Origin of the sequence: Pseudomonas sp. DD1 (assembly GCF_044510355.1) — a bacterium.
Taxonomy (GTDB): domain Bacteria; phylum Pseudomonadota; class Gammaproteobacteria; order Pseudomonadales; family Pseudomonadaceae; genus Aquipseudomonas; species Aquipseudomonas shahriarae.
Genome location: NZ_MSAJ01000006.1, coordinates 56,919 through 158,536, shown reverse-complemented (window position 1 = coordinate 158,536; position 101,618 = coordinate 56,919). Strand labels below are relative to the sequence as shown.

General features: G+C 60.3%; 97 protein-coding genes (1 of these 97 only partly in view). 38 read left to right on the top strand and 59 right to left on the bottom strand.

The window, feature by feature from the left end; all coding sequences use genetic code 11:
* Positions 1 to 79: 79 nt before the first annotated feature.
* The 4 genes from PSFL_RS05630 to PSFL_RS05615 all read left to right on the top strand — a co-directional run bounded on the left by PSFL_RS05630 (position 80) and on the right by PSFL_RS05615 (position 6,006).
* Entirely contained in the window at positions 80 to 1,330 is a 1,251-nt protein-coding gene (locus PSFL_RS05630; protein WP_170059951.1) for an OprD family porin, read from the top strand.
* 331 nt (positions 1,331 to 1,661) lie between these two features.
* Positions 1,662 to 2,561, top strand: a complete 900-nt coding sequence (locus PSFL_RS05625) for a polysaccharide deacetylase family protein (protein WP_057958745.1) — start codon at positions 1,662 to 1,664, stop codon at positions 2,559 to 2,561.
* A 291-nt stretch (positions 2,562 to 2,852) separates the two neighbouring features.
* A complete protein-coding gene (locus PSFL_RS05620) occupies positions 2,853 to 4,286 on the top strand; it encodes a M91 family zinc metallopeptidase (protein ID WP_397469791.1) in 1,434 nt (477 codons plus the stop codon).
* 37 nt (positions 4,287 to 4,323) lie between these two features.
* The gene (locus tag PSFL_RS05615) at positions 4,324 to 6,006 is read left to right on the top strand and encodes a M91 family zinc metallopeptidase (protein WP_169960705.1); all 1,683 of its coding nucleotides are present in this window, start codon (positions 4,324 to 4,326) and stop codon (positions 6,004 to 6,006) included.
* A gap of 27 nt (positions 6,007 to 6,033) precedes the next feature.
* Here PSFL_RS05615 and pcaC read toward each other — a convergent pair whose 3' ends face one another.
* The 11 genes from pcaC to pcaR all read right to left on the bottom strand — a co-directional run bounded on the left by pcaC (position 6,034) and on the right by pcaR (position 16,922).
* Positions 6,034 to 6,426 carry a 4-carboxymuconolactone decarboxylase gene (pcaC, locus tag PSFL_RS05610; protein WP_057958742.1) on the bottom strand — a complete coding sequence of 131 codons (393 nt, stop codon included), beginning with the start codon at positions 6,424 to 6,426 and terminating at the stop codon, positions 6,034 to 6,036.
* A gap of 61 nt (positions 6,427 to 6,487) precedes the next feature.
* On the bottom strand, positions 6,488 to 7,279 hold the full coding sequence (gene pcaD, locus PSFL_RS05605) for a 3-oxoadipate enol-lactonase (protein ID WP_057958741.1): 792 nt from the start codon (positions 7,277 to 7,279) through the stop codon (positions 6,488 to 6,490).
* A gap of 10 nt (positions 7,280 to 7,289) precedes the next feature.
* On the bottom strand, positions 7,290 to 8,654 hold the full coding sequence (locus tag PSFL_RS05600; RefSeq protein WP_057439807.1) for a 3-carboxy-cis,cis-muconate cycloisomerase: 1,365 nt from the start codon (positions 8,652 to 8,654) through the stop codon (positions 7,290 to 7,292).
* Between the two features lie 10 nt (positions 8,655 to 8,664).
* Positions 8,665 to 9,960 (bottom strand): MFS family transporter, encoded by a 1,296-nt coding sequence (locus tag PSFL_RS05595; RefSeq protein ID WP_169960706.1) that lies wholly within the window; start codon positions 9,958 to 9,960, stop codon positions 8,665 to 8,667.
* 159 nt (positions 9,961 to 10,119) lie between these two features.
* Positions 10,120 to 10,686, bottom strand: a complete 567-nt coding sequence (gene pcaG, locus PSFL_RS05590) for a protocatechuate 3,4-dioxygenase subunit alpha (RefSeq protein ID WP_057439808.1) — start codon at positions 10,684 to 10,686, stop codon at positions 10,120 to 10,122.
* Position 10,687: 1 nt separating this feature from the next.
* The gene (pcaH, locus tag PSFL_RS05585; protein ID WP_169960707.1) at positions 10,688 to 11,392 is read right to left on the bottom strand and encodes a protocatechuate 3,4-dioxygenase subunit beta; all 705 of its coding nucleotides are present in this window, start codon (positions 11,390 to 11,392) and stop codon (positions 10,688 to 10,690) included.
* Positions 11,393 to 11,419: 27 nt separating this feature from the next.
* Positions 11,420 to 12,625, bottom strand: a complete 1,206-nt coding sequence (gene pcaF / locus PSFL_RS05580) for a 3-oxoadipyl-CoA thiolase (protein ID WP_169960733.1) — start codon at positions 12,623 to 12,625, stop codon at positions 11,420 to 11,422.
* The gene (locus PSFL_RS05575; RefSeq protein WP_057439814.1) at positions 12,622 to 13,401 is read right to left on the bottom strand and encodes a CoA-transferase subunit beta; all 780 of its coding nucleotides are present in this window, start codon (positions 13,399 to 13,401) and stop codon (positions 12,622 to 12,624) included. Before PSFL_RS05575 ends, pcaF begins: the two co-directional genes overlap by 4 nt.
* Positions 13,401 to 14,258: a CoA transferase subunit A gene (locus PSFL_RS05570; RefSeq protein ID WP_057439815.1), complete on the bottom strand. Its 858-nt coding sequence runs from the start codon at positions 14,256 to 14,258 to the stop codon at positions 13,401 to 13,403. The genes PSFL_RS05575 and PSFL_RS05570 overlap by 1 nt, the downstream gene beginning before the upstream one ends.
* Before the next feature lie 297 nt (positions 14,259 to 14,555).
* Positions 14,556 to 15,902 carry an MFS transporter gene (locus tag PSFL_RS05565; protein WP_057958737.1) on the bottom strand — a complete coding sequence of 449 codons (1,347 nt, stop codon included), beginning with the start codon at positions 15,900 to 15,902 and terminating at the stop codon, positions 14,556 to 14,558.
* A gap of 177 nt (positions 15,903 to 16,079) precedes the next feature.
* On the bottom strand, positions 16,080 to 16,922 hold the full coding sequence (gene pcaR, locus PSFL_RS05560) for a pca regulon transcriptional regulator PcaR (RefSeq protein WP_057439816.1): 843 nt from the start codon (positions 16,920 to 16,922) through the stop codon (positions 16,080 to 16,082).
* 619 nt (positions 16,923 to 17,541) lie between these two features.
* Here pcaR and PSFL_RS05555 point away from each other — a divergent pair.
* Both PSFL_RS05555 and PSFL_RS05550 read left to right on the top strand, forming a co-directional pair.
* On the top strand, positions 17,542 to 17,742 hold the full coding sequence (locus PSFL_RS05555) for a hypothetical protein (protein WP_029297082.1): 201 nt from the start codon (positions 17,542 to 17,544) through the stop codon (positions 17,740 to 17,742).
* Between the two features lie 330 nt (positions 17,743 to 18,072).
* Positions 18,073 to 19,548 carry an inorganic phosphate transporter gene (locus tag PSFL_RS05550; protein WP_170045313.1) on the top strand — a complete coding sequence of 492 codons (1,476 nt, stop codon included), beginning with the start codon at positions 18,073 to 18,075 and terminating at the stop codon, positions 19,546 to 19,548.
* Positions 19,549 to 19,693: 145 nt separating this feature from the next.
* Here the strand turns inward: PSFL_RS05550 and ccoM are convergent, their stop codons facing one another.
* From ccoM to PSFL_RS05535, 3 genes are all read right to left on the bottom strand, one after another.
* The gene (ccoM, locus tag PSFL_RS05545) at positions 19,694 to 19,810 is read right to left on the bottom strand and encodes a cytochrome c oxidase subunit CcoM (protein WP_029297086.1); all 117 of its coding nucleotides are present in this window, start codon (positions 19,808 to 19,810) and stop codon (positions 19,694 to 19,696) included.
* 143 nt (positions 19,811 to 19,953) lie between these two features.
* Positions 19,954 to 20,145, bottom strand: a complete 192-nt coding sequence (locus PSFL_RS05540) for a hypothetical protein (protein ID WP_128593654.1) — start codon at positions 20,143 to 20,145, stop codon at positions 19,954 to 19,956.
* 25 nt (positions 20,146 to 20,170) lie between these two features.
* Positions 20,171 to 20,512: a hypothetical protein gene (locus tag PSFL_RS05535; RefSeq protein ID WP_057439820.1), complete on the bottom strand. Its 342-nt coding sequence runs from the start codon at positions 20,510 to 20,512 to the stop codon at positions 20,171 to 20,173.
* A 218-nt stretch (positions 20,513 to 20,730) separates the two neighbouring features.
* On the opposite strand from PSFL_RS05535, the gene rapA reads away from it, so the two are divergent.
* Entirely contained in the window at positions 20,731 to 23,577 is a 2,847-nt protein-coding gene (gene rapA, locus PSFL_RS05530) for an RNA polymerase-associated protein RapA (protein ID WP_057439822.1), read from the top strand.
* A gap of 670 nt (positions 23,578 to 24,247) precedes the next feature.
* Here the strand turns inward: rapA and PSFL_RS05525 are convergent.
* The gene (locus tag PSFL_RS05525) at positions 24,248 to 25,591 is read right to left on the bottom strand and encodes an MFS transporter (protein WP_397469790.1); all 1,344 of its coding nucleotides are present in this window, start codon (positions 25,589 to 25,591) and stop codon (positions 24,248 to 24,250) included.
* 245 nt (positions 25,592 to 25,836) lie between these two features.
* Between PSFL_RS05525 and PSFL_RS05520 the strand changes: the two genes are divergently transcribed.
* The 3 genes from PSFL_RS05520 to PSFL_RS05510 all read left to right on the top strand — a co-directional run bounded on the left by PSFL_RS05520 (position 25,837) and on the right by PSFL_RS05510 (position 30,962).
* A complete protein-coding gene (locus PSFL_RS05520) occupies positions 25,837 to 26,205 on the top strand; it encodes a YkgJ family cysteine cluster protein (RefSeq protein WP_057439824.1) in 369 nt (122 codons plus the stop codon).
* A 143-nt stretch (positions 26,206 to 26,348) separates the two neighbouring features.
* Positions 26,349 to 28,592 (top strand): bifunctional diguanylate cyclase/phosphodiesterase, encoded by a 2,244-nt coding sequence (locus PSFL_RS05515; RefSeq protein WP_115127553.1) that lies wholly within the window; start codon positions 26,349 to 26,351, stop codon positions 28,590 to 28,592.
* 189 nt (positions 28,593 to 28,781) lie between these two features.
* Positions 28,782 to 30,962 (top strand): hypothetical protein, encoded by a 2,181-nt coding sequence (locus PSFL_RS05510; protein WP_057958732.1) that lies wholly within the window; start codon positions 28,782 to 28,784, stop codon positions 30,960 to 30,962.
* A gap of 305 nt (positions 30,963 to 31,267) precedes the next feature.
* Here PSFL_RS05510 and PSFL_RS05505 read toward each other — a convergent pair whose 3' ends face one another.
* Positions 31,268 to 31,573 (bottom strand): DUF2288 domain-containing protein, encoded by a 306-nt coding sequence (locus PSFL_RS05505; protein WP_057958731.1) that lies wholly within the window; start codon positions 31,571 to 31,573, stop codon positions 31,268 to 31,270.
* Between the two features lie 340 nt (positions 31,574 to 31,913).
* Between PSFL_RS05505 and PSFL_RS05500 the strand changes: the two genes are divergently transcribed.
* From PSFL_RS05500 to PSFL_RS05460, 9 genes are all read left to right on the top strand, one after another.
* Complete coding sequence (locus PSFL_RS05500; protein ID WP_057958730.1) at positions 31,914 to 33,041, top strand: branched-chain amino acid ABC transporter substrate-binding protein; 1,128 nt, start codon at positions 31,914 to 31,916, stop codon at positions 33,039 to 33,041.
* A 228-nt stretch (positions 33,042 to 33,269) separates the two neighbouring features.
* Positions 33,270 to 34,193, top strand: coding sequence for a high-affinity branched-chain amino acid ABC transporter permease LivH (gene livH / locus PSFL_RS05495; protein ID WP_057439832.1), 924 nt, complete (start codon positions 33,270 to 33,272; stop codon positions 34,191 to 34,193).
* Entirely contained in the window at positions 34,190 to 35,443 is a 1,254-nt protein-coding gene (locus tag PSFL_RS05490; protein ID WP_397469789.1) for a high-affinity branched-chain amino acid ABC transporter permease LivM, read from the top strand. Before livH ends, PSFL_RS05490 begins: the two co-directional genes overlap by 4 nt.
* Positions 35,440 to 36,207, top strand: a complete 768-nt coding sequence (livG, locus tag PSFL_RS05485; RefSeq protein WP_038446527.1) for a high-affinity branched-chain amino acid ABC transporter ATP-binding protein LivG — start codon at positions 35,440 to 35,442, stop codon at positions 36,205 to 36,207. The genes PSFL_RS05490 and livG overlap by 4 nt, the downstream gene beginning before the upstream one ends.
* The gene (locus tag PSFL_RS05480; protein ID WP_057439834.1) at positions 36,208 to 36,909 is read left to right on the top strand and encodes an ABC transporter ATP-binding protein; all 702 of its coding nucleotides are present in this window, start codon (positions 36,208 to 36,210) and stop codon (positions 36,907 to 36,909) included.
* A gap of 235 nt (positions 36,910 to 37,144) precedes the next feature.
* Positions 37,145 to 37,447 carry a DUF2282 domain-containing protein gene (locus PSFL_RS05475; protein ID WP_057439836.1) on the top strand — a complete coding sequence of 101 codons (303 nt, stop codon included), beginning with the start codon at positions 37,145 to 37,147 and terminating at the stop codon, positions 37,445 to 37,447.
* A 24-nt stretch (positions 37,448 to 37,471) separates the two neighbouring features.
* Entirely contained in the window at positions 37,472 to 38,353 is an 882-nt protein-coding gene (locus PSFL_RS05470; protein ID WP_397469788.1) for a DUF692 domain-containing protein, read from the top strand.
* The gene (locus PSFL_RS05465) at positions 38,350 to 39,114 is read left to right on the top strand and encodes a DUF2063 domain-containing protein (RefSeq protein ID WP_397469787.1); all 765 of its coding nucleotides are present in this window, start codon (positions 38,350 to 38,352) and stop codon (positions 39,112 to 39,114) included. Before PSFL_RS05470 ends, PSFL_RS05465 begins: the two co-directional genes overlap by 4 nt.
* Positions 39,111 to 39,596 (top strand): DoxX family protein, encoded by a 486-nt coding sequence (locus PSFL_RS05460; RefSeq protein ID WP_057439839.1) that lies wholly within the window; start codon positions 39,111 to 39,113, stop codon positions 39,594 to 39,596. The genes PSFL_RS05465 and PSFL_RS05460 overlap by 4 nt, the downstream gene beginning before the upstream one ends.
* On the opposite strand, the gene PSFL_RS05455 is transcribed toward PSFL_RS05460, so the two are convergent.
* On the bottom strand, positions 39,593 to 40,501 hold the full coding sequence (locus PSFL_RS05455) for a LysR family transcriptional regulator (protein ID WP_057439842.1): 909 nt from the start codon (positions 40,499 to 40,501) through the stop codon (positions 39,593 to 39,595). The two genes, PSFL_RS05460 and PSFL_RS05455, sit on opposite strands and share 4 nt — an antisense overlap.
* A gap of 104 nt (positions 40,502 to 40,605) precedes the next feature.
* Between PSFL_RS05455 and PSFL_RS05450 the strand changes: the two genes are divergently transcribed.
* The gene (locus PSFL_RS05450) at positions 40,606 to 41,205 is read left to right on the top strand and encodes a short chain dehydrogenase (protein ID WP_057444376.1); all 600 of its coding nucleotides are present in this window, start codon (positions 40,606 to 40,608) and stop codon (positions 41,203 to 41,205) included.
* Here PSFL_RS05450 and PSFL_RS05445 read toward each other — a convergent pair whose 3' ends face one another.
* Positions 41,206 to 41,562 carry a hypothetical protein gene (locus tag PSFL_RS05445; protein ID WP_057439844.1) on the bottom strand — a complete coding sequence of 119 codons (357 nt, stop codon included), beginning with the start codon at positions 41,560 to 41,562 and terminating at the stop codon, positions 41,206 to 41,208. It abuts the gene before it with no gap.
* A gap of 170 nt (positions 41,563 to 41,732) precedes the next feature.
* Here PSFL_RS05445 and PSFL_RS05440 point away from each other — a divergent pair, with 170 nt between their 5' ends.
* Together PSFL_RS05440 and PSFL_RS05435 are read left to right on the top strand one after the other, a co-directional pair.
* Positions 41,733 to 42,404 carry a COG3650 family protein gene (locus PSFL_RS05440; protein ID WP_115127548.1) on the top strand — a complete coding sequence of 224 codons (672 nt, stop codon included), beginning with the start codon at positions 41,733 to 41,735 and terminating at the stop codon, positions 42,402 to 42,404.
* Between the two features lie 106 nt (positions 42,405 to 42,510).
* Entirely contained in the window at positions 42,511 to 44,124 is a 1,614-nt protein-coding gene (locus PSFL_RS05435) for an NAD(P)/FAD-dependent oxidoreductase (protein ID WP_057958721.1), read from the top strand.
* A gap of 67 nt (positions 44,125 to 44,191) precedes the next feature.
* On the opposite strand, the gene PSFL_RS05430 is transcribed toward PSFL_RS05435, so the two are convergent.
* Positions 44,192 to 45,286 (bottom strand): PLP-dependent cysteine synthase family protein, encoded by a 1,095-nt coding sequence (locus PSFL_RS05430; RefSeq protein WP_057439850.1) that lies wholly within the window; start codon positions 45,284 to 45,286, stop codon positions 44,192 to 44,194.
* A gap of 216 nt (positions 45,287 to 45,502) precedes the next feature.
* Here PSFL_RS05430 and nhaA point away from each other — a divergent pair, with 216 nt between their 5' ends.
* Entirely contained in the window at positions 45,503 to 46,690 is a 1,188-nt protein-coding gene (gene nhaA, locus PSFL_RS05425) for a Na+/H+ antiporter NhaA (protein WP_057439852.1), read from the top strand.
* A 525-nt stretch (positions 46,691 to 47,215) separates the two neighbouring features.
* Here nhaA and PSFL_RS05420 read toward each other — a convergent pair.
* Positions 47,216 to 47,680 carry a glycine zipper 2TM domain-containing protein gene (locus tag PSFL_RS05420; RefSeq protein ID WP_029297142.1) on the bottom strand — a complete coding sequence of 155 codons (465 nt, stop codon included), beginning with the start codon at positions 47,678 to 47,680 and terminating at the stop codon, positions 47,216 to 47,218.
* Between the two features lie 157 nt (positions 47,681 to 47,837).
* Between PSFL_RS05420 and PSFL_RS05415 the strand changes: the two genes are divergently transcribed.
* Positions 47,838 to 48,083 (top strand): hypothetical protein, encoded by a 246-nt coding sequence (locus tag PSFL_RS05415; protein WP_057439854.1) that lies wholly within the window; start codon positions 47,838 to 47,840, stop codon positions 48,081 to 48,083.
* Between the two features lie 69 nt (positions 48,084 to 48,152).
* Here the strand turns inward: PSFL_RS05415 and pdxH are convergent, their stop codons facing one another.
* The 5 genes from pdxH to dinG all read right to left on the bottom strand — a co-directional run bounded on the left by pdxH (position 48,153) and on the right by dinG (position 55,674).
* Positions 48,153 to 48,800, bottom strand: coding sequence for a pyridoxamine 5'-phosphate oxidase (gene pdxH / locus PSFL_RS05410; protein WP_057958718.1), 648 nt, complete (start codon positions 48,798 to 48,800; stop codon positions 48,153 to 48,155).
* A gap of 27 nt (positions 48,801 to 48,827) precedes the next feature.
* Positions 48,828 to 49,838, bottom strand: coding sequence for an OmpA family protein (locus tag PSFL_RS05405; RefSeq protein WP_128593659.1), 1,011 nt, complete (start codon positions 49,836 to 49,838; stop codon positions 48,828 to 48,830).
* A 139-nt stretch (positions 49,839 to 49,977) separates the two neighbouring features.
* Complete coding sequence (locus PSFL_RS05400) at positions 49,978 to 51,123, bottom strand: serine hydrolase domain-containing protein (protein ID WP_120734402.1); 1,146 nt, start codon at positions 51,121 to 51,123, stop codon at positions 49,978 to 49,980.
* Positions 51,124 to 51,176: 53 nt separating this feature from the next.
* A complete protein-coding gene (locus PSFL_RS05395) occupies positions 51,177 to 53,441 on the bottom strand; it encodes a beta-galactosidase (RefSeq protein WP_397469786.1) in 2,265 nt (754 codons plus the stop codon).
* Positions 53,442 to 53,529: 88 nt separating this feature from the next.
* Entirely contained in the window at positions 53,530 to 55,674 is a 2,145-nt protein-coding gene (gene dinG / locus PSFL_RS05390; RefSeq protein WP_032858113.1) for an ATP-dependent DNA helicase DinG, read from the bottom strand.
* Positions 55,675 to 55,773: 99 nt separating this feature from the next.
* On the opposite strand from dinG, the gene PSFL_RS05385 reads away from it, so the two are divergent.
* Positions 55,774 to 56,238: a CopD family protein gene (locus tag PSFL_RS05385; protein ID WP_057439857.1), complete on the top strand. Its 465-nt coding sequence runs from the start codon at positions 55,774 to 55,776 to the stop codon at positions 56,236 to 56,238.
* A gap of 108 nt (positions 56,239 to 56,346) precedes the next feature.
* On the opposite strand, the gene PSFL_RS05380 is transcribed toward PSFL_RS05385, so the two are convergent.
* From PSFL_RS05380 to PSFL_RS05370, 3 genes are all read right to left on the bottom strand, one after another.
* Positions 56,347 to 57,105, bottom strand: coding sequence for a collagen-like protein (locus tag PSFL_RS05380; RefSeq protein WP_169960711.1), 759 nt, complete (start codon positions 57,103 to 57,105; stop codon positions 56,347 to 56,349).
* A complete protein-coding gene (locus tag PSFL_RS05375; protein ID WP_057439859.1) occupies positions 57,098 to 57,388 on the bottom strand; it encodes a DUF1145 domain-containing protein in 291 nt (96 codons plus the stop codon). Before PSFL_RS05375 ends, PSFL_RS05380 begins: the two co-directional genes overlap by 8 nt.
* A gap of 180 nt (positions 57,389 to 57,568) precedes the next feature.
* Positions 57,569 to 58,264, bottom strand: a complete 696-nt coding sequence (locus PSFL_RS05370) for an OmpA family protein (protein ID WP_120731974.1) — start codon at positions 58,262 to 58,264, stop codon at positions 57,569 to 57,571.
* Positions 58,265 to 58,455: 191 nt separating this feature from the next.
* Between PSFL_RS05370 and PSFL_RS05365 the strand changes: the two genes are divergently transcribed.
* The 11 genes from PSFL_RS05365 to PSFL_RS05315 all read left to right on the top strand — a co-directional run bounded on the left by PSFL_RS05365 (position 58,456) and on the right by PSFL_RS05315 (position 68,072).
* Positions 58,456 to 58,953 (top strand): DUF6231 family protein, encoded by a 498-nt coding sequence (locus PSFL_RS05365; protein WP_057439863.1) that lies wholly within the window; start codon positions 58,456 to 58,458, stop codon positions 58,951 to 58,953.
* Positions 58,954 to 58,955: 2 nt separating this feature from the next.
* On the top strand, positions 58,956 to 59,426 hold the full coding sequence (locus PSFL_RS05360; RefSeq protein WP_057439866.1) for a YchJ family protein: 471 nt from the start codon (positions 58,956 to 58,958) through the stop codon (positions 59,424 to 59,426).
* Between the two features lie 87 nt (positions 59,427 to 59,513).
* A complete protein-coding gene (locus PSFL_RS05355; protein ID WP_057439868.1) occupies positions 59,514 to 60,005 on the top strand; it encodes an LEA type 2 family protein in 492 nt (163 codons plus the stop codon).
* Positions 60,002 to 60,202 carry an SEC-C metal-binding domain-containing protein gene (locus PSFL_RS05350; protein ID WP_003189235.1) on the top strand — a complete coding sequence of 67 codons (201 nt, stop codon included), beginning with the start codon at positions 60,002 to 60,004 and terminating at the stop codon, positions 60,200 to 60,202. Before PSFL_RS05355 ends, PSFL_RS05350 begins: the two co-directional genes overlap by 4 nt.
* Before the next feature lie 155 nt (positions 60,203 to 60,357).
* Positions 60,358 to 61,002 carry a glutathione S-transferase N-terminal domain-containing protein gene (locus PSFL_RS05345; RefSeq protein ID WP_115127542.1) on the top strand — a complete coding sequence of 215 codons (645 nt, stop codon included), beginning with the start codon at positions 60,358 to 60,360 and terminating at the stop codon, positions 61,000 to 61,002.
* Positions 61,003 to 61,229: 227 nt separating this feature from the next.
* Entirely contained in the window at positions 61,230 to 63,671 is a 2,442-nt protein-coding gene (locus tag PSFL_RS05340) for a penicillin acylase family protein (protein ID WP_397469785.1), read from the top strand.
* 216 nt (positions 63,672 to 63,887) lie between these two features.
* Positions 63,888 to 64,670, top strand: coding sequence for a transporter substrate-binding domain-containing protein (locus PSFL_RS05335; protein WP_057439875.1), 783 nt, complete (start codon positions 63,888 to 63,890; stop codon positions 64,668 to 64,670).
* A gap of 60 nt (positions 64,671 to 64,730) precedes the next feature.
* Positions 64,731 to 65,459 (top strand): ABC transporter permease, encoded by a 729-nt coding sequence (locus PSFL_RS05330; RefSeq protein WP_057439877.1) that lies wholly within the window; start codon positions 64,731 to 64,733, stop codon positions 65,457 to 65,459.
* On the top strand, positions 65,456 to 66,166 hold the full coding sequence (locus PSFL_RS05325) for an ABC transporter permease (RefSeq protein WP_057958712.1): 711 nt from the start codon (positions 65,456 to 65,458) through the stop codon (positions 66,164 to 66,166). Before PSFL_RS05330 ends, PSFL_RS05325 begins: the two co-directional genes overlap by 4 nt.
* Positions 66,167 to 66,175: 9 nt before the next feature.
* Positions 66,176 to 67,294, top strand: coding sequence for a succinylglutamate desuccinylase/aspartoacylase family protein (locus PSFL_RS05320; RefSeq protein ID WP_115127540.1), 1,119 nt, complete (start codon positions 66,176 to 66,178; stop codon positions 67,292 to 67,294).
* Positions 67,295 to 67,307: 13 nt separating this feature from the next.
* Positions 67,308 to 68,072: an ABC transporter ATP-binding protein gene (locus PSFL_RS05315; RefSeq protein ID WP_115127539.1), complete on the top strand. Its 765-nt coding sequence runs from the start codon at positions 67,308 to 67,310 to the stop codon at positions 68,070 to 68,072.
* A gap of 186 nt (positions 68,073 to 68,258) precedes the next feature.
* Here the strand turns inward: PSFL_RS05315 and PSFL_RS05310 are convergent, their stop codons facing one another.
* On the bottom strand, positions 68,259 to 68,456 hold the full coding sequence (locus PSFL_RS05310; RefSeq protein WP_029297182.1) for a hypothetical protein: 198 nt from the start codon (positions 68,454 to 68,456) through the stop codon (positions 68,259 to 68,261).
* Positions 68,457 to 68,563: 107 nt separating this feature from the next.
* Positions 68,564 to 69,130: a dCTP deaminase gene (dcd, locus tag PSFL_RS05305; protein WP_093412595.1), complete on the bottom strand. Its 567-nt coding sequence runs from the start codon at positions 69,128 to 69,130 to the stop codon at positions 68,564 to 68,566.
* A 392-nt stretch (positions 69,131 to 69,522) separates the two neighbouring features.
* On the opposite strand from dcd, the gene PSFL_RS05300 reads away from it, so the two are divergent.
* A complete protein-coding gene (locus tag PSFL_RS05300; protein WP_002554837.1) occupies positions 69,523 to 69,732 on the top strand; it encodes a cold-shock protein in 210 nt (69 codons plus the stop codon).
* 176 nt (positions 69,733 to 69,908) lie between these two features.
* Here the strand turns inward: PSFL_RS05300 and rpoS are convergent, their stop codons facing one another.
* The 8 genes from rpoS to PSFL_RS05260 form a co-directional block, all read right to left on the bottom strand.
* On the bottom strand, positions 69,909 to 70,913 hold the full coding sequence (rpoS, locus tag PSFL_RS05295) for an RNA polymerase sigma factor RpoS (protein WP_057958709.1): 1,005 nt from the start codon (positions 70,911 to 70,913) through the stop codon (positions 69,909 to 69,911).
* A gap of 105 nt (positions 70,914 to 71,018) precedes the next feature.
* Complete coding sequence (locus tag PSFL_RS05290; protein WP_115127538.1) at positions 71,019 to 71,852, bottom strand: peptidoglycan DD-metalloendopeptidase family protein; 834 nt, start codon at positions 71,850 to 71,852, stop codon at positions 71,019 to 71,021.
* A gap of 211 nt (positions 71,853 to 72,063) precedes the next feature.
* On the bottom strand, positions 72,064 to 72,699 hold the full coding sequence (locus tag PSFL_RS05285; protein ID WP_169865481.1) for a protein-L-isoaspartate(D-aspartate) O-methyltransferase: 636 nt from the start codon (positions 72,697 to 72,699) through the stop codon (positions 72,064 to 72,066).
* Between the two features lie 41 nt (positions 72,700 to 72,740).
* Entirely contained in the window at positions 72,741 to 73,490 is a 750-nt protein-coding gene (gene surE, locus PSFL_RS05280; RefSeq protein ID WP_169960716.1) for a 5'/3'-nucleotidase SurE, read from the bottom strand.
* Positions 73,478 to 74,536: a tRNA pseudouridine(13) synthase TruD gene (truD, locus tag PSFL_RS05275; RefSeq protein ID WP_397469784.1), complete on the bottom strand. Its 1,059-nt coding sequence runs from the start codon at positions 74,534 to 74,536 to the stop codon at positions 73,478 to 73,480. Before truD ends, surE begins: the two co-directional genes overlap by 13 nt.
* Positions 74,533 to 75,006 carry a 2-C-methyl-D-erythritol 2,4-cyclodiphosphate synthase gene (gene ispF / locus PSFL_RS05270; protein WP_029297241.1) on the bottom strand — a complete coding sequence of 158 codons (474 nt, stop codon included), beginning with the start codon at positions 75,004 to 75,006 and terminating at the stop codon, positions 74,533 to 74,535. Before ispF ends, truD begins: the two co-directional genes overlap by 4 nt.
* Positions 75,007 to 75,060: 54 nt before the next feature.
* Complete coding sequence (fghA, locus tag PSFL_RS05265; RefSeq protein WP_397469783.1) at positions 75,061 to 75,906, bottom strand: S-formylglutathione hydrolase; 846 nt, start codon at positions 75,904 to 75,906, stop codon at positions 75,061 to 75,063.
* Positions 75,907 to 75,914: 8 nt separating this feature from the next.
* Complete coding sequence (locus PSFL_RS05260; RefSeq protein WP_057439887.1) at positions 75,915 to 77,027, bottom strand: S-(hydroxymethyl)glutathione dehydrogenase/class III alcohol dehydrogenase; 1,113 nt, start codon at positions 77,025 to 77,027, stop codon at positions 75,915 to 75,917.
* Positions 77,028 to 77,136: 109 nt separating this feature from the next.
* Here PSFL_RS05260 and PSFL_RS05255 point away from each other — a divergent pair, with 109 nt between their 5' ends.
* Complete coding sequence (locus PSFL_RS05255; protein ID WP_038446476.1) at positions 77,137 to 78,033, top strand: LysR substrate-binding domain-containing protein; 897 nt, start codon at positions 77,137 to 77,139, stop codon at positions 78,031 to 78,033.
* A gap of 127 nt (positions 78,034 to 78,160) precedes the next feature.
* On the opposite strand, the gene ispD is transcribed toward PSFL_RS05255, so the two are convergent.
* The 21 genes from ispD to pyrH all read right to left on the bottom strand — a co-directional run.
* Positions 78,161 to 78,868, bottom strand: a complete 708-nt coding sequence (ispD, locus tag PSFL_RS05250) for a 2-C-methyl-D-erythritol 4-phosphate cytidylyltransferase (protein WP_198818012.1) — start codon at positions 78,866 to 78,868, stop codon at positions 78,161 to 78,163.
* Positions 78,865 to 79,143, bottom strand: coding sequence for a cell division protein FtsB (gene ftsB / locus PSFL_RS05245; RefSeq protein WP_029297251.1), 279 nt, complete (start codon positions 79,141 to 79,143; stop codon positions 78,865 to 78,867). Before ftsB ends, ispD begins: the two co-directional genes overlap by 4 nt.
* Positions 79,144 to 79,314: 171 nt before the next feature.
* Positions 79,315 to 80,604, bottom strand: a complete 1,290-nt coding sequence (gene eno, locus PSFL_RS05240; RefSeq protein WP_029297253.1) for a phosphopyruvate hydratase — start codon at positions 80,602 to 80,604, stop codon at positions 79,315 to 79,317.
* Positions 80,605 to 80,760: 156 nt separating this feature from the next.
* A complete protein-coding gene (kdsA, locus tag PSFL_RS05235) occupies positions 80,761 to 81,606 on the bottom strand; it encodes a 3-deoxy-8-phosphooctulonate synthase (RefSeq protein ID WP_057439889.1) in 846 nt (281 codons plus the stop codon).
* Between the two features lie 5 nt (positions 81,607 to 81,611).
* Positions 81,612 to 83,243 carry a CTP synthase gene (locus PSFL_RS05230; RefSeq protein ID WP_057439891.1) on the bottom strand — a complete coding sequence of 544 codons (1,632 nt, stop codon included), beginning with the start codon at positions 83,241 to 83,243 and terminating at the stop codon, positions 81,612 to 81,614.
* Between the two features lie 273 nt (positions 83,244 to 83,516).
* Positions 83,517 to 84,836, bottom strand: coding sequence for a tRNA lysidine(34) synthetase TilS (tilS, locus tag PSFL_RS05225; RefSeq protein ID WP_170059943.1), 1,320 nt, complete (start codon positions 84,834 to 84,836; stop codon positions 83,517 to 83,519).
* 159 nt (positions 84,837 to 84,995) lie between these two features.
* Entirely contained in the window at positions 84,996 to 85,943 is a 948-nt protein-coding gene (locus tag PSFL_RS05220; RefSeq protein ID WP_029297260.1) for an acetyl-CoA carboxylase carboxyltransferase subunit alpha, read from the bottom strand.
* A 139-nt stretch (positions 85,944 to 86,082) separates the two neighbouring features.
* The gene (gene dnaE / locus PSFL_RS05215; protein ID WP_115127532.1) at positions 86,083 to 89,604 is read right to left on the bottom strand and encodes a DNA polymerase III subunit alpha; all 3,522 of its coding nucleotides are present in this window, start codon (positions 89,602 to 89,604) and stop codon (positions 86,083 to 86,085) included.
* Positions 89,605 to 89,681: 77 nt separating this feature from the next.
* Entirely contained in the window at positions 89,682 to 90,314 is a 633-nt protein-coding gene (rnhB, locus tag PSFL_RS05210; RefSeq protein ID WP_057439893.1) for a ribonuclease HII, read from the bottom strand.
* A complete protein-coding gene (gene lpxB / locus PSFL_RS05205) occupies positions 90,311 to 91,450 on the bottom strand; it encodes a lipid-A-disaccharide synthase (RefSeq protein WP_057439895.1) in 1,140 nt (379 codons plus the stop codon). The genes rnhB and lpxB overlap by 4 nt, the downstream gene beginning before the upstream one ends.
* 2 nt (positions 91,451 to 91,452) lie before the next feature.
* A complete protein-coding gene (lpxA, locus tag PSFL_RS05200) occupies positions 91,453 to 92,229 on the bottom strand; it encodes an acyl-ACP--UDP-N-acetylglucosamine O-acyltransferase (protein ID WP_032858160.1) in 777 nt (258 codons plus the stop codon).
* Positions 92,226 to 92,666, bottom strand: coding sequence for a 3-hydroxyacyl-ACP dehydratase FabZ (fabZ, locus tag PSFL_RS05195; protein WP_029297270.1), 441 nt, complete (start codon positions 92,664 to 92,666; stop codon positions 92,226 to 92,228). Before fabZ ends, lpxA begins: the two co-directional genes overlap by 4 nt.
* A 110-nt stretch (positions 92,667 to 92,776) precedes the next feature.
* Positions 92,777 to 93,832 carry a UDP-3-O-(3-hydroxymyristoyl)glucosamine N-acyltransferase gene (gene lpxD / locus PSFL_RS05190; protein ID WP_115127530.1) on the bottom strand — a complete coding sequence of 352 codons (1,056 nt, stop codon included), beginning with the start codon at positions 93,830 to 93,832 and terminating at the stop codon, positions 92,777 to 92,779.
* Positions 93,833 to 93,835: 3 nt separating this feature from the next.
* On the bottom strand, positions 93,836 to 94,339 hold the full coding sequence (locus PSFL_RS05185) for an OmpH family outer membrane protein (protein ID WP_003219314.1): 504 nt from the start codon (positions 94,337 to 94,339) through the stop codon (positions 93,836 to 93,838).
* 45 nt (positions 94,340 to 94,384) lie between these two features.
* Positions 94,385 to 96,772, bottom strand: coding sequence for an outer membrane protein assembly factor BamA (bamA, locus tag PSFL_RS05180; RefSeq protein WP_057958697.1), 2,388 nt, complete (start codon positions 96,770 to 96,772; stop codon positions 94,385 to 94,387).
* A gap of 74 nt (positions 96,773 to 96,846) precedes the next feature.
* A complete protein-coding gene (rseP, locus tag PSFL_RS05175) occupies positions 96,847 to 98,199 on the bottom strand; it encodes a sigma E protease regulator RseP (RefSeq protein ID WP_170059940.1) in 1,353 nt (450 codons plus the stop codon).
* Positions 98,200 to 98,234: 35 nt separating this feature from the next.
* Positions 98,235 to 99,425, bottom strand: coding sequence for a 1-deoxy-D-xylulose-5-phosphate reductoisomerase (gene ispC, locus PSFL_RS05170; RefSeq protein ID WP_057958695.1), 1,191 nt, complete (start codon positions 99,423 to 99,425; stop codon positions 98,235 to 98,237).
* Positions 99,422 to 100,228 carry a phosphatidate cytidylyltransferase gene (locus PSFL_RS05165; RefSeq protein WP_057439903.1) on the bottom strand — a complete coding sequence of 269 codons (807 nt, stop codon included), beginning with the start codon at positions 100,226 to 100,228 and terminating at the stop codon, positions 99,422 to 99,424. The genes ispC and PSFL_RS05165 overlap by 4 nt, the downstream gene beginning before the upstream one ends.
* Entirely contained in the window at positions 100,228 to 100,983 is a 756-nt protein-coding gene (gene uppS, locus PSFL_RS05160) for a polyprenyl diphosphate synthase (protein WP_315492582.1), read from the bottom strand. The genes PSFL_RS05165 and uppS overlap by 1 nt, the downstream gene beginning before the upstream one ends.
* A gap of 17 nt (positions 100,984 to 101,000) precedes the next feature.
* Entirely contained in the window at positions 101,001 to 101,558 is a 558-nt protein-coding gene (frr, locus tag PSFL_RS05155; protein WP_057439907.1) for a ribosome recycling factor, read from the bottom strand.
* Positions 101,555 to 101,618: the 3' portion of a UMP kinase gene (gene pyrH, locus PSFL_RS05150; RefSeq protein WP_003172271.1), read on the bottom strand. 680 nt of this gene lie beyond the right edge of the window; the window shows 64 of its 744 coding nt (coding positions 681-744); its start codon lies beyond the right edge, outside the window; it ends in the stop codon at positions 101,555 to 101,557. Before pyrH ends, frr begins: the two co-directional genes overlap by 4 nt.

The following is a 101,618-nucleotide window of genomic DNA, read 5'->3' as shown; positions in this document are numbered from 1 at the left end:
CCCCCAATTGAACCGCCCCGGCAACGCCCCGCACCATGGCCCGCACCTGAAAACCACCAATAACAACAGGTCCCACGCCATGAGCACCTTGCACCCTCGCCGGCTATTGCTGGCTACCGCTGTCGCCAGCCTTGCCCTCCCAGTCGTCGCCGAGGAACACGGCTTTCTGGAAGATGCCAGCGCCAACCTCAACCTGCGCAATTTCTTCTTCAACCGCAATTTCACCAACCCGACCAAGGCCCAGGGCGGCGCGCAGGAGTGGACGCAGAGTTTCATCCTCGACGCCAAGTCCGGTTTCACCCAGGGCACCGTGGGGTTCGGGGTGGATGTGCTGGGCATGTACGCGCAAAAGCTCGATGGCGGCGGCGGCTCCGGTGGCACCCAATTGCTGCCCCTGGATCACGATGGCAAACCGGCCGACAACTTCGGCCGCCTGGGGGTGGCGTTCAAGGCACGGATTTCCCAGACCGAATTGAAAGTCGGCGAGTGGATGCCGGTGCTGCCGATCCTGCGTGCGGACGATGGCCGCTCCCTGCCGCAAACCCTGCGCGGCGGGCAGATCACGTCCAAAGAGATCGCCGGCCTGACCCTGTATGGCGGCCAGTTCCGCGCCAACAGCCCGCGAGACGACAGCAGCATGACGGACATGTCGATGTTCGGTAAAACTGCGTTCACCTCCGATCGCTTCAACTTCCAGGGCGCCGAATATGCGTTCAACGACAAGCGCACCCAGGTCGGCGTGTGGAATGCCCAGCTCAAGGACATCTACCGCCAGCAATACCTCAACCTGACCCACAGCCAGCCCGTGGGCGACTGGACCCTGGGCGCCAACCTCGGCTTCTTCTATGGCCAGGACGACGGCAGCGCCCGTGCCGGCAACCTGGACAACCAGACCTGGTCCGGCCTGTTCTCGGCCAGGTACGGCGGCCATACCTTCTATGTCGGCCTGCAAAAACTCAATGGCAATAGCGCGTGGATGCGGGTCAATGGCACCAGCGGCGGCACCCTGGCCAACGACAGCTTCAATGCCAGCTATGACAACGCCGAAGAACGCTCCTGGCAGCTGCGCCACGACTACAACTTCGCCGCACTCGGCGTGCCGGGCCTGACCCTGATGAACCGCTACATCAGCGGCAGCAACGTGCACACCGCCACCGTCAGCGATGGCAAGGAATGGGGACGGGAAAGCGAAGTGGGCTACACCGTGCAAAGCGGCAGCCTGAAAAGCCTGACCCTGCGCTGGCGCAATTCCAGCATCCGTCGCGACTTCAGCAACAATGAGTTTGATGAGAATCGGTTGATTGTCAGTTATCCCCTTAGCCTGCTGTAGGCTGCCTCGCACTGACTAGGGGTACCAGCACTGGATATCTGCGGTGGCCCCCCCTGGAGCAGGCCGGCGACAAACCTGCGCGAGATACGCCCAACGGCAAACTTCAGGCCGTCGGCCTGCCGACCGCTGCCGCCCCCCCTTCAGTGTCAGCGCTGAAGGGGCCACTTGCCGCGAGTAGCGCCCCGGCCCACCAGCGTTTAGCCTCAATGAAGAGATGGCCGGCCGTTGTAGTTCGTCAGCCAGATGATCACCCCGGTTATTCTTGCTGTATGGTGCCCGCCTGTTGCGGCCTCTCCTTAGGCGCAATCTGTGTCAGAGCCCGGCCCATACCATGAAATCCTTCGCCATCACCGCCGCCGTGTTCGCTTTGGCACTGAGCCTCAGCGCCTGCATCGGCGCGCCCGTGGCATTGACACCCCAGACCGAACAGCGCCTGCACGCCCAGGCCCCCATCCGTTTCCTGCTGACGTTCGATGACGGCCCCAGCGCCTCGGGCTACGCCAACCCTAGCCGTTTGGTCATCGAGAGCCTGGCCAACAACCCGGTGCAACCGGGGATCAAGGCGATCTTCTTTTTGCAGACCGAGGCCTGGCGCTCTGGCGGCAGCCCGCGCGGGCGCAAGACCATGGAGCGCGAGCACGCCGCCGGCCATATCCTGGCGTTTCACACCGCCACGCGCTGGCATAGCAATCATCGGCTGTTGAACGACGAAGAGCTGACGCAGACCTTGAGCCTGGGCGCCGCGACTATCGCCTCGATCACCGGCGCTGCGCCGAACCTGATACGCCCGCCCTTCTGGAACTACGACAAACGCACCTTCGCCGCCTACCAGCGCCACGGCATGCAGATTCTGCTGACCGACCTGAGCGCCAATGACGGCAAGATCTGGGGCTTCAATGCCAGCCCACGGCGTCGGGCCAACCTGCTGCGGCAGCTGTCGCTGGTGCGCGAACGCATTGCCCTGGGCGAACTGCCGACTGTAGAAGGGGTGATCCCAGTGGTGGTGACCTTTCACGACATCAATCGCTACACCGCCCGGCATCTGCAGGAGTACCTGCAGATCCTGATGGACAGCGCCCAGGCCAATGGCCTGAAGACCGCCGCCGAACCGTTCTACACCGACCGCTCGGCACTGGAGCGCGGGGCCCTGGCGCGCACGGTGAAGGATGCCAGCCAAGCCGTGCACTTACCGGGGATGTGGGACTGGGTGTGGGACGCCGCCCCCCAATGATCCAACCCGACCACAGAGCCGTGTTTCGTTAACCGACACCCCAGACGATTTAGCGACGTGTGCAGCGGGCGCGAGCAAATTTCATTACGCCAGGACACAAAGCATCGGCCAGTATGGCGGAACCCTTTTATTCCAATCATCAACCTACAGAGAGCCCCCTATCTCGAATAGAAAGGTTCTCTGATGAACACTATCGCGCCACTGAACCACAGTCTGCCCCTCCCTTCCCTTGAGCCTTCCACACACTCGGCACCCGCCCCCGCCAAGAGGGAGCGCCGTCAAGCGCCCTCCTTGGCGCAGAACACTGGAGAAAGCCCTGCTCCGCCTGCGAGACGCGTTCGTCCATCGCAAGAACAGGAAGCGATACTGGTCGATGACGGTAATCTGATTGCCCGGCATTCAATCCGCACCCGGCAATATGACCTGGATAAACCCACCCTGCTGGACGATAAGCTGACGCTTGAAACAGGTAATACCTCAGACACTATTCATGTCAGTAACCGTACCGACGGACGACTCAATGTAGAGGTCAATGGCAAGTCATACATCTTTGACGCAAGAGACGCGAAAGATGAAGTCCCCACAAAACTCGTGATTAAAAGTAACGGTGGTGACGACAAGATAAAGGTCGATGCCGATGTCATGCTTTACGTAACGATTGAAGCGGGGGATGGCAATGATCACGTAAGGGCGGGAGGTGGTCCAAGCCGCCTGCTGGGAGGCAATGGCAACGACTTTCTCCAGTTGGGCAGCGGTGCAGGCTATGCCGAAGGCAATGAGGGTAGCGACATGATGATAGGCGGCTCCGGTAACGCCATCCTGTACGCCAATAACGGCAACGACTGGATGTATGCGGGGCCTGGGGCAGCCAGCAAAAAAAGCCACATGGACGGCGGCAGCGGCTCAGACACAATGTATGCCGGCAACGGCCACACGATTATGAATGGCGGCCGGGGTGACGATGTGATGCTGGGTCGCGATCGAACCACCTTTTACAGCGGCAAAGGTAACGACACGATCCGTTCCAACAATCGGGACGACCTTATCTACGCAAAACCCAGCGACAGGTTCCTGAACTCTACGCACGCGAAGTTGATGGCGGTCACACCCAGTGAAGCCGGTAAAAGAGGGTTTAACGTCCAAGGCACAGCAGAGTTCAAACAACGCGTCGAAGATGACCTGGAGCTTTTACGCTGCTCGCCGGCAGGCCAGAAAATGCTTGCCGAGATGGACGCCGCCGCTGACAGAAATGGAGTACCGGTAACCATTCAGGATGGCGGAAAAAGAGACAGGACAGATTACGCGTTCAACCAGCAAGAGCCGGATCAGTTGGATCCTGAGGCCCCCGTAAAAGGTTATGTTCACAACGGGGTACAGGGCGCGCCAATCACCGATGGCGTCGTGCGCTACTCCCCTTCCAGTACGTTTGACGCCCCTGTATCAGGCGGTTTTCCGATAACAAATCTCTACCATGAAATGGTGCATGCCTATAACGGCGCCACGGGTTCCTTCCTCCCCGGAACGACCGAGGAGCCGGTCGCGGGTGAACCTCCTGAAGACACACCCAATATTGAACGACAGGCTGTCGGTCTGCCGACGGGTGCCGAGCCGTTCGACTTTGACCATGATCCACTCACCCCGCCGACCGCCACCAATCCCGCCCCCTTCACGGAAAACTCTTTACGCAAAGAAATGGGACTTAATCTGCGCGATCGCTATACCTGACGCTCCTTGTTTTAAGGTAGGCCAATGATACATAACCGTGCGCGACCGCGAAGTTCTACGCGTTCATGTGTGGTCCGAAAAAAACGGTATTGAAGTTAGGCGGAATCCTGTTCAGGCGGCCAACCACTCATCTCCAAACCCCCTATCGCGAGACGATGCAATGTCCATCTCAGCCCCTGCACATTATCCAAACGTATTCTCCTCATCCGCACTCAGTCCAACACCGGCTGCTAACGCCCTGCAAAACCCCATTTCCATTGAAGTTCCCCTGCTACAAAACTCAAATGCGACTTTCACACCGAAATCAAAACTAACACCAGACCAACACTACGTAGAAAAATATCCAACCTATACAAACTCTGCTCCTTTATATAAGGACGACCTTATCAAAATAACCCATAAAACCACTTGGGAGACGGTCAGCGACAATGAACGCACAAACAGAAGCAACGTCATCAAAATCGAAACAGGTGAAAAGCCCGACGTTATAAAAGTCAATCAATCTTCGAACAATGAAGTCCAGCTGCAAGTCAACGACAGGCATTACACATTAAAAATCAACAATCACGAAAGTTACCCTGAAGAACTGCACATCAAGTCAAAAGGCGGCGATGATCACATTCGGGTTAATCCGCGCGTGACGATCCCCATTACGATCGAGGGCGGTAAAGGTCGAGACCGGATTGAAGCCCTTGGCAGTGGTGATACCCGTGTCTACGGAGGAGCGGGGAACGACAACATCACGCTGGGTAGCGGCAACGGCTACGCCGAAGGGAATGACGGTAATGACACAATGAAGGGCGGATCAGGAATAGCCGTCATGTATGGGAATAACGGCAACGACACTATGTCCTCCGGGACTGGCAGCGAAGGCACATTCAGCTATATGGATGGCGGCAACGGCAACGACACGATGGTCAGCGAAAGCCCGATGAATGTCATGCATGGCGGCCCCGGTGATGATTTGATGACAGGAAAAGCACAGACCGTGTTCTATACAGGGCGTGGTCGGGATCGTGTCAACTCATACAATGCAAACGATACTATCTATGCCAAGAAATATGACCTCGTCACCAGTATCCCCGGCACCCGATATAAAAAAGTCAACATCAGCAATGCGGGTCATAAAGCGTTCAAGATCGAGGGCTCAAGCAAATTCAAACAACAAACCCAGGATGATCTTGAATTCTTCAGAAACTCACCAACGGCACAAAAAATGCTGAGTGAACTGGACCGGGCCGCCGAGCGCAACGGTTCCCCCGTAACAATCCGAGAGACTACCGTTCGCCCCAACTATACATTCACCAACAACTTCACCAGAGAACACGACAAACAATTAAAAGAATATGACGAGCTCGCAGAGTCGCCCCAATTGGGATTCATACACGGCAACACCAAAGGCTCAGTCGCCACGGGGGCAAAGATACACAACAATCCCGGCCTCATCTTCCGCGAGCCTCCGGTCATCAGCCTCTACCATGAAATGGCCCACGCCTATAACGGCGCCAATGGCACCTTTTTACCCGGCAAAACCGCAGATGAACCGAATCCGGAGCGCCAAGCCGTCGGGGTAGAGACCAATGCCCCCGCCTTTGATTTTGACAACGACCCGTCGACCCCCCCGACGACTACCAACCCCAACCCCTTTAATGAAAACGCACTGCGTGAAGAAACGGGTACTGCGCGGCGGGATGCTTACTTTCCGCCTGACGAGGGGTGAGCGGCTCCAGGCGGGGGTAAATCGTCGTCAATCCCGCGACTCAACCCCCAACTCATCCCACACCGACTCGGCCAGGTGAAACGTCGCATTGGCCGCCGGGATCCCGCAGTAGATCGCGCTCTGCATCAGTACTTCCTTGATCTCGGCGCGGGTCACGCCATTGCTGGCGGCGGCGCGCAGGTGCAGTTTGAGCTCTTCGTTGCGGTTCATCCCGATCAGCATGGCAATGGTGATCAGGCTGCGGGTGTGCCGGGGCAAGCCCGGGCGGGTCCAGATATCACCCCAGGCATGGCGGGTGATCATTTCCTGGAATTCGCTGTTGAACTCGGTCAAGGCATTGAGGCTGCGATCGACATGGGCATCGCCCAGCACTTCACGCCGCACCTTGAGCCCATCGGCGTAACGTTGTTTCTCGTCCACAAAACCTCCTAAAACCAACCATTAATGACTGTGCCACAACAAGCGCTACTCGCCTGGACCATCAGCCCGCCAACAAGAACGCCAGTACCCGCTCGCTGAACGCAGCCCCGGCCTGTACGTTGGACAAGTGCGCCGCATAAAACTCGGCATACTCGGCGCCCGCGACACGCTCTTGAATAAAGTGCCCGCCGGCCGGCGGTGTGACGGCATCCTCAGTACCGGCAATCACCAGCGTCGGCACCTTGATAGACGCCAGTTGCTCACGCAGATCCGCATCGCGCACCGCGCCACAGTTGGCGGCATAGCCTTGGGGCGATGTGGCCGCGAGCATGTCGGTAATGCGCTTGGCCTGAGCGGGATGAGCCTGGGCAAAATCGGCAGTAAACCAACGCGCAACCGACGCATCACGCAAGCCGACCATTGCCGCCTGGCCCTCGCGCAGGACCATTTCGATCCGCGGGTTCCAGATGTCCGCAGTGCCGATCTTGGCTGCCGTGTTGCACAGCACCAGCTTGAGCAAGCGCTCACCGGCGTTGATGCCCAGCCACTGGCCAATCAACCCGCCCATGGACAAACCGCAGAAATGCGCACGCTGGATATCCAGCGCATCCAGCAACGCCAGCACGTCACGCCCCAGTTGCTCAATGCTGTAGGGGCCCTCGGTGACCAGGGATTTGCCGTGGCCACGGGTGTCCAGGCGCAGCACCCGAAAATGCTCGGTGAAGGCCGGCATCTGGGTATCCCACATATGCAGGTCGGTGCCCAGTGAATTGGACAGCACCAGTACCGGCGCGCCTTCAGGACCTTCCAGTTGGTAATTCAGTTCGCCATCGGCGAGTCGTACAAATCCCACAGCAGCCTCCTCAGGCAGAAAAAGCAAAGTGCTCAGCCACGGCGCGGCTGACCCAGGTCTGTGCCTGGCCCAGGTAATGCGCCGGGTCCAGCAGGCGATCCAATTCCACCGCCGACAGCTCGGCGGTGACTTGCGGCTCATCGGCCAATACCGCGCGCAAATGGCGCTGCTCGGCGACCGCGCGTTTGCAACACTGTTCCAGCAGGTGATGGGCGGTTTCACGGCCCAGGCGCTGGGCCAATGTGCTACTGACGGCCTCGGCCAGCACCAGGCCCTGGGTCAGGTCGAGATTGTGGCCCATGCGTTGTGCATCGACTTCCAGGCCTTCACTCACCAGTAATGCCTGATGCAAGGCACCGGACACCAGGCGGCAGATTTCGGGCAGAGTTTCCCATTCGGCATGCCACAGGCCCAGGCTGCGCTCGTGCTCCTGGGGCATGGCGCTGAACATCGTCGCCACCAAGCCCGGCACCCGCGTAGCAGCGCTGATCAACACCGCCGCGCCAACCGGGTTGCGCTTGTGCGGCATGGTCGAGGAGCCGCCCTTGCCTGGGGCTGACGGCTCGAACACTTCCGCCGCTTCGGTCTGCATCAGCAGGCTGATATCCCGCCCGAGCTTGCCCAGGCTGCCGGCGATCAGGCCCAGCACGCTGGCGAACTCCACCAGACGGTCACGCTGGGTGTGCCAGGGTTGTTCGGGCAGCGTCAGTTGCAACTCCGCTGCCAGGGCTTGCGCCACCGGCATGGCGTGTTCACCCAGTGCCGCCAAGGTGCCGGACGCGCCGCCGAACTGCAGGACCAGCAGGCGCGGCTGCAGCTCCACCAACCGTTGGCGATTGCGCGTCACCGCCCCCAGCCAACCGGCGATTTTCATCCCCAGGGTGACCGGCGTTGCGTGCTGCAACCAGGTACGCCCGGCCAATGGCACGTCGGCATAGCGCTGCGCCTGGGCCGCGAGAACCGCGCCCAGCCGGGCCAGGTCCGTGTCGATCAGTTCCAGCGCCCGTCGCAGTTGCAACACCAGGCCGGTGTCCATCACATCCTGGCTGGTGGCGCCCAGATGCACATAGCGCTCGGCGCCGGCGTCCTCGCTGGCAATCAGTTTGCCCAGGGCCTTGACCAGCGGGATCGCCGAATTGCCCGCCGTGGCAATCGCCGCGCCGAGGGCATCCACGTCGTACAACGAGGCCAGGCATGCCTGGGCAATCGGCGCGACGGCGGCCTGGGGAATCAACCCGACCCGCGCCTGCGCCCGGGCCAGTGCGGCTTCGACATCCAGCATGCCCTGCAAGCGTCCCTGGTCACAGAACACCTCGGCCATGCTGTCGGCGGTGAAGTAAGCGTCGAACAGTTGGTTGCTCGTGCGCAGTGTCATAAGTCATCCCTTACAGATCGTGGTGCAAGTACTCAGCCTGTTTCGGCAGGCGCAGGCTGAACAGGAACGCAATCGCCATCATGCCGGTCACGTACCAGTAGAAGGTGTTTTCCAGGCCAATGGATTTCAGGCCCAGGGCCACGTATTCCGCCGAACCACCGAAGATCGCGTTGGCCACCGCATAGGCCAGGCCCACACCGAGAGCGCGCACTTGTGGCGGGAACATTTCGGCTTTTACCAGGCCACTGATGGAGGTGTAGAAACTCACAATTGCCAGCGCCAGGGTAATCAATACAAAGGCCAGGAACGGGCTGGTCACGGTTTTCAGGGTCAGCAGGATCGGGACTGTGCACAAGGTCCCGAGCGTGCCAAACCAGAGCATCGAGTTACGGCGGCCGATCTTGTCCGAGAGCATGCCGAACAGCGGCTGCATGCACATATAGAGGAACAGCGCGCCGGTCATGATGTAGCTGGCGGTCTTGGCGTGCATGCCGGCGGTGTTCACCAGGTACTTCTGCATGTACGTGGTAAAGGTGTAGAAGATCAGCGAGCCGCCGGCGGTGTAGCCGAGCACGGTGATAAACGCGGCCTTGTGATCGCGGAACAACGCGGCAATGCTGCCGGCGTCCTTGTTTTCCCGCATTTCCTTGCTGGTGGTTTCTTTCAGGGAGCGGCGCAGCAACAGCGAAATCACCGCCGCCACGGCCCCGATCACAAACGGAATGCGCCAGCCCCAGGCCCGCAGCTCGTCCTCGGTGAGCAGTTGTTGCAGGATCACCACCACCGACACCGCCAGCAGTTGCCCGCCAATCAGGGTCACGTACTGGAACGAGGCGAAGAAGCCGCGCTGGCCTTTGAGCGCGACTTCACTCATGTAGGTCGCCGTGGTGCCGTACTCGCCCCCCACCGACAGGCCCTGGAACAGCCGCGCCATCAGCAGCAGGGCCGGAGCCCAGGCGCCGATGTCTTTGTAGGTCGGTAGAAAGGCGATGACCAGGGAACCGGCGCACATCATCAGCACCGAAATCATCATCGAATTCTTGCGCCCGTGCTTGTCGGCGACCCGGCCAAACAGCCAGCCACCGATGGGGCGCATCAAGAAGCCTGCGGCGAACACGCCAGCGGTGTTGAGCAGCTGCACCGTGGGGTCGTCGGAGGGGAAAAACGCCGGAGCGAAATAGATCGCGCAGAAGGCATAGACGTAGAAGTCGAACCATTCGACCAGGTTGCCGGAAGAGGCCCCGACAATCGCAAAAATCCGTTTGCTGCGTTCTTCTCCGGTGTAGTGACTGGTACTCGTTGTCATGTTGTTTTCACTCGTAGGGAACGGGTTAGAGTCTAGACACACTTTGCAACAACCTCGTTCCGCAAGCAGACCTTTGAATGGCAGCCAAGCCCGCTCCCACAGGTGATCGCATTCCACTGTGAGAGCGGGCTTGCCCGCGACAGCGCCCTGGCAGGCAACTCAATAATCGAAAAACACCGTCTCTTCATCGGTGCCCTGAAGCACCACATTCCACTGATACACCCCCGACGCATCCGCCTTGGCAACCAACGTGCCGCGCCGCTCTGCCGGCACACACGCCAGCAACGGATCATCGCCATTGGCCGCTTCGCCGTCGAAATAAATCCGCGTCAGCAAGTGCTTCACCAAACCACGGGCAAACACCAACACCACCAAATGCGGCGCCTGGGTCGTACCCTTCAGGCCCGGCACACTACCGGGCTTGATGGTGCTGAAACGGAAACGCCCTTGCGCATCCACCGGCACCCGGCCAAAGCCTGCGAAATTGGGGTCCAGGGCTTTGTCCTGGTCGTCCTCGGGGTGGTCATATTTACCGGCGGCGTTGGCCTGCCAGACTTCCAGCATGGCATCGTTGACCACCTCGCCATTGCCATCCACCACCTGCCCGGTGATGGCCACACGCTCGCCGAGGGTGCCCGCATTCGCCAGGTCTTCGCAGTTCAACCAGGTCAGGCCGATGTGGTAGTACGGCCCGACGGTGTGGGACGTGGTTGCGTTGAGGGTCATGTCATTTCTCCATCGGCGTGGCGTCGCGGCCGCGCAGGACGATGTCCCAGCGATAGCCGAGGGCATAGTGCGGCACGGTCTTTTCCAGGTCGAAACGGGCGATCAGGCGTTCCTTGGCCGAGGTGTCCGGCACGCAGTTGTAGATCGGGTCATAGGCCAGCAGCGGGTCGCCGGGGAAGTACATCTGGGTCACCAGGCGCGTCAGCACACTGGGGCCGAACAGCGAGAAGTGGATATGCGCCGGGCGCCAGGCGTTGTGGTGATTGCCCCACGGATAGGCGCCGGGCTTGATGGTCTGGAACTGGTACCAGCCATCGGCATCGGTGACGGTGCGACCGGTGCCGGTGAAGTTCGGGTCCAGGGGCGCGTCGTGCTGGTCGCGCTTGTGGTTGTAGCGACCGGCGGCGTTGGCCTGCCAGATCTCCACCAGGATGCCCGGCACAGGCAGGCCGTTTTCATCCAGGACCCGGCCGTGAATGATGATGCGCTCGCCTTGGGGCTCGCCCTCGTGCTGGGCGGTCAGGTCGTTGTCGTGCTCGGCAATGCGGTCGGCGCCGATGGTCGGGCCGGTGATTTCCGACAGCGAATGGGGCAAAAACACCAGCGGCTTGGACGGCGAACGCAGGTTCGTCGACTGGTACGCCGGGTGCAGGTAATCAGGCTGAGTACCCGCTTGCGGGCGCCGGTATCCGGGCTTGTCACTCATGGAGCATTCCTCTTTTTCTTGTAGGTCTCAAACGCGTTCGATGGCCAACGCCAAGCCTTGGCCAACGCCGACACACAGGGTCGCCAGGCCTTTGCTGCCGCCGGTTTTTTCCAGTTGATGCAGGGCCGTCAAGACCAGGCGCGCACCGCTCATGCCCAGGGGATGACCCAAGGCAATCGCGCCGCCGTTGGGATTGACCTGGGGTGCGTCGTCCGCCAGGCCCAACTCACGCAGCACCGCCAAACCCTGGCTGGCGAAGGCTTCGTTGAGTTCGATCACATCAAAGTCGCTGACCGCCAGGCCCAGGCGCTCTACCAACTTGCGCACCGCTGGCACCGGGCCGATGCCCATCACCCGGGGTTCGACCCCGGCACTGGCCATGCCCAACACCCGGGCGCGGGCGGTCAGGCCGTGCTTTTTCACCGCGTCCGCGCTGGCCAGAATCAACGCGGCGGCGCCGTCGTTGACCCCGGAAGCGTTGCCGGCGGTGACGGTCTTGTCCGGGCCGTTGACCGGCTTGAGCTTGGTCAGGGCTTCGAGGGTGGTATCGGCACGCGGGTGTTCGTCGTGCTCCACCAGGGTCTCGCCTTTTTTATGGGCGACCCGTACCGGGACGATTTCTTCAGCGAAAAACCCCGCGGCCTGGGCCACGGCTGTGCGTTGCTGGCTACGCAAGGCGAAGGCGTCCTGGTCGGCGCGCGAGACGTTGTAGTCATCTGCCACGTTATCAGCGGTCTGCGGCATGGCATCCACGCCGTACTGGGCCTTCATCAACGGGTTGATAAAGCGCCAGCCGATGGTGGTGTCTTCCAGCTTCATGTTGCGCGAGAACGCGGCGTCTGCCTTGCCCATCACGAACGGTGCACGGGACATCGACTCGACACCACCGGCAATCGCCAGCTCCATTTCGCCACTGGCAATGGCGCGGAACGCGGTGCCGATGGCGTCCATGCCCGAGGCGCACAAGCGGTTGACCGTCACCCCGGGAATGCTCGGCGGCAGGCCGGCCAGCAGCGCGGCCATGCGCGCCACGTTACGGTTGTCTTCGCCGGACTGGTTGGCGCAGCCGAGGAACACTTCGTCGACCGCGCTCCAGTCTACCGACGGGTTGCGCGCCATCAGGGCCTTGATCGGCAGGGCCGCCAGGTCATCGGCGCGCACCGTGGACAGGCCACCGCCGAAACGGCCGATGGGGGTGCGGATCGCATCACAGATAAACACGTCGCGCATCAGGCTTCTCCTGGGGTTTGGCCATGGGCCGCGGCGGTACGGGCTTCAAGATCGCGCAAGGCGTTCAGTTCGACTGGCGTGGGTTCGGCGCTGGTGCTGACCTGCTCGGCAAAGCGGATCGCCCAGCCGGTGGCGGCAATCACTTGCTCGCGGGTCACGCCGGGATGCAAGGCGGTGACCACAAATTCGTGGGTGCCCTCCTCCGGCTCCATGATGCACAGGTCGGTAATAATCCCGACCGGGCCTGCGCCTGGCAGGCCGAGGCGCTTGCGCGAGTCGCCGCCTTCGCCATGGCCGACCGAGGTGATGAAATCCAGCTTGTCGACAAACGAACGGGACGACTGTTTGAGGATGATCAACACGCTCTTGGCGGAGCCGGCAATCTCCGGCGCACCACCGGCACCCGGCAGGCGCACCTTGGGTTGGTGGTAATCACCGACCACCGTGGTGTTGATATTGCCGAAGCGGTCGACCTGGGCTGCGCCGAGAAAACCGACGTCAATGCGCCCGCCTTGCAGCCAGTAGCGAAAAATCTCACCCGTGGGCACAACACTGTCGGCGGTTTCCGCCAACTCGCCGTCGCCAATGGACAGCGGCAGCACCGAGGGCTTGGCGCCAATCGGGCCGGACTCGTAGATCAACACCACGTCCGGCGACGACGTCAGGCGGGCCAGGTTGGCGGCCTTGGACGGCAGACCGATGCCGACGAAGCACACGGCACCGTTCTTCAGGCGGCGCGCGGCGGCGACGGTCATCATTTCATTGGTCGAGTAAGTCATTACTTGGCCTCCTGCGCGGCAGCCAGTTTGGCCTGGAATTGACTGAAGTCAGCGGTGCCATGGATGTATTCATTGATCCATGCGGTAAACGTCCCACGGTCCCGAGCGATCGGATCCCAGGCTTGATAGAAGCGATTGTCACGCTCGGTGTAACCGTGGGCGTAGGAAGGGTGCGCGCCCCCTGGTACATGGCACACGGCGGTCAGGGCCCAGGTCGGCAGCACGCAGGCGTTCATGGGGGCGTTGAGGTCGTCGACGATTTCTTCGACGGTGACGATGCAACGCTTGGCCGCCAATGCCGCCTCTTTCTGCACCCCGAGAATCCCCCACAACAGCACGTTGCCCTTGCGGTCGGCCTTTTGCGCATGGATCACGGTGATGTCCGGGCGCACCGACGGCACCGCCGCCAGCACTTCGCCGGTGAAGGGGCAGGTCACGGTCTTGATCAGCGGGTTGACCTTGGGCAGGTCAGAACCGGCATACGCCCGCAGCACCGCGAACGGCAGGCCGGAGGCGCCGGCCACGTAGGCGTTGGCCAGGTCCGCATGGCTGTGTTCTTCGATCTCCAATGGTTGCGGCCATTGCTTTTCCACCGCATCCCGCAGGCGATGCAGGGAACCTACGCCCGGGTTGCCGCCCCAGGAAAAAATCAACTTGCGCGCACAGCCGGCCCCGATCAGTTGGTCGTAGATCAGGTCGGGCGTCATGCGCACCAGCGTCAGGTCTTTCTTGCCCTGACGGATGATTTCATGACCTGCCGCTGTAGGGATCAGGTGGGTAAAGCCTTCGAGCGCGACGGTATCGCCGTCATTGACGAACTGCTTTACCGCATCAGCCAGCGAAAGGATTTCAGCCATGGGGTTGGGCTCCCGGTGTAGGTCGAAAAAGGCGCTGGAGGCAGCGCCGAAGTGCTTGAAGAGTAAGCCGGGGTCAGGGGTCAAACAATCCGATAATCGACTAACTGTTCGATAATCGAACAGATTGTTGCCTGGCTAACAGTCGTCCAAACACCTCTGCTTTCCATGCGAACAGCGTCCCTGTGGGAGCGGGCTTGCTCGCGAAGGCGGTGTGTCAGTCAACACACTTTTGTCCTGAGCCACCGCCTTCGCGAGCAAGCCCGCTCCCACATTTTTCAACCGTGCCTGCATTAAGTCTCAGGTGGCGTCGGCGTGGCTGACGAATCCCTTGATCAGCACCGCAGTGGTGGCCAATGCAGCCGGAATCACCAGTGCCGTCAGCACTTGCTCGAAGTTCCAACCCAGCCCCAACAGCGTGGCTCCCATCCACGCACCGAGGATCGCGCCAAAACGGCCAATCCCCAGCATCCAGGACACCCCGGTCGCCCGGCCCTGGGTCGGGTAAAACCGCGCCGCCAACGAAGGCATGGCCGATTGCGCACCGTTGACGCACATCCCGGCGATCAACACCAGGGTGGCCAGGAGGGTGATATTGCCCAGGCTCTGGCCCACGGCGTAGGCAAAGACCCCAGCCAGCAGGTAGAAAGTGCCGATGACCTTGTGCGGATTGAACCGGTCCATGGCCCAGCCCACGCCCACGGCGCTGAGTACTCCACCAAACTGGAACAACGCGCCGATAAAAGCCGCCTGCTCCATGCTGGCGCCGCTGTCACGCATCAGGGTCGGCAACCAACTGGTCAGCAGGTACACAATCACCAGACCCATGAAGTAGGTGAGCCACAGCAACAGGGTGCCGGCGCTGTAGGTGCCAGAGAAGATCACCGCGAACACATTGCGCGCCTTGACGGTTTTCTGTTCCGGGACGCTGAAGCTGGAAGCCTGGGCGACGGTGGCCGGGTCGATGGGTGACAAGGCCTTGCGCACCTTGTCTGTGCCGCGATTGCGCACCACCAGGTAGCGTGCCGACTCCGGCAGCCATAGCACCAGTACGCCCACCAGGATCAAGGGCAGGATGCCGCCGATCAGCAGCAGGCTGTGCCAGCCGAACATCGGGATCAGCTTGGCCGAGATAAATCCGCCACCGGCCATGCCCAGGTTGAAGCCGCAGAACATGCTGGTCACCAGCAACGACTTGTGGCGCTCCGGGGTGTATTCGGACAGCAACGTCGTGGCGTTCGGCATGCCAGCGCCCAGGCCCAGGCCGGTCAGGAAGCGCAATACCAGCAACTGATCAACGTTGCTGCTATAGGCCGAGGCCAGGCTGAACGCACCGAACACCAGCACGGCGCCGACCAACACCACCTTGCGTCCGAAACGGTCGGCCAACGGGCCTGAACCCAGGGCGCCAAACACCATGCCGATCAACGCGGCACTCATTACCGGGCCGAGGCTGGCACGGTCGATCCCCCAATCCTGGGACAGTGCCGGCGCAATAAAGCCCATGGCCGCAGTATCCAGGCCGTCGAGAAAGACAATCAGGAAGCACAGGATCACCACCCGCCATTGATAGCGGGACAGCGGTTGCGCATTGATAAAGGACTGCACGTCCAGACATGTACCAACAGAAGGCGAAGGCTGATTCATTATTTTTACTTCCACACCGATGGCGGGCGGACGACGGCGAGTCGTCATTATTATTGGGGCGAAACCGAAACCGCGGCGGTAGAGGCTGTCGCGGTCAATCACGCTGCCGCGACATTAATGAGCCAGGGGAAACACCGTCAATTCGTCAAACCGGGATCTGTGCGGTCACCGAACAGCTTAAGCAAACAACTGGGCACTCAGCTCCTGGCTGGCGCAGAGCATGCTCGGCAGGAAACGTTGTTCCAGCTCACTGCGGCTGACCCGCCCGGCATGGGTGCTGACATTCAGCGCAGCCAATACCTGGCCGGACGCGTCATACACCGGCACGGCGATGGAACGCAGACCCTGCTCCAGTTCCTGGTCGACAATGCACCAGCCCTGTTGCCGCACTTGTTGCAGGCATTCAAGCAAGGCTTGCGGCGTGGTCAGGGTGCGGCTGGTCTTGGTTTGCAGGTCGGCATGATCCAGGTAGTCCTGCAGCGACGCGTCATCCAGGGCCGCCAGGAGGATTCGGCCCATGGAGGTGCAATAAGCTGGCAGCCGGCCACCGACCGAAAGATCCACCGAAATCAGGCGTTGGGTGGTGGCGGATCGGGCGATATAGAGGATGTCGTCGCCCTCCAGGGTCGCCATGTTGCAGGCTTCATGAAGCTGCTCACTCATGCGGTCCAGGTAAGGCTGGGCAGAAACCGCCAGGGGCGTGGACGACAGATAGGCATGGCCCAGGGTCAGGACCTTGGGCAGCAGGGAGTACGTGCGCCCGTCGGTGGTGGCGTAGCCGAGTTTGATCAAGGTATGCAGGCAACGCCTGACGGCAGCGCGGGGGATTTCCGTGCGATGGCTGATCTGGGCGATGGTCAGGTGCCGCTTGCGCTCCTGGAACGCCTGCACCACGGCCAGCCCACGGGCCAGGGAGGTCATGAAATCCGGGTCGCCGGTAAACGCCTGGATGCGCTTGGCCGGTGACGCAACGATCGGCGGCGCCACTGAGGCAAAGGAGTTGCGCAATTGATCGTTCATTTCAGGTCCTTTCTCTTATTTTCAAGCGCCATTACAAGCCGGCAGGCAACGGATGTACAAGGCAAGGGCGCCAACATTGGGCGATTATCGGACGGTCATTCGATAATCGCAATTTGCGCCGCTGGGCGCTGCCAGGTCCCCGCACTGAATTTGTTGCGCTCACTTAACTGACGTCGTCCGGCCTGGCAATGTTGACTTAATTAACGACCGTGCAACTGTCACACACAGAGTATTAGGCAAGTACGGCGTCAAGTTCCCGACATGAGGTGAATAGCAATACAGCTACGCCAAGTTGACGTTTTTTAACTTGTTGACGATAGTCTTATGCAAATGCGCCGCTATAATGCACCCTGTGACAAGGTCGAGTTAGCCTCAAGGGCATGCCTGCCCCCACCAAGCCTCAGCTTTTCCTTGTCCTGGCCTGGGTTGCAGATACCGGGTATTCAGTTCCACAGCCTGCCCATATTTGTGATGTAAAAAGAAAACTGTTGCTACGACAGCTGTTCTTCCCCGGTGCCGTGGCCGCGTGCAATAACTGAAGTGGTTGATCGTGTAATACGCCCATCACTTGCGTCATCGCGCATCACCGGAATCAAACTCAACTCAATTAGGTAACAAAGTGACGAAAGACGAACTGCGCGCGGAACTTGAGCGCCAGGAACAACGTTACAAGGATGTTTACGGCGGGGAAGTCACCACCTACGCCGCCCAACCTGAGCCGGAGCGCAAACCATGGCGCAAACGAGCCAGTCTGCTCGACCAGGCGTTTGCCCAGGAAATCCAAAAGATCGAAAAGGACCTCAAGGCCGAAGAGCCATAAGCCTCTCGGATTGAGCCTTCCTGGCAAGTCATTGCCCTGCCAGCACCCCCTGGCAGGGGCGCACGGGGTTTGCCCAGCAATCGTCAGTTTCGCCGCTCTGACGAAATTTCATACACCTGTTTCAGACCCTTCATCTTAATTGTCGCACCCTGCCACGGCCCCTCTATTCTTTATAAATCAATGAGTTGCCAAACCACCGAAATATCTGGTAGTCGCACCCCTCCTCCAAATTAATTCGTTGAAGAATGTTACCGGCGAGCAGCTAGTGCATAGATTACTGAGGTTTTCTGGCATAATCGCGCCCCCTTACGACCGGGTCATAAAACCTTCATGATCGATTTATTCAGCGGACTGGATGCTTGGGTTCTTGTGAGCCTGTTGCTCGCCCTCGCCTTTGTCCTCGCCTTCGAGTTCATCAATGGCTTTCATGACACCGCTAACGCGGTGGCCACAGTCATCTATACCAAAGCGATGCCGCCGCACCTGGCCGTATTCTTTTCCGGGGTGTTCAACTTCCTCGGCGTGTTGCTCGGCGGGGTGGGCGTTGCCTACGCCATCGTGCACCTGCTGCCGGTGGAGTTGCTGATCAATGTAAACACCGGCCATGGTCTGGCCATGGTGTTTTCATTATTAGCAGCGGCCATCACCTGGAATCTCGGCACCTGGTATTTCGGGATCCCGGCATCCAGCTCCCACACCCTGATCGGTTCGATCCTCGGTGTCGGCCTGGCCAATGCCTTGATCAACGATATTCCGCTGGCAGACGGGGTCAACTGGCAGAAGGCCATTGATATCGGCGCCTCGCTGGTGTTCTCGCCCATGGCCGGCTTCCTGGTCGCAGCCCTGGTGTTGATTGGCCTTAAATGGTGGCGTCCGCTGTCCAAGATGCACAAGACACCGGACCAGCGCCGCAAGCTCGACGACAAGAAACACCCGCCGTTCTGGAACCGCCTGGTACTGGTGATCTCCGCGATGGCCGTGAGTTTCGTGCATGGCTCCAACGACGGTCAGAAAGGTATTGGCCTGATCATGCTGGTGCTGATCGGTATCGTGCCCGCGCAGTTTGTACTCGATCTGGGCAGCACTACTTACCAGATCGAGCGAACCCGCGACGCCACCCTGCACCTCAACCAGTTCTACCAGCGCAACCACGAAACCCTCGGCGAATTCCTTGCCCTGGGCAAAAGTGTCAGAGACGACCTGCCAGGCAAGTTCCGTTGCAACCCGCAACAGACCGAGCCAACCATCAACGCCCTCCTCGGCACATTGAAGGGTGTCTCTGACTACCATTCCTTGACCTCCGACCAGCGCATTGAGGTCCGTCGCTACCTGTTGTGCCTGGACGACACCGCGAAGAAAGTCGGCAAGCTGCCAGGCCTTGATTCCCGCGAGAAGTCGGACCTGGAAAAACTGCGCAAAGACCTGACCGCCACCACCGAATACGCACCGTTCTGGGTAATCCTCGCCGTGGCCCTGGCCCTTGGCCTGGGCACCATGGTGGGCTGGAAGCGCGTGGTACTGACGATTGGCGAGAAGATCGGCAAGCAGGGCATGACCTATGCCCAGGGCATGTCGGCGCAAATCACCACCGCCACCATGATTGGCTTTGCCAATATCTTCGCCCTGCCGGTGTCCACCACCCACGTGCTGTCGTCGGGCGTGGCCGGGACCATGGTCGCGAACAAGAGCGGCCTGCAAGGCGGCACCGTGAAGACCATCCTGATGGCCTGGATCCTGACCCTGCCAGCCACAGTGAGCCTGTCGGCCGGCTTGTTCTGGCTGGCGTCCACGGCGTTGGGCAGTTAACCGACAACGCAATTAAAAAAGGCGTGACCTGCGAGGGTCACGCCTTTTTTTGTGCTTTTGTGGCTAGGGAGCTAAATATCGGGCAAAAAAAAGGGCGACCGAAGTCGCCCAAAATGCCTTGCGTGCTCATGTAACCCGGAAAAACCTATGGTTTTTTACGCTTGTTCGCGTCTTTCCAGATAAAAAATCCAAACCCTACAAAAAACAGCACCATGAGGCCGACAGTCAGCACCCCGGCAAAAACCACATTATCGAAAAACATGACCGGCCTCCTGCTCTTGCCCTGTTGCGATAGGGCTAAGTTAACCAAGAAGTCGGGGGCAGAAATTGACGGGGATCAATGTCGCCCGCAACGGGGCGTAAAGAAGGGAGATAACTGACCTGAATCAATAGATTCAGGGCATTTCAGCGCTTTTTCGGTTTGTTTTTCGACTTTTTCTTCGCCTTGCCCAGCGGCATGGCCTGCTCGAACGCCTGGCGCACGTCATTCAGGCGCTTGTCATTGAGATCGTGGACCCGTTTGGCGCGTTCGGCAGTCAGGTCGATCAGCTTGTCGTCACTCATGGCATGGCTTACGTGGTGGCTGGATTGACTCAATAATGCGTCCTGGCCCGCCCAGGGGTCAAACCTCGACGTCCACCCACAACCCCTGGCGGGGTGCATCCTCGATCAGCGGCGCGACCGGCACGGTGTTATCGGCATTCAGTTCGTCACCAGGAACGGCCAGGTGCTGCTCGGGATCTTCGTCGGCCTCGCGCCGGCGTTTTTGCTGTTCCTGCTGGCGTCGTTGTTCCTCGCGCAGCATCAGGGTCGATTGCTCGGCGTCGCGGTGCTTGAGGTCAATGGTGCTTTCATTGGAACTCGCCTGCGCAGGCACCACCGGCGGGATATCGGGTTTGGGGCGCACGGGGTCGAGTTGTGACGTAACCGGCACAACACTCAAGGGCAAGATCGGTGGCAGCATAATTATTGGTCTCCTGTCAGCAGGCTGTCGGCTGCTGTACCAGCAACTTGAGCCTGGGGCTGCCAACTTGTGACCCAGTCGTCAGTCGCCAGTGCCCTGCCACCCGTCGAATCGCCCTCTTTCACTCCGGCAAGCGGAGTAGTTTTTGTCAGAGTCCTTTGGCTGGGGGCCTTGTTCCGTTAGAATAGTCGGCTTTTTCACGGCGGGAGTCAGGCAGCATGGCGCAGCAGTATCAACCGGGGCAACGCTGGATTAGTGACAGCGAAGCAGAGCTGGGGTTAGGCACCGTTCTGGCACAGGACGGCCGCTTGTTGACCGTGCTCTATCCGGCCACTGGCGACACCCGCCAGTATGCGCTACGGAATGCGCCCCTCACTCGCGTGAGGTTCTCGCCGGGTGACACCATCACCCACTTCGAAGGCTGGAAGATGACCGTGCGCGAGGTCGACGATGTCGACGGCCTGCTGGTCTACCACGGCCTCAATGGGCAGAACGAGCAGGTCACCCTGCCGGAAACCCAACTGTCGAACTTCATCCAGTTCCGCCTCGCCAGCGACCGTCTGTTCGCCGGCCAGATCGACCCGCTGGCCTGGTTCTCCCTGCGCTACCACACCCTGGAACACACCAGCCGCCAGTTGCAGTCCTCGCTCTGGGGCCTGGGCGGCGTGCGTGCGCAGCCGATTGCGCACCAACTGCACATTGCCCGTGAAGTGGCTGACCGGATCGCGCCACGGGTGCTGCTGGCCGACGAAGTGGGCCTGGGCAAGACCATCGAAGCCGGCCTGGTGATCCATCGCCAACTGCTGTCCGGGCGCGCCAATCGCGTGCTGATCCTGGTCCCGGAAAACCTCCAGCACCAATGGCTGGTGGAAATGCGCCGGCGTTTCAACCTGCAGGTCGCGCTGTTCGACGAAGAACGTTTTATCGAAAGCGATGCCAGCAACCCGTTCGAAGACACCCAGCTCGCGCTGGTGGCCCTGGAATGGCTGGTGGACGACGAAAAAGCCCAGGACGCACTGTTTGCCGCCGGCTGGGACTTGATGGTGGTCGACGAAGCCCACCACCTGGTCTGGCACGAAGAAAAGGCCAGCGCTGAATACCAACTGGTCGAGCAACTGGCCGAGACCATTCCCGGCGTGCTGCTGCTGACCGCAACCCCGGAACAACTGGGCCAGGACAGCCACTTCGCCCGTCTGCGCCTGCTGGACCCGAACCGTTTCCATGACGTCAAAGCCTTCCGCGCCGAGAGCGAGAACTACCGCCCGGTCGCCGAAGCCGTCCAGGAACTGATGGACAAGGGTCGCCTCTCGCCGGCCGCGCACAAGACTATCCAGGGCTTCCTCGGCAACGAAGGCGAAGCACTGCTGGCTGCCGTCAACGATGGCGACACCGAAGCCAGTGCGCGCCTGGTGCGTGAGCTGCTGGACCGCCACGGCACCGGCCGCGTGCTGTTCCGTAACACCCGCGCCGCCGTACAAGGCTTCCCCGAACGCAAGTTGCACGCCTACCCGCTGCCGTGCCCGGACGAGTACCTGGAACTGCCGCTGGGCGAGCATGCCGAGCTGTACCCGGAAGTCAGCTTCCAGTCGCAACCGGATATAGAAGAAGAAAACCGCTGGTGGCGCTTCGACCCGCGCGTCGAGTGGCTGATCGACCAGCTGAAAATGCTCAAGCGCACCAAAGTCCTGGTGATCTGCGCCCACGCCGAAACCGCCATGGACCTGGAAGACGCCCTGCGCGTGCGTTCAGGCATCCCGGCCACGGTGTTCCACGAGGGCATGAACATCCTCGAACGGGACCGTGCCGCCGCCTACTTCGCGGATGAAGAGTTCGGCGCCCAGGTGCTGATCTGTTCGGAAATCGGCAGTGAAGGCCGCAACTTCCAGTTCGCCCACCATCTGGTGCTGTTCGACCTGCCATCGCACCCGGACTTGCTGGAGCAGCGCATCGGGCGTCTGGACCGGATCGGCCAGAAGCATGTGATCGAGCTGCACGTGCCGTACCTGGAAACCAGCCCGCAAGAGCGGCTGTTCCAGTGGTACCACGAAGCCTTGAATGCCTTCCTTAATACCTGCCCGACCGGCAACGCCTTGCAGCACCAGTTCGGCCCGCGCCTGCTGCCGCTGCTGGAAAATGCCGACGACGGCGAATGGCAAGCCCTGATCGACGAAGCCCGCACCGAGCGCGAGCGCCTCGAAGCCGAGCTGCACACCGGCCGCGACCGTTTGCTGGAGCTCAACTCCGGCGGCGCTGGCGAAGGTGATGCGCTGGTCGAGGACATCCTGGAGCAAGACGATCAGTTCACCCTGCCGATCTACATGGAAACCCTGTTCGACGCGTTCGGCATCGACAGCGAAGACCATTCGGAAAACGCGCTGATCCTCAAGCCCAGCGAAAAAATGCTCGACGCCAGCTTCCCCCTCGGCGACGACGAAGGCGTGACCATCACTTACGACCGCAACCAGGCGCTGTCTCGCGAAGACATGCAGTTCATTACCTGGGAGCACCCGATGGTCCAGGGCGGCATGGACCTGGTGCTATCCGGTTCCATGGGCAACACCGCAGTGGCGCTGATCAAGAACAAGGCGCTGAAGCCGGGCACTGTGTTGCTGGAACTGCTCTATGTCAGTGAAGTGGTGGCACCGCGTTCGCTGCAACTGGGTCGCTACCTGCCCCCGGCGGCTCTGCGCTGCCTGCTGGATGCCAATGGTAATGACTTGTCGGGCCGGGTGTCCTTCACCACCCTCAACGACCAGTTGGAAAGCGTGCCACGGGCCAGCGCCAACAAGTTCGTGCAGGCCCAGCGCGATCAGCTGACGCCACGGATCAACGCCGGCGAAGAGAAAATCGCCCCGCGCCACGCCGAACGTGTGGCCGAGGCGCAACGTCGCCTGGCGGCAGACACCGACGAAGAGCTGGCGCGCCTGACCGCCCTGCAAGCCGTCAACCCGACCGTACGCGACAGCGAACTGGTTGCCCTGCGCCAACAGCGCGAGCAAGGCCTGGCCATGCTCGACAAGGCGGCGCTGCGGTTGGAGGCGATTCGGGTGTTGGTCGCCGGTTGATCCGCGCCCTGCCCTGATGAACAAAAAGGCCCGCGCAATGCGGGCCTTTTTTATGGGTGTCCTGCCGGTTTACCCCCCAAATCAATATCGGATGACGGCCAGCGTGGTTTAACGGGGCGCCTCAGATCAAGATCACAAGCAAAGCGAGGCGGCCTTAGAGCCGACCTGATCGTCAAGGCGTACGCATATACCTGTGGGAGCTGGCTTGCCTGCGAAGGCGGTGTATCAGTCGATAAATGTATTGGCTGAGACACCGTTATCGCAGGCAAGCCAGCTCCCACAGGGGAATGCGGCTTCGCGCTCTTGCTTTGCTGTTGCTCTGCTTTTGATCTTGATCTCAGGCGCCCCGTTAAACCACGATGGCCGCAGGCAGGTATTGCGCAGTGGGCACCCCGGCATGGATGCCGGGGTAGCCGCGACACGGCCATGGATGGCCGATCGCGGCGGGCCCACGGAGCAATGCCTGGCTGCGGGCATGCCGAGCCTAGGCGAGGCACCGAGTGGTGGGGCAAAAGCGCTTTGGTTACTTTCGCGCTCTTCGAAAGTGACCCGCCGTAAGGGCGGAACCAATAGCCGCCGTTACCGCAGCAACGGATATGTACACAAACCCAATAAACACCAGATAAAAGAGTTATGTAGATACCTATGCTGCGCTGGCGTCACCTCGGTTTCAAGCAGTAGCCGCCGCCGGCACCTCAACCCTCCCCAATCCATCCTTCATCCGCTTGGCATCGCGCACAAAACACCGCGAAGCCTGGAACAGAAACAGCATGGTCAGGAACAACGCCACCGGAATCAGGTACATGGCATCATGCAGCCCCACCGCCTTGAACGCCTCGGTCATTTGCTCGGCACCCGCCGCGTACATTGCCGCATGGGCAAAGTGATCAGACAGCGCGCCCACCACCACCGGTCCCATGCCACCCCCCAGCAGATACAGGCCGGCGAAAAACAGCGCCATGGCCGTGGCCCGCAGGCGCGGCTCCACCACATCCTGGATCGCCGTGTACACGCAGGTGTAGAAGTTATAGGCAAACAACCAGCCCACACTGAACACCGCGACAAACACCCCGATCTCGATGCGCCCCGCATGCAGGGCCCAGGCAGTGCATACGGTGGAGATAATCAGACTGAAAGCGGCAAACAGTAAGCGGCCGTTGGCAATGCGCTGGTGAATCTTGTCCGCCACCAGGCCGCCCAAGGTCAGGCCGAACAGACCGGTCACGCCGACAATCACCCCGGTCGCCACGGCCGCTTCCTGCAGGGGCATGAGGAAGTAACGTTGCAGCATCGGCACCAGGAACGAGTTGCAGGCATAGGTCGCAAAGTTAAAGCACAGCCCCGCCAGCACCAGCCACAGAAAGGTCGGCACCGCGAGCACGCGACGGATCGGCCGGTCGACTTTCTCTTGGGAGACTTGCACGGTTTCGGCGGCGCCGCGCTTGGGCTCCTTGATGTAGAACATGAACACCGCAAGGATCAGCCCCGGGATGGCCGCAATAAAGAACGGCGCACGCCAGCTGTCGAACGCCTTGACCATCGCACCGATGGTGAAGAACGCCAGCAACAGGCCCAGGGGCAGGCCCAGCATGAAAATCCCCATGGCCCGGGCGCGGCGGTGAGCCGGGAACAGGTCGCCGATCAACGAGTTGGCGGCCGGCGCGTAACTGGCTTCACCAATGCCGATACCCATGCGCACCAGCAGAAAGGTCCAGAAGCTGCCAACCATGCCGTTGACCGCCGTCAGCGCGCTCCAACTCGCCAGGCCCCAGCCCATCAGCTTGCTGCGCGAGCCGGTATCGGCCAGGCGCCCCAGGGGCAAGCCGGCAATCGCATAGACGATGGTGAATGCAGTGCCGATGATGCCGAGCTGGAAGTCACTGAGGTGCCATTCCATGCGGATCGGCTCGATGATGATCGCCGGGATCGTGCGATCAAAGAAGTTGAACAGGTTGGCCAGGAACAGCAGGAACAGAATGCGCCAGGCATTCGCCGCTTGGGTCGAGTTCTGCATGGGTCCGTCTCTTTTATTGTTATAGAGGCTCGATGCCGACGCATCCTGCCCGGAACCTGCAATCTAGTCAGGCGCGGCGCGGTTGTCTGTAATGATTCGTAAAGCTGATAGGGCGTAATTTCATCCAGGACAGCCAGATTTTCCCGCTAAAAAAATAAGCACGCGCCCCCCTTCCCAAGCGCCTTGGCAGGCATAGAATAGCGAGCCTTCCGCAGCTCCCCCTTACCTCTTATTGATGACGTGCCATGTCCGATGCCAGTCCGTGTCTGAATTGCGGTGCCTGCTGTTCACACTTTCGCGTGTCTTTCTTTTGGGGCGAATGCGCCTCATCAGGCGGCACCGTGCCCGATGAACTGGTGGTACAGATCAACCCCAGCCGGGTGGCGATGATCGGCACCGACCAGAAACCGGCACGCTGTTGCAGCCTGGAGGGCGAAGTGGGCAGCGGCACCCGTTGTTCGATCTACGAGCAGCGTTCCAGCGTGTGCCGGGAATTCGAGGCCTCGTGGAGCCAGGGTGAAGTGAACGTCGATTGCGACGCCGCCCGCGCCGCATTCGGCCTGGCGCCGCTGGAGCAACCGCCTTACGAGTTCGAGCTGCCCATCAGTGCTTAGCACCATTGGCTATGGCGAGCATGCCAAAATCAAAGCAATCAAAATGCCATTACAGCTTGCGCTTCCGCTGAGCCTTCTATACTCGATTCCATAGGTCATCGCCACGCGCAGTGACACGAGATGACTCTGCAACGGGACGTGCTATGGAATGGCTGGGTCTGCATTTTTTTACCCCGCTTCCCGAGAGCGGGTATTTATTACTTAATTGCACCCATAACCCCTTCCTGGTGCTACTGGCGTACCTGGTTGCCTGCGCCGCGAGTTTTGGCACCCTGGACATGGCCGAGCGTGTCGGCCACGTTGATAACCTGACGGCAAAACGCCATTGGCGCTGGATCGGCGCCGGTTGCCTGGCCGGCGGGATCTGGTCGACGCACTTCATCAGCATGCTGGCGCTCCAGGCGCCCATCACTATCCATTACGAATGGTTCCTGACGCTGGCTTCATTGGCGATCGCGTTGATCGCTTCGTTGTTCGCCCTGCAAACCCTCAGTCATGCCCGAATGCGTTTTCATCAGTACCTGACGGCGGCCACCTGCATGGGCCTGGGCATCGCCCTGATGCACTACGTGGGCATGGCCGCCATGCGCTCCGAGGCCCAGGTGTATTTTTCCAGCGGGCTGTTCGGGTTGTCGGTGGCCATTGCCATTGGCGCCAGCCTGGCCGCCTTGCTGTTGTCCCGCTACCTGCGCAATGGCAGTGGAATGTTCCACCAACTGCTCAAGTACGCTGCCAGCCTGGTGCTCGGCGCCGGCATTATCAGCATGCACTTCACCGGTATGGCAGCCATGCAATTGCTGCTGCCCACCGGGGCCGTGCCGGCATTGCCCATCGACAACAACCCGACGCAACTGGGCCTGTCGGTGGCCGTCATCACGTTGTTGGTCATCGGCAGCAGCATCAGCGCGGCCCTCGCCGACAAGAAACTGCAGCACAAGGAACGCGACCTGCGTCGGGTCAATGCCCTGCTGACCGAACTGGACCAGGCGCGCGCATCCCTGCAGCAAGTGGCCCACTACGACGCCCTGACCAGCCTGCTCAATCGCCGGGGCTTCAACCAGATCTTCGCCGAAAACCTCGCGCAGAAAGCCCAGGCCGAGGGCATGCTGGCGGTGATCTTCCTCGACATCGACCACTTCAAGCGGATCAACGACAGCCTCGGCCATGATGCCGGCGATGAGCTGCTGACAGTCCTGGCCGGCCATATCAAGAGTTCGATACGCAGTCACAATGATGTAGTGGCGCGCTTTGGCGGCGATGAATTCTGCATCCTGATCAACATCCATCATCGCGACGAAGCGCGGCACATGGCCCAGCGCATCATGCAGAAAATGAAAGAGCCCATCGAGCTGGCTGGCCGGCGCATGGTGATGACCACCAGCATCGGTATCAGCGTGTTTCCCGAGGACGGGACCACCTGCGAGGAACTGCTGAAAACCGCCGACCTGGCGCTGTATCAATCCAAGGATGGCGGGCGCAACAGCTTGAACTTCTTCAGCTCCAACCTGAAAACCCGAGCCTTTCTCGAACTGCAGTTGGAAGAGGAATTGCGCAGTGCATTGCGCAACCAAAAGGAACTGGTCCTGCACTACCAACCGATTCTGGACCTGCACAAAGGCAAGGTCACCCGCCTCGAAGCCCTGGTGCGTTGGCAACACCCGCAACATGGGCTACTGGCGCCCGAACGGTTTATCGGCATCGCCGAAAACAACGGCCTGATCGCCGAGCTGGACAACTGGGTGCTGCGCCAGGCCTGTGCCGACCTGGGTTGGCTGACGGACCAGGGGCACCCGGAGCTGGTCATGGCCGTGAATTGTTCGGCCCTGAACCTGGCCCGTGACGAACTGGCAGATGAAATCGAATACGCCTTGCGCAGCAGTGGCATCGCCGCCAGCCGCCTGGAGCTGGAGGTGACCGAAAATGCCTTGATGGGCAACATCAGCAGCACCCTGATCCTGCTGCGGCAAATTCGCGCGCTGGGTGTGGCGCTGTCCATCGACGACTTCGGCACTGGCTACTCCTCCCTCTCCTACCTCAAACGCCTGCCCCTTAACACGCTGAAGATCGACCGCTCCTTTATCCAGGACATTCCCAAGTCCACCACCGATATGGAGATTGTCCAGGCGATCATCGGCATGGCCCACACCCTGCACCTGCAAGTCATTACCGAAGGCGTGGAAACCCAGCAGCAACTGGAGCTGTTGATCAAACATGGCTGCGATTACGTGCAGGGTTACCTGCTCAGTGCAGCGGTGCCGGCCAGTGAAATCAGTGCCGTGATCAAGGCACTTGACCAACGCAACCCGCCGGGCCTGGCGGGCAGCAAGGACACGACCAGCGCCAAGGGTTCATCGACGGGTTCTTCGGTAGTCCGCCCTATTCGCTGAAACGCCAGCATCAGGGCAAATCGCCAGTATTTGATTAAAGAACGCCGACGAACGGCCGATTCATGAGAGTCCAACGTAGCTTTTCCCTAGAAAACCTAGGGTTAAACCCTATCGGGTAAAGTCGCGAACTCTCACTCGGTGATGGCTCTTTGATGTTTTCCGGCCATCCGTCCAGGCACATGGCGCACAATGACTTCTAAAAATAATCCTGTTACCGCGGTATCCGACGTGTTGCTGACAGCGCCTGCGGAAAAACCCTCAGGTTCAAAGTCATTGACCAGTCAACGTGCGCTGGGCACCCAGCAATACCTGTACTTCACCGAAACCAACACCGACCGCATCCTCGACAACCTCGATGGCCTGCGCGACATGGTGTTCCCGCGCCCGCCGCACCTTGACGGTGACAGCGAGCTGCACAGTGAGCAGGAGTTTCCCTCGGTCTGCCTGATCGGCCTGGGGCGCTGTGGTTCCAACATCGCCCTGGATGTGGCGGAACTGGTGTACAACGCCCGCAAGTTTTATCTGAACGAGTTCAGCACCGAAGACAAATCCTACGTTGAAAAGGGCTACAGCCCAGCCCAGTGGATCCGTAACAACTTGCGCCTGGGCGCCAGCAAGGCCAGCAAGCCGGTGTTTCTGGTCGAGCCGCTGGTGATGCTCGGCGACCTGGACAAAGACATCGCCGGACGCATCCGTTTCTCGCGCAAGGGCGAGAAAAGCGGCTTTTTGCGCGACTACAGCAAAATGAAAATCATGGACCTGTCGGAAGTGCATGCCGGTGGCGCCGGTAACGCACCGATCCTCGGCCAGTACCTGGCCAAGATCATCCTCAACAAAGACACCCAGCGTTTTTCCAGCCCTGACTGGAAGATGATCCATTCGTACCTGATCGACTCCTGCGGGATCAAGGCCAACCAGTCGCGCCTGTACTTCTCGATCTTCAGCGCCGGCGGCGGCACCGGCTCGGGCATGGCCTCGGAGTTTGGCCTGGCCCAGCAACACTCGTACATGAACAAGACCTTCGACACCAAACCTGCCGACGAGCATGACAGCAAGAGCGGCCATGCCTTTGTGTTCGAGCCGATTTTCACCAGCGGGATCTGCGTGCTGCCGAACATCTCCGATCACCGCAGCGAAATGTCCGAGGCGCTGCATATCAACGCCGGTCGGCTGCTGTGCAAGTACCTGTCGGAGGAATGGGATTTCTCGTACAACTTCGACAATGAAGACAGCAGCGAGGCCAGTGTCAAAGGCCGTATCCGCCCGTGGAACGCGATGATGCTGATCTCCAACGACATCATGCGTTACGCCGAAGAAAGCGACGACGGCAACATCCAGAACATTGACGTCAATGCCATGGAAAAACACGCCAACCAATACATCTCACAGCAGATCTTCAACATCCTGACGGCTCAGGCGGTGACGACCGACTATGACCAGAACTATTTCCGCCGCGCCGGCATCGACATCGGTGAAACCATTCGCCTGGACGCCAACGACCTGTTCATGAGCCTGGCCGGGCCGGTGGCAATTGCCTACGCCGAGTCGGTAGTCCCGGAAACCCCGGCGCCGAGCAACGACAAGTTCAAGGTGTTTGAAAAAGAGCCGCAGCGCCTGAACATCGACGATTTGTTCTTCCGCTCCATCGACCTGCCCCACTTCAATAAAGTCACCCAGGCCATCGAAGGCATCAGCCTGTTGCCGATCGAATCCAAGCGCTACAAGGCATCCCTGGAGCAGTACAAGAACTCCGGCTATGACGCAGCGGCCCTGCATGACCTGCACTTCTTCAAGAACTGCTCGTCGGTGGTGTCCATCGTCTCCCTGCCCAAGGACTACAAACTGTCCTATATGGACCTGAACCGGCTCAAGACCCACCTCAACAGCCTGTTCCCCAACACCACCCTCAAGCGCTACGCCCTGGTGATCGGTGCTTCGGCCAACCTGTCGTTGACCACCCTGATCGCCAAGAGCCCCTGCCTGTCGGATGACTTCCTGACGTTGATCGTGGCCTTTATCAAGCGCTGCTTTGCACGCAACCCGTACCGTTTCGACGAGACCCTGGACAACTCGATCCTGGACTTCATCATCCATGAAGACTTCGACGAGGACCGTATCGACGAGTTACTCAACGAATTCGAGAACCCGGCGAAGATCCTCGATACCAACTGGTACGCGATCAAGCCGATGTATGAGAAGAAGTACCGCGAGCTGATCAACGACAAAGAGAAGTTTGTCTCGATCAACGACATTCGCCTGTCGCGCGATTGCGTGAAGAAGGCGATCAAGTACCTGCGTGAGATTTATCGTCACCGGATTGGCAAGACCAAGGTGATCTCGCTGAACAACCATACGGGCAAGACCGCCTAGACCGAGGCGCGCCCATCGCGAGCAAGCCCGCTCCCCCAGTTGACCGAGTTCCACTCTTGGAATGCGGCTGGATGTGGGAGCTGGCTTGGCTGCGATAGCGGTCTAACCGGCAACAAATATCCCTAACCTTGCCACACCAAGAAACAATTCCCCAGGCCATCCGCGCCCCGCAAAACTGTTCCCCTGACGTTTACGTCACCCTCGCCTGTGACCTTTCTTCACGGCCAGTTGCCATCATGGGCAAAGCGGTTACTCCGCTACACACTTTTAATGGCGCGCAACTCGCACTATTTTGGTGCGCGCGTTTAGTTCGATGCCCTTTCCTGGATCAGAATCCACGGTGAAACCACCACAGCCCACAAGCTCGGATCACGCTCCACCAGGTCCAATGCCCGCGTCGCAGACACTTCGCCAAGGCTCCCGGAGGCCAGCCAGGCGGCCACTTTGTCACGGTTGTCCTCGGCCATTCCCTCGGCCGCTTCGATCAAATCCAGGCCAGCGTCGACCCACAATAGGGCACCCTTGGCAAAGAACGGTTCGAGCTCCTTCCAGGAAATTTCCGCGGTTTCGCCGAGCAGCTTGGCATAGAGGGTGCTAGGTTCTTGCGTCATGGGAACTCACCTGAGGAAAAAATCGGCGCAATCATACCGTCGAGGCTTCCCCAGAAAAACCCAGTTGCAATTGAGGCACCGATTGAAAGTGTCAGGAACGCCAAGGATTGCCCGAGACTCTGGCAAGCACCCGCCGCTATTCTGTCTTTTTCTTTCATTTAAGCGACATACCCGGCGTTTGCCCCCAGCAGCCAGCTTTTCAAGCGATCAACCGGCGCTCTACACTGTACCGGTACAGTTGCCAGGCCGCTGCCGGGGGATATCCGAGATATCTGATCCGGTTCTGTAGCCCACAAGGCCGCTAGAACTATAAAAAATACAACAGTAAGAGTGGAGCACTATGAATAAGGCTACTAAGCAGATTTCCAAACTGTTTGCCGCTATGGTCCTGGCTGGGGTTGCCGGCCATTCGTTCGCAGCTGACACCATCAAGATCGGTATTGCCGGCCCTAAAACCGGCCCTGTGACCCAATACGGCGATATGCAGTTCATGGGCGCCAAGCAAGCCATCAAGGACATCAACGCCAAGGGCGGTGTCGATGGCAAAATGCTTGAGGCCAAGGAATACGACGACGCTTGCGACCCTAAACAAGCCGTTGCCGTCGCCAACAAAGTGGTCAACGACGGCGTCAAGTTCGTGGTCGGCCACCTCTGCTCCAGCTCCACTCAACCTGCAACCGACATCTACGAAGACGAAGGCGTGATCATGATCACTCCGGCGGCTACCAGCCCGGAAATCACCTCCCGTGGCTACAAGCTGATCTTCCGTACCATCGGCCTGGACAGCGCCCAGGGCCCAGCGGCCGGCAACTACATCGCCGACCACGTCAAGCCGAAGGTCGTTGCAGTCCTGCACGACAAGCAACAATACGGTGAAGGCATCGCCACCGCCGTTAAGCAGACCCTCGAGAGCAAAGGCACCAAGGTTGCTGTGTTCGAAGGCCTGAACGCCGGTGACAAGGACTTCTCCTCGATTATCCAGAAGCTCAAGCAAGCCAACGTCGACTTCGTCTACTACGGCGGCTACCACCCAGAACTGGGTCTGATCCTGCGCCAATCCCAGGAAAAAGGCCTGAAAGCCAAGTTCATGGGCCCGGAAGGCGTGGGCAACGACTCCATCTCGCAAATCGCCCAGAAAGCCTCCGAAGGCCTGCTGGTCACCCTGCCGAAATCCTTCGACGCCGACCCTGCGAACAAGGCCATCGTCGACGCACTCAAGGCTGACGGCAAAGACCCAAGCGGTCCGTTCGTGTTCCCAGCCTACTCGGCGGTTGAAATCATCGCGGGCGGCATCGCAGCTGCCAAAAGCGAAGACACCACCAAAGTGGCCGAGGCCATCCACGCGGGTACCTTCAAGACCCCGACCGGCGACCTGAGCTTCGATAAGAACGGCGACCTGAAAGACTTCAAGTTCGTGGTCTACGAATGGCACTTCGGTCAACCAAAAACCGAAGTTTCCCCTCAGTAAGCCAGGCGTTACTGGACAACAAGCCCACTGTGCAAGCAGTGGGTTTTGTTTTACGAGGTTTATGGGCCACGCACCCGCGATCCGGGCGCTGGTTCACCTGAAAATCTTAAAACCGTCACCAGCGGTTCGCTGGCAAATGCTTTGTGCAAATGTGCTCACAGAACACAGCACCGAGCAGGAAGATGACTCCACCAGTGAAATGCGTATCGGGTTTTTAGGAGCGCTGTAATGCCTGAGATCTATCATTTTTTCCAACAGCTGGTTAATGGCCTGACCATTGGCAGCACCTATGCCTTGATAGCCATTGGCTACACAATGGTTTACGGCATCATTGGAATGATCAACTTCGCCCACGGCGAGGTGTACATGATTGGCTCCTACGTGGCGTTCATTGCCATTGCCGGGCTGGCCATGATGGGTATCCACTCCCTGCCGCTGTTAATGACTGCCGCGTTCCTTGCGTCAATCGTCGTAACCAGTGCCTACGGCTACAGTATCGAACGTGTTGCATACCGCCCCTTGCGTGGCAGCAACCGCCTGATCCCGTTGATTTCCGCCATCGGCATGTCGATTTTCCTGCAGAACACCGTATTGCTGTCCCAGGACTCCAAGGACAAGTCCATTCCCAACCTGATCCCGGGGAGCTTTTCCTTCGGTCCAGGTGGTGCAGAAGAAGTGCTGATTTCCTACATGCAGGTCCTGGTCTTCGTCGTCACCCTGGTGGCCATGCTGGGCCTGACCCTGTTCATCTCCCGCTCCCGTCTGGGGCGCGCCTGCCGGGCCTGCGCCGAAGACATCAAGATGGCCAACCTGCTGGGTATCAACACCAACAACATCATTGCCCTGACCTTCGTCATCGGCGCCGCACTGGCCGCCGTCGCTGCCGTGTTGCTGAGCATGCAGTATGGCGTGATCAACCCCAACGCCGGCTTCCTGGTGGGGCTCAAAGCCTTCACTGCGGCGGTCCTCGGCGGCATCGGCAGTATTCCGGGCGCGATGCTCGGCGGGCTGGTGCTGGGTGTGGCCGAAGCCTTTGGTGCCGATATCTTCGGCGACCAGTACAAGGACGTGGTGGCATTCGGTCTATTGGTTCTGGTGCTGTTATTCCGGCCGACCGGCATCCTGGGCCGTCCGGAGGTTGAGAAAGTATGAGCAGATATCTTAAATCGGCGTTTTTCAGCGCCTTGCTGGTATGGGCCGTGGCCTTTCCGGTACTCGGGCTCAAGCTGAGCATTGTCGGGATCAACCTTGAAGTACACGGCACCGGGCCAGTCACCCTGACCATCATTGCCCTGTGCTCGGTGCTGATGTTCCTGCGGGTGCTGTTCACTCAGCAGGTCGGTGCGCTGCTCAAGTCCAAACGTGGCCCGCTGGTCTCGCCCAAGGTCAGCCAGTTCCTGACCCTGCCGCGCACCCAGCGCTACATCATCATCGGCCTGATCGTGGCCGCGTTGATCTGGCCATTCTTCGGCTCCCGTGGTGCGGTGGATATCGCCACCCTGATCCTGATCTACGTGCTGCTGGGCCTGGGCCTGAACATCGTGGTGGGCCTCGCCGGCCTGCTCGACCTGGGTTATGTGGGCTTCTACGCCGTGGGTGCCTACACCTACGCGCTGCTCTCGCACTACCTGGGCTGGAGCTTCTGGATCTGCCTGCCACTGGCCGGCATGGCGGCGGCCACCTTCGGCTTCCTGCTGGGCTTCCCGGTGTTGCGCCTGCGCGGTGACTACCTGGCCATCGTGACCCTGGGCTTTGGTGAGATCATCCGCCTGTTCCTGCGTAACCTCACCGATATCACCGGCGGTCCCAACGGCATCAGCAGCATTCCCAAGCCAACGTTCTTCGGCTTGTCGTTTGATCGCTCCGCTGCCGAAGGCATGCAGACCTTCCACGAGTACTTCGGGATTGCCTACAACCCCGTGAGCAAGGTGGTGTTCCTGTACCTGGTCGCCCTGTTGCTGGCCCTGGCCGCGCTGTTCGTGATCAACCGCCTGCTGCGCATGCCGATCGGGCGTGCCTGGGAAGCGCTGCGTGAAGACGAAATCGCCTGCCGCGCGCTGGGCCTGAACCCGACCATCATCAAGCTCTCGGCCTTCACCCTGGGTGCCGCGTTCGCCGGTTTTGCCGGTAGCTTCTTTGCCGCTCGCCAAGGTCTGGTGACACCGGAATCGTTCACCTTCATCGAGTCGGCAATCATCCTCGCCATCGTGGTGTTGGGTGGCATGGGCTCGCAGTTGGGCGTGATCCTTGCGGCCATCGTGATGATCCTGCTGCCGGAACTGATGCGTGAATTCAGTGAGTACCGCATGTTGATGTTCGGCGCCATGATGGTGCTGATGATGATCTGGCGCCCTCAAGGCCTGCTGCCCATGCAACGTCCACATATGGAGCTGCGCAAATGAGCCGCGAGATCCTGAAAGTCGAAAACCTGAGCATGCGCTTCGGCGGCTTGCTGGCGGTCAATGGCGTCGCCCTGACCGTCAAAGAGAAACAAGTGGTCGCGTTGATCGGCCCCAACGGCGCCGGCAAGACCACGGTGTTCAACTGCCTGACCGGTTTCTACAAACCGGCCGGTGGCAGCATCCTGCTGGACGGCCAGCCGATCCAGGGCCTGGCCGGTCACGAGATCGCCCGCAAGGGCGTGGTGCGGACCTTCCAGAACGTGCGGTTGTTCAAGGACATGACCGCCGTGGAAAATCTGCTGATCGCCCAACACCGGCACCTGAACACCAATTTCTTCGCGGGCCTGTTCAAGACCCCGGCGTTCCGCAAGAGCGAGCGCGAGGCCATGGAGTACGCCGCGTACTGGCTGGACAAGGTCAACCTGACCGAGTTTGCCAACCGCCCGGCCGGCACCCTGGCCTACGGTCAGCAACGGCGCCTGGAAATCGCCCGCTGCATGATGACCCGCCCGCGGATCCTGATGCTCGACGAACCGGCTGCCGGCCTCAACCCCAAGGAAACCGAAGACCTCAAGGCGTTGATCGGTGTGCTGCGTGAAGAAAACAACGCCACCGTGCTGCTGATCGAACACGACATGAAACTGGTCATGAGCATTTCCGACCATATCGTCGTGATCAACCAGGGCACGCCATTGGCCAACGGGACGCCGGAGCAGATCCGCGACAACCCGGAAGTGATCAAAGCCTATTTGGGGGAAGCGTAAATGCTGCAATTCGAAAACGTTTCCACTTTCTACGGCAAGATCCAGGCCCTGCACGAGGTCAACGTGGAAGTGCGCCAGGGCGAGATCGTCACCCTGATCGGTGCCAACGGTGCCGGCAAATCCACCTTGCTGATGACCTTGTGCGGCTCGCCCCAGGCGCACAGCGGCAGCATCCGCTATATGGGTGAGGAACTGGTGGGCCAGCACTCTGCGGCGATCATGCGCAAGAGCATTGCCGTGGTCCCGGAAGGCCGTCGGGTGTTTGCCCGCCTGACCGTGGAAGAGAACCTGGCCATGGGCGGGTTCTTTACCGACAAGGGCGACTACCAGGAGCAGATGGACAAGGTGCTGCACCTGTTCCCTCGGCTCAAGGAGCGCTTCAGCCAGCGCGGCGGCACCATGTCCGGTGGCGAACAGCAAATGCTTGCCATCGGCCGTGCGCTGATGAGCAAGCCCAAGCTGCTGCTGTTGGATGAGCCGTCCCTGGGCCTGGCCCCGATCATCATCCAGCAGATCTTCGACATCATCGAGCAACTGCGCAAGGACGGTGTGACGGTGTTCCTGGTGGAACAGAACGCCAACCAGGCACTGAAAATTGCCGACCGCGCCTATGTGTTGGAAAACGGCCGGGTAGTGATGCAGGGCAGCGGCGAACAACTGCTGACCGACCCGAAAGTGCGCGAGGCTTACCTCGGCGGCTAGGGTCTGAATGTGGGAGCGGGCTTGCCCGCGAAGGCGGTGTGTCGGTGCCGGATGGTTTGGCTGACACACCTCTATCGCGAGCAAACCCGCTCCCACATTTGCTTTGTGTGAACCGTAGAATTTGCATTGTTTTAACTTTTCTTCGAACCACCTGTAACGATCCCCTCCCCCCTTTCTCTAGTGGGGTATGCAAGCACAAACGCTTGCTTACCCACCTCACTGCTGGAGAAACACCATGACCACCCGTTCGCTGTCCGCCGCCACCCTCGTCCTCGCCCTGGGGTCGGCCTTGAGCCTGAGCACCCTGACCACTGTCGCCCATGCCGACGACGCGAAGATGGAAAAATGCTTCGGCGTCGCCCTCAAAGGCAAGAATGACTGCGCCGCAGGCCCCGGCACTACCTGTGCGGGCACCTCGAAAACCGACTACCAGGCCAACGCCTGGAACCTGGTCCCTGAAGGCACCTGCGTGAAGATGGAAAGCCAAACCTCGCCGACAGGTTTTGGCCAACTGGAAGCCTTCAAGGCCAAGTCCTGAATCACCCCTGCCTGAGTACTGACGATGACGCTTTCATCCCTGCCTGATGTCGCCCAGGCTCAGGCACCCGGCCTTGCGTGCCGGGCCGGGCTGGGGCTCAAGAGCGAACACTGGCATACAGTGCTCGCCACCCTGCCCGATATTGGTTTTTTTGAAGTCCACGCCGAAAACTACATGGTGGCCGGCGGGCCTTTTCATCACTACCTGGGCTTGATCCGCGAGCAGTATCCGCTGTCGCTGCATGGCGTCGGCCTGTCCATCGGCGGCGAAGGCCCGCTGAGCCAGGCCCACCTGGCGCGCCTGGCGGTACTGATCGAGCGCTATCAACCCCAATCCTTTTCCGAACACCTGGCCTGGTCCAGCCACGGCCCGGTGTTTCTCAACGATCTGCTGCCCCTGGCCTATGACGACGCAACTCTCATGCGAGTGTGCGAACACGTGGACCAGGTACAAACCACCCTCAAGCGGCCTATGTTGCTGGAGAATCCGTCGACCTACCTGCAGTTCCAACGCTCCACCCTGGATGAAACCGACTTTATCCGCGAGGTCATCCGGCGCACCGACTGCGGCTTGTTGCTGGACGTAAACAATGTGTATGTGTCCTGCATCAATCATCAGCAGGATCCGTTGGCCTACCTCGATGCGTTGCCTTTGCACGCGGTGGGCGAGATTCATCTGGCAGGCTTTGCCGAAGACAGCGACAGCCTTGGTGATCGCCTGCTGATTGATGATCACGGCGCGCCCATCGACAACGCCGTCTGGCAGTTGTATCAGCAGGCCTTGCAACGTACCGGGCCGGTTGCGACGCTGATCGAGCGCGACAACGATGTACCGGCCTTCAGCGTATTGCACGCCGAAGCCCGGCAAGCCGAGCGCTACTTGCTGGCTGCGGCGGTGCGCCCATGAATGTGCTCGAACAGTTTGCAAAGGCCCTGTTGGCGCCGGGCCAGCCATGCCCGGAGGGTTTGTTCAGCCACAACGGCGCCGATCCCGCCAGCCGTTTTGCGGTGTATCGCAACAACGTCCACAATTCGTTAATCAGCGCCCTGGCCGACAGTTACCCAGTAACCCGGCAACTGGTGGGCGATGGGTTTTTCCGCGCCATGGCCGGGTTGTATGTCCAGGCCTATCCACCCACCAGCCCGCTGCTCAACGAGTACGGCAGCGACCTCGCCGCCTTTATCCAGGGCTTCGCCCCCGCCGCCAGCGTGCCTTACCTGGCGGACGTCGCGCGACTGGAGCACTTGCGGATCAACGCCTATCACGCCGCCGACACACCCGTCGCCGAGCCCCAGGCCGTCATCGACCAACTGCAACAGTTGCCCAGCCTGGGCAACGTACGCCTGCACCTGCACCCCAGCGTCAGCACCCTGCAGTCGAACTATGCCGTGGTGGCGTTATGGGCCGCGCATCAAACCACCGACACCGTCGCCAGCCTCAACCCCTGGCAGGAGCAAAGCGCGTTGATCCTGCGCAACGGCCTGGAAGTCGAGGTATTCGGCATCGACAGCGGCTGCGTGACGTTTATCAACAGCCTGGCCAACGATTGGCCCCTGGAAATGGCGGTGGCGTACGCCCTCGACGCAGCGAGCGAATTTGACCTGCACCACTGCCTGGGACTGCTGATCAACCACCGCGCCATCACCCATATCAAGGTACAACCATGAACACTGCCGCTACGCGCCTGATTGCACGCGCCACCCAAACCTTCGGGAACATCCCCTACAGCCTGATCGCCCTTATTGCACGCTTTTCCATGGCGGCGGTGTTCTGGAAGTCCGGCCAGACCAAGGTCCAGGGCTTTGCCGTCGACCTGATAGACGGCACCTTCGAACTGGGTGTGCCGCAGTTGGCCAACTCCACCGTGCCGTTGTTTAAAAGTGAATACCACGTACCGTTTGTGCCCGCAGAAGTGGCGGCGTACCTGGCTACGTTCGCCGAGCATTTTTTCCCGGTCCTGATTCTGCTGGGGCTGGCCACGCGCTTTTCGGCCCTGGCCTTGTTGGGTATGACCCTGGTGATCCAGTTGTTTGTCTACCCCGACGCCTACCCGACCCACGGCACCTGGATCGCCTTGCTGCTGCTGTTGATGGCCAAGGGGCCAGGACGGGTGTCCATAGATCACTGGATTGCCCGGCGCTGGCGCTAAAGCCGGTCCAGTGCCTCGCCATTGCGTTTGAACCAGCCCACCAGGTAATCGGCCAGTACTTGGGTACGGCGTGGCAACCCGCCCTGATAGGGGTGGACCAGGTACATCGGCTGGCTACGAGTCTGATAATCACGCAGGAGCCAACGCAGCCGGCCGTCAGCCAATTCCATCTGCAACAGATAGGAGGGCAGCCGTGCGATGCCGGCACCCACCAACGCAGCCTTTTTCAGCAGGTTGTAGTGGTTGGAGGCAAACGTGCCATCCACCCGGACCCGCAGCAATTCGTGTTGCTGGTGATACAGCCACTCTTCGCGACCACTGTAGTGGCTGTTGAGCAAGCAACGGTGGCCGACCAGCTCCGCCGGTGTCAGCGGTTCCCCGTGTTGCTCCAGATAGGCCGGGCTGGCGCAGGTCATTTCATGCCAGGCCAACAGCGGCCTGGCGACCAGCCTTTCATCGTTGGCCACCGCCGAGCGTACTGCCAGATCAAAACCGTCCCGCGCCAGGTCACGATAATTGTTGTTCAGATCCAGCTCGATCTGTACTTGCGGGTACTGCCGGGAAAACTCCAGCAACAGACCATCGAAGAAGGTTTCACCCAGGGAAACCGGAACGGTCATACGCACCGGCCCTGCCACATCGTCCTTGAGCCGCGCCAATGCCTGACGCGCGCGGTCGACCTGGATTACCAATGCCTGGGCCTGGGGTAACAGCGCCGCGCCGGCGGCAGTGAGGCTTAAACGGCGGGTGGTGCGATGCAGCAACACCACCGAAAACTGCGCCTCCAACTGGCTGATGCGCTTGGACAACTGGCCCTTGCTGCACCCCAGTTGCTGGGCGGCCAGGGTAAAACTGCCGGCTTCGATCAACACCGCAAACGCCGCCAGATCATCCATCTCGCTCATGGATTGTTTCCATTTGAAAACCAAAGGTTGCCTATTAGTGCGCTTATCCGCAGAAAAAACCACTCTAGACTCAAGGCTCACCTGAACCTCTAGAGGAACGACACATGAAAATCCTGTTGATTGGCGCCAGCGGCACGGTGGGCTCAGCGGTCAAGGCCGAACTGTCCCAGCGCCATGAAGTGATCAGCATTGGTCGCACGAGCGGCGACTTTCACGTCGATATCAGCGACAGCGCTTCGATCCGCCGACTGTTTGCACAAACCGGCAAGTTCGACGCCCTGGTGTGCGCCGCCGGCAGCGTCAACTTTGTGCCCCTGGGCGAAATGGACGCCAGCCACTTCGACCTCGGCCTGCAAGACAAACTGATGGGCCAGGTCAACCTGCTGCTGATCGGCCGCGAATTTGCCAACGACGGTGCGTCCTTCACCTTCACCAGCGGCATCCTCAACCGCGACCCGATCCGCACCGGCACCTCGGCGGCGCTGGTCAATGGCGCCATTGATGCTTTCGTCAAAGCGGCGGCAATTGAACTGCCACGGGGCCTGCGGATCAACTCGGTCAGCCCCAACGTACTGCTGGAGGCCATGGGTAGCTATGCGCCTTATTTCCGGGGCTTCAAGCCGGTGCCTGCGGCAGATGTAGCTTTGGCCTACGCCAAGAGTGTGGAAGGCTTACAGACCGGGCAGACTTACATCGTCGGCTGATCACTTGATCAGCGACGGCATCATCTCCAACAACTGATCGCGGGGGATGGAGAACCTCAGGCTCGGACCGTCGAGCACACCCTGGACCGTCGCCGTATTGAGCTGCCGGCCATTGAGGTACAGGGCCATCTGTTTATGCATGGCCGCCTGGGACAGCGCCTTCGTGCGCTCCTGGGCCTGCGGTGTCAGCGTCACATCAACCTCGATAAACTCGGGGTGGAGGGCTTGGGCTTTTTTCAGGGTCAAGGTGATATCGGTGAAGTCGGTCTGTGAGGTATAGAACAGCTTGGCCGGCACCTCGGCCCAGGCCAGGGGTGCCACGCAGGCCAGGGCGAAAAGGGCCCATCGAATGTTCATATGAATGCGCCTTTCGAAAAACTTAAACTTGGCATAAGGCTTCCGTAACATCCACGGGAAAAGGCTTAATTTCAGGCTCCGTTAAAATGCTGCAACCTATTCGCCCATCACCGACTTGTGATGCAGCGCCAGCCTGCGTAACGTGGCGGCACTTGTCAGGAGACCCGATAATGCGTGCCGCCCGTATCCTTGCTCTGTTTGCCCTACTGCCCCTGTTCACCGCCTGCCAGGTGTTTGAGCGCGACCCGGCCAAGCCGTCCACGGCGGGCCTGACCCGCATGCAGGGCGAGTTGACCGCCATCGGCGATAAACTGCTGTTCCAGCCCTGCCATGACCAGCGCAACTACGTGGTCAACGATACCGGCGGCACCAGCATCCTCCAGGAAGCGGCGTCCCTGGCCGGCCAGCAAGGGGCCTTGTTTGCCGACTTGCGCGGCAAGTTCTCCGGGGTCGCCAGCGGCACCCAGGGCCAGGTGGAGCTGCAGCAGTTGTACCGCGTCGAACGCTCGACCTCGGCCTGTGACGACCCGGACTTCAAGCGCATGATCCTGCGCGCCAACGGCCACAAACCCGCGTGGGCGCTGAATGTCACCAACAAGGGCATGGTCCTGCAGCGCGAGGGCCAGCCACCGCTGCCGGTACCTTATGTGGAAGAGCAACTGGGCGATGGCCGTTTCAACCTTACCACCGAAGCCAACGGCCAGAAGATCGAACTGTGGGTCGCGCCCCAGCGCTGCATCGACAGCGTCAGCGGCAGCCTGCAGCACATGAGCGCCGAACTTCGGATCAACGGCCAGGTACAGCGTGGCTGCGCGGCGTTTGGCGGCTCGCGAGACGACTGATTCGGCCCTGCGCTGTTTTAGCATGACGGGAAACCGCCGTTGGAGCTTATAATCGCCGGTTTGCAAAACCGCCGGCCCTACCAAACGCCGCATACCGGATCCTGTCATGCTACGAATCACCGAACTCAAGCTGCCCATCGACCATCCCGAAGAAGACCTGCGGCCTGCGATTGTGCAGCGCTTGGGCATCGCCAGTGATGATCTGCTCGATTTCACCCTGTTCAAACGCAGCTACGATGCGCGCAAGAAATCATCGGAGCTGTGCTTCATCTACACCGTCGACCTTGAGGTCAAGGGCGAAGCCGCCCTGCTGCTCAAGTTCGCGGACGACCGCAATATCAACGCCGCACCGGATGTCAGCTACAAGGTAGTCGGCCAGGCGCCGGCCGACCTGAGCGAGCGACCGATTGTGGTCGGTTTCGGTCCTTGCGGGATTTTTGCCGGGCTGTTGCTGGCGCAGATGGGTTTCAAGCCGATCATCCTCGAGCGTGGCCGCGAAGTGCGCCAGCGCACCAAGGACACCTGGGGCCTGTGGCGCAAAAGCGTACTCAACCCCGAGTCCAACGTGCAGTTCGGCGAGGGCGGCGCCGGGACCTTTTCCGACGGCAAGCTCTACAGTCAGATCAAGGATCCGAAGTTCCACGGGCGCAAGGTGCTGCACGAGTTCGTCAAGGCCGGCGCGCCAGACGAAATCCTTTACGTCAGCAAACCGCATATCGGCACCTTCCGCCTGACCGGCGTGGTAGAAAACATGCGCCAGCAGATCATCGCCCTGGGCGGTGAGGTGCGTTTCGAACAGCGGGTCACCGACGTGCTGATCGAGGACGGCCAGTTAAATGGCGTGGTCGTCGATGGTGGCGAGCAGATCCTCTCCAGGCACGTGATCCTCGCCCTCGGCCACAGTGCCCGCGACACCTTCCGCATGCTCCACGGCCGTGGCGTATACATGGAAGCCAAGCCGTTTTCGGTGGGTTTCCGTATCGAACACCCGCAGTCGCTGATCGACGCCGCGCGCCTGGGCAAGTATGCCGGGCACCCAAAACTGGGCGCGGCCGACTACAAGCTGGTGCACCACGCCAAGAACGGCCGTTCGGTGTACAGCTTCTGCATGTGCCCGGGCGGTACGGTGGTGGCGGCCACTTCCGAGCCAAATCGGGTCGTGACCAACGGCATGAGCCAGTACTCGCGTAACGAGCGCAATGCCAACTCCGGGATCGTGGTCGGTATCACCCCGGAAGTGGACTATCCGGGCGGCCCGCTGGCCGGGATCGAGTTACAGGAGCGCCTGGAATCCCATGCGTTCATCCTCGGCGGCAGCAACTACGAAGCACCGGCGCAACTGGTGGGTGATTTCATCGCTGGCAAGCCGTCCACCGCTATTGGTAGCGTGGAACCTTCCTACAAGCCAGGCGTTGCCCTCGGCGACTTGGCCCTGGCCTTGCCAGACTTCGCCATCGAGGCCATCCGCGAAGCGTTGCCGGCCTTTGAGAAGCAGATCAAGGGCTACTCGCTGCATGACGCAGTCCTGACCGGGATCGAAACCCGCACTTCGTCGCCACTGCGGATCACCCGCGACGCGTCGATGCAGAGCTTGAATGTGAAAGGTCTGTTCCCGGCGGGTGAAGGCGCAGGTTATGCCGGCGGGATCCTGTCGGCAGGCGTTGATGGGATTCGGATTGCCGAAGCCGTGGCGCGCAACATCCTCGGAATCGAAGCCTGAGTAAACGCGCTCCATTGTGGGAGCGGGCAAGCCCGCCTCCCACAGTGATCGTCATGCGCCAGGCAGTTTAGATATTGGCGCGCAATACGCTGTCCGGCAACGGCTCGCCACGCTCGACACTGGCGGCAACCGCGTCGATCAACTCTTCCAGCGCATACCCCTGCCCAACCAGCCACGCATCGTCATAGTAGGTCGTGGCATAACGCTCGCCACCGTCACACAGAATCGCCACGATAGACCCCGACTCCCCCGCCGCCTGCATCTGCTGCGCAGCAATCAACGCGCCGATCAGGTTGGTGCCGCTGGATCCCCCGACCCGCCGTCCCAAGCGCTGCGCCAGGTAATGCATGGCGGCCAGCGACAAGGCATCCGGCACCTTGACCATTGCATCAATCACCTTGGGCAGGAACGACGCTTCCACCCGTGGCCGACCAATGCCTTCGATCCGTGAGCCGCAGTCCAGGCGCAAGCTGGCATCACCGCTCTGGTAATAATCGAAGAACACTGAACGCTCGGCGTCGGCACACAACACTCGGGTGCAATGCTGGCGGTAACGCACGTAGCGCCCCAGAGTCGCCGTGGTACCGCCGGTACCCGGGCTGGAAATCAGCCAGCTCGGCTCTGGATGCCGCTCGAAGCGCAACTGCTGGAAGATCGACTCGGCAATATTGTTGTTCGCCCGCCAGTCGGTAGCCCGTTCGGCATAGGTGAACTGATCCATGAAGTGCCCACCGCTTTCCTGCGCCAGGCGCTCGGATTCGGCGTAGATCTGCGTGGGGTCCTGCACCAGGTGGCTCTTGCCGCCATAGAAGGCGATCTGGGCAATTTTTTCCTGGGACGTGGTGGCCGGCATCACCGCAATAAACGGCAGGCCCAGCAAGCGCGCGAAGTACGCTTCGGAAATCGCGGTGGAGCCACTGGAAGCCTCGATCACCGGCGCGCCGGGCTTGAGCCAGCCGTTGCACAGCGCATACAGGAACAAGGAGCGGGCCAAGCGGTGCTTAAGGCTACCGGTGGGGTGGCTGGACTCATCCTTGAAATACAATTCGATCCCCGGCAAGCCCGGCAATGCCAGTGGGATCAGGTGGGTGTCGGCGCTGCGCTGGAAGTCCGCTTCAATAATACGAATGGCCTCTCGGGCCCACTGACGGTGGTCGCTCATGCTCAAGTTCCATTAAATTTTCAGGCTTGATCTTAGGGTGTTTCCTACACTGCACACAGATACAGTCATGACTTAATTCGATACAGAATTGCTAGGCTTTGAGCCAATCCCTAGCACCGCACTTTTATATAACAAAAAAGAATATAACTTTTGTTTTAACAACTAACAGTACGGGTTAGGGTACGCCCCTATTGAACCTTGATTGGAGAGCGTCCCTTGCCTCTGCGTAGCACGTTTACCCGTTTCTTCCAGCTCGAAGCGGCCAGCGGTCTGTTACTGATCGCTGCAGCCGCCTTGGCCCTGATCATCAACAACTCGCCGCTGTCGTCGTTCTACAGCAGCTTTCTTGAAGTGCCCGTCGCCGTACAGATCGGCGCCCTGCAAATCGCCAAGCCATCGCTACTGTGGATCAACGACGGCCTGATGGCCCTGTTCTTCCTGCTGATCGGCCTGGAGGTCAAGCGCGAGCTGCTCGATGGCCATTTGTCCAAGCCTTCCCAGGTTGTGCTGCCAGGGGCTGCGGCCATCGGCGGCATGGTGGTGCCGGCGCTGATCTACTGGGCCTTGAACAAGGATAACCCGGCGGCACTCGGCGGCTGGGCCATCCCGATGGCCACCGATATCGCCTTTGCCCTGGGCGTGCTGGCACTGCTGGGCAAGCGTGTACCGGTGTCGCTGAAGCTGTTCCTGATGACCCTGGCGATCATTGATGACCTGGGCGCCATCATCGTCATTGCGATTTTCTACTCCGGCGAACTGTCCAGCGCGTCGCTGGCGGGCGCCGGCGCCTGCCTTGTCGCGTTGATCGCCATGAACCGCCTGGGCGTGGTCAAGCTCGGGCCGTACCTGATCATCGGCTTGATCCTGTGGGTCTGCGTGCTCAAGAGCGGTGTTCACGCCACCCTGGCCGGCGTCACCCTGGCGTTCTGCATTCCGCTGCGCACCAAGAACGCCGAGCCCTCGCCCCTGCTCGGCCTGGAACACGCCCTGCACCCGTGGGTGGCATACGGCATCCTGCCGCTGTTCGCCTTTGCCAACGCTGGCGTGTCGCTGGCCGGGGTCAATCTGGAAAGCTTCACCCACCACGTGCCGATGGGTATCGCGGCAGGTTTGCTGGTGGGCAAGACGGTCGGTGTGTTTGGCCTGACCTGGCTCGCCGTGAAAACCGGGCTGGCCGCCCTACCGACCGGCGCCAATTGGGGCCAGGTCATGGGTGTCGCCATCCTGTGTGGCATCGGCTTCACCATGAGCCTGTTTGTCGGCTCACTGGCGTTCTTGCCGGGCAGTAGCGAATACGCCGGGATGGACCGGATGGGCATTCTCACCGGCTCGATCCTCGCGGCATTGATTGGTTATGCCGTGACGGCGATGGCCAGTCGTAAGCAGGTGACAGTCAACGCTTAACACGTCATGTGGGGGCAGGCCTGTCTTGCCCCCATGCGCTGTTTCAGCCTCTTCCCCCCTCGCTTACAGCACCTTCCTACCTTCTTTCTCCTGCGCCTCCCCTAACGTCGCACCCCCGTCTGCAAGAACGGATGTCACGGCCAGGTGGGCAGGATGGCCAACAACAAGGACAGCCCCCTGCTGTCGGGGGCGTGTTCGCCAAATCCTCTCTACGAAAATCCAAAAGAACAAAGAAGATTCGCACCATGAGATATCTGATTGCAGCCTTCGATAAGGTTACTGACCTCCAGGCGTTTGTAGTCGAGCAACATGGCTGGGAGGTCTACAACCTGCCCCCGCTCAACTAACGGCTATAGAAACCTTGGCCGGCAGAGCAATAGATGACTCTGCTCATCACTTCCAACTTACCTGCAACGTTTAACGCGCCCGGTCGAAATCAAAAATCACATTAAGAAAATCCTTAGCCGAACCGAAAAAAACCCCGACCAGTCACCCGGTCGGGGTTTTTCTTTTACTGTATGACGCTTAGCGGGTAACGCGGCTGGTCCCATCTACAGTCATGATGCGCACCCGGTCGCCGATGCGGAAGATTTCGTTTTCCTGCACCGCCTGGACGTAGGCGCGCATGCTGCCGTCGTCTTCGCGCACGGTGATTTCCACGCCCTGGGTACGGGTCAGGCCTTCTTCGGTGGCCGAGCCCAGCAGGCCGCCCGCCACGGCGCCGATAACGGCAGTCACGATGCTGCCGCGACCGCCACCGATGGCGCTACCGCCAACACCGCCGATGACCGCGCCTGCTGCGCCGCCGATTGGGGTCTTGGTGCCTTCGATCTTGACCGGACGCAGGGATTCGATGGTACCCATGCGCACGCTTTGCACACGACGGGCTTCGTCACGGGAGTACGAGTCGCCGGTCAGACTGGAGGCGCAGCCACCCAGCAGCAACGACATGGTGGTAAAGCAGGCAACCAGCAGAACAGACTTACGCATAGCATCAACTCCAAAGGACATATCTTTATTAGACTCCGCTGCTTGACGCCTGTCACGGCACGGCCCGGAGAAAATTGCTTTCATTCAGCCCCAGTACAGACAGGCTGTACCGCAAAAACCGACAAACGGTAGCACCTACACCCAGACAAGGAATTTCATGGACTACTTCATCATTGTAGCTACCACCGCCGCCGGCCTGTACTTCCACTGGTGGCTCTACCGGCGGATCAAGCGCTGGGTAGATCGCGACCTGGCGCTGTCCCTGGCTGGAGACGATCAGCGCAAGCGCAACTTTATGCTGCAACAGTTGGACCGCGCCAAGGCAGAGAAGGTCAAGCGTAAGGATTTACCACAATGGCTGCAGGACGCAGCACGGCAATACACACCACAAGCCCCGGAGTAGAGACTTCGGCAGGAACACCTGACTCCAGGCCACAGCGCCCATATGGATTACAGGTGTTTAAAGGCGCACTCAGGGCGCCAGGCGCTCGCGGGTCCAGTCGGTACCCTGCAAGCGATAGTTCAAGCGGTCATGCAAGCGGCTCGCCCGGCCCTGCCAGAACTCGATGCGTTCCGGCAGCAGGCGGTAACCCCCCCAGTGCTCCGGGCACGCCGGCTGGGTATCGCTGAAGCGCTGTTCGGTCAGCGTGAGCAAGTCCTGCAATTGCTGGCGATCACGGATCACCTGGCTTTGCGGGGAAGCCCAGGCACCGATGCGGCTGCCCAGGGGGCGCACCTGATAGTAGGCATCCGATTCCTCAGGCGTGACCTTGACCACCCGCCCCTCGATGCGCACCTGGCGCTCCAGGGTCGGCCAGAAGAAGGTCATGGCAGCAAACGGGCGGGCTGCCATTTGCTGACCCTTGGCGCTCTGGTAGTTGGTAAAGAAGGTAAAACCCTGGGCATCCAGGCCCTTGAGCAGCAGCACTCGGCAGTGAGGCCGGCCCTCCTGGTCCACGGTCGCCAGGGTCATCGCGTTGGCCTCCACCGGCGCTTGCTCGGTCTTGACCGCATCGCTGAACCACTGGTGGAACAAGGCAAACGGCTCGTCCGGGGCCTGGGCCTCGCTCAAACCGTCCCGCGTGTAGTCACGGCGCATATCCGCCAATGCCTGGTTCATGGGGCTTTATCCTTCTCGCTCAACTGCTCAGTTTTTCGCCTGGTCGTTTGCCGCTACTTTTTTCGCAGGTGCCGCTGCCTTGGCGGCCACCGGCTTTTTGGCTGCCGGCTTGGCGGCGGCTTTTTTCGCGGCTGGCTTGGCGGCGGCCTTCTTGGCTGGGGTTTTCTTCGCGGCCACGGCTTTCTTGGCCACCGGCGCAGGAGCAACGACGTCCTGTACCGCTACCAGTTCAGGCTTCGGCGGGTTTGGCGAGTTGTACTTGCTCAGCAGTGCCAGCATGGTGGTGCGCTGGGTGAACATGATTTCCATGCGACGGTTCAGGGCGCGGCCCTGGGTGCTGTCGTTGGCGGCGCGGGGCATCAGGTCGCCCATGCCACGCAACATCAGGCGGTCCTGCTTCAGGCCGCTGAGGCTGAAGATCGAAGCAATGGACTGGGCACGCTCCTTGGTCAGGGCCTGGTTCTGCACGGTGTCGATGTGGCCCAGGACCAGCACGGCAGTCTTCGGATCCTTTTCAACGGCCTTGGCGACACGGGTAAACGGACCCAGGGTCACCGGCAACAACATCGCCGGGCGCTTCGGGTTGTACGAACCATCGACCGGGGCAATCACCACCAGTACGTTGTCGCGACGTTCCAGTTGCAGGTTGCTGTCCTTGATCGCGGCGCGCAGGCGTGGCTCGTAGTCATCCAACCAGGCCTGGGTGATTTTCGGGTCTGGCATCGGGATGTTGGTCACATCGACTTTGTTCAGGGGTTTTGGCTTGCTTTCAAACGGCCACCACCATTTGGTGTCGCTTTCAGCCTTGGCCACTACCGGCGCCGCAGCGGGAGCAGGTGTTGCCGCCTTCAGATCGGCCTTGAGGTCAGCCTTGGCGTCAGCCGCCTTGGCATCGGCCTTGGCGGTAACGTCCTTGGCCGCCGCCTTGTCGGACCCGAATGACCACCAATGCTCGCCAGACGCATCATTTTGTGGGTTTTGTGCACAGCCAGTAATAGTGAGGCAAAGCGCCAGAGCCAAGGACTTGTTCGATAACATGAGATATCCACAAAATGAGAAAACACAGGGGTCTGAATGACCCGTTAAACGGACGCTTCACGAAGTTTAAAGTAACAATACTTTTCCAGCGTCTTTTGTAGGTGCCTTTTTAACAAAAAAACGCCAGACAGCAAGCTATTTACAGACAACCGGCCAATATTCTTACCAACTTTTGTGCGCGCGGGTCCATAAGTACATACGGCCCCAGTGTATTGGTCACAAAACCAAATGCTACATCATGTTCCGGATCGGCAAAGCCCACGGAACCACCGGCCCCAGGATGCCCAAATGCACGTGGGCCAAGGCCGAACGTTGCGTTGGGCACGTCTGGCTGGTCCAACATGCAACCCAGGCCAAAGCGGGTTTGCGTCAATAAGGTTTTATCCGGCCCAACACTGTGCTCGCGGGTCAGTTGTTCAAGCATATCGGCTTCCAACAAACTTCCGTCCAACAAACCACTATAAAACCCGGCCAAACTGCGCGCATTGCCATGACCATTTGCCGCGGGCTGCTGCATGCGGCGCCATTCAGGCTTGTTAGTGCTGGTTAGTATAGAAGGCGGATTGGTAAACGCCCGGGTAGTCATTGCTTCGGGCTCACGCAGGGTGACCTGTAACAACCGTTGGGCTGCCGCATCCCCCATATTGCCTTTGCTCCGGGCAATGTGGGCGACACGATAAAATTCCTCGTCCGCCAACCCGACATGGAAGTCCAGGCCCAGTGGCCGGGCAACCCGCGCCACAATCGACTCCCCCGGCCCACGCCCATCGGCGCGGCGCAGCAGTTCACCGACCAGCCAGCCATAAGTGATGGCCGCGTAGCCATGGCCTTCGCCGGGTGTCCACCAGGGGGTTTCGGCGGCCAGGGCGGTAGTCATCAAGGGCCAGTCGTACAGGGCCTCGGCAGGCAATATGTCACGCAACGCGGGCAGCCCGGCCTTATGGCAAAGCAGTTGGCGCAGGGTGATGTTGTGTTTACCTGCCGCAGCGAACTCCGGCCAGTAGTTGGCAACCGGGGCGTCCAACTGCAATTTGCCCTCGGCTACCAGTTGCAGCGCGGTGACGGCGGTGAAGGTCTTGGTGCAGGAGAACAGGTTGGCGATGGTGTCGCTGTGCCAGGCCTCGGCACCGTCCTTGTCGGCAGTGCCGGCCCACAGATCGAGGACGGTTTGCCCGCCAATCTGTACACACAGCGCCGCACCACGCTCCTGAGGGTCGTCAAACAGCGCGGCGAAGGCTTCGCGCACTGCTTCGAATTGAAGCTCGTAATGACCCTGAATCTGCACCTGCATCCCCCTCGGAAAAGTCCTGCGTTAAATGGCGTTCATTGTTCCAGCCATTACTGGCTTTGGGAACCCGTGGCAGCCTGGGCGACCTTGGCTTTTTCAGCTTTGCGGCCCAATTGCTGGATCGCCGCCAGGTTGCTTTTACGCACACTGTCGACAAAACCCTGGAAGGGCACATCGGTGATCCCCACCAGGCCGAAATGGCCATTTTCACCGTCCAGCAATCGCCCGGTCACCGGCTGGTCGAGGTACTGGAACCAGTGCACGCCAACAATCGACGGCTCGGCCATGGCCTGCTTGAGGAACGTCGCGTAGGCCGGGCCACGCGCCTCCTCCCTGGCCAAGGGCGTCAGGCCACCCCAGAACGGGCCACGGTCGGTCGAGCCGAAGTTGAACTCGCTGATCAGGACCGGCTTGTCCAGCCCGCGCAGGGCGGCGAAGTCATAACCGTCCTGGGGCTTGAGGGTGTACATATTGAAGCTCAGTACATCACAGTACTGGGCGCAGGACGCCACGGCTTCCGGGGTGCTGACCGCATAGCGCCCACCCAGCAGCAACTGGTTGGGCGCATGCCATTTCAGCGCATCGGAGATGGTCTTGAAGTAGGCATCAGCGAAGGTCTTCTGGAAGTACTGGAAATCAGCTTCGATTTCCGGGTGCTCGGGGTTGGGAACGGGCGGCTCGAAGCCTGGATCTTCCATCAACTCCCAGCCCGCCAATTGAATACCCCAGGCTTTGGACAGGCCATCTTCGTTACGGTATTTATCGCGCAGCTGCTTGAGGAACGCACGCTTGGCCGGCACATCGGTGGTCATGCGCAGGGTGCCGTAGGCCAGGGCATAGCGGGATTTCGCATCGTTGCCAGGACCGGCCCACGCCAGTTCGTTATCGGCAAAGAAGCCGATCAACCAGGGGTCGTCGCGATGGTCACGGGTGGCAATCGCGACCGCCCGCTCGGTGGCCATGGCAAAGCGCGGGTCGAAGGGATCGGGCATGCCGCCCCACCAGTCGATACCGGTGCTGATACTGGTGTAGTCGCCAATGATCGACAGCGGCAAGGTGTAAGGCACGCGATCCGCGCCAACCAGTTGCGGGGCGCTCCAGTTGCCGACGGTGTTGAAACCCCAGGCCTGCAGGCGGTCCAGGGTGTGGCTAACCCAGCGCGCCTGGTCAAACCCCTGGGCTGTGCAGGGCTGGGCCTGGGCTGCCGGGTCGCACGCCTGGCCATAGGTGCGTTGCAGGTTGGCGCCGTAGAAGTCATACCAGCGCCCCACATTGAAGCCACGCCCTACATCCGCGCCATTGCCGCCACGGTTGTCGCCACTGCCGTAATACTTGTCGAAGGGCTCACCCGCCTTGGGCAACGCGCCAAACATCCATTCGCGGCCGGCGACATAGGTCTGGCTGTTGTCCGGGGTCACCGTGTTGACGCCCAGGGAGTAGAACGGATGCCCCAGGGGTGTCACCAGGTACCAGCGCCCATCACGCTTTTCGGTACGGAAGAAGCCGCTGGCGTCAAAGGCCGGGCCCTTGGTCCAGCCGCCAAACTTGTCCAGGCCCGCCTTGTCACGCTCCGCAAGCCAGCCCTTGAGCTGTTGCTGCTCCTTGGCGGCCGCGGCTTTCAACTGCTCGTCGCTGCTGACCTTTTCCGGCCAGCGCGCGCGGTTGGACTGCCCGTAGGCATCCACCAACTCACTGTAGGCAGCCTTGAGCACCGGCTCGCTGTCCTGCACGCCAAAGCGCTCCAGCAGGATACTTTGCGGCGCAGCCGGCTGGATCATCGACAGCGTGACCGAGGCCACCTGGCTGCGGTCGAGCTCGCCAGCGCTGCCGGCCAGCATCACGCGCTGACCGTCCACGGTGATCGGCATCGGCGGCCCGGCTTTCATACCCTGGCTCAAGGGCGAATTGGCTTGCAGTGGCACCAGCAGCGTTTGCGCAGGTCCCGCCGGCAAATCAATCCGGCTGACCAGGGTCTTGCCGTCGCTGCTCTGCACCTTGACGTACAAGGTCAGCGCCCAGTCCATCGCACTCTGGATACGCAGGCTCATGGCACTCGATTGCGACCAGTCCCACACGCCACTCTGCGGGCTGAGCACCAGGCTCGGTTCCGCCGCCGGGTTGAAGGTGATGCGGCGCAACACCTCGCCTTCCGGGGTCTGCTCGGCGTTGTATTGCGGCAGGCTGGCGTCCTGGGTCGCCACCTTGACCACATCGGCCGGCCGGACAAAGTTGAACAGCGTCTGTTGCCCGGCCGGCGCGGCCAGCAATGGCGCAGCGAACAACAAGGCAAAAAGAGCAGGCAGCGTGCGGATCATACGAACAAGGTTCTCCCAATTGGCCGGTGAATGGCCTGATGACATACATGAGATAGACCACGAAGTGGGCGAATTCGCCCACTGCGGCTTAAGAAATTTCGCGCCGGAAAGGCGGCAAGGCATTCAGAATCGCCTTGCCATAGCGCTGGGTTACCAGACGGCGGTCGAGCAAGGTGATGGTGCCCCGGTCTTCTTCGGTACGCAGCAAGCGACCACAGGCCTGGACCAGCTTCAACGAGGCATCCGGAACCGAGATCTCCATGAACGGATTACCGCCCCGGGCTTCGATCCACTCGGCCAGCGCAGCCTCGACCGGATCATCCGGCACCGAGAACGGGATCTTGGCGATCACCACGTGCTCGCAGTAGGCACCGGGCAGGTCGACACCTTCGGCAAAGCTCGCCAGGCCGAACAGCACGCTGGAGTCCCCGCCATCAACCCGCGCCTTGTGCTTGTTCAGGGTTTCCTGTTTCGACAGGTTGCCCTGGATAAACACCTGTTTGCGCCAGTCGCGGTCGAGGCCGTCGAACACGTCCTGCATCTGTTTACGCGACGAGAACAGCACCAGGGTGCCCTTGGAGCCTTCCACCAGCGACGGCAGGTCACGAATGATTGCCGCGGTGTGGGCCGGCGCATCCCGTGGGTCGGCCTTGAGGTCCGGCACCCGCAGCACGCCAGCGTCAGCGTGATGGAACGGGCTGGGGACCACGGCAGTGACGGCTTTTTTCGGCAGGCCGGCGCGCATGCGGAAGCGGTCGAAGGTGCCCAGGGCCGTCAGGGTGGCCGAGGTCACCAGGGCGCCGTAGGCCACATTCCACAGGTTGCGCCGGAGCATTTCTGCGGCAAGGATCGGGCTGGCGTTGACCTCGATATCGAACAGCGCACCGCTCTCCGACAGCGTCAGCCAGCGGGCCATGGGAGGATTGTCTTCCGGGTCTTCAACGGTGAAGGCCGTCCACAACTCCCAGTTGCCCTGGGCACGGGACAACAGGCTGCCAAACAACGGATACCACTCTTCGGCCTGGTTGCTGGCGATGCCGATATTGACCTCGCCGTCCATGCCTTCCTTGAGCAGGTCGGTGAGGCGGGTGAACAGGTCGGTCAGGCGTGAGAAGCCCTTCTTCAACTCCACGCCCATCTCGCGCATATGCTCGGGGATCAGCCCGCCGACAAAGCGATGGCGTGGCCGCTCGCGACCTTCAACGTCTTCGCCGGGCTTGAAGTCCGCCACCTGTTCGCAGGCGCTGAACATGAACTGTTGCTGGGTCTTGATCTCCCGCGCCAACTCCGGCACCTGTTCGATCAACTTGCCCAGGTCGCCCGGCAGCGGATGCTGGGCCAGCAGCTTGGTGAGGTTCTTGGCGGTGGTTTCCAGCCAGTCAGCGGTGGAACGCAGGCGTGTGTAGTGGGCAAAGTGGCCGATGGCCTTGTCGGGCAGGTGATGGCCTTCGTCGAACACGTAGAGGGTGTCGCGCGGGTCGGGCAGCACGGCGCCGCCGCCCAGGGCCAGGTCAGCCAGGACCATGTCGTGGTTGGTGACAATCACGTCGACCTTGCCCATGCCTTCGCGGGCCTTGTAGAAGGCGCACTGGCCGAAGTTGGGGCAGTGCCGGTTGGTGCACTGGCTATGATCGGTAGTCAGGCGCGCCCAGTCGGCATCTTCAAGGGCGTTGGGCCAGCTGTCGCGGTCGCCGTCCCACTTATTGCCGGCCAGCTTCTCGATCATGCTGGTAAACAGCTTCTGGCTGGCCTCATCGACTTCGATCTTGAAGCCTTCTTCTTCGAACAGCGAGGCCGTGGCGGTTTGCGCGTGGCCTTCCTGCAACAGCACATCCAGCTTGGACAGGCACATATAGCGGCCACGGCCCTTGGCCAGGGCGAAGGTGAAGCTCAGGCCGCTGTTGCGCATCAGGTCCGGCAGGTCTTTGTAGACGATCTGCTCTTGCAGGGCCACGGTGGCGGTGGCAATCACCAGGCGCTTGCCGGCGGCCTTGGCAGTGGGAATCGCCGCCAGGCTGTAGGCCACAGTCTTGCCGGTACCGGTGCCGGCCTCGACGGCCACGACCGCAGGGTCGCCACTGCGCCGGCCTTCGTCGTCGGTGTCGATATCCCCGAGGACCTTGGCCACTTCGGCGATCATCAGGCGCTGGCCGTAGCGCGGTTTCAAGCTCTTGGCTTCGAGAAAACGCGAGTAGGCGCCCTGGATCGTGGTTTTGAGTTCAGTGCTGATCATGGATAGTCGGGCGCAAAAAACGCTGGATAAATTTTCAGTGGTTCGGATCGGCCGCTATCATACCCCGCTAATTAATCCCGCGCAGAACGGAGTACCTCAATGACCGTGTTTAGCCTTGCCTACACCCTGCATGTATTGGCCGCCCTGGTATGGGTCGGCGGTATGTTTTTCGCCTGGATGATCCTGCGCCCGGCTGCAATGGCGGCGCTCGACGGCCCTCCACGGCTGAAATTGTGGATGAATGTGTTTCAGCGTTTTTTCGTGTGGGTCTGGGTCGCGGTGCTGATCTTGCCGATCAGTGGCGTCGGCCTGTTGCAACTGCGCTTCAACGGGTTTGAAACCGCGCCGCGTTATGTGCAAGTGATGATGGGCTTGTATGTGGTAATGACCGCGCTGTTTATCCGCATCCAGGCGTTGCAACTGCCTGAACTGCGCACGGCTGTGGCGGCCGAGGACTGGGCGACGGGCGCGCAGGTGCTGGGAAGAATCCGAAAGCTGGTAGGGATCAATCTGATTGTCGGGTTGGTGGTGGTGGGCGTGGCTTCGGCTCGGCCGATGTTCTGAGGTTGTTCCTCAGTGCCTCATCGCGGGCAAGCCCGCTCCCACACTTTGATTTGTGAATACCCAAAAATGTGGGAGCGGGCTTGCCCGCGATGGGCCAGTGCCGATAGCTCAAAGCCGCTGGATGGTCACCGTACCGGCAGGCCCCGCCTGCCCCGCCTGGCCTTCCAGACCCGGCCGGCCTTTCTCGCCGCCGTCGGCGCGGTACACCAGGCAGCCCTTGGACGCCCCGCCCTTGCCCGGCTTGCCGGCCACACCCGGTAAACCACCCGCACCACCCTCGACCCAGACCTTGATCTGCTCACTCGGATAATCCCGCGGCAACTCGATGCGCACCGCCGCCCCCGCAGCCCCCGGCAGCCCGTCGCCGCCGTTGTCACCATTGGCGCCACGTCCGGCCGAACCCCAGGTGCAACCAGGGTCTTCGCCATTGGCACCATCCAGGCCGCTGTAACCCTGGGCACCGGTGCCACCACGGGCATCGACGGACAGCTCTTCTGCAATCAACCCATTGATCCGCAGGGTCAGGTCACGCCCCGGCCGGGCCGGTTTTTCATGGGTGCCGGGCGCGCCACGGGAGGTGATTTGGCTGCCATGCTCCAACTGCGCGTGCCGCACCTGCAACTGCAGGGCCGAGGCGCTGGGCACGATGGCAATCCGCGCTTCGCGGCCCAGGTGCAATTCGTCGACAGTAACCTGGGTGATATTGGCCGGAATCAACAAGGTGCCATAGTCCGCCACTTCCAGGCGCTCCAACTGCAGCACGCTGGTGCTGTTGGGCAAGCGCATCAGCGAGTGGGTCTCGACACTGACGCTTTCGGCTAGGGCAATGGGGCTGACCAGCAGGGCCAGGAGAAAAACCTTACGCATGATTGGCATCCTTGTTGTCTTGGTTAGCCGTAGGCGCAGGCAGGCTCTTTATATGGAACATCCCCAGCAACAGGATCAGCAGGCGGTCACGCCAGGGGTGAGCACGATGTTTGACGCTGGCGTTGAATAACACCAACTCCAGAAGATGGACCAGCAACAACAGGCTGCCGACCAGGTTGACCAACAGATGAAATGGATTAGTCAGCGGTTTGAACAGGTTGACCAGCACAACCGTCCAGAACAGCATCGCCAGCAACTTCCCCAATCCTAGCAACAGCTTCATGCCCTACGCCCCCTTGCACATTATTCTTTGGGCGCACAGTAACGAGTTCTACAGGCGATTTGCCAGTGAAGGATTAAAAAACTTGAGAAGGCTGCGACTTGGCGGCCAGATCGCCGAGATTCGTCGGATACAGCTGTAAGAAATGCCCCTGGCACCACCCAGGGGCATATCAGAAATGTCTTAGCGGTTGATTTGAATTTCCACGCGACGGTTCTGGGCGCGGCCGTCGGCGGTTTTGTTGTCGGCCACCGGATGGCTCTCACCGGCCCCCGTCACCGACACAAAGTTACTGCGGGGCACGCCGGAGCTGACCAGGTACTCGGTCACCGAACGGGCGCGTTTTTCCGAAAGTTTCTGGTTGTAGGCATCTTTACCGACGCTGTCGGTGTGCCCGCTGACCCGCAACTGCGCACTCGGCGCTTCCTGTTTCAGGCGTGTGGCAACCGTGTCGAGCTTGGTTTTGTCGGCGGCCGTCAGCCGGGCCGAATCGAACTCGAAGTGCACATCACGAATCACGATGGTCTCTTCCTGGACCACGACCACTTCCTCGACGACGACCGCCTCAGGTACCGGCGGGCAGCCGTTGGCATCCACCTGCACGCCCTTCGGGGTGCCCGGGCACTTGTCGCGACTGTCCGGGACGCCATCCGCGTCTTCGTCACCGTCGCCATGCACCCAGCAATAGGCGCCGGCCATGCCGCCAATCAACAATGCGCCACCGCCAGCCCATGAAGAGCTTTCGGTAGCGCCCAGCGCGGCCCCGGTTACGCCGCCGAGGGCGGCACAGGTGGGCCAGTCGGTTTTTTGCAAGCCTGCGCAACCTGTCAATACTCCGGTTAGCAGAACCAAGGGTAGAGCTGTCCGCATGATGCTCATTTGATTTCTCCTGAGGGGATCGGCCGCAAGCCGATGGGTGGAGTAAAGACCGCTCTTTTCATCTGCGCCAGCCGGCCACACCCCCGTATTCATTGGACGAGGCCGCTTTTTCCGGTCGACAGGCGAGCGCCCGCTCTAGGCCCGCACGCTCAAGCAGGCTAGTCTTGAAGGTTCTGATGTGAGGATCTTCGATGACCGCCGGCAATTCTTCCCGTACTCCGCAGCAAGCACTCGCTGCCCTGCTTGATCGCCAAGCCCCCAAACGCCTGCTGGTGTTGGGCGCCGGCCACTTCCCGGCGCTGGAGGCATTCCAGCAGGCGCACCCTGACACCGTGGTCTGCGTCGCCGGGCCTGGACCATTGCCACCTGAGGTGGCCGCCCAGCGATTTGACCTGGCCCTGGTGGTCGATTGCCTGGAGCACCTGTCAAAACGTGCAGGTCTGGAGCTGCTGGGCGGCGTGCGCAACCTCAATGCCAGCCGCATCGCCGTTCTCGCCGACCTTGCCGCCTGCGGCTGGAAGGACACCGACTTTTTCTCCCTGGCCCTGCAGACCAATGAGCAGTTTTGCCGCGACAATCAGGTACTGACGCTGTTTACCTACGATCTGCTTGAATACAAACAAGTGCCGGACTGGCTGAATGCCCGGTTCTGGGCCAACCCGGAAAATTTCGGAAAGTATTGGTGGTAACCATGAGTACATCCATTTGCCCTTGCGGCAGCGGCAACCTGCTGGATGCCTGTTGCGGCCACTACCACACTGGCCACCCCGCGCCGTGCGCCACCGCGTTGATGCGCTCACGCTACAGCGCCTATGTGCTGGGGCTGGTGGATTATCTGGTGGCCACTACGCTACCGGCACAACAGAACGGCCTCGACCGTGATGCCATAGGGGCCTGGAGCGCGCAAAGCACCTGGCTCGGCCTGGAAGTGGAAAGCTCCGAGGTGTTTGGTGGGCAGCCGGAACATGCCTTTGTCACTTTTACCGCACGCTGGCATGACAGCACCGGCGAACACAGCCACCGCGAACAGTCGTCTTTCGTACAGAACGATGGGCGTTGGTACTTTATTGATCCTACGGTGGAGGTGAAGGCCGGGCGTAATGATGCCTGCCTGTGCGGCAGTGGGCAGAAGTTCAAGAAGTGCTGTTCCAGTTACCTGTAAAAACCAAGGACACCGCGCTAAACCACACAACCCTCGTCATCGTTGACGACCATCGCCGGCAAGCCGGCTCCTACAAGGGATTGCGTTATGGTCAGCCGATTACGAACCTACAGCTGTTTAATGGTATTGACCGTTGGCCTCTCGGGCTGTGCGTCCTGGTTCGCCGATGACACGCCGCCGCCACAGATCCATCTGGTCAAGGTCGAGTTGGTGCGGGCCAAGCTGCTGGAGCAGAAATTCAAGCTGCACTTTCGCGTGGATAACCGTGACGACTCGGACCTCACCGTGCGCGGCCTGATCTATAAGATCAGCCTGGCTGACGTGGAGCTGACCGAGGGCGAATCCAACGAGTGGCTGACCATACCGCCCCATGGCCGGGGATTTTTCAAGGTCACGGTGCGCACCAACCTGTGGCCACAGGTGCGGGAGATCGCCGACCTGCTGAAAAATCCGCACCGCCCCATCCCCTATCGCCTGGAAGGTGAGCTGAAAACCGGATTATTCATCGGTAACGACGTGCACGTGATGCGCAATGGCGAGATAATCCCCGGCGATTTTATTCCGGAGCGACACCAATGACTCAGCAACCCCATGTCCATGGTCCTGACTGCAACCACGATCACGATCACCACGATCACGACCATGGTCATGTCCACGGCCCGAACTGCGGCCATGCCCACCAGGAACCGGTGCGCAACGCCCTGAAGGACGTTGGCCGCAACGATCCATGCCCATGCGGCAGCGAGAAGAAGTTCAAGAAGTGCCACGGCGCCTGATACGCGTCCCGCAGGAGCCGGCAAGCCGGCTCCTACAGTTCTATCGTTAGACGCAAATATTTCATTGAATTTTCGGTAGCTGAGCACTACCTATACCTACAGGCACATCAGCGGGCGTTCTGCCCGTTCAAGCATCACCAATCCTGGAGAGCTTCATGATCGACCTGTATTACTGGACCACCCCCAACGGTCACAAGATTTCGTTGTTCCTGGAAGAAGCCGGCCTGCCCTACGAGGTGCACCCGATCAACATTGGCCAGGGCGACCAGTTCAAGCCAGACTTCCTGAAGATCGCTCCCAACAACCGCATTCCTGCCATTGTCGACCAGCACCCGAGCGACGGTGGCGCGCCGATTTCGCTGTTCGAATCCGGAGCCATCCTGCTGTACCTCGCGGAAAAAACCGGTCAGTTCCTGCCCAAGGACCTGCGCGGTCGCCAGGAAGTGCTGCAATGGTTGTTCTGGCAAATGGGTGGCCTGGGTCCGATGGCCGGGCAGAATCACCATTTCAGCCAGTTCGCCCCGGAAAAAATCCCCTACGCGATCAAACGCTACGTCGATGAAACCGCGCGCCTCTATGGCGTGCTCGACCGGCGCCTGGCGGACCGCAGCTTCGTTGCCGGCGAGACCTACAGCATTGCCGATATGGCGATCTACCCGTGGATCGTGTCCCACAAATGGCAGAGCCAGCGCCTGGAAGACTTCCCCCACCTGCATCGCTGGTTCAACCTGATCAAAGAACGCCCGGCGACAGTGCGGGCCTATGACCTGGTGCAGAAGGTCAACCCGCCGAAACCCTGATACACGCTCCCCCTGTGGGAGCTGTCGAGCCCCGGCGAGGCTGCGATGCAGGCGCTGGGGCTGCCAGATACAGCGCGATGTTCCTATCGCAGCCTGGCTAAAGCTCGACAGCTCGCACATCTGCTCAATCAAATCCTGAAAATTAGCATCGCCTCCCGCTTGCGTCGGTTCGCCGCGCTCACTAACGTAGCGCCTTTACTGACGCTACCCCCCGCAGGAGCTTTGCCATGGCCTCGCCAGCCCTCTCACGTTTTCTTCCCCGGTTCGGCGTTGCCGCGGCAGTGGCCAGTGCCTTGGGCCTGGCCGGTTGCCAGTCACTGAACAGCCAGGACACCCTGCCCCCCGTTTCCGGCGTGCAGCCGCTCAAGGGCCTGGCGCAGAATGTTTCCGTACAGCGTAACAGCCAGGGCATGCCGCTGATTGAAAGCAGTACCTTCCACGACGCGCTGTTCACCCTCGGTTATGTGCACGCCAGCGACCGGATCAACCAGATGGTTACCCTGCGCCTGTTGGCTCAGGGCCGACTGGCGGAGATGTCCGGTCCGGACGTGCTGGATGTCGACCGCTTCATGCGCGCCGTCAACCTGAAGAAAAGCGCCAGCGAGCTGTACAACGCCTCGTCGCCGCGCCTCAAGCGCTTCTTTGAAGTGTATGCCCGCGGCGTCAACGCCTACCTGTTCCGCTACCGCGACAAACTGCCGACGGACCTGGCCCAGACTGGCTACAAGCCCGAGTACTGGAAGCCAGAGGACTCGGCGCTGTTGTTTTGCCTGCTGAATTTCAGTGAGTCGGCCAACCTGCAGGAAGAGTTGTCCGCCCTGGTACTGGCGCAAAAAGTCGGCGCCGACAAACTCGCCTGGCTGACCCCAAGCTACCCGGACGAACCGCTGCCTGTGGCGGAGTCCGACAAGCTCAAGGGCGTCAATCTCGGGCAGATTCCCGGCCTTGCCACGCTCAACAGCATCAACGAACACCTGGGCAGCCTTAACACCCTTGGGGTTTCCACCTCCAGCAACTGGGCCATCGCCCCGCAACGCAGCCGCAGTGGTCGCAGCCTGTTGGCCAACGACCTGTCTACGCCTATGCAGGCGCCGTCCCTGTGGAATTTCGTACAAATCCGCGCGCCGAAATACCAGGCGGTCGGGGTGTCGATTGCCGGGATTCCTACCTTGCTGTCCGGTTTCAACGGCAAGGTGGCCTGGAGCATGAGCCAGGTGTCCGGCGATACCCAGGACCTGTTCCTGGAGAAGGTCAAACGCCAGGGCAGCGCGCTGTACTACGAGCACAACGGCAAATGGCTGCCGACAATCGTGCGTAACGAAACCTTCTTCGCCAAGGGCCAGCGGCCGATTCGCGAGGCGGTGTACGAAACCCGCCACGGACCGTTGCTCAACAGCGCCCAGTCGCTGACCAGCGGTTACGGCCTGGCCCTGCAAACCGCCAGTTTCAAGGACGACAAGAGCCTGGATGCGTTTTTCGACCTGTCCCGGGCGCAGAATGTGGAAAAAGCCTCGGACGCCAGCCGCGAGATTCGGGCCATCGCCCTGAACATGGTATTTGCCGACGCCAGCAATATCGGCTGGCAGGTCACCGGGCGTTTCCCCAACCGCCGCGAAGGTGAAGGCCTGCTGCCCTCGCCGGGCTGGGACGGGCGCTTTGACTGGGATGGCTACGCCGATGCGATGCTGCACCCCTATGATCAGGACCCGCCACAGGGCTGGGTCGGCACGGCCAACCAGCGCACGGTGCCCCACGGCTACGGCATGCAACTGTCCAACTCCTGGGCCGCGCCGGAGCGCAGCGAACGCCTGGCGCAACTGGCCGGCAACGGCAAGCACGACAGCCGCAGCGTGATCGCCATGCAGTACGACCAGACCACGCTGTTCGCCGCCAAACTCAAAAGCATGTTCCAGGCGCCGGGCATGGCCCAGCCACTGAAGCAGGCGATTGATGCCCTGCCTGCCGCAGAGCGGGCCAAGGCCCAGCAGGCCCTGGGCCGCCTGATGGCGTTCGACGGGCGGCTGGCAGCCACCTCGGCCGACGCCGCGATCTACCAACTGTTCCTGCAGGAAAGCGCCAGGCAGATTTTCCTCGACGAGCTGGGCCCGGAATCCAGCGCCACCTGGAAAGCCTTTGTCAGCAACGCCAACCTGTCCTACGCGGCCCAGGCCGACCATCTGCTGGGGCGTGAAGACAGCCCGTTCTGGGACGACCTCCGCACCCCAGGCAAAGAAGACAAGCCGGCGATTCTCGCCCGCAGCCTGGCTGCTGCAATCACCGCCGGCGACAGCCAGTTGGGCGCAGATCACAAGGCCTGGCAATGGGGCAAACTGCACAGCTACACCTGGAAAAACACCGGCGGGCAGACGATTCGCGGCCCATTGGCAGCCGGCGGCGATCACAGTACGTTGAACGCAGCGCCCTACAGTTGGGGGCAGGATTTCGCCACCAGCCAAGTCCAGGCCCTGCGCATGATTGTCGATTTCGGCCAGGTGGAACCAATGATGGGTCAAGGCGGGATCGGCCAATCCGGCAACCCTGCCAGCCCGAACTATGCCAATGGCATTGATCCGTGGCTCAAGGCGCAATACCTGAGCTTCCCGATGCAGCCACAGAACTTTGAAAAGGTGTATGGCAAGACTCGTCTGACCCTGGTTCCGGGAAAGTAAACCCACGTAGGCGACCCGCCCGCACTGCAATGGTGCTGAAGATTTCTAGCGCCCGATATCGGGCGCTTCCTACGTTACCCTTCGTGTAATCCCGCCAATTAAAAAGACTATTCAGAACTATGGTGCAGAAATTGCTACTTGCGATTCGTCTGACACCGTTCAGTAACAGTCCTAATCGCGCCATAAGCGCTTATCTTGGTTCCCAGGGATTACCTAATGAAAAAAGCATTGCTGACCCTTTCTGCACTCGCACTGTGCATGGCCGCCGGTACCGCCTTGGCCAAGGAATACAAAGAATTGCGTTTTGGTGTGGACCCTTCCTACGCGCCCTTTGAATCCAAGGCCGCCGACGGCAGCCTGGTGGGCTTCGATATCGACCTGGGCAATGCCATTTGTGCGGAGCTGAAGGTCACGTGCAAGTGGGTGGAAAGTGACTTTGACGGCATGATCCCGGGCCTGAAAGCCAAGAAGTTCGACGGTGTGATTTCGTCCATGACCGTGACCCCGGCCCGCGAGAAGGTCATCGACTTCTCCAGCGAGCTGTTTTCCGGGCCGACCTCCTATGTATTCAAGAAAGGCTCGGGCCTGAGCGAAGACATGGCCTCTCTCAAGGGCAAGACCGTCGGCTATGAACAAGGCACCATCCAGGAAGCCTACGCCAAGGCTGTGCTGGACAAGGCCGGAGTGAAAACCCAGGCCTACCAGAACCAGGATCAGGTCTATGCCGACCTGACCTCGGGCCGCCTGGATGCGTCGATCCAGGACATGCTGCAGGCCGAACTGGGCTTTCTGAAATCGCCACAAGGGGCGGACTATGAAGTCAGCAAGCCCGTAGACAGCGAAATGCTGCCCTCCAAAACGGCTGTCGGCATCGCAAAAGGTAACAAAGAGCTGAAAGCCCTCCTGGATAAAGGTATCAAAGCGTTACACGATGATGGCACCTACGCCACCATCCAGAAAAAACACTTCGGCGATCTGAACCTGTACAGCGGCAAATAACGCTGCGGCGCCCGCCGCTCCAAGGGGTGGGCGCACTACCGATTGCCAAAGGCGTACCCCATGTTTGAAGACCTGTTGCAGACCCTCGGGCTTGGCGCGTTCAGCTTGAAAGGGTTTGGCCCGCTGTTGCTGCAAGGCACCTGGATGACCATCAAGCTGTCGGTGCTGTCCCTGGCCGTCAGCGTGCTGCTGGGACTGATCGGCGCCAGCGCCAAGTTGTCGAGCCTGGCGCTGCTGCGCATTCCCGCGCAGCTGTACACCACCTTGATTCGCGGCGTGCCGGACCTGGTGCTGATGCTGTTGATTTTCTACAGCCTGCAAACCTGGCTGACCAGCTTCACCGACTACATGGAATGGGAATACATCGAGATCAACCCGTTCGGCGCCGGGGTGATTACCCTGGGCTTTATCTACGGTGCGTATTTCACCGAGACTTTTCGCGGCGCGATCCTCGCCGTGCCCCGCGGCCAGCTCGAGGCCGCCACGGCCTATGGCCTCAAGCGCGGGCAGCGCTTTCGCTACGTGACCTTCCCGCAAATGATGCGCTTCGCTTTGCCGGGCATTGGCAATAACTGGATGGTGATGCTCAAGGCCACGGCGCTGGTGTCGATCATCGGCCTGGCCGACGTGGTCAAGGCTGCCCAGGATGCTGGCAAAAGTACCTACCAACTGTTCTTTTTCCTGGTGGTGGCGGCCTTGATCTACCTGGCCATTACCAGCGCATCAAACTTCGTCCTGCGCAGGCTGGAAGCCCGTTACGCCGCCGGCTCACGGGAGGCAGTGCGATGATCGAACTGTTGCAGGAGTACTGGCGGCCTTTCCTCTACAGCGATGGCAACCATATGAGCGGCCTGGCCATGACGATGTGGCTGCTCACGGCCTCTATCTGCATGGGTTTCGTGGTGTCGATCCCGTTGTCCATTGCCCGCGTCTCGCCCAAGCGCTGGGTCCGTTGGCCGGTGCAGTTCTACACCTACCTGTTTCGCGGCACACCGCTCTATATCCAGCTGCTGATCTGCTACACCGGTATCTACAGCCTCGCTGCGGTTCGCGCACAACCATTGCTGGATGCGTTTTTTCGCGACGCGATGAACTGCACCCTTCTGGCCTTTGCCCTCAACACCTGCGCCTACACCACGGAAATCTTCGCCGGAGCCATCCGCAGCATGGCCCATGGTGAGGTCGAAGCGGCGAAAGCCTATGGCCTGAGCGGCTGGAAACTCTACGCCTACGTGATCATGCCGTCGGCCCTGCGCCGTTCATTGCCGTACTACAGTAATGAAGTGATCCTGATGCTGCACTCGACGACGGTAGCCTTTACCGCGACGATCCCGGACATCCTCAAAGTCGCCCGGGACGCCAACTCGGCCACCTTCCTGACTTTCCAATCGTTTGGTATCGCTGCGCTGATCTACCTGACCGTGACCTTTGCCCTGGTCGGTCTGTTTCGTCTGGCGGAGCGGCGCTGGCTGGCCTTTCTCGGGCCGAGCCATTAAGGAGCCCCTATGCGGCAACAGATTCATCCCCTCCTCGCCCCCGTGCCAGGCACGGCACGGCAGATTCACAGTTTTCACTTCGGGCCAGAGCAGGCCGAAGGCAAAATCTACATCCAATCCTCGCTGCACGCCGACGAACTGCCCGGCATGCTGGTGGCCTGGCACTTGAAGGTACGCCTGGCGGAACTGGCTGCAGCCGGCCGCCTGCGCAGCGAAATCGTGCTGGTGCCGGTGGCCAATCCAGTAGGCCTGGAGCAAGTGCTGATGGACATTCCCCTGGGCCGCTACGAGCTGGAGAGCGGGCAGAATTTCAATCGCCTGTTTGTCGACCTCAGTGACGAGGTCGGCAATCAGGTCGAGGGCCGGCTGGGGGATGATCCAAGGCGCAACGTCGCGCTGATCCGCGACAGCCTGCGCCAGGCCCTCGACCGTCATGTACCGGCCACGCAGCTGCAATCCCAGCGCCTGGTGCTGCAACGCCTGGCCTGTGATGCCGATATGGTGCTGGACCTACATTGCGACTTCGAAGCCGTCGCCCACCTTTACACCACCCCCGAGGCCTGGCCGCAGGTCGAGCCGCTGGCCCGTTACATCGGCGCCGAAGCCTGCCTGCTGGCCACCGATTCCGGGGGGCAATCCTTCGATGAGTGTTTCACCCTGCTCTGGTGGCAATTGCAGCAACGTTTTGGCGAGCGCTTCGAGATTCCCCAGGGCAGTTTTTCCGTGACCCTGGAGTTGCGCGGCCAGGGCGATGTCAATCACGGCCTGGCCAGTCTCGATTGCCAGGCGATCATCGACTATCTGATCCAATTTGGCGCCATCAGCGGCGAACCTGCACCGCTGCCCGACTTGCCCTACCCCGCCACGCCGCTGGCTGCCGTCGAACCGGTGGCAACCCCGCTAGGTGGCTTGCTTGTGTTCCACGCGCTGCCAGGGGAATACCTGGAGGCCGGGCAGTTGGTCGCCGAGGTCATTGACCCCATTCACGACCGCGTCACCCCCGTTCACTGCCGCCATGCCGGCCTGATGTATGCCCGCTCGCTAAGGCGCATGGCCACGGCCGGCATGGTGATTGCCCATGTCGCCGGCCTTACGCCCTATCGCAGCGGCTATTTACTATCGCCTTGAGGATGCACGCCCCATGTACAAACTGACCGTTGAAGGCCTGCATAAAAGCTATGGCGACCATGAAGTGCTCAAAGGTGTTTCGCTAAAGGCCAAAAGCGGTGATGTGATCAGCCTGATCGGCGCCAGCGGCTCGGGGAAAAGTACCTTCCTGCGTTGCATCAACTTTCTTGAACAACCCAATGACGGCGCCATTAGCCTGGATGGCCAGCCGATCCGTATGGTCAGCGACCGCCACGGCATGCGCGTGGCCGACGAAGCCGAGCTACAGCGCCTGCGCACCCGCCTGGCGATGGTGTTCCAGCACTTCAACCTGTGGAGCCATATGAGCGTGCTGGAAAACATCAGCATGGCCCCGCGCCGGGTCCTGGGCTGCAGCAAAAAGGACGCCGAGGACCGTGCCCGGCGTTATCTGGACAAGGTAGGGCTGCCGGCACGGGTGGCCGAGCAGTATCCGGCGTTCCTCTCGGGGGGCCAGCAACAGCGAGTGGCGATCGCACGCGCCCTGGCGATGGAGCCGGAGGTGATGCTGTTCGACGAGCCGACATCGGCCCTCGACCCGGAACTGGTGGGCGAAGTGCTGAAGGTGATCCAGGGCCTGGCTGAAGAGGGGCGGACCATGATCATGGTGACCCACGAGATGAGTTTTGCGCGCAAGGTTTCCAGCCAGGTGCTGTTTTTGCACCACGGGCTGGTGGAGGAGGAAGGCACGCCGGAAGACGTGCTGGGCAACCCGAAAAGCGAGCGTTTGCGGCAGTTTCTAAGTGGCAATCTGAAGTAAGAGGCCAAGGCAAGAGGCCTTACTGTGGCGAGCGGGCTTGCCCGCGTCGGGCTGCGTAGCAGCCCCTATAACGTTGCCGCCTGTCTTCAGATACACCGCGGCGCCAGGTTTCAGGGCTGCTGCGCAGCCCAACGCGGGCAAGCCCGCTCGCCACCACAAAAGCTACCAGCGGTTTGTGGAGGCCTGTCAGGCCACTGGCGCGGGTGGTGGCTCATCCGGCAGGGTCGGCACACCAGGCTCGGTGGGTTGTTCCGGGGTATCGGGGTCAGGCTGGCCAGGGATACCGCCGGCGGCGGGGTCGGCCATCAGGGACCAGGCCAGAACACCAATTTGGTTGGGTTCAAGCCGGGCAAGTTCGGCGCTGATTCGCGGGTCGATCTTCATAGGGTACTCCTCAAGCGTGGCTCGGCGCGCTGTGCACGCGCCGAGGCAGTACTCCCAATAGAGTGCCTGCCCGCTGACAAATTCCCTTGCTCTGTAAGACGTTTCGATCAGGTGCGTGGCAGGGTGACGCCGCGCTGGCCCTGGTACTTGCCGCCACGGTCTTTATAGGACACTTCGCACTCTTCGTCGGATTCGAAGAACAGCATCTGTGCGACGCCTTCATTGGCGTAGATCTTGGCCGGCAAGGTGGTGGTGTTGGAGAACTCCAGGGTCACGTGGCCTTCCCATTCCGGCTCAAGCGGAGTCACGTTGACGATAATGCCGCAGCGCGCGTAGGTGCTCTTGCCCAGGCAGATGGTCAGCACATTGCGCGGAATACGGAAGAACTCGACAGTGCGCGCCAGGGCAAAGGAGTTTGGCGGGATGATGCACACGTCGCTCTTCACATCGACGAAACTCTTTTCATCGAAATTTTTCGGATCGACGGTGGCCGAGTTGATGTTGGTGAACACCTTGAACTCATCGGCGCAACGCACATCGTAGCCGTAGCTGGAAACCCCGAACGAAATCAGGCGCTCGGTGCCCTCTCCGCGCATCTGGCGCTCGACGAAGGGTTCGATCATGCCGTGCTCTTGCGCCATGCGGCGAATCCACTTGTCCGATTTGATGCTCATGGCGGGTGTCCTGAATAGCGAGGTGGAAAATTCTGTTGGGCATCTTACCGGGGCTGGCCTCGCGGTTCAAAGGACGCGGGGGTTTTTCTTGATTAAGTTGCGCCCGATCACTGTCAGCCGTATGGGGCGGGCCCTGCCCCTGAATTAAAGGGCCGCAGGCCTGTAAAAGGCACCGCCAGTCACGAAAATAGAGAAACCTTCGGAAATACCATTGGCACGTTCCGGAAAAAGGGTTAAGGTGGCGCCACTGTGCTGCTTGTGTCACTGAGAATCTCTACACGATATGTTGAATTTCGATCCAACCATCTCCAAGAATTTTTCCTGCTCTTTGCACTCAGTCTCGGCCAGGGCTTTTCCTGAGTCGCAGTTAACTTTGTCCAAGGAGATACACCATGTCTAATCGCCAAACTGGTACCGTTAAGTGGTTCAACGATGAAAAAGGCTTCGGCTTCATCACTCCACAATCCGGTGACGACCTGTTCGTTCACTTCAAAGCTATCCAATCCGACGGCTTCAAAAGCCTGAAAGAAGGCCAACAGGTTTCTTTCATCGCTACCCGCGGTCAGAAAGGCATGCAAGCTGAAGAAGTTCAAGTTATCTAACTTGTACTGACTTAGTCGAAAGAACCCCGCCCTTAAAAGCGGGGTTTTTTTATGCCTGGGATTTGATGCTGCCCTTGCGGCGAGGGTCGCCATCGTCGGCAAGCCGGGCTCCCACAACGCAAAACGCCCGGTGCACTCCCATGCACCGGGCGTTCTCATAGCTACCTTACAAGCCGTTACTGAAACAACGACTCACTCGACAAGCCATTCTTCTCCAGGATCTCCCGCAAGCGCTTGAGACCCTCAACCTGGATCTGCCGCACCCGCTCGCGGGTCAAGCCGATCTCCAGGCCAACATCCTCCAGGGTACTGCTCTCATGGCCACGCAGACCGAAGCGGCGAATCACCACCTCGCGCTGCTTGTCCGTCAGTTCTGAAAGCCATTGGTCGATGCTCTGCGACAAGTCATCGTCCTGCAACAGCTCACACGGATCCGTTGGTCGGTCATCCGTCAGGGTGTCCAGCAGGGTTTTATCCGAATCCGGACCCAGCGAGACATCGACCGAAGACACACGCTCATTAAGACCCAGCATGCGCTTGACCTCTCCCACCGGTTTTTCCAGCAGGTTGGCGATCTCTTCAGGCGATGGTTCATGATCCAGCTTTTGAGTGAGCTCACGTGCTGCCCGCAGGTACACGTTAAGCTCCTTGACGACATGAATCGGCAACCGGATGGTCCGGGTCTGATTCATGATTGCCCGTTCGATGGTCTGGCGAATCCACCACGTAGCGTAGGTCGAGAAGCGAAAACCCCGTTCGGGGTCAAACTTCTCCACTGCCCGGATCAGGCCGAGGTTGCCCTCTTCGATCAAGTCCAACAGGGACAGCCCACGATTGACATAGCGTCGGGCGATTTTCACCACCAGTCGCAGGTTACTTTCAATCATGCGCTTGCGCCCAGCAGGATCGCCCTTTTGCGACAGTCGCGCAAAATGGACTTCTTCTTCTGGAGTGAGCAAGGGGGAAAAGCCGATTTCATTGAGATACAACTGGGTCGCATCGAGCGCCCGGGTGTAATCAATGTACTTATGCTGTTTTAACGCTGTGGAGTTTTTGGACTTGGTACGAACTGAAGGTACAGCGGGTCCCTCATTCGACATCGAATCCGTACCGATGCCGGTCTCCATAAGGAGAACCTCATCGTCGATGTCAAACTCCGGCGCTTCTTTACTGAGAGCCATTGTTATAGTCCTTTGGTGAGTTCGACCTCAAGCTCAAGCGACGCCTTTATCCTTGGCAACGCTGGAGCCTGTTCCTTCTACGTGAGGGAACAGGCTGACAACACATCAACGCCGGGGTAGGAATTGCAGTGGATCTACAGGCTTACCTTGGCGGCGAATCTCAAAGTGCAGTTTCACCCGGTCTGTACCAGTCGACCCCATTTCGGCAATTGTCTGTCCGACTTTGACCTGCTGCCCCTCCCGAACCAACAACCTGCGGTTATGACCGTAGGCACTGACGTAGGTATCGCTGTGTTTGATGATGACCAATTCGCCGTAACCCCGTAGACCACTCCCGGCGTATACAACAGTCCCATCAGACGCAGCTAAAACAGGCTGTCCCAAATCCCCGGCGATATCAATGCCTTTATTCAAACTACCGTTTGAAGAGAATTTTCCAATAAGAATGCCATTTGAGGGCCATCCCCAACCCTTCGGCGCAGGCCCCGCAGGTGGCAACGGCGCGGCTGCCGGCTTGCTCGCAGCCGCCGGCGCAGCGGTGCCTGCAGGCCGGGTGAAGACCGTCGTCTTGCTGGAAGAAGAAGCCGAGGAACCGGATTTTGTCACAACTGCCGTGGGTGCCGAACCCGTGCGCCCATCGAAGCGTATCGTTTGCCCCGGATGAATCGTATAGGGCACTGGGATGTTGTTCCGCGCGGCCAGCGCCTTGTAATCCCAACCATAACGGAAGGCGATCGAGAACATGGTATCGCCCTTGCGCACCACGTACTGCCCGGTGGTCACCGTAGGCCGCTGCGGTGCCGCGCTATTGCGGTCGACGACCCGCGCCCCGCCGCCTGTGTTGGAACAGGCAGCCAACAAGGAACTCAAGACAAGGCCAATCACCAGTCGCTGAAAGCTCGTTTTACTCATACGCTGCGCAATGACTGTGAGACTCACCCGCCGCTCCCTTTGTGGTGGCTGAAACATGAACGCCTGTATCAGGCTTGAAATATGTCGCAAGTATAACTGGCTGCCGGACGTTAACCGGCAACAAGGTAGAAACGAAAAATTCATCTCGTTGAGTAACTACCCAACTTGATGTTGACTCAATGAACCCCGCTGTAAGACACATACCCGGCAATAGAATTCAGTACGCCGTCATAAATGATCAGGCCAGCGGCCCATTAAGTAACGGCACAAAACGCACTGCCCCCAGGACATGCCGCGAAAAACCCTCTTCTTCGCGCACAATCAACATCAGTTGCTGTACTTCGCCCGAGCCGACCGGAATCACCAGGCGCCCGCCCGGGGCCAGTTGGTCGAGAAGCGCCTGAGGCACATCCGTGGCCACGGCCGTCACGATGATGCCGTTATAGGGCGCCAATGCCGGCCAGCCCTCCCAGCCGTCCCCCCAGCGAAACACCACATTGCGCAGGTTCAACTCCACCAGGCGCTCCTTGGCCCGGTCCTGCAGGACCTTGATCCGCTCGACGGAAAACACCCGCTCCACCAGCTGCGAGAGCACGGCGGTCTGGTAGCCGGAGCCGGTGCCGATTTCCAGCACTTTGTCCAGCGGGCCCGCCGCCAGCAGCAGCTCGCTCATGCGCGCCACCATGTAGGGCTGGGAGATGGTCTGGTTATGGCCAATGGGCAGCGCGGTGTCTTCATAGGCGCGATGGGCCAGGGCCTCATCGACAAACAGATGACGCGGGGTACGACGGATGACTTCCAACACCTGGGCGTTGGACAGCCCCTCTTCGTAGAGCCGCTGGATCAATCGCTCACGGGTGCGCTGGGAGGTCATGCCGATGCCACGGCGCAACAGGTCGTCCTGTTCACGAGCCATCAGCGCAGCCCCTCCAGCCAGGGATCGAGACCACCGAAGGCATCATTGAAGGTGCGATCAAGTTGTAACGGGGTAATCGAAACATAACCTTGCATCACCGCATGAAAGTCCGTGCCCGGCCCGCCATCCTCGGCGTCGCCCGCTGCAGCAATCCAGTAGCCTTCCCTGCCACGGGGATCGACCACTTTCAGCGGTGCCGCGGCGCGGGCACGATGGCCCAGGCGGGTCAACTGGATACCGCGAATATGGTCCAGGGGCAGATTGGGGATATTGACGTTGAGCACTGTACGTGGCGGCAGCACCAGAGTGTCGTGGGCCTCCACCAGTTTGCGCGCGAAGTACGCGGCGGTCGCCAGGTTATCCACCTGCCGCGACGCCAACGAAAAGGCAAATGCCGTGCGCCCCAGGAAACGCCCTTCAAGGGCCGCCGCCACGGTGCCGGAGTACAACACGTCATCGCCCAGGTTGGCGCCCAGGTTGATCCCGGAAACCACTAAATCCGGCTCATCGGCCAGCAAACTGTTGATCGCCAGGTGCACGCAATCGGTCGGCGTGCCATTTACGCTGATAAAGCCGTTGGCCAACGTTTGCGGGTGCAAAGGACGGTCGAGCGTCAGCGAACTGCTGGCGCCGCTTTTGTCCTGGTCCGGGGCAACCACCACGCATTCGGCGTAATCGGCCAGCGCAGCATGAAGCGCGGCAAGGCCGGGTGCGGTGACCCCGTCGTCGTTAGATATCAGAATACGCATGGGCTGTCCGTCTGCCCCACCGGCACCAGATCAACAAGCTCGCGCACCAAAACAGTGGCGAAGCATCCGGCCGGCAGGACGAATTCCAATTGCAGAATGTCAGTCTCGGGATAATGCCACGTCAACCCGCCAATGGGCAGTCGCAGAATGCGTCGCTCCTGACTCATGCCGGCTTTGGCCAGCCAATCGCACAGGTCTGCTTCGCTCGCTGCGACGGTTTGCTCCAGCGCATGGGTGGCGCCGCCGGCGGGCGATTCGCCTTCACCCCACTGCGGGCCGGTGGGATGCAGGTCGAGGATGGCCAGGCGCGGATCGCTGCACTCCGCCTCCCAGGCCGGGAAAAAGCTGCGGCTGTCGGTGAACGCCAGCAAGTCACCGACCTGGGCGCGCTGCCATGAACCATCGGCAACCCGCGCCGCCAGCACTTTATTGAACACAAAGCTGCGCGCGGTCGACAGCAGGCGCGAACGCACATTGCGCTGCTCCGGCAGGGCCTTGCGGGCCGCCCAGTCGCGGGCATCGACGACGTTGCCGCCGTTATGGCCAAACCGCTGGGCGCCGAAATAGTTGGGGATACCGTGTTGGGCGATCAGTTGCAGGCGCGCATCGATCGCGGCGTGGTCACCGACCAGCTGGGTCAGGCGCAGGGTAAAACCGTTGGCCGCATGGGCGCCACGCTGCAACTTGCGCTTGTGGCGGGCGGTCTTGAGGATCTTCAGGGTGTCGTTTTCCGCCGCGCTCAGATCTGGATCGGCCTTGCCGGGCAGTTGCACGCTGAACCACTGGCGGGTCAGCGCCTGGCGATCCTTGAGGCCGGCATAGCTGACCGTGCGCAAGGGCACGCCGGCAGCCTTGGCAATGCGCCGCGCGGCCTCTTCGGTGTTCAGGCCACGCTTTTCCACCCACAGCCACAGGTGCTCGCCTTCGCCGGTCAGCGGGATATCCAGCACCTCGTCCACCTGGAAGTCCTCAGCCGTCGCCTTGAGTACCGCGCTGCCCAGTGCTTCACCATAGGCCCGTGGCCCCAACAGTTGCAGGTCGTTCATGCGCGCAGCAACAAGGCGACGGAGTGCACGGCGATGCCCTCTTCTCGACCGGTAAACCCGAGTTTTTCGGTGGTGGTGGCTTTCACGTTGACTTGATCCAGTTCTATTTGCAGATCGGCGGCAATCACTGCGCGCATCGACTCGATATGCGGGGCCATTTTGGGCGCCTGGGCGACGATGGTGTTATCGACATTACCGACCTTCCAGCCCTTGGCATGGATCAGGCCGACCACATGCCGCAGCAGCACGCGACTGTCCGCGCCCTTGAAGGTGGGATCGGTGTCCGGAAAGTGTTTACCGATATCCCCCAACGCCGCCGCGCCGAGCAAGGCATCGCTCAAGGCATGCAGCACAACGTCGCCGTCGGAATGAGCCAGCAACCCATGGTGGTGCGCAATGCGCACGCCGCCCAGGGTGATGAAGTCGCCTTCGGCGAAACGGTGCACATCATAGCCGTGGCCAATACGCATAAAAAAACGCCCCGAGTTAATTCAGGGCGTGATTCTACCTACTTTTGCCGGACATTAACCGAGCAAAGCACGTCCATGATGACGCAAGTGGTCCTCGATGAAGCTGGCGATAAAGAAGTAGCTGTGGTCATAACCCGGCTGCAGGCGCAGCTCCAGCGGATGGCCGGCGGCCTTGGCGGCTTGTTGCAAGGCCTCGGGCTTGAGCTGGGCGGCGAGGAAGTCGTCGCGATCGCCCTGGTCCACCAGCAACGGCAGTTTTTCCGAGGCTTCGCTGATCAGCACGCAGGCATCCCATTCGCGCCACTTCGAACGCTCTTCCCCCAGGTAGCGGGAAAAAGCCTTCTGCCCCCAAGGGCAATCCATCGGATTGTTGATCGGCGAGAACGCCGACACCGACTGGTAGCGCCCAGGATTGCGCAAGGCACACACCAGCGCACCGTGGCCGCCCATGGAGTGCCCGCTGATGCCACGCTTGTCGGAAGCCGGGAAATGCGCTTCAACCAACGCCGGCAATTCGTGCACTACATAGTCATGCATCCGATAGTGCTTGCTCCACGGCTCTTGCGTGGCATTCAAGTAAAACCCGGCACCCAGGCCAAAGTCCCAGGCATTGTCAGGGTCGCCCGGTACACCCGGCCCACGGGGGCTGGTGTCCGGCGCGACGATGATCATTCCCAGTTCGGCCGCCATACGTTGCGCGCCGGCCTTTTGCATGAAGTTCTCATCGGTGCAGGTCAGCCCCGACAGCCAGTACAGCACCGGCAACTTGCCGCCCAGCTCCGCCTGGGGTGGCAGGTAGACGGCGAAGGTCATGTCGCAGTCCAGCACATCGGAATGATGTTTGTAACGCTTATGCCAGCCGCCGAAGCTCTTCTGGCATGACAGGTTTTGCAGACTCATGGCCGACCTCAGAAATGGATGACGGTACGAATGCTTTTGCCTTCATGCATCAGGTCGAACGCCTTATTGATATCTTCCAGGCCCATGGTGTGGGTGATGAAGGTATCCAACGGGATTTCGCCGCTCTGGGCCATTTCCACGTAGCTTGGCAACTCGCTGCGGCCACGCACGCCACCGAAGGCCGAACCGCGCCAGACGCGACCGGTCACCAGCTGGAAGGGACGGGTAGAAATTTCCTGGCCGGCCCCGGCGACACCGATGATCACCGACTCGCCCCAACCTTTGTGGCAGCACTCCAGGGCCGCGCGCATCAGTTGGACATTGCCAATGCACTCGAAGGAAAAGTCCACGCCGCCGTCGGTCAAATCGACGATAACGTCCTGGATCGGCCGGTCGTAGTCTTTCGGGTTGATGCAGTCGGTGGCGCCCAGTTGCTTGGCGATTTCAAACTTGGCCGGGTTGATGTCGATGGCGATGATACGGCCGGCCTTGGCCTTCACTGCACCGATCACAGCCGACAAGCCAATCCCGCCGAGGCCGAAGATGGCCACGGTATCGCCCGGCTTGACCTTGGCGGTGTTGATCACCGCACCGATACCGGTGGTGACGCCGCAGCCCAGCAGGCAGACTTTTTCCAGCGGAGCTTCTTTAGGAATCTTGGCCACGGAGATTTCCGGCAACACGGTGTATTCGGAAAAGGTCGAAGTACCCATGTAGTGGAAAATCGGCTGGCCCTTGTAGGAGAAGCGCGTAGTGCCGTCCGGCATCAGGCCTTTGCCCTGGGTTGCGCGGATGGCCTGGCACAGGTTGGTCTTGCCCGACAGGCAGAACTTGCACTTGCCGCATTCCGGGGTGTACAGCGGGATCACGTGGTCACCCACGGCTACCGAGGTCACACCCTCGCCAATCGCTTCGACTACCGCACCGCCTTCATGGCCGAGGATCGACGGGAAAATACCCTCCGGATCGGCGCCCGACAGGGTGTAGGCATCGGTATGACAAACCCCGGAGGCAACCACGCGCAGCAGGACTTCACCGGCCTTGGGCATGGCGACATCCACTTCCACAATCTCCAGTGGTTTCTTGGCTTCAAAGGCGACAGCAGCGCGTGACTTGATCATCCGGGTTTCTCCTGGGGCTTAAAAAGTAAGACGGACAGTGTAAAACATGGCTCATTGATTAATAATCCAGGCAAAAGCAAAACATTATTGCTGTACTGGGATAATCACCATGCTTGAAAACCGCTGGGAAGGCATTGATGAGTTCGTCGCAGTGGCCGAGTGCAGCCAATTTACCGCTGCCGCCGAACGCCTGGGCGTGTCCTCGTCCCATATCAGCCGCCAGGTGGCACGCCTGGAAGAACGCCTGCAAACCCGTCTGCTCTATCGCAGCACCCGACGCGTCACGCTGACCGAGGCCGGGCAGACCTTTCTGCAACATTGCCAACGCCTGCAAGACGGACGCGAAGAAGCCTTGCGCGCGGTGGGCGACCTGACCAGTGAACCCAAGGGTATGTTGCGCATGACCTGCGCCGTGGCTTATGGCGAACGTTTTATCGTGCCGTTGGTAACACGCTTCATGGGGCTTTATCCGCAATTGCGGGTGGATATTGAACTGAGCAACCGCCCCCTCGACCTGGTGCATGAAGGCCTGGACCTGGCGATTCGCCTGGGCCGCCTGCAGGATTCACGAATGGTCGCCAGCCGCCTGGCGCCGAGACGCATGTATCTCTGTGCGTCGCCGTCCTACCTGGAGCGGTACGGGCGCCCCCATAGCTTGTCGGAACTGAGCCGGCATAACTGCCTGATCGGCAGTTCGGATATTTGGCAGCTGGCGCAGGATGGACGCGAATTTTCCCAGCGCGTGCAGGGAAACTGGCGCTGCAACAGTGGGCAAGCGGTGCTGGATGCGGCGTTGCAAGGGGTGGGGTTGTGCCAGTTGCCGGACTATTACGTGCTGGAGCACTTGCACAGCGGCGCGCTGGTTTCACTGCTTGAAGCCCATCAACCGCCGAATACGGCGGTGTGGGCGCTGTATCCGCAACAGCGGCATTTATCGCCAAAGGTGCGCAAGTTGGTGGAGTTCTTGAAGGAGGGGCTGGCTGGGCGGCCGGAGTATGGCGGGTGATCTGGGGTGCCTGGCCTGGCCTCATCGCAGGCAAGCCAGCTCCCACACCTGACCGCGTATCTCTGTTGGAATGCGGTCAGGTGTGGGAGCTGGCTTGCCTGCGATGAAGTCACCTCGTTCCAGCAGCCTACCGGCGATTAGCCCACCGCAACCTAAGCCACTCCAGATCCTCCGGCCGCGTCACCTTGATATTGTCCGCACGCCCTTCCACCAGGCGTGGCGCCTGGCCAGACCACTCCATGGCCGAGGCTTCATCGGTGATGAGCGCATCAGCCACCAGGCTATCGGCCAACGCGCGGTGCAAGGCGCCGAGGCGGAACATTTGCGGGGTGTAGGCTTGCCAGATCAGGCTACGGTCAATGGTTTCCACCACCCGCCCCCGCTTGTCGACACGCTTGAGGGTGTCGCGGGCCGGTACGGCGAGCAAGCCACCCACCGGGTCGTCCGCCAACTGCGCCAATAACGTGTCGAGGTCTTCGCGGCTCAGGTTCGGCCGCGCAGCATCGTGCACCAGCACCCAGTCGTCATCGCTGGCGCCCAGGGCATTGAGTTGCAGCAGTGCATTGAGCACCGAGCCTGAGCGCTCTGCCCCGCCGTCCGCACGTTGGATACGCGGGTCGGCAGCACACGCCAGGTTGGGCCAGTAAGGATCATCGACCGCCAGACTGACCACCAGCCCCTTGAGGCTCGGATGGTCGAGAAAACAGCCAAGGCTGTGTTCGAGAATAGTGCGCCCGCCCAACTGCAGATACTGCTTGGGACGGTCCGCGGCCATACGGGCACCGACGCCCGCGGCAGGAATCACGGCCCAGAAGGCCGGCAAACAGGCGCTCATTGGGCCAACTGGTAGAGGGTTTCGCCCTCCTTGACCATGCCCAATTCATGACGAGCCCGCTCTTCAACGGTCTCCATGCCTTTTTTCAACTCAAGCACTTCGGCATCGAGCACACGGTTGCGCTCCAGCAACACCTCGTTCTCGGCGTGCTGCGCGGCAATTTGCTGGGTCAGGTCGGTCACCTGCGCCAGACTGCCATTGCCCACCCAAAGGCGGTACTGCAGGCCAGCCAGCAGCAAGAGCAGGACGAGGAACAACCAATTGGGACTGCGCATCGAATATCGGGTATCCAGTGAAAAAAGACAGCCATGCAAAACTTTTGAAGCAACTGATAGCACGAAGCCTGGAAGACCCAGGCTTGTGCTTGATAGGCATCAGATTAGTGCGCAAATTCACTCTACAGCGAGTTTTCCGACACAATCCTTTGTCTTTTTACCATCAACTACTCAGCCGCGAAACTCGCCACGACCGTTGTATTTGGCTTTTCCGCCCAGTTGCTCTTCGATACGCAGCAATTGGTTGTACTTGGAAACGCGGTCGGAACGGCACAGGGAACCGGTTTTGATCTGGCCCGCCGAGGTGCCCACAGCCAGGTCGGCAATGGTCGAATCTTCGGTTTCGCCGGAGCGGTGGGAGATCACGGCGGTGTAGCCCGCAGCCTTGGCCATCTGGATGGCTTCCAGGGTTTCGGTCAGGGTGCCGATCTGGTTGAACTTGATCAGGATCGAGTTGGCGATCTTCTTGTCGATGCCTTCTTTCAGGATCTTGGTGTTGGTCACGAACAGGTCGTCACCGACCAGTTGGATCTTCTCGCCGATCTTGTCGGTAAGAATTTTCCAACCGTCCCAGTCAGACTCGTCCAGGCCGTCTTCGATCGAGATGATCGGGTAGCGCTGGGTCAGGCCCTTCAGGTATTCCGCGAAACCTTCGGAGTTGAACACCTGGCCTTCGCCGGACAGGTTGTACTTGCCATCTTCGTAGAACTCGCTGGCCGCGCAGTCCAGGGCCAGGGTCACGTCGGTGCCCAGCTTGTAGCCAGCGTTGGCCACGGCTTCGGAGATCACTTTCAGTGCATCTTCGTTGGACGCCAGGTTCGGTGCAAAACCACCTTCGTCACCCACTGCAGTACTCAGGCCACGGGCCTTCAGTACCGCTTTGAGGTGATGGAAAATCTCGGTACCCATGCGCAGGCCTTCGGAGAAGGTCTTGGCGCCCACTGGCTGCACCATGAATTCCTGGATATCGACGTTGTTGTCTGCGTGCTCGCCACCGTTGATGATGTTCATCATTGGGACTGGCATCGAGTACACGCCCGGAGTGCCGTTCAGATTGGCAATGTGCGCGTACAGCGGCAGGTCCTGGTCCTGGGCGGCAGCCTTGGCAGCTGCCAGGGATACAGCGAGGATCGCATTGGCGCCGAGGCTGCCTTTGTTTTCAGTGCCGTCGAGCTTGATCATCGCGTGATCGAGGGCTTTCTGGTCCAGCGGGTCCTTGCCCAGCAACAGGTCACGGATCGGACCGTTGATGTTGGCTACTGCCTTGAGGACACCCTTGCCCAGGTAACGGCTCTTGTCGCCATCACGCAGTTCCAGCGCTTCGCGCGAACCGGTGGAAGCACCGGACGGCGCGCAGGCGCTGCCGATGATGCCGTTATCGAGAAGCACGTCGGCTTCGACGGTGGGGTTGCCACGGGAGTCGAGAACTTCACGACCTTTGATGTCGACGATTTTTGCCATTGTTGTAAACACTCCAAAGTTGACGAAAACGACGCAGCTGAAGGAAATCTTTTGACCGACCGCAAGGGTGGAACAACGGGGCAGGCTTGCAGACGACAAGACTCAGGCCCGGGGGCCTGAGCATAAAGCGCGGAAAGTTTACCGGAGAAACGCGGGTTACGCGGTCTCTACCGTCGGAAAACTCTTGACCAGTTCATCCAATTGCTTGAGTTGGGCCAGGAATGGCTCCAGCTTGTCCAGGCGCAGAGCGCAAGGACCGTCGCACTTGGCGTTGTCCGGATCCGGGTGGGCTTCCAGGAACAGGCCTGCCAGGGACTGGCTGATACCGGCCTTGGCCAGATCCAGTACCTGGGCACGTCGGCCACCGGCGGAATCGGCTCGACCACCAGGCATTTGCAGCGCATGGGTCACGTCGAAGAACACCGGGTATTCGAACTGTTTCATGATGCCGAAACCAAGCATGTCCACCACGAGGTTGTTGTAGCCGAAGCTCGAACCACGCTCGCAGAGGATCAACTGGTCATTACCCGCTTCCACGCACTTGTTCAGGATGTGTTTCATCTCCTGGGGCGCGAGGAACTGGGCTTTCTTGATATTGATCACAGCGCCGGTCTTGGCCATCGCGACGACCAGATCGGTCTGGCGCGACAGGAAGGCCGGCAACTGGATGATGTCGCATACCTCGGCGACCACACCAGCCTGTTCAGGCTCGTGGACGTCGGTGATGATCGGCACGCCGAAGGCTTGCTTGATGTCCTGGAAGATCCGCATGCCTTCTTCAAGGCCCGGGCCGCGATAGGAGGTCACGGACGAACGGTTAGCCTTGTCGAAGCTGGCCTTGAATACATAAGGGATACCCAATTTCTCGGTAACCTTTACGTACTCTTCACAGACCTGCATCGCCATGTCGCGGCTTTCCAGCACGTTCATGCCGCCAAACAGCACCATGGGCTTGTCGTTGGCAATTTCGATGTCGCCTACGCGAATGATCTTCTGGGCCATCAGGTTTACGCCTTCTTCTGATGTTGCGTCAGTGCTGCTTTAACGAAACCGCTGAACAACGGGTGACCGTCGCGCGGCGTCGAAGTGAACTCAGGGTGGAACTGGCAAGCGACGAACCATGGATGATCCGGGGCTTCGACCACTTCAACCAGCTTGCCATCACCGGAGCGACCGGAGATTTTCAGGCCAGCCGCTTTGATCTGCGGCAGCAGGTTGTTGTTCACTTCGTAACGGTGACGGTGACGCTCGACGATCACGTCCTTGCCGTAGCAGTCGTGCACCAGCGAGCCGGACTCCAGCAGGCAATCCTGTGCGCCAAGGCGCATGGTGCCGCCCAGGTCGGAGCTTTCGGTACGGGTTTCGACAGCGCCGGTGGCATCTTCCCACTCGGTGATCAGGCCCACGACCGGGTGGCCGCTGGTGTGATCGAACTCGGTGGAGTTGGCGTCTTTCCAGCCCAGTACGTTACGAGCGAACTCGATAACGGCCACTTGCATGCCCAGGCAGATACCCAGGTAAGGCACCTTGTTCTCACGAGCGTACTGCACGGCAGTGATCTTGCCTTCCACGCCACGCAGGCCGAAACCGCCTGGCACGAGGATCGCATCCACACCTTCGAGCAGCGCGGTGCCCTGGTTTTCGATGTCTTCAGAGTCGATGTAGCGCAGGTTGACCTTGGTACGGTTGCTGATGCCCGCGTGGCTCATCGCTTCGATCAGCGACTTGTACGCGTCCAGCAGCTCCATGTACTTGCCAACCATGGCGATGGTGACTTCGTGCTCAGGGTTGAGCTTGGCGTCAACCACCGCTTCCCACTCGGACAGGTCCGCGCCATTGCACTGCAGGCCGAAACGCTCGACCACAAAATCATCCAGGCCCTGGGAATGCAGGATGCCTGGGATCTTGTAGATGGTATCGGCGTCTTCCAGGGCAATCACCGCACGTTCTTCAACGTTGGTGAACTGGGCGATCTTGCGACGCGAGGAAATGTCGATCGGGTGATCGGAGCGGCATACCAGCACGTCCGGCTGCAGGCCGATGGAACGCAGTTCCTTGACCGAGTGCTGGGTAGGCTTGGTTTTGGTTTCGCCAGCGGTGGCGATGTACGGCACCAGGGTCAGGTGCATCAGCATCGCGCGCTTGGCGCCGACTTCGAAACGCAACTGGCGGATGGCTTCGAGGAACGGTTGGGATTCGATGTCACCCACGGTGCCACCGATCTCGACCATCGCCACGTCGGCATCGCCTGCACCCTTGATGATGCGGCGCTTGATTTCGTCGGTGATGTGCGGGATCACCTGGATGGTTGCACCCAGGTAGTCACCACGGCGCTCCTTGCGCAGCACGTGCTCGTAGACACGGCCGGTGGTGAAGTTGTTGTTCTGGGTCATGGTCGTGCGGATGAACCGCTCGTAGTGGCCCAGGTCCAGGTCGGTCTCGGCGCCGTCGTGGGTGACGAACACTTCACCGTGCTGGAACGGGCTCATGGTGCCCGGGTCGACGTTGATGTACGGGTCCAGCTTGAGCATGGTGACCTTAAGTCCCCGCGCCTCCAGGATGGCCGCCAACGAAGCGGAGGCAATGCCTTTCCCCAATGAAGAAACAACACCGCCCGTGACGAATATGTAGCGCGTCATGAAAAACCCTAGAAGTCTGCGTTAAAGCGGTCGGAGCCGCCGGGGAAAGCGAAGGAAGGCCGAAGCCCCCGATCACCTGCATTAATCACAGTGCACCTTTCAAAAAAACCGCCGCGTTGTGACAGACCAGCAATGGAACACCGGTACGTTGATCGCTACACATTTTTTGGAATCGCCCAGCAAAGACTGCTTGGTAATCGGCAACAACTGTGTTTCAGGAGAATCCACAGAAGTTGTATCAAGAAGGGAGCGTAGTCTACCGGAAAGGCGCTATCAGCTCAAACCTTGATCGCAGGTTGGTGGCGCCCAATGTAATTGCCAGTCATCCCCCTGCCCTGTCGAGGCCCCTGCCAGGTTGGCCACGGCCACCAGACGGCTACCCTGGTACAGCAGCGGCAATCTGCCACGGATAAAGCCCGGTACAGCCGTTTCGTTGAGCAGACGCTTGAGGTCGCGCCGGCCACGGCCGGGCACGTCCATGACTTCACCGCCCTGGCGGTAGCGGATGCTCAAAGGGCCTTCAGGGGCATGCCCGCTGAAATACAACTGCCCGTTGCCAGGTAACTGTAGTGGGTTTTGCGGGTGCGACCAGCTCAAAGGACTGCCGGAAAACTCTGACCAATTGGTAGGTATCCACCAGATACGATCGTTGCAACGCAGTAATTGGCCGTCAGCCAAACGCCACACCGGCTGTGCGTCCTCCTTGGCATCGCGCAAGGCGCTCCAGCCAACCCAATGTTCGCTGTCGGGCATCGCCGTCAACGGCGCCAGCCAATAGCGCAGGACGTTGCGCTGCCGGGCGTCGGAAAGATCGCGCAGTGGCGCAAGTGCCAACGATGGCAGCGCCAGCCAGGGAAACGCCGACGGCAGTTGAGCGGCCTGCATATCCAGTTGCGCCAACTCATCGAGCAGCTCCTGGGCCTGCGCCAGATGCCCGGCAGTACGGGCCAGGCTATTCACGGCCTGGGGCCAGCGCGCCGTAAGTACGGGAAACACATGATGGCGCAGGTAATTCCGGGAAAAGCGTGGGTCGCCGTTGGAGGGATCTTCGATCCAGCTCAACTGCTGCTCGCGGGCGTAAGTTTCCAGTTCGGCTCGCGACACCTCCAGCAGCGGCCGCATCAGGTGCCCCCCACCCAAAGGTCGCTGGGCGGGCATGCCGGTGAGGCCCCGCACTCCCGCGCCCCGCAGCAGGCGAAACAGCAAGGTCTCGGCCTGATCGTCACGGTGCTGGCCAGTGAGTAGCAACTCACCTGGGCCGATTGCCTCGGCGAACGCCTGGTAGCGCGCGTCACGGGCCGCACGCTCCAGGCTTGCACCCGATGGCACCTGCACACGCATGACCCGCAGCGGCACACCGGCGGCATCACAGACCGCCTGGCAATGGGCTGGCCACGCGTCGGCCGCAGCCTGGAGGCCGTGGTGAACATGGATAGCCTGCAGTGGCGGCAAGGGTTGGGTTTTTGCCAGGTCGGCAAGGAGGTGCAGCAGAACCGTGGAGTCGAGTCCGCCGGAGTAGGCGATCTGCCAGGCCGGGGCGTCGCGCCAGGGGGCCAGGGTTTGCAGGAGTTTGGCGGTTAGAGTTGATTTCATCGCACGTTACCGCCGCAAAACTGGAATACGTTAGCCAAGCAAACACAACGCCAATGTGGGAGCGGGCTTGCCCGCGACAGCGGTGTACCAGTCAACCCATCTGGCACTGACACATTGCTATCGCGGGCAAGCCCGCTCCCACAGGGGTAATGCAGTGGCTTAGAGACCGTAGCTCATCAGGCGCTCGTAACGACGGGCCAGTAGCGCCTCGTTGTCGAATTTCTTGAGCATGTCCAACTGCGCGCAGAGTTCGGCGCGGATGGTGGCCGATGCGGCCGCCGGATCGCGGTGAGCGCCGCCCAGGGGTTCGGCAATCACTTTGTCGACGATACCCAGGCCTTTCAGGCGATCAGCGGTGATCCCCATGGCTTCGGCAGCATCCGGGGCCTTTTCTGCGGTTTTCCACAGGATCGAGGCGCAGCCTTCCGGCGAAATCACCGCATAGGTGGAATACTGCAGCATGTTCAGTTGGTCGCAGACGCCAATGGCCAGCGCACCACCGGAACCGCCTTCACCGATCACAGTCGCGATGATCGGGGTTTTCAGACGCGCCATCACCCGCAGGTTCCAGGCAATCGCTTCGCTCTGGTTGCGCTCTTCAGCATCGATGCCTGGGTAGGCGCCAGGGGTGTCGATAAAAGTCAGGATCGGCATTTTGAAACGTTCAGCCATTTCCATCAGGCGGCAGGCCTTGCGATAGCCTTCCGGACGCGGCATGCCGAAGTTGCGACGCACTTTCTCGCGCACTTCACGGCCTTTCTGGTGACCGATCACCATCACCGGCTGGTCATCCAGGCGGGCAATGCCGCCGACAATCGCCGCATCATCGGAGAAGTGGCGGTCGCCATGCAGCTCGTCGAATTCGGTGAAGATGTGGTCGATGTAGTCCAGGGTGTACGGACGGCGCGGGTGGCGGGCCAGGCGCGCGATCTGCCAGCTGGTCAGCTTGCCGAAGATGTCTTCGGTGAGCGTCTTGCTCTTGTCTTGCAGGCGGGAGATTTCATCGCCGATATTCAGCGAATTGTCATTGCCGACCAGGCGCAGCTCTTCGATCTTGGCTTGCAGGTCAGCGATCGGCTGTTCGAAATCAAGAAAATTCGGGTTCATAAGCGTCCGTCTTGGGTCGACGGCCAGGGAGTGCCTGGCCAGCCGGTTGTCTATTCGCGCCCTACCTTAAGGGAGAGGCGCGTCAAGGTCGAGATTAAATGTCGAGTCGAGGTCAGGGGTACAAGGGCAGCCCTGACCGTCAACGGTATTGGAGGAAGACGTTGTCACGCCCGAACTGGTCACGCAATGCTTGAATCAAGCCATCAGCCGGGTCAATTCGCCACGTCTCGCCAAACTGCAACATCGCCTTGGCATCGCTGCCGGTGTACTCCATGGTCACCGGGCACGCACCACGGTGACGTTTGAGCAGATCCCCCAGCCAGCGTAGCTGATCGCCCTTGAGCGCTTCGGTTTTCACCTTCAGGCGTAGGCTTTCGGCCAGGTTGGTGCGGGCATCTTCCATGCTCATTACGCGTTTGATCCGCAGGCGCAGGCCGCCGGAGAAGTCATCGTTGCTGACCTCGCCCTCCACCACCACCATCGCGTCGGTCTGCAACAGCGACTGCGCAGAATGGAACGCATCGGCAAACAGCGACGCTTCGATACGCCCGGAGCGGTCGTCGAGGGTGATGAAACCCATCTTGTCGCCCTTTTTGTTCTTCATCACCCGCAGGGCAATGATCATCCCGGCGACGGTCTGGGTATCACGCGCCGGTTTCAGGTCGATGATGCGCTGGCGGGCAAAACGCCGGATTTCGCCTTCATATTCGTCAATCGGGTGGCCGGTGAGGTACAGGCCCAGAGTGTCTTTTTCACCCTTGAGGCGTTCCTTGAGGGTCAGCTCCTTGGCCTTGCGGTGGTTAGCGTACACATCGGCATCTTCTTCGACGAACAACCCGCCAAACAGGTCGGCATGCCCACTGTCATGGGTGCGGGCGGTTTGTTCGGCGGCCTTGATCGCCTCTTCCATGGCGGTCAGCAGTACCGCACGGTTACGGTCGATATTGGCCTGGTAGGCCTTCGGCTCGTCATGGAAGTACGGACCAAGACGGTCAAGTGCGCCGCTGCGGATCAGGCCATCGAGGGTACGTTTGTTGATGCGCTTGAGGTCGACCCGGGCGCAGAAGTCGAACAGGTCCTTGAACGGACCGTCCTGGCGCGCCTCGGTAATCGCCTCAACCGGGCCTTCGCCCACGCCCTTGATCGCGCCCAGGCCATAGATGATGCGACCTTCGTCGTTCACCGTGAACTTGAACTCCGAGGCGTTCACGTCCGGCGCGTCGAGGCGCAGCTTCATGGTCCGCACTTCTTCGATCAAGGTCACGACCTTGTCGGTGTTGTGCATATCCGCCGACAGCACCGCCGCCATGAACGGCGCCGGGTAGTGGGCCTTCAGCCAGGCAGTCTGGTACGACACCAGGCCGTAGGCGGCGGAGTGGGATTTGTTAAAGCCATAACCGGCGAATTTTTCCACCAGGTCAAAGATGTTACCGGCCAGGTCAGCGTCGATATTGTTGGTGGCGCAACCCTCAATGAAGCCGCCGCGCTGCTTGGCCATTTCCTCGGGTTTTTTCTTACCCATGGCCCGGCGCAGCATGTCCGCACCGCCAAGGGTGTAGCCGGCCATGACCTGGGCGATCTGCATCACCTGTTCCTGATACAGGATGATGCCATAGGTCGGTGCCAGTACCGGCTTGAGGCCTTCGTACTGGTAGTCGGAGTGCGGGTAAGCCAGTTCGGCGCGCCCGTGCTTCCGGTTGATAAAGTCGTCCACCATGCCCGATTGCAGCGGGCCCGGACGGAACAGGGCCACCAGTGCGATCAAGTCTTCCAGGCAGTCGGGCTTGAGCTTTTTGATCAGCTCTTTCATGCCGCGGGATTCAAGCTGGAACACCGCAGTGGTTTCGGCTTTTTGCAGCAGCGCGTAGGTAGGTTTGTCGTCCAGTGGGATAAAAGCGATATCCAGCGGCGCTTCATCAACCTTGGCGCGTTCACGGTTGATGGTCTTGAGCGCCCAGTCGATGATCGTCAAGGTACGCAGGCCGAGGAAGTCGAACTTCACCAGGCCGGCCGCCTCCACGTCATCCTTGTCGAACTGGGTTACCAGGCCATCGCCTTCTTCGTCGCAATAGATCGGCGAAAAGTCTGTCAGCTTGGTCGGCGCGATTACCACGCCACCGGCGTGCTTACCAACGTTACGCACCACGCCTTCGAGCTTGCGCGCCATGTCCCAGATTTCGGCGGCTTCTTCATCGACCTTGATGAAGTCGCGCAGGATTTCTTCCTGCTCGTAGGCCTTTTCCAGGGTCATGCCGACTTCAAAGGGGATCATCTTCGACAGACGATCCGCCAGGCCGTAGGACTTGCCCTGCACCCGCGCCACGTCACGAATTACCGCCTTGGCCGCCATGGAACCAAAGGTGATGATCTGGCTTACAGCGTTACGGCCATATTTCTCGGCCACATATTCGATGACACGGTCGCGACCATCCATGCAGAAGTCGACGTCGAAGTCGGGCATCGATACCCGTTCCGGGTTCAGGAACCGTTCGAACAGCAGGTCATATTCCAGCGGGTCGAGGTCGGTGATCTTCTGCACATAAGCCACCAGCGAGCCGGCACCCGACCCCCGGCCAGGGCCCACCGGCACGCCGTTGCTTTTGGCCCACTGGATAAAGTCCATTACGATCAGGAAGTAACCCGGGAACCCCATCTGGATAATGATATCCAGCTCGAAGTTCAGCCGGTCGACATACACCTGGCGCTTGGCCTCGTAGTCTTCGGTGGTGTCCTTAGGCAGCAGGACGGAAAGACGCTCTTCCAGGCCATCGAACGACACCTTGCGGAAATACTCGTCGATGGTCATGCCATCGGGAATCGGGAAGTTGGGCAAAAAGTGTTTGCCCAGCTTCACTTCGATATTGCAGCGCTTGGCAATTTCAACGGAGTTTTCCAGGGCCTCGGGCAAGTCGCTGAACAGCTCAGCCATTTCCTCGGCGCTTTTGAGGTACTGCTCTTCGCTGTAGTTCTTCGAGCGACGCGGATCGTCCAGCGCCCGGCCTTCGCCGATACACACGCGGGTTTCGTGGGCCTCGAAGTCTTCCTTCTTGATAAAACGCACATCGTTGGTGGCGACCAGCGGCGCACCCAGCTTTTCGGCCAGGGCCACGGCAGCGTGCAGGTGCTCTTCGTCGTTGGGGCGATTGGTGCGCTGAACTTCCAGGTAGAAGCGGTCAGGGAACACCGCCATCCACTCCCGGGCGAGCACTTCTGCCTCCTGGGGATTGCCGCCCAGCAAGGCGAGGCCGACCTCCCCTTCCTTGGCAGCCGACAGCATGATCAGCCCTTCGCTGGCCTCGGCCACCCATTCGCGCTCGATGATGATCGAGCCGTTGCGCTGGCCGTCGATAAAACCGCGGGAAATCAGTTCAGTCAGGTTGCGATAACCCACGCCGTTCATCGCCAACAGGCTGATGCGACTCAAGGCGTTATCGGGGTCTTTGTTGGACAGCCACAAGTCGGCGCCGCAGATCGGCTTGATGCCGGCGCCCATGGCGCTCTTGTAGAACTTGACCAGGGAGCACATGTTGTTCTGGTCGGTCACCGCCACGGCCGGCATATTCATGCCCACCAGGGTTTTGACCAGCGGTTTGATCCGTACCAGGCCGTCGACCAGGGAGTATTCAGTGTGCAGGCGCAGGTGAACGAATGAAGCCGGCATAGTGATCCTGTCTAGATACGTGTGAAAACAACAAGGCCCGGATTGTACCGGGCCTTGAGTAAAACATCAGCCTGCGCCTAAAGCTCGACCAGGCTTTCGCGCACCTCATAAGCCTGGCGTACCGGGGCAAACGAGCGGCGGTGGATCGGCGTCGGGCCCAATCGAGCCAGGGCTTCCAGATGAACGGGCGTCGGGTAGCCTTTATGGCCGCCTATGCCGTAGCCCGGATAGATCAATTCGAACGCCGCCATCTCACGGTCACGACTGACCTTGGCCAGGATGGAGGCGGCGGCAATTGCCGGCACCTTACTATCACCCTTGACCACCGCCTCGGCCGGCATAGCCAGCTTCGGGCAGCGATTGCCGTCGATCATCGCCAGCTTGGGGGTGATGTGCAGGCCCTCGACGGCGCGCTGCATGGCCAGCATCGTGGCATGCAGGATGTTCAGTTCGTCGATTTCTTCGACTTCGGCCCGGGCGATATGCCAGCTGAGGGCTTTTTCGCAAATTTCATCAAAAAGCTTTTCACGACGGGCTTCGGTGAGCTTCTTCGAGTCGTTGAGACCGAGGATCGGACGATTCGGATCAAGAATCACCGCCGCCGTGACCACCGCGCCGCACAACGGGCCGCGCCCTACTTCATCGACACCGGCGACCAGTTCGTGGGTTTGGGCGACCAGGCTGAAATCCAGGCCCATTTGCGTCTTCATAGGGTTTCCTGCTGGCGGCCGATCAAGGTCAACACGGCGTCTGCGGCCTGGTTCGACGCGTCACGGCGCAAGGTACGGTGAATTTCGTCAAAGCCACGGGTCTGCTCTTCGCCACCGTCGATCAACGGCAGAATGGTCTGGGCCAAGGCCTCGGGGGTAGCAGCGTCCTGCAGCAACTCCGGCACCAACAACCGCTGGGCCAGCAGGTTGGGCAAGGAGATGTACGGGCTTTTGACCATGCGCTTGAGAATCCAGTAGGTCAGCGGCGCCAGGCGATAGGCCACAACCATCGGCCGCTTGTAGAGCAAAGCCTCCAGCGTGGCGGTACCGGAGGCGATCAACACCGCATCACAGGCCGCCAGGGCCAGGTGCGAACCACCGTCGAGCAGGGTCAACGGCAGGTCACGTCCTACCAGCAAAGCCTCGATCTGTGCACGCCGTTGCGGGCTCGCGCACGGCAGTACAAACCGCACCCCGGGTTTCAAGGCCAGCAGACGCTCGGCCGCATCGAAAAACAGTGCGCCCAGGCGCCCGACTTCACCGCCACGGCTACCGGGCATCAACGCCACCAGCGGCCCGTCGGGCAGGCCCAACTCGGCGCGGGCGGCGGCGCGATCAGCCTGCAGCGGGATGGTATCGGCAAGGGTGTGGCCGACAAACCTGACCGGCACGCCCTTCTCTTCGTAGAACCGCGCCTCGAAAGGCAGCAGGGTCAGCATCAGGTCGCAGCCTTCGCGGATCTTCAGCACACGCTTTTGCCGCCACGCCCATACGGACGGGCTGACGTAATGCACGGTCTTGATCCCGGCCTGACGCAGTTTGAGTTCGATATTGAGGGTGAAGTCCGGTGCGTCGATACCGATAAAGACGTCCGGTTTTTCTGCAATCAGGGTCTGGATCAGCAGTTTGCGCCGAGCCAGCAGCTCGCGCAGGCGCCCCAGCACTTCCACCAGCCCCATGACCGACAAACGCTCCATGGGAAAGTAGGAAGTCAGGCCTTCGGCCTGCATCAGCGGGCCGCCGACCCCAATGAATTCAACGGCTGGATGCTGCGCCTTGATGGCGCGCATCAGGCCAGCGCCGAGGATATCGCCGGAAGCTTCTCCGGCAACCAATGCAATACGCAGCGTGGCCATGATCAGCGGGTGATGCCGCGAGTCGATGCCTGGATCGAATCGCGGAAGATGGCAACTTCTGGAAACAGCGCCGCCGGCTCGGCCAGCTCGGCCAGCGCCTGGTCAACCGTCAGCCCCTGGCGATACACCACTTTGTAAGCGCGGCGCAGGGCGTGGATGGCATCTTCGCTGAAACCACGTCGGCGCATGCCTTCGAAGTTCATGCTGCGGGCTTCGGCAGGGTTGCCAAAAACCGTGACGAACGCCGGTACATCCTTGCCAATAGCGGTACCCATGCCGGAAAAGCTATGGGCACCAATATGACAGTACTGATGCACCAGGGTGAAACCGGAAAGAATCGCCCAATCGTCAACGTGAACATGGCCGGCCAGCGCAGTGTTATTGACGAGGATGCAGTGGTTGCCGATCACACTGTCGTGACCGATATGGGCGTAGGCCATCACCAGATTGTGATCACCCAGGGTCGTTTCCGCCCGATCCTGCACTGTGCCACGATGAATGGTCACGCCTTCACGAATGATGTTGTGATCACCGATTACCAGGCGGGTTTCCTCACCCTTGTACTTCATGTCCGGCGTATCTTCGCCTACCGAGGAGAACTGGTAGATGCGGTTGTGTTTGCCAATGCGGGTCGGACCCTTGAGGATCACGTGCGGCCCGATGACAGTCCCCTCGCCGATTTCCACACCTGCGCCGATGATCGACCAGGGGCCGACCTCAACGTCGGCGGCCAGCACGGCCGTCGGATCGATGATTGCGCGAGGGTCAATCAAACTCATAGTTTGCGTTCCGCACAGATGATTTCGGCGGAACACACAGGCTTGCCGTCAACGGAGGCCTGGCATTCGAATTTCCAGATCTGGCGCTTGCAGCTCACGAACTTGGCTTCCAGGATCAACTGGTCACCTGGGGTGACCGGGTTGCGGAAGCGCAGCTTGTCGGAGCCCACGAAATAGTAAAGCGTGCCATCGGCAGGCTTGAGGTCGAGCATTTTAAAACCGAGGATACCAGCGGCCTGGGCCATTGCCTCAATGATCAGCACGCCCGGCATGATCGGATGCGCGGGAAAGTGACCGTTGAAGAATGGTTCGTTGATGCTGACATTCTTGTAGGCACGAATGCGCTTTTCCTCAACATTCAGTTCCACTACACGGTCCACCAGCAGGAACGGGTAACGGTGAGGCAGGTATTCGCGAATCTCGTTGATGTCCATCATTTCGGGGGGAAGCCTGTAATAAAGATTGGGAGCGCGCGGACTAAGGCACGCCCCTCTAGCAAATCAAGAAGGCAGTCTAGCTGCTGTGCACACTTGATATGGAAATGGTATCAGCCATCTGATGAAACATTACTGCCAGGGGTCACGTCCCCAACACGCTTTTCCAGATGTTTCAGGCGCCGCGCCATGTCGTCGAGCTGCCTTAAACGGGCCGCGCTCTTGCGCCACTCGGCCGCGGGTTGCATCGCTGTACCGGAAGAGTAGGCCCCTGGCTCGGTAATCGAGTGGGTCACCATGGTCATGCCAGTAATGAATACGTTGTCGCAGATTTCAATATGGCCCACCAAGCCGACACCGCCGGCCAGCATGCAATGCTTGCCGATCTTGGTGCTGCCAGAGATACCGACACACGCGGCCATGGCCGTGTGATCGCCAATCTGTACGTTGTGGGCGATCTGGATCTGGTTGTCCAGCTTCACACCATTGCCAATCACGGTATCGGCCAGGGCCCCGCGATCGACGGCAGTGTTGACGCCAATCTCCACATCATCACCGATCAGCACACCGCCGACCTGGGCGATCTTCTGCCAGATGCCCTTCTCGTTGGCGAAGCCAAAGCCTTCGCCGCCGATCACGGCACCCGACTGAATCACCACTCGCTGCCCGATACGCACATCGTGGTACAGGGTCACGCGCGGCGCGAGCCAGCCACCTGCACCGATTTCACTGCGGGCACCGATAAAGCAATGGGCGCCTACGGTCACACCGGCGCCAATGCGCGCACCACTCTCGATCACCACAAAAGCACCGATGCTCGCCGCAGGATCTACCTGAGCATCATCGGCGATGACAGCAGAAGGATGGATACCAGGAGCCGCTTTGGGTTTCGGATCGAACAGGTGCGACACCCGCGCGTAAGCCGCGTAAGGGTCAGCCACCACCAGCGCATCCCCGGCAAACGTCTCGGCGTCAGCGGCCTTCAGCAATACGGCTGCAGCCTGGCTGTCGCCCAGGTATTTACGGTATTGGGGATTTGCGAGGAAGCTCAACTGAGCTGGGCCAGCCTCCTGCAAGGTGGCTAGCCCAGTGATTTCCTTCTCCGGGGAGCCACGCAAGGTAGCCCCCAGGAACTCGGCCAATTGACCGAGTTTGATAGTCGCGGTCATGGCTTACTTCAGCTGGTTCATGCGCTCGATCACCTGGCGGGTGATGTCGTATTGAGGCTTGACGTCAATCACGGCGCCACGCTCGAAGACCAGGTCAAAGGCACCTTTCTTGATGACTTCTTCCACGGCGCTGTCGAGTTTTGGCTTCAGTTGCTTGAGCATTTCACGGTCAGCAACAGCCTTGGCTTCGTTCAGCTCCTTGGACTGGAACTGATAGTCACGGGCCTTTTGCTTGAACTCAAGCTCCAGACGCTCGCGCTCGCCTTGCTGCATTTTATCGCCACCGGCGACCAGACGATCCTGGATGCCCTTGGCGCTGCTTTCCAGGGTCTTGAGCTTGGTCAGTTGCGGACCAAATTTCTTCTCGGCATCCACGGCGTACTTCTTGGCCGCATCGGATTCCAGCAGAGCCATCTGATAGTTCAGGACGGCGATTTTCATTTCGGCAAACGCCGGGGTCGCTACCAGCACAGTTGCCAGAAGAACCAATTGAGTCAACTTACGCACGATGCACTCCTACAGAATCCGTTGTCGTTATCTTGGGTCGGACGCTTAGAACGTCTGGCCGAGGGAAAATTGGAAAATCTGGGTTTCAGCGTTATCCGGTTTCTTGACTGGCATCGCCAAGGCGAAGCTCAGCGGACCCAGGGCAGTAATCCAGGTCACACCCACACCCACGGAACTGGCCAGATTGCTCAAGCTGACGTCGTTGCACTGGGTGTTGGACTTCAAGCCGCTTGGGTTACGGATCTGCTCGCACTTGGAGTCGAATACGTTACCCACATCCCAAAAGACCGAGGTCCGCAGGGAACGCTGGTCCTTGACGAACGGCAGCGGGAACAGAATTTCAGCACCACCTTGAATCAGCACGTTACCACCGAATGGCAGCGGATCATTGTCCGAGTCACGCACGGTGCCGACGTTACCGGTTTCGGCAACACCACGGCTTGGCGTACCACGCGGACCCAGGGTGCTGTCCTTGAAGCCACGTACCGAGTTGAAACCACCGGCGTAGTAGTTCTCGTAGAACGGCAGGCCATCGGTCGAACCGTAGCCATCACCATAGCCCAATTCCGTGTGCAGGCGCATGGTGTAGTTATCGCTCAACGGCGTGAACAACTGGCCACGGTAGTCGAGTTTGAAGAACGACAGGTCGCTACCTGGGGTGGTGGCTTCCAGGGTCAGGCTCTGGGAATGACCACGGGTCGCCAGCACGCCTTTGTTCAGGGTGGACTCGGACCAACCGGCCGAGGCCTTGAAGTTGAGGAACTTGTCACCTTCACGACGGGTGAAGTCGAAGATCTCGTCCACGGTGTAGACACCGGTCTTGATCTCATCCTGCTGCGCGGTCAGGCCGAAGGTCAGACGCGAAGTCTCACTGATCGGGTAGCCCACGTTGACACCGGCACCCAGGCTGTCGATCGCATAGCTTGCAACGTCGACGTCGAGGTCTTTGTAGTCGGTGGTGCGGTAGAAAGCGTTGTAGCCCAGGCTCACACCATCAGCAGTCCAGTAGGGGTCCACATAACCGAAGTTGTAGCGGCTCTGGTATTCACTGCGGGTCAGGCCGATGGAAACCTTGTTACCAGTACCCAGGAAGTTGTTCTGGGTGATCGAGCCACCAAGGATCAGGCCTGCACTCTGTGCAAAACCGACACTGGCGGTGATCGAGCCGGAGGCTTGTTCTTCCACGGCGTAGTTCACGTCGACCTGGTCATCCACACCCGGTACGGCCGGGGTTTCGACGTTGACTTCCTTGAAGAAGCCCAGGCGCTCAAGACGGGTCTTGGACTGGTCAATCAGGTAGGTCGAAGCCCAGCCACCTTCCATCTGACGCATTTCACGACGCAGCACTTCGTCCTCGGACTTGGTGTTGCCACGGAAGTTGATGCGGTTGACGTAGGCACGCTTGCCTGGATCGACGACAAAGGTGATGTCCACAGTGTGGTCATCATCGTGTGGGGTCGGCACGCCGTTGACGTTGGCGAAGGTATAGCCTTCGTTACCCAGGCGACGGGTGATCAGCTCGGAAGTCGTGGTCATCAGCTTGCGCGAGAACACCTGGTCCTTCTGGACCAGCAGCAGGGACTTGACCTGGTCTTCAGGCACTTTCAGGTCGCCGCTGAGCTTCACGTCACGAACGCGGTACTTCTCGCCTTCGTTGACGTTGACGGTGATGTACACGTGTTTCTTGTCCGGGGTAATGGACACCTGGGTCGAAGCGATATCCATGTTGATATAGCCACGGTCCAGGTAGTAGGAACGCAGGCGCTCCAGGTCACCGGAGAGTTTTTCACGGGCGTACTTGTCGTCGTTCTTGAAGAACGACAGCCAGTTGGTGGTCTTGAGTTCGAACAGGTCGATCAGGTCGTCGTCGGCGAACTTGGTGTTACCCACCACGTTGATGTGCTGGATCGCCGCCACAGTGCCTTCGTTGATGTTGACCTTCAGGCCGACACGGTTGCGCGGCTGCGGCACCACTTCGGTTTCCACGGAAGCGGAGTAACGGCCCTGGGCAACGTATTGACGTTGCAGCTCGTTACGCACGCCTTCGAGGGTGGCACGCTGGAAGATCTCGCCTTCGGCCAGGCCGGACTGTTTGAGACCCTTCATCAAGTCTTCAGTGGAGATCGCCTTGTTACCTTCGATCTCGATACTGGCGACAGAAGGCCGCTCGACGACAGTGATGACCAGGACGTTGCCTTCACGACCCAGTTGGATATCTTGAAAGAAGCCGGTTTTGAACAGCGCACGAGTGGATTCCACCAGGCGACGGTCGTCAGCCTGTTCCCCAACGTTCAACGGCAAGGCGCCAAAGACGCTACCCGCGGAAACCCGCTGGAGGCCGTTGACGCGAATATCGGAGATGGTGAAGGACTCGGCGTGAACTTCGGCGATCATCAATACGGTGAGAACCGCAGTTAGCAGCAGACGTTTCATGAAGTCCTTTCTTATTCCAACTGGCAATAAACAAACTGCCGCAAAATGCGGCAGATTCGCAATTCAGCGAAGCGTTACAGACGTCCCAGATCGTTGACCAAGGCTAACAACATCACCCCGACCACCAAACTGATACCGATCTGTATCCCCCAACCCTGCACCCGATCCGACAAGGGGCGACCACGCACCCACTCGACGAGATAAAACAACAGATGCCCCCCATCCAATACTGGAATGGGCAACAAATTCAGAACTCCTAGGCTAATACTCAGATAAGCCAGGAAATTCAGGAAATCAGCAACGCCCGACTGGGCAGAAGCGCCCGCCACTTTAGCAATGGTTATCGGTCCACTCAAGTTTTTTACCGAGAGCTCGCCGAACAACATTTTCTTCAGCGAATCGAGGGTCAGCACACTCATGGTCCAAGTGCGTCTTGCACCTTCGCCAATTGCAGCCAACGGCCCGAAGCTGACCTCCCGCACCATCGATGGCGGCCATTCGACACCTTTGACCCCGGCACCCAGGTATCCGCCGGCTGCCTTGGCCTCTCCACGCACCGCGAGGGTAACAGGGACGTCGATTTGAGCACCGTCGCGCTCAACTTTCAGCACAATTTTCGTATCAGGACGTACACGAACCAGATCGACCACTTGCTGCCAGTCACCTAGCACCTGACCATCCAGGGCCAGCAAACGATCACCGGTCTTCAGGCCGGCGGCCTGGGCCGGCCCCTTCGGATCGAGCTCAGCCAACACCGGCGGCAGTGCCGGGCGCCATGGACGAATGCCGAGGGACTTGATCGGATCAGGCTCATCAGCGCCCTTGAGCCACTTGTCCAGGACCAGCTCGCGCGGTGTCTCGGCCGTGGAGCCCTGCTCGCGCACCACCAGTTGTACGGTGCCGCTCTCACCCAGGCGGCGAACCAACTGCAGATTGACCGCCCCCCAGCCTGTAGTAGGCTCGCCATCAATAGCAACAATTTCCTGCCCGGCGCTCAAACCGGCCTTGGCGGCGATGCTGCCCGCCTCCACCGCACCGATGACCGGCCGCACTTGCTGGCTGCCCAGCATTGCCAGGACCCAGAAGAACACCATGGCCAGCAGGAAGTTGGCGATCGGGCCGGCAGCCACGATAGCGATCCGCTGACGAACGGTCTTGCGATTGAAAGATTGATCCAACTGATCAGCCGGCACTTCGCCTTCGCGCTCGTCGAGCATCTTGACGTAGCCACCCAGGGGAATAGCGGCAATCACGAATTCGGTGCCCTTGCGGTCGTGCCAGCGCAGCAGCGGCATGCCAAAACCCACGGAAAAACGCAGGACTTTGACGCCACAACGGCGCGCCACCCAGAAATGACCGAATTCGTGGAAAGTGACCAGCACACCCAGAGCAACCAGGGTGCCGATAATCATGTAGAGCGCACTCATCTAATCTCTCCGCATTCCAATCCAGCGCCTGCCGACTAACCTGCGTGGCGTTTCAACCATTGCTCGGCCAAGACCCGGGCCTTGGCATCCGCCTCGAACACGGCGCCCAAATCATTCACGGCAACCACCGGCTCAAGGCTCAAAATTTCCTCGATGATACTCGCGATCTGTGGAAAGCGGATGCGCCGATCAAGAAACGCAGCAACCGCGACCTCATTCGCCGCATTGAGCATCGCCGGAGCGCTGTTGCCCGCCTCTGCCGCCTCACGTGCCAGGCGCAGGCAAGGGAAGCGCTGATCATCCGGTGCTTCGAAATCCAGGCGGGCAATAGCAAACAGGTCCAGAGGCGCCACACCCGAGTCAATCCGCTCTGGCCATGCCAGGGCATTGGCAATCGGCGTGCGCATGTCCGGGTTGCCCAACTGGGCCAGCACCGAGCCATCCACGTAGTCGACCAGGGAATGAATCACGCTTTGCGGATGAATCACCACTTCGACCTGATCGGCGCGAGCATCAAACAACCAGCAGGCTTCGATCAGTTCCAGGCCCTTGTTCATCATGCTGGCCGAATCCACCGAGATCTTGCGCCCCATCGACCAATTGGGATGAGCGCAAGCCTGATCGGGAGAGACGTGCTCCAGCTCGGCCAGCGGCGTCTGACGGAACGGGCCGCCAGAGGCTGTCAGCAGGATACGCCGTACGCCGACCTGGCTCAGGCCGCGGGCAAAATCGCCCGGCATGCACTGAAAAATCGCGTTGTGTTCGCTGTCCAGCGGTAACAGTACCGCTGCGCTCTTGCGCACGGCCTGCATAAACAGCGCGCCGGACATGACCAGCGCTTCTTTATTGGCCAACAGGATCTTTTTGCCAGCATCCACCGCTGCGAGGGTTGGACGCAAACCCGCGGCGCCGACAATAGCAGCGACCACGGTATCCACTTCAGAGGCAGCGGATACCTGGCACAAGCCCTCCTCACCGACCAACACCTGGGTCGACAGACCCGCAGCCCGCAGATCGTCCTGCAAACCACGGGCAGCGGTCCCATCCGGCACCACTGCGAACTGCGGCCGGTGCCGCACGCACAGCGCCAACAGCTCGCTCAAGCGACTGAAGCCGGTCAGGGCAAATACCTGGTAGCGCTCAGGGTGACGGGCAATCACATCCAGCGTGCTCAATCCGACCGAGCCGGTTGCCCCCAGCACGGTTACCTGCTGCAGGCGGCTCACGAAGCGGCCATCCACAACAATACGGCAAACACCGGGATCGCCGCCGTCAGGCTGTCGATGCGGTCCAGCACACCGCCATGGCCCGGCAGCAGGTTACTGCTGTCCTTGATGCCAGCCTGGCGCTTGAACATGCTTTCGGTGAGGTCGCCGACCACCGAGATCAGTACGACCACCGCCGCGCCCATCAGGGCCAGGAGGATTTGTTTGCCCCCCCAATCACGCATAACGCCAACAACCAGGGTAATCAACAACGTCAAGGCCAGCCCGCCGTATACCCCTTCCCAGCTCTTGCCGGGACTGACCGCAGGGGCCAGCTTGCGCTTGCCAAAGGCACGGCCGGAGAAGTACGCACCGATATCCGCGCCCCAGACCAGGACCATCACCGCCATGATCAACCAGTTGCCCAGGGCCATATGCTTGATATAGACCAGGCCCTGCCAGGCCGGCAGCAGGATCAGCAGGCCGATCACCAGCTTGCAGGCGACGCTGGACCACTTGCTGCTGGTCCGCGGGTAGGTCAATACGAGGAATGTCGCCAACGCCCACCACAGCACCGCCGCCCCGAGCACCCAGGGTGCGACATCCGGCAGGATGTACATCAGGAACAGCAACAACGCGACAACGGCGGCGTACACCACCCGCGGCAGTTGTTCGGCAAACCCTGCCAGGCGCGCCCATTCCCAGGCGCCCAGGGTCACGACCAGACCAATGAACAGCGCAAAGCCTGCGCCTTCGAGCAGGAAAAACCCGCACAGGGCGATCGGCAGCAGGATCAGTGCTGTGATGATTCGTTGTTTAAGCATTAAACCCGGGCTCCAGCTTCGATCTGCTCGCTCGTTTTACCGAAGCGACGCTGACGGGAAGCGAAATCGGCCAGCGCATTACGCATGGCATCGTGTTTGAAGTCCGGCCAGAACAGGTCGGAGAAGTACAGCTCGGTATAGGCCAACTGCCACAACAGGAAGTTGCTGATGCGGTGCTCGCCACCGGTACGGATGCACAGGTCCGGCAACGGCAAGTCGCCGGTCACCAGACAGGTTTGCAACAACTCGGGCGTGATGTCTTCCGGCCGCAGATGACCGGACTGCACTTCACGCGCCAGGCGCTGGGCGGCCTGAGCAATGTCCCACTGCCCGCCATAGTTGGCGGCGATTTGCAGGACGAAGCGGTTGCTGCCAGCAGTGATAGCCTCGGCCTCACGCATGGCCGTCTGCAGTTCCGGATGGAACCGCGAGCGATCGCCGATGATACGCAGGCTGATGTTGTTGTCGTTCAGACGCTTGGCCTCACGACGCAAGGCCTTGAAGAACAGGTCCATCAAGGCGCTGACCTCTTCGGCCGGGCGCTGCCAGTTTTCACTGGAGAAGGCAAACAAGGTCAGCACCTCGACCTTGGCCTCGGCACACACCTCGATCACGGCCCGTACCGCATCGACACCCGCTTTATGCCCGGCGACACCCGGCATAAAGCGTTTTTTCGCCCAGCGATTATTCCCATCCATGATGATCGCGACATGGCGCGGCACCACAGAGGGCACAGTCTGCTTGGTCTTTTCCATGAAGGCGTCCTGACCCCTTATACGGCCATCAGGTCCTTTTCTTTCTCTTCCGTGGCCTTGGTGATCAGGGCCTCGGATTCCTTGGTCAACTTATCGATATCGGCGATTGCACGACGCTCTTCGTCTTCGCTGATTTCTTTGTCCTTGACCAGCTTCTTCAGGTCACCCAAGGCATCGCGACGGATGTTGCGCACGGCAACACGAGCATCTTCAGCTGCGCTGCGCGCCTGCTTGGTGAAGCCCTTGCGGGTTTCTTCGGTCAGGGCCGGCATGGAGATCAGCAGCAACTCACCCAGGTTGGTCGGGTTGAGGTTCAGGCCAGCGCTCTGGATAGCCTTGTCGACGGCAGCGAGCATGTTGCGCTCGAAGGCCACGACCTGCAGGGTGCGCGAGTCTTTTACGGTCACGTTGGCCACGCCGCTCAGCGGGGTGTCGGAGCCGTAGTAAGGCACCATCACGCTGCCCAGGATGCTTGGGTGGGCCTTGCCGGTACGAATCTGGCCAAACGCGTGGTTCAGAGACTCCAGGGATTTTTGCATACGCGCTTGGGCGTCTTTCTTGATTTCATTGATCATTGTTGGCCTTCCTCGATCAGAGTCCCTTCTGCGCCGCCGTGTACGATATTCAGCAGGGCG

Excerpts from the sequence above, each read along its gene's own strand:
- PSFL_RS05630 (WP_170059951.1), top strand. The coding sequence starts at position 80 with ATGAGCACCTTGCACCCTCGCCGGCTATTGCTGGCTACCGCTGTCGCC.
- PSFL_RS05625 (WP_057958745.1), top strand. The coding sequence starts at position 1,662 with ATGAAATCCTTCGCCATCACCGCCGCCGTGTTCGCTTTGGCACTGAGC.
- PSFL_RS05600 (WP_057439807.1), bottom strand. The coding sequence starts at position 8,654 with ATGACACTGCGCACGAGCAACCAACTGTTCGACGCTTACTTCACCGCC.
- PSFL_RS05595 (WP_169960706.1), bottom strand. The coding sequence starts at position 9,960 with ATGACAACGAGTACCAGTCACTACACCGGAGAAGAACGCAGCAAACGG.
- pcaG (WP_057439808.1), bottom strand. The coding sequence starts at position 10,686 with ATGACCCTCAACGCAACCACGTCCCACACCGTCGGGCCGTACTACCAC.
- pcaH (WP_169960707.1), bottom strand. The coding sequence starts at position 11,392 with ATGAGTGACAAGCCCGGATACCGGCGCCCGCAAGCGGGTACTCAGCCT.
- PSFL_RS05575 (WP_057439814.1), bottom strand. The coding sequence starts at position 13,401 with ATGACTTACTCGACCAATGAAATGATGACCGTCGCCGCCGCGCGCCGC.
- PSFL_RS05570 (WP_057439815.1), bottom strand. The coding sequence starts at position 14,258 with ATGGCTGAAATCCTTTCGCTGGCTGATGCGGTAAAGCAGTTCGTCAAT.
- PSFL_RS05565 (WP_057958737.1), bottom strand. The coding sequence starts at position 15,902 with ATGAATCAGCCTTCGCCTTCTGTTGGTACATGTCTGGACGTGCAGTCC.
- pcaR (WP_057439816.1), bottom strand. The coding sequence starts at position 16,922 with ATGAACGATCAATTGCGCAACTCCTTTGCCTCAGTGGCGCCGCCGATC.
- PSFL_RS05550 (WP_170045313.1), top strand. The coding sequence starts at position 18,073 with ATGATCGATTTATTCAGCGGACTGGATGCTTGGGTTCTTGTGAGCCTG.
- ccoM (WP_029297086.1), bottom strand. The coding sequence starts at position 19,810 with ATGTTTTTCGATAATGTGGTTTTTGCCGGGGTGCTGACTGTCGGCCTC.
- PSFL_RS05535 (WP_057439820.1), bottom strand. The coding sequence starts at position 20,512 with ATGCTGCCACCGATCTTGCCCTTGAGTGTTGTGCCGGTTACGTCACAA.
- rapA (WP_057439822.1), top strand. The coding sequence starts at position 20,731 with ATGGCGCAGCAGTATCAACCGGGGCAACGCTGGATTAGTGACAGCGAA.
- PSFL_RS05525 (WP_397469790.1), bottom strand. The coding sequence starts at position 25,591 with ATGCAGAACTCGACCCAAGCGGCGAATGCCTGGCGCATTCTGTTCCTG.
- PSFL_RS05520 (WP_057439824.1), top strand. The coding sequence starts at position 25,837 with ATGTCCGATGCCAGTCCGTGTCTGAATTGCGGTGCCTGCTGTTCACAC.
- PSFL_RS05515 (WP_115127553.1), top strand. The coding sequence starts at position 26,349 with ATGGAATGGCTGGGTCTGCATTTTTTTACCCCGCTTCCCGAGAGCGGG.
- PSFL_RS05510 (WP_057958732.1), top strand. The coding sequence starts at position 28,782 with ATGACTTCTAAAAATAATCCTGTTACCGCGGTATCCGACGTGTTGCTG.
- PSFL_RS05505 (WP_057958731.1), bottom strand. The coding sequence starts at position 31,573 with ATGACGCAAGAACCTAGCACCCTCTATGCCAAGCTGCTCGGCGAAACC.
- PSFL_RS05500 (WP_057958730.1), top strand. The coding sequence starts at position 31,914 with ATGAATAAGGCTACTAAGCAGATTTCCAAACTGTTTGCCGCTATGGTC.
- livH (WP_057439832.1), top strand. The coding sequence starts at position 33,270 with ATGCCTGAGATCTATCATTTTTTCCAACAGCTGGTTAATGGCCTGACC.
- PSFL_RS05490 (WP_397469789.1), top strand. The coding sequence starts at position 34,190 with ATGAGCAGATATCTTAAATCGGCGTTTTTCAGCGCCTTGCTGGTATGG.
- livG (WP_038446527.1), top strand. The coding sequence starts at position 35,440 with ATGAGCCGCGAGATCCTGAAAGTCGAAAACCTGAGCATGCGCTTCGGC.
- PSFL_RS05480 (WP_057439834.1), top strand. The coding sequence starts at position 36,208 with ATGCTGCAATTCGAAAACGTTTCCACTTTCTACGGCAAGATCCAGGCC.
- PSFL_RS05475 (WP_057439836.1), top strand. The coding sequence starts at position 37,145 with ATGACCACCCGTTCGCTGTCCGCCGCCACCCTCGTCCTCGCCCTGGGG.
- PSFL_RS05470 (WP_397469788.1), top strand. The coding sequence starts at position 37,472 with ATGACGCTTTCATCCCTGCCTGATGTCGCCCAGGCTCAGGCACCCGGC.
- PSFL_RS05465 (WP_397469787.1), top strand. The coding sequence starts at position 38,350 with ATGAATGTGCTCGAACAGTTTGCAAAGGCCCTGTTGGCGCCGGGCCAG.
- PSFL_RS05460 (WP_057439839.1), top strand. The coding sequence starts at position 39,111 with ATGAACACTGCCGCTACGCGCCTGATTGCACGCGCCACCCAAACCTTC.
- PSFL_RS05455 (WP_057439842.1), bottom strand. The coding sequence starts at position 40,501 with ATGAGCGAGATGGATGATCTGGCGGCGTTTGCGGTGTTGATCGAAGCC.
- PSFL_RS05450 (WP_057444376.1), top strand. The coding sequence starts at position 40,606 with ATGAAAATCCTGTTGATTGGCGCCAGCGGCACGGTGGGCTCAGCGGTC.
- PSFL_RS05445 (WP_057439844.1), bottom strand. The coding sequence starts at position 41,562 with ATGAACATTCGATGGGCCCTTTTCGCCCTGGCCTGCGTGGCACCCCTG.
- PSFL_RS05440 (WP_115127548.1), top strand. The coding sequence starts at position 41,733 with ATGCGTGCCGCCCGTATCCTTGCTCTGTTTGCCCTACTGCCCCTGTTC.
- PSFL_RS05435 (WP_057958721.1), top strand. The coding sequence starts at position 42,511 with ATGCTACGAATCACCGAACTCAAGCTGCCCATCGACCATCCCGAAGAA.
- PSFL_RS05430 (WP_057439850.1), bottom strand. The coding sequence starts at position 45,286 with ATGAGCGACCACCGTCAGTGGGCCCGAGAGGCCATTCGTATTATTGAA.
- PSFL_RS05420 (WP_029297142.1), bottom strand. The coding sequence starts at position 47,680 with ATGCGTAAGTCTGTTCTGCTGGTTGCCTGCTTTACCACCATGTCGTTG.
- PSFL_RS05415 (WP_057439854.1), top strand. The coding sequence starts at position 47,838 with ATGGACTACTTCATCATTGTAGCTACCACCGCCGCCGGCCTGTACTTC.
- pdxH (WP_057958718.1), bottom strand. The coding sequence starts at position 48,800 with ATGAACCAGGCATTGGCGGATATGCGCCGTGACTACACGCGGGACGGT.
- PSFL_RS05405 (WP_128593659.1), bottom strand. The coding sequence starts at position 49,838 with ATGTTATCGAACAAGTCCTTGGCTCTGGCGCTTTGCCTCACTATTACT.
- PSFL_RS05395 (WP_397469786.1), bottom strand. The coding sequence starts at position 53,441 with ATGATCCGCACGCTGCCTGCTCTTTTTGCCTTGTTGTTCGCTGCGCCA.
- dinG (WP_032858113.1), bottom strand. The coding sequence starts at position 55,674 with ATGATCAGCACTGAACTCAAAACCACGATCCAGGGCGCCTACTCGCGT.
- PSFL_RS05385 (WP_057439857.1), top strand. The coding sequence starts at position 55,774 with ATGACCGTGTTTAGCCTTGCCTACACCCTGCATGTATTGGCCGCCCTG.
- PSFL_RS05380 (WP_169960711.1), bottom strand. The coding sequence starts at position 57,105 with ATGCGTAAGGTTTTTCTCCTGGCCCTGCTGGTCAGCCCCATTGCCCTA.
- PSFL_RS05375 (WP_057439859.1), bottom strand. The coding sequence starts at position 57,388 with ATGAAGCTGTTGCTAGGATTGGGGAAGTTGCTGGCGATGCTGTTCTGG.
- PSFL_RS05370 (WP_120731974.1), bottom strand. The coding sequence starts at position 58,264 with ATGAGCATCATGCGGACAGCTCTACCCTTGGTTCTGCTAACCGGAGTA.
- PSFL_RS05365 (WP_057439863.1), top strand. The coding sequence starts at position 58,456 with ATGACCGCCGGCAATTCTTCCCGTACTCCGCAGCAAGCACTCGCTGCC.
- PSFL_RS05360 (WP_057439866.1), top strand. The coding sequence starts at position 58,956 with ATGAGTACATCCATTTGCCCTTGCGGCAGCGGCAACCTGCTGGATGCC.
- PSFL_RS05355 (WP_057439868.1), top strand. The coding sequence starts at position 59,514 with ATGGTCAGCCGATTACGAACCTACAGCTGTTTAATGGTATTGACCGTT.
- PSFL_RS05350 (WP_003189235.1), top strand. The coding sequence starts at position 60,002 with ATGACTCAGCAACCCCATGTCCATGGTCCTGACTGCAACCACGATCAC.
- PSFL_RS05345 (WP_115127542.1), top strand. The coding sequence starts at position 60,358 with ATGATCGACCTGTATTACTGGACCACCCCCAACGGTCACAAGATTTCG.
- PSFL_RS05340 (WP_397469785.1), top strand. The coding sequence starts at position 61,230 with ATGGCCTCGCCAGCCCTCTCACGTTTTCTTCCCCGGTTCGGCGTTGCC.
- PSFL_RS05335 (WP_057439875.1), top strand. The coding sequence starts at position 63,888 with ATGAAAAAAGCATTGCTGACCCTTTCTGCACTCGCACTGTGCATGGCC.
- PSFL_RS05330 (WP_057439877.1), top strand. The coding sequence starts at position 64,731 with ATGTTTGAAGACCTGTTGCAGACCCTCGGGCTTGGCGCGTTCAGCTTG.
- PSFL_RS05325 (WP_057958712.1), top strand. The coding sequence starts at position 65,456 with ATGATCGAACTGTTGCAGGAGTACTGGCGGCCTTTCCTCTACAGCGAT.
- PSFL_RS05320 (WP_115127540.1), top strand. The coding sequence starts at position 66,176 with ATGCGGCAACAGATTCATCCCCTCCTCGCCCCCGTGCCAGGCACGGCA.
- PSFL_RS05315 (WP_115127539.1), top strand. The coding sequence starts at position 67,308 with ATGTACAAACTGACCGTTGAAGGCCTGCATAAAAGCTATGGCGACCAT.
- PSFL_RS05310 (WP_029297182.1), bottom strand. The coding sequence starts at position 68,456 with ATGAAGATCGACCCGCGAATCAGCGCCGAACTTGCCCGGCTTGAACCC.
- dcd (WP_093412595.1), bottom strand. The coding sequence starts at position 69,130 with ATGAGCATCAAATCGGACAAGTGGATTCGCCGCATGGCGCAAGAGCAC.
- PSFL_RS05300 (WP_002554837.1), top strand. The coding sequence starts at position 69,523 with ATGTCTAATCGCCAAACTGGTACCGTTAAGTGGTTCAACGATGAAAAA.
- rpoS (WP_057958709.1), bottom strand. The coding sequence starts at position 70,913 with ATGGCTCTCAGTAAAGAAGCGCCGGAGTTTGACATCGACGATGAGGTT.
- PSFL_RS05285 (WP_169865481.1), bottom strand. The coding sequence starts at position 72,699 with ATGACCTCCCAGCGCACCCGTGAGCGATTGATCCAGCGGCTCTACGAA.
- surE (WP_169960716.1), bottom strand. The coding sequence starts at position 73,490 with ATGCGTATTCTGATATCTAACGACGACGGGGTCACCGCACCCGGCCTT.
- truD (WP_397469784.1), bottom strand. The coding sequence starts at position 74,536 with ATGAACGACCTGCAACTGTTGGGGCCACGGGCCTATGGTGAAGCACTG.
- ispF (WP_029297241.1), bottom strand. The coding sequence starts at position 75,006 with ATGCGTATTGGCCACGGCTATGATGTGCACCGTTTCGCCGAAGGCGAC.
- fghA (WP_397469783.1), bottom strand. The coding sequence starts at position 75,906 with ATGAGTCTGCAAAACCTGTCATGCCAGAAGAGCTTCGGCGGCTGGCAT.
- PSFL_RS05260 (WP_057439887.1), bottom strand. The coding sequence starts at position 77,027 with ATGATCAAGTCACGCGCTGCTGTCGCCTTTGAAGCCAAGAAACCACTG.
- PSFL_RS05255 (WP_038446476.1), top strand. The coding sequence starts at position 77,137 with ATGCTTGAAAACCGCTGGGAAGGCATTGATGAGTTCGTCGCAGTGGCC.
- ispD (WP_198818012.1), bottom strand. The coding sequence starts at position 78,868 with ATGAGCGCCTGTTTGCCGGCCTTCTGGGCCGTGATTCCTGCCGCGGGC.
- ftsB (WP_029297251.1), bottom strand. The coding sequence starts at position 79,143 with ATGCGCAGTCCCAATTGGTTGTTCCTCGTCCTGCTCTTGCTGCTGGCT.
- eno (WP_029297253.1), bottom strand. The coding sequence starts at position 80,604 with ATGGCAAAAATCGTCGACATCAAAGGTCGTGAAGTTCTCGACTCCCGT.
- kdsA (WP_057439889.1), bottom strand. The coding sequence starts at position 81,606 with ATGGCCCAGAAGATCATTCGCGTAGGCGACATCGAAATTGCCAACGAC.
- PSFL_RS05230 (WP_057439891.1), bottom strand. The coding sequence starts at position 83,243 with ATGACGCGCTACATATTCGTCACGGGCGGTGTTGTTTCTTCATTGGGG.
- tilS (WP_170059943.1), bottom strand. The coding sequence starts at position 84,836 with ATGAAATCAACTCTAACCGCCAAACTCCTGCAAACCCTGGCCCCCTGG.
- PSFL_RS05220 (WP_029297260.1), bottom strand. The coding sequence starts at position 85,943 with ATGAACCCGAATTTTCTTGATTTCGAACAGCCGATCGCTGACCTGCAA.
- dnaE (WP_115127532.1), bottom strand. The coding sequence starts at position 89,604 with ATGCCGGCTTCATTCGTTCACCTGCGCCTGCACACTGAATACTCCCTG.
- rnhB (WP_057439893.1), bottom strand. The coding sequence starts at position 90,314 with ATGAAGACGCAAATGGGCCTGGATTTCAGCCTGGTCGCCCAAACCCAC.
- lpxB (WP_057439895.1), bottom strand. The coding sequence starts at position 91,450 with ATGGCCACGCTGCGTATTGCATTGGTTGCCGGAGAAGCTTCCGGCGAT.
- lpxA (WP_032858160.1), bottom strand. The coding sequence starts at position 92,229 with ATGAGTTTGATTGACCCTCGCGCAATCATCGATCCGACGGCCGTGCTG.
- fabZ (WP_029297270.1), bottom strand. The coding sequence starts at position 92,666 with ATGATGGACATCAACGAGATTCGCGAATACCTGCCTCACCGTTACCCG.
- lpxD (WP_115127530.1), bottom strand. The coding sequence starts at position 93,832 with ATGACCGCGACTATCAAACTCGGTCAATTGGCCGAGTTCCTGGGGGCT.
- bamA (WP_057958697.1), bottom strand. The coding sequence starts at position 96,772 with ATGAAACGTCTGCTGCTAACTGCGGTTCTCACCGTATTGATGATCGCC.
- rseP (WP_170059940.1), bottom strand. The coding sequence starts at position 98,199 with ATGAGTGCGCTCTACATGATTATCGGCACCCTGGTTGCTCTGGGTGTG.
- PSFL_RS05165 (WP_057439903.1), bottom strand. The coding sequence starts at position 100,228 with ATGCTTAAACAACGAATCATCACAGCACTGATCCTGCTGCCGATCGCC.
- uppS (WP_315492582.1), bottom strand. The coding sequence starts at position 100,983 with ATGGAAAAGACCAAGCAGACTGTGCCCTCTGTGGTGCCGCGCCATGTC.
- frr (WP_057439907.1), bottom strand. The coding sequence starts at position 101,558 with ATGATCAATGAAATCAAGAAAGACGCCCAAGCGCGTATGCAAAAATCC.